General features: G+C 71.6%; 85 protein-coding genes. 53 read left to right on the top strand and 32 right to left on the bottom strand.

All coding sequences use genetic code 11. The features are described from left to right. Window positions 1-136 precede the first annotated feature (136 nt). Window positions 137-2,329, bottom strand: coding sequence for a tetratricopeptide repeat protein (locus ACZ7OH_RS13535; RefSeq protein WP_470281082.1), 2,193 nt, complete (start codon window positions 2,327-2,329; stop codon window positions 137-139). 368 nt (window positions 2,330-2,697) lie between these two features. Here ACZ7OH_RS13535 and ACZ7OH_RS13530 point away from each other — a divergent pair, with 368 nt between their 5' ends. The 3 genes from ACZ7OH_RS13530 to ACZ7OH_RS13520 all read left to right on the top strand — a co-directional run bounded on the left by ACZ7OH_RS13530 (window position 2,698) and on the right by ACZ7OH_RS13520 (window position 6,155). After that, on the top strand, window positions 2,698-3,678 hold the full coding sequence (locus tag ACZ7OH_RS13530) for a hypothetical protein (RefSeq protein ID WP_470281081.1): 981 nt from the start codon (window positions 2,698-2,700) through the stop codon (window positions 3,676-3,678). Window positions 3,679-3,940: 262 nt separating this feature from the next. Continuing rightward, a complete protein-coding gene (locus ACZ7OH_RS13525) occupies window positions 3,941-5,326 on the top strand; it encodes a toll/interleukin-1 receptor domain-containing protein (protein ID WP_470281080.1) in 1,386 nt (461 codons plus the stop codon). After that, complete coding sequence (locus ACZ7OH_RS13520; protein ID WP_470281079.1) at window positions 5,301-6,155, top strand: ion transporter; 855 nt, start codon at window positions 5,301-5,303, stop codon at window positions 6,153-6,155. Before ACZ7OH_RS13525 ends, ACZ7OH_RS13520 begins: the two co-directional genes overlap by 26 nt. Here the strand turns inward: ACZ7OH_RS13520 and ACZ7OH_RS13515 are convergent. Beyond that, window positions 6,144-6,845, bottom strand: a complete 702-nt coding sequence (locus ACZ7OH_RS13515; RefSeq protein WP_470281078.1) for a TioE family transcriptional regulator — start codon at window positions 6,843-6,845, stop codon at window positions 6,144-6,146. The two genes, ACZ7OH_RS13520 and ACZ7OH_RS13515, sit on opposite strands and share 12 nt — an antisense overlap. Before the next feature lie 17 nt (window positions 6,846-6,862). Here ACZ7OH_RS13515 and ACZ7OH_RS13510 point away from each other — a divergent pair, with 17 nt between their 5' ends. Continuing rightward, entirely contained in the window at window positions 6,863-7,831 is a 969-nt protein-coding gene (locus tag ACZ7OH_RS13510; RefSeq protein WP_470281077.1) for an erythromycin esterase family protein, read from the top strand. A 57-nt stretch (window positions 7,832-7,888) separates the two neighbouring features. Here the strand turns inward: ACZ7OH_RS13510 and ACZ7OH_RS13505 are convergent, their stop codons facing one another. Continuing rightward, window positions 7,889-10,219 (bottom strand): chitobiase/beta-hexosaminidase C-terminal domain-containing protein, encoded by a 2,331-nt coding sequence (locus ACZ7OH_RS13505; RefSeq protein ID WP_470281076.1) that lies wholly within the window; start codon window positions 10,217-10,219, stop codon window positions 7,889-7,891. Between the two features lie 268 nt (window positions 10,220-10,487). Here ACZ7OH_RS13505 and ACZ7OH_RS13500 point away from each other — a divergent pair, with 268 nt between their 5' ends. Next, window positions 10,488-11,720, top strand: a complete 1,233-nt coding sequence (locus ACZ7OH_RS13500) for a S53 family peptidase (protein WP_470281075.1) — start codon at window positions 10,488-10,490, stop codon at window positions 11,718-11,720. Here ACZ7OH_RS13500 and ACZ7OH_RS13495 read toward each other — a convergent pair. After that, a complete protein-coding gene (locus ACZ7OH_RS13495) occupies window positions 11,709-12,848 on the bottom strand; it encodes a DUF2716 domain-containing protein (RefSeq protein ID WP_470281074.1) in 1,140 nt (379 codons plus the stop codon). The two genes, ACZ7OH_RS13500 and ACZ7OH_RS13495, sit on opposite strands and share 12 nt — an antisense overlap. 77 nt (window positions 12,849-12,925) lie before the next feature. Between ACZ7OH_RS13495 and ACZ7OH_RS13490 the strand changes: the two genes are divergently transcribed. Further along, complete coding sequence (locus tag ACZ7OH_RS13490) at window positions 12,926-13,546, top strand: hypothetical protein (protein ID WP_470281073.1); 621 nt, start codon at window positions 12,926-12,928, stop codon at window positions 13,544-13,546. On the opposite strand, the gene ACZ7OH_RS13485 is transcribed toward ACZ7OH_RS13490, so the two are convergent. After that, entirely contained in the window at window positions 13,535-16,348 is a 2,814-nt protein-coding gene (locus ACZ7OH_RS13485) for a discoidin domain-containing protein (protein ID WP_470281072.1), read from the bottom strand. The two genes, ACZ7OH_RS13490 and ACZ7OH_RS13485, sit on opposite strands and share 12 nt — an antisense overlap. 152 nt (window positions 16,349-16,500) lie before the next feature. On the opposite strand from ACZ7OH_RS13485, the gene ACZ7OH_RS13480 reads away from it, so the two are divergent. Then, window positions 16,501-17,379, top strand: a complete 879-nt coding sequence (locus tag ACZ7OH_RS13480; protein WP_470281071.1) for a sigma-70 family RNA polymerase sigma factor — start codon at window positions 16,501-16,503, stop codon at window positions 17,377-17,379. Between the two features lie 294 nt (window positions 17,380-17,673). Here the strand turns inward: ACZ7OH_RS13480 and ACZ7OH_RS13475 are convergent, their stop codons facing one another. Continuing rightward, window positions 17,674-20,820, bottom strand: a complete 3,147-nt coding sequence (locus ACZ7OH_RS13475) for a SpvB/TcaC N-terminal domain-containing protein (RefSeq protein ID WP_470281070.1) — start codon at window positions 20,818-20,820, stop codon at window positions 17,674-17,676. 182 nt (window positions 20,821-21,002) lie between these two features. Here ACZ7OH_RS13475 and ACZ7OH_RS13470 point away from each other — a divergent pair, with 182 nt between their 5' ends. From ACZ7OH_RS13470 to ACZ7OH_RS13445, 6 genes are all read left to right on the top strand, one after another. Continuing rightward, window positions 21,003-22,625 carry a S8 family serine peptidase gene (locus ACZ7OH_RS13470; protein ID WP_470281069.1) on the top strand — a complete coding sequence of 541 codons (1,623 nt, stop codon included), beginning with the start codon at window positions 21,003-21,005 and terminating at the stop codon, window positions 22,623-22,625. Then, on the top strand, window positions 22,622-23,197 hold the full coding sequence (locus ACZ7OH_RS13465) for an RNA polymerase sigma factor (RefSeq protein ID WP_400896063.1): 576 nt from the start codon (window positions 22,622-22,624) through the stop codon (window positions 23,195-23,197). The genes ACZ7OH_RS13470 and ACZ7OH_RS13465 overlap by 4 nt, the downstream gene beginning before the upstream one ends. Further along, a complete protein-coding gene (locus ACZ7OH_RS13460) occupies window positions 23,194-23,679 on the top strand; it encodes a hypothetical protein (RefSeq protein ID WP_470281068.1) in 486 nt (161 codons plus the stop codon). Before ACZ7OH_RS13465 ends, ACZ7OH_RS13460 begins: the two co-directional genes overlap by 4 nt. Before the next feature lie 169 nt (window positions 23,680-23,848). Then, the gene (locus tag ACZ7OH_RS13455) at window positions 23,849-26,365 is read left to right on the top strand and encodes a CHAT domain-containing protein (RefSeq protein ID WP_470281067.1); all 2,517 of its coding nucleotides are present in this window, start codon (window positions 23,849-23,851) and stop codon (window positions 26,363-26,365) included. 131 nt (window positions 26,366-26,496) lie between these two features. Next, window positions 26,497-26,988: a DUF4232 domain-containing protein gene (locus ACZ7OH_RS13450; protein WP_470281066.1), complete on the top strand. Its 492-nt coding sequence runs from the start codon at window positions 26,497-26,499 to the stop codon at window positions 26,986-26,988. A gap of 35 nt (window positions 26,989-27,023) precedes the next feature. Continuing rightward, window positions 27,024-27,599 carry a DUF4232 domain-containing protein gene (locus ACZ7OH_RS13445; RefSeq protein WP_470281442.1) on the top strand — a complete coding sequence of 192 codons (576 nt, stop codon included), beginning with the start codon at window positions 27,024-27,026 and terminating at the stop codon, window positions 27,597-27,599. A gap of 239 nt (window positions 27,600-27,838) precedes the next feature. Here ACZ7OH_RS13445 and ACZ7OH_RS13440 read toward each other — a convergent pair whose 3' ends face one another. Then, window positions 27,839-29,146: a DUF2079 domain-containing protein gene (locus tag ACZ7OH_RS13440; protein WP_470281065.1), complete on the bottom strand. Its 1,308-nt coding sequence runs from the start codon at window positions 29,144-29,146 to the stop codon at window positions 27,839-27,841. Between the two features lie 56 nt (window positions 29,147-29,202). After that, window positions 29,203-30,528: a sensor histidine kinase gene (locus ACZ7OH_RS13435; RefSeq protein ID WP_470281064.1), complete on the bottom strand. Its 1,326-nt coding sequence runs from the start codon at window positions 30,526-30,528 to the stop codon at window positions 29,203-29,205. Window positions 30,529-30,592: 64 nt separating this feature from the next. Here ACZ7OH_RS13435 and ACZ7OH_RS13430 point away from each other — a divergent pair, with 64 nt between their 5' ends. After that, complete coding sequence (locus tag ACZ7OH_RS13430; protein ID WP_470281063.1) at window positions 30,593-31,429, top strand: maleylpyruvate isomerase family mycothiol-dependent enzyme; 837 nt, start codon at window positions 30,593-30,595, stop codon at window positions 31,427-31,429. On the opposite strand, the gene ACZ7OH_RS13425 is transcribed toward ACZ7OH_RS13430, so the two are convergent. Both ACZ7OH_RS13425 and ACZ7OH_RS13420 read right to left on the bottom strand, forming a co-directional pair. Beyond that, a complete protein-coding gene (locus ACZ7OH_RS13425) occupies window positions 31,426-31,998 on the bottom strand; it encodes a dihydrofolate reductase family protein (RefSeq protein ID WP_470281062.1) in 573 nt (190 codons plus the stop codon). The two genes, ACZ7OH_RS13430 and ACZ7OH_RS13425, sit on opposite strands and share 4 nt — an antisense overlap. Beyond that, window positions 31,995-32,966 (bottom strand): small ribosomal subunit Rsm22 family protein, encoded by a 972-nt coding sequence (locus tag ACZ7OH_RS13420; protein ID WP_470281061.1) that lies wholly within the window; start codon window positions 32,964-32,966, stop codon window positions 31,995-31,997. The genes ACZ7OH_RS13425 and ACZ7OH_RS13420 overlap by 4 nt, the downstream gene beginning before the upstream one ends. 146 nt (window positions 32,967-33,112) lie before the next feature. Between ACZ7OH_RS13420 and ACZ7OH_RS13415 the strand changes: the two genes are divergently transcribed. Genes ACZ7OH_RS13415 through ACZ7OH_RS13405 form a run of 3 tightly spaced genes read left to right on the top strand, consistent with a single transcriptional unit; the run spans window position 33,113 to window position 35,190 of the window. Continuing rightward, window positions 33,113-33,538: a YciI family protein gene (locus ACZ7OH_RS13415; protein WP_470281060.1), complete on the top strand. Its 426-nt coding sequence runs from the start codon at window positions 33,113-33,115 to the stop codon at window positions 33,536-33,538. Further along, complete coding sequence (locus ACZ7OH_RS13410; protein WP_470281059.1) at window positions 33,538-33,885, top strand: YciI family protein; 348 nt, start codon at window positions 33,538-33,540, stop codon at window positions 33,883-33,885. The genes ACZ7OH_RS13415 and ACZ7OH_RS13410 overlap by 1 nt, the downstream gene beginning before the upstream one ends. Window positions 33,886-33,924: 39 nt before the next feature. After that, the gene (locus tag ACZ7OH_RS13405; RefSeq protein WP_470281058.1) at window positions 33,925-35,190 is read left to right on the top strand and encodes an RNA polymerase sigma factor; all 1,266 of its coding nucleotides are present in this window, start codon (window positions 33,925-33,927) and stop codon (window positions 35,188-35,190) included. Between the two features lie 115 nt (window positions 35,191-35,305). Here ACZ7OH_RS13405 and ACZ7OH_RS13400 read toward each other — a convergent pair whose 3' ends face one another. The 3 genes from ACZ7OH_RS13400 to ACZ7OH_RS13390 are packed head-to-tail and all read right to left on the bottom strand — an operon-like array spanning window position 35,306 to window position 38,335. Next, entirely contained in the window at window positions 35,306-35,860 is a 555-nt protein-coding gene (locus tag ACZ7OH_RS13400; RefSeq protein ID WP_470281057.1) for an HD domain-containing protein, read from the bottom strand. 10 nt (window positions 35,861-35,870) lie between these two features. Continuing rightward, window positions 35,871-37,556, bottom strand: a complete 1,686-nt coding sequence (locus ACZ7OH_RS13395) for an L-lactate permease (RefSeq protein WP_470281056.1) — start codon at window positions 37,554-37,556, stop codon at window positions 35,871-35,873. After that, a complete protein-coding gene (locus ACZ7OH_RS13390; RefSeq protein ID WP_400896034.1) occupies window positions 37,553-38,335 on the bottom strand; it encodes an IclR family transcriptional regulator in 783 nt (260 codons plus the stop codon). Before ACZ7OH_RS13390 ends, ACZ7OH_RS13395 begins: the two co-directional genes overlap by 4 nt. A gap of 836 nt (window positions 38,336-39,171) precedes the next feature. Here ACZ7OH_RS13390 and ACZ7OH_RS13385 point away from each other — a divergent pair. The 12 genes from ACZ7OH_RS13385 to ACZ7OH_RS13330 all read left to right on the top strand — a co-directional run bounded on the left by ACZ7OH_RS13385 (window position 39,172) and on the right by ACZ7OH_RS13330 (window position 46,572). Beyond that, window positions 39,172-40,365, top strand: coding sequence for a MurT ligase domain-containing protein (locus ACZ7OH_RS13385; protein WP_470281055.1), 1,194 nt, complete (start codon window positions 39,172-39,174; stop codon window positions 40,363-40,365). Next, on the top strand, window positions 40,358-41,068 hold the full coding sequence (locus tag ACZ7OH_RS13380) for a type 1 glutamine amidotransferase (protein WP_470281054.1): 711 nt from the start codon (window positions 40,358-40,360) through the stop codon (window positions 41,066-41,068). The genes ACZ7OH_RS13385 and ACZ7OH_RS13380 overlap by 8 nt, the downstream gene beginning before the upstream one ends. A 32-nt stretch (window positions 41,069-41,100) precedes the next feature. Next, window positions 41,101-42,489 (top strand): sensor histidine kinase, encoded by a 1,389-nt coding sequence (locus tag ACZ7OH_RS13375; RefSeq protein WP_470281053.1) that lies wholly within the window; start codon window positions 41,101-41,103, stop codon window positions 42,487-42,489. Beyond that, a complete protein-coding gene (locus ACZ7OH_RS13370; protein WP_400896026.1) occupies window positions 42,489-43,169 on the top strand; it encodes a response regulator transcription factor in 681 nt (226 codons plus the stop codon). The genes ACZ7OH_RS13375 and ACZ7OH_RS13370 overlap by 1 nt, the downstream gene beginning before the upstream one ends. A 182-nt stretch (window positions 43,170-43,351) precedes the next feature. After that, window positions 43,352-43,681 (top strand): gas vesicle protein GvpO, encoded by a 330-nt coding sequence (locus ACZ7OH_RS13365; RefSeq protein ID WP_400896024.1) that lies wholly within the window; start codon window positions 43,352-43,354, stop codon window positions 43,679-43,681. A 17-nt stretch (window positions 43,682-43,698) separates the two neighbouring features. Then, entirely contained in the window at window positions 43,699-44,013 is a 315-nt protein-coding gene (locus tag ACZ7OH_RS13360) for a gas vesicle protein (RefSeq protein WP_400896022.1), read from the top strand. Next, entirely contained in the window at window positions 44,010-44,741 is a 732-nt protein-coding gene (locus tag ACZ7OH_RS13355; protein ID WP_470281052.1) for a GvpL/GvpF family gas vesicle protein, read from the top strand. The genes ACZ7OH_RS13360 and ACZ7OH_RS13355 overlap by 4 nt, the downstream gene beginning before the upstream one ends. Continuing rightward, a complete protein-coding gene (gene gvpJ, locus ACZ7OH_RS13350) occupies window positions 44,734-44,886 on the top strand; it encodes a gas vesicle protein GvpJ (protein ID WP_086674556.1) in 153 nt (50 codons plus the stop codon). Before ACZ7OH_RS13355 ends, gvpJ (ACZ7OH_RS13350) begins: the two co-directional genes overlap by 8 nt. Next, the gene (gvpK, locus tag ACZ7OH_RS13345; protein WP_470281051.1) at window positions 44,883-45,098 is read left to right on the top strand and encodes a gas vesicle protein GvpK; all 216 of its coding nucleotides are present in this window, start codon (window positions 44,883-44,885) and stop codon (window positions 45,096-45,098) included. Before gvpJ (ACZ7OH_RS13350) ends, gvpK begins: the two co-directional genes overlap by 4 nt. Next, window positions 45,099-45,416 carry a gas vesicle protein GvpJ gene (gene gvpJ / locus ACZ7OH_RS13340; protein WP_400896016.1) on the top strand — a complete coding sequence of 106 codons (318 nt, stop codon included), beginning with the start codon at window positions 45,099-45,101 and terminating at the stop codon, window positions 45,414-45,416. It abuts the gene before it with no gap. Further along, a complete protein-coding gene (locus tag ACZ7OH_RS13335) occupies window positions 45,413-45,970 on the top strand; it encodes a GvpL/GvpF family gas vesicle protein (protein WP_470281050.1) in 558 nt (185 codons plus the stop codon). The genes gvpJ (ACZ7OH_RS13340) and ACZ7OH_RS13335 overlap by 4 nt, the downstream gene beginning before the upstream one ends. Window positions 45,971-46,044: 74 nt before the next feature. Continuing rightward, window positions 46,045-46,572 (top strand): NHL repeat-containing protein, encoded by a 528-nt coding sequence (locus ACZ7OH_RS13330; protein ID WP_470281049.1) that lies wholly within the window; start codon window positions 46,045-46,047, stop codon window positions 46,570-46,572. Here the strand turns inward: ACZ7OH_RS13330 and ACZ7OH_RS13325 are convergent. The 4 genes from ACZ7OH_RS13325 to ACZ7OH_RS13310 are packed head-to-tail and all read right to left on the bottom strand — an operon-like array spanning window position 46,569 to window position 48,899. Further along, window positions 46,569-47,303, bottom strand: coding sequence for a dienelactone hydrolase family protein (locus ACZ7OH_RS13325; RefSeq protein WP_470281048.1), 735 nt, complete (start codon window positions 47,301-47,303; stop codon window positions 46,569-46,571). The genes ACZ7OH_RS13330 and ACZ7OH_RS13325 overlap by 4 nt on opposite strands. Window positions 47,304-47,340: 37 nt before the next feature. Further along, on the bottom strand, window positions 47,341-47,742 hold the full coding sequence (locus ACZ7OH_RS13320) for a CoA-binding protein (RefSeq protein WP_436384769.1): 402 nt from the start codon (window positions 47,740-47,742) through the stop codon (window positions 47,341-47,343). A gap of 24 nt (window positions 47,743-47,766) precedes the next feature. Beyond that, entirely contained in the window at window positions 47,767-48,339 is a 573-nt protein-coding gene (locus ACZ7OH_RS13315; RefSeq protein WP_470281047.1) for a hypothetical protein, read from the bottom strand. Window positions 48,340-48,395: 56 nt separating this feature from the next. Then, window positions 48,396-48,899: a VOC family protein gene (locus ACZ7OH_RS13310; protein WP_470281046.1), complete on the bottom strand. Its 504-nt coding sequence runs from the start codon at window positions 48,897-48,899 to the stop codon at window positions 48,396-48,398. 139 nt (window positions 48,900-49,038) lie between these two features. Here ACZ7OH_RS13310 and ACZ7OH_RS13305 point away from each other — a divergent pair, with 139 nt between their 5' ends. Together ACZ7OH_RS13305 and ACZ7OH_RS13300 are read left to right on the top strand one after the other, a co-directional pair. Next, window positions 49,039-49,830: a 2-keto-4-pentenoate hydratase gene (locus tag ACZ7OH_RS13305; RefSeq protein ID WP_470281044.1), complete on the top strand. Its 792-nt coding sequence runs from the start codon at window positions 49,039-49,041 to the stop codon at window positions 49,828-49,830. Further along, the gene (locus ACZ7OH_RS13300; RefSeq protein WP_470281043.1) at window positions 49,827-50,582 is read left to right on the top strand and encodes a 2-keto-4-pentenoate hydratase; all 756 of its coding nucleotides are present in this window, start codon (window positions 49,827-49,829) and stop codon (window positions 50,580-50,582) included. The genes ACZ7OH_RS13305 and ACZ7OH_RS13300 overlap by 4 nt, the downstream gene beginning before the upstream one ends. A gap of 265 nt (window positions 50,583-50,847) precedes the next feature. Here ACZ7OH_RS13300 and ACZ7OH_RS13295 read toward each other — a convergent pair whose 3' ends face one another. From ACZ7OH_RS13295 to ACZ7OH_RS13280, 4 genes are all read right to left on the bottom strand, one after another. Next, window positions 50,848-51,723, bottom strand: coding sequence for an alpha/beta fold hydrolase (locus ACZ7OH_RS13295; RefSeq protein ID WP_470281042.1), 876 nt, complete (start codon window positions 51,721-51,723; stop codon window positions 50,848-50,850). Beyond that, a complete protein-coding gene (locus ACZ7OH_RS13290) occupies window positions 51,723-53,198 on the bottom strand; it encodes a WS/DGAT/MGAT family O-acyltransferase (RefSeq protein ID WP_470281041.1) in 1,476 nt (491 codons plus the stop codon). Before ACZ7OH_RS13290 ends, ACZ7OH_RS13295 begins: the two co-directional genes overlap by 1 nt. A 257-nt stretch (window positions 53,199-53,455) precedes the next feature. Next, entirely contained in the window at window positions 53,456-55,393 is a 1,938-nt protein-coding gene (locus tag ACZ7OH_RS13285) for an ABC transporter ATP-binding protein (protein WP_470281441.1), read from the bottom strand. A 374-nt stretch (window positions 55,394-55,767) separates the two neighbouring features. Next, entirely contained in the window at window positions 55,768-56,235 is a 468-nt protein-coding gene (locus ACZ7OH_RS13280) for a DUF1579 domain-containing protein (protein WP_470281040.1), read from the bottom strand. Between the two features lie 49 nt (window positions 56,236-56,284). Here ACZ7OH_RS13280 and ACZ7OH_RS13275 point away from each other — a divergent pair, with 49 nt between their 5' ends. Beyond that, window positions 56,285-56,731 (top strand): MarR family winged helix-turn-helix transcriptional regulator, encoded by a 447-nt coding sequence (locus tag ACZ7OH_RS13275; protein WP_470281039.1) that lies wholly within the window; start codon window positions 56,285-56,287, stop codon window positions 56,729-56,731. A gap of 3 nt (window positions 56,732-56,734) precedes the next feature. On the opposite strand, the gene ACZ7OH_RS13270 is transcribed toward ACZ7OH_RS13275, so the two are convergent. Then, complete coding sequence (locus ACZ7OH_RS13270; RefSeq protein WP_470281038.1) at window positions 56,735-57,190, bottom strand: winged helix-turn-helix transcriptional regulator; 456 nt, start codon at window positions 57,188-57,190, stop codon at window positions 56,735-56,737. A gap of 87 nt (window positions 57,191-57,277) precedes the next feature. On the opposite strand from ACZ7OH_RS13270, the gene ACZ7OH_RS13265 reads away from it, so the two are divergent. Together ACZ7OH_RS13265 and ACZ7OH_RS13260 are read left to right on the top strand one after the other, a co-directional pair. Continuing rightward, window positions 57,278-57,865 carry a dihydrofolate reductase family protein gene (locus ACZ7OH_RS13265; RefSeq protein WP_470281037.1) on the top strand — a complete coding sequence of 196 codons (588 nt, stop codon included), beginning with the start codon at window positions 57,278-57,280 and terminating at the stop codon, window positions 57,863-57,865. A 30-nt stretch (window positions 57,866-57,895) separates the two neighbouring features. Beyond that, on the top strand, window positions 57,896-58,279 hold the full coding sequence (locus ACZ7OH_RS13260; protein WP_470281036.1) for a PPOX class F420-dependent oxidoreductase: 384 nt from the start codon (window positions 57,896-57,898) through the stop codon (window positions 58,277-58,279). Between the two features lies 1 nt (window position 58,280). Here the strand turns inward: ACZ7OH_RS13260 and ACZ7OH_RS13255 are convergent, their stop codons facing one another. Further along, window positions 58,281-58,985 (bottom strand): MBL fold metallo-hydrolase, encoded by a 705-nt coding sequence (locus tag ACZ7OH_RS13255; protein ID WP_470281035.1) that lies wholly within the window; start codon window positions 58,983-58,985, stop codon window positions 58,281-58,283. Window positions 58,986-59,221: 236 nt separating this feature from the next. Continuing rightward, entirely contained in the window at window positions 59,222-59,803 is a 582-nt protein-coding gene (locus ACZ7OH_RS13250; protein ID WP_400895984.1) for a TetR/AcrR family transcriptional regulator, read from the bottom strand. 74 nt (window positions 59,804-59,877) lie between these two features. On the opposite strand from ACZ7OH_RS13250, the gene ACZ7OH_RS13245 reads away from it, so the two are divergent. The 7 genes from ACZ7OH_RS13245 to ACZ7OH_RS13215 all read left to right on the top strand — a co-directional run bounded on the left by ACZ7OH_RS13245 (window position 59,878) and on the right by ACZ7OH_RS13215 (window position 69,366). Continuing rightward, the gene (locus ACZ7OH_RS13245) at window positions 59,878-62,304 is read left to right on the top strand and encodes a beta-glucosidase H (RefSeq protein WP_470281034.1); all 2,427 of its coding nucleotides are present in this window, start codon (window positions 59,878-59,880) and stop codon (window positions 62,302-62,304) included. A 151-nt stretch (window positions 62,305-62,455) separates the two neighbouring features. After that, complete coding sequence (locus tag ACZ7OH_RS13240; protein WP_470281033.1) at window positions 62,456-63,358, top strand: GNAT family N-acetyltransferase; 903 nt, start codon at window positions 62,456-62,458, stop codon at window positions 63,356-63,358. 87 nt (window positions 63,359-63,445) lie between these two features. Then, window positions 63,446-63,883, top strand: coding sequence for a hypothetical protein (locus tag ACZ7OH_RS13235; protein WP_470281032.1), 438 nt, complete (start codon window positions 63,446-63,448; stop codon window positions 63,881-63,883). Window positions 63,884-63,915: 32 nt separating this feature from the next. Next, window positions 63,916-65,535, top strand: coding sequence for a 2,3-epoxybenzoyl-CoA dihydrolase (boxC, locus tag ACZ7OH_RS13230; protein ID WP_470281031.1), 1,620 nt, complete (start codon window positions 63,916-63,918; stop codon window positions 65,533-65,535). Between the two features lie 5 nt (window positions 65,536-65,540). Continuing rightward, window positions 65,541-66,962, top strand: a complete 1,422-nt coding sequence (boxB, locus tag ACZ7OH_RS13225; RefSeq protein WP_400895969.1) for a benzoyl-CoA 2,3-epoxidase subunit BoxB — start codon at window positions 65,541-65,543, stop codon at window positions 66,960-66,962. An 8-nt stretch (window positions 66,963-66,970) separates the two neighbouring features. Then, a complete protein-coding gene (locus ACZ7OH_RS13220) occupies window positions 66,971-68,515 on the top strand; it encodes a benzoate-CoA ligase family protein (RefSeq protein WP_470281030.1) in 1,545 nt (514 codons plus the stop codon). Beyond that, window positions 68,512-69,366, top strand: coding sequence for an amidohydrolase family protein (locus ACZ7OH_RS13215; RefSeq protein ID WP_470281029.1), 855 nt, complete (start codon window positions 68,512-68,514; stop codon window positions 69,364-69,366). Before ACZ7OH_RS13220 ends, ACZ7OH_RS13215 begins: the two co-directional genes overlap by 4 nt. 55 nt (window positions 69,367-69,421) lie before the next feature. On the opposite strand, the gene ACZ7OH_RS13210 is transcribed toward ACZ7OH_RS13215, so the two are convergent. Together ACZ7OH_RS13210 and ACZ7OH_RS13205 are read right to left on the bottom strand one after the other, a co-directional pair. Continuing rightward, complete coding sequence (locus tag ACZ7OH_RS13210) at window positions 69,422-69,802, bottom strand: VOC family protein (RefSeq protein WP_470281028.1); 381 nt, start codon at window positions 69,800-69,802, stop codon at window positions 69,422-69,424. A gap of 52 nt (window positions 69,803-69,854) precedes the next feature. After that, a complete protein-coding gene (locus ACZ7OH_RS13205; RefSeq protein ID WP_400895958.1) occupies window positions 69,855-70,301 on the bottom strand; it encodes a MarR family winged helix-turn-helix transcriptional regulator in 447 nt (148 codons plus the stop codon). A gap of 83 nt (window positions 70,302-70,384) precedes the next feature. On the opposite strand from ACZ7OH_RS13205, the gene ACZ7OH_RS13200 reads away from it, so the two are divergent. The 4 genes from ACZ7OH_RS13200 to ACZ7OH_RS13185 are packed head-to-tail and all read left to right on the top strand — an operon-like array spanning window position 70,385 to window position 73,627. Next, window positions 70,385-71,350: a ring-cleaving dioxygenase gene (locus ACZ7OH_RS13200; protein ID WP_470281027.1), complete on the top strand. Its 966-nt coding sequence runs from the start codon at window positions 70,385-70,387 to the stop codon at window positions 71,348-71,350. Next, window positions 71,347-71,949 carry an alpha/beta hydrolase gene (locus ACZ7OH_RS13195; RefSeq protein WP_470281026.1) on the top strand — a complete coding sequence of 201 codons (603 nt, stop codon included), beginning with the start codon at window positions 71,347-71,349 and terminating at the stop codon, window positions 71,947-71,949. The genes ACZ7OH_RS13200 and ACZ7OH_RS13195 overlap by 4 nt, the downstream gene beginning before the upstream one ends. Window positions 71,950-71,991: 42 nt before the next feature. Further along, the gene (locus ACZ7OH_RS13190; protein WP_400895950.1) at window positions 71,992-73,131 is read left to right on the top strand and encodes a dipeptidase; all 1,140 of its coding nucleotides are present in this window, start codon (window positions 71,992-71,994) and stop codon (window positions 73,129-73,131) included. 46 nt (window positions 73,132-73,177) lie between these two features. After that, window positions 73,178-73,627 (top strand): LapA family protein, encoded by a 450-nt coding sequence (locus tag ACZ7OH_RS13185; protein ID WP_470281025.1) that lies wholly within the window; start codon window positions 73,178-73,180, stop codon window positions 73,625-73,627. 3 nt (window positions 73,628-73,630) lie between these two features. Here ACZ7OH_RS13185 and ACZ7OH_RS13180 read toward each other — a convergent pair whose 3' ends face one another. Continuing rightward, the gene (locus ACZ7OH_RS13180) at window positions 73,631-74,452 is read right to left on the bottom strand and encodes a maleylpyruvate isomerase family mycothiol-dependent enzyme (protein WP_470281024.1); all 822 of its coding nucleotides are present in this window, start codon (window positions 74,450-74,452) and stop codon (window positions 73,631-73,633) included. Between the two features lie 82 nt (window positions 74,453-74,534). On the opposite strand from ACZ7OH_RS13180, the gene ACZ7OH_RS13175 reads away from it, so the two are divergent. From ACZ7OH_RS13175 to ACZ7OH_RS13140, 8 genes are all read left to right on the top strand, one after another. Next, window positions 74,535-75,326 (top strand): Abi-alpha family protein, encoded by a 792-nt coding sequence (locus ACZ7OH_RS13175; RefSeq protein WP_400895941.1) that lies wholly within the window; start codon window positions 74,535-74,537, stop codon window positions 75,324-75,326. A gap of 4 nt (window positions 75,327-75,330) precedes the next feature. Next, window positions 75,331-76,566, top strand: a complete 1,236-nt coding sequence (locus ACZ7OH_RS13170; RefSeq protein ID WP_470281023.1) for a DUF445 domain-containing protein — start codon at window positions 75,331-75,333, stop codon at window positions 76,564-76,566. 107 nt (window positions 76,567-76,673) lie between these two features. After that, on the top strand, window positions 76,674-79,832 hold the full coding sequence (locus ACZ7OH_RS13165) for a patatin-like protein (RefSeq protein ID WP_470281022.1): 3,159 nt from the start codon (window positions 76,674-76,676) through the stop codon (window positions 79,830-79,832). A gap of 104 nt (window positions 79,833-79,936) precedes the next feature. After that, a complete protein-coding gene (ectA, locus tag ACZ7OH_RS13160; RefSeq protein ID WP_470281021.1) occupies window positions 79,937-80,569 on the top strand; it encodes a diaminobutyrate acetyltransferase in 633 nt (210 codons plus the stop codon). A gap of 15 nt (window positions 80,570-80,584) precedes the next feature. Next, entirely contained in the window at window positions 80,585-81,838 is a 1,254-nt protein-coding gene (gene ectB, locus ACZ7OH_RS13155; RefSeq protein ID WP_470281020.1) for a diaminobutyrate--2-oxoglutarate transaminase, read from the top strand. A gap of 12 nt (window positions 81,839-81,850) precedes the next feature. Further along, complete coding sequence (locus ACZ7OH_RS13150; RefSeq protein ID WP_470281019.1) at window positions 81,851-82,243, top strand: ectoine synthase; 393 nt, start codon at window positions 81,851-81,853, stop codon at window positions 82,241-82,243. 30 nt (window positions 82,244-82,273) lie between these two features. Continuing rightward, window positions 82,274-83,176, top strand: a complete 903-nt coding sequence (gene thpD / locus ACZ7OH_RS13145; RefSeq protein ID WP_470281018.1) for an ectoine hydroxylase — start codon at window positions 82,274-82,276, stop codon at window positions 83,174-83,176. A gap of 408 nt (window positions 83,177-83,584) precedes the next feature. Then, on the top strand, window positions 83,585-86,329 hold the full coding sequence (locus ACZ7OH_RS13140) for an AfsR/SARP family transcriptional regulator (RefSeq protein ID WP_470281017.1): 2,745 nt from the start codon (window positions 83,585-83,587) through the stop codon (window positions 86,327-86,329). Between the two features lie 287 nt (window positions 86,330-86,616). Here the strand turns inward: ACZ7OH_RS13140 and ACZ7OH_RS13135 are convergent, their stop codons facing one another. The 5 genes from ACZ7OH_RS13135 to ACZ7OH_RS13115 form a co-directional block, all read right to left on the bottom strand. Next, window positions 86,617-87,285, bottom strand: coding sequence for a DUF4190 domain-containing protein (locus ACZ7OH_RS13135; protein WP_470281016.1), 669 nt, complete (start codon window positions 87,283-87,285; stop codon window positions 86,617-86,619). A gap of 306 nt (window positions 87,286-87,591) precedes the next feature. Then, on the bottom strand, window positions 87,592-88,473 hold the full coding sequence (locus ACZ7OH_RS13130) for a hypothetical protein (RefSeq protein ID WP_400895920.1): 882 nt from the start codon (window positions 88,471-88,473) through the stop codon (window positions 87,592-87,594). Continuing rightward, on the bottom strand, window positions 88,470-88,946 hold the full coding sequence (locus tag ACZ7OH_RS13125; RefSeq protein ID WP_470281015.1) for a DUF6932 family protein: 477 nt from the start codon (window positions 88,944-88,946) through the stop codon (window positions 88,470-88,472). Before ACZ7OH_RS13125 ends, ACZ7OH_RS13130 begins: the two co-directional genes overlap by 4 nt. 57 nt (window positions 88,947-89,003) lie before the next feature. Next, entirely contained in the window at window positions 89,004-89,405 is a 402-nt protein-coding gene (locus tag ACZ7OH_RS13120) for a hypothetical protein (protein WP_470281014.1), read from the bottom strand. 4 nt (window positions 89,406-89,409) lie between these two features. Next, window positions 89,410-90,147: an OmpA family protein gene (locus tag ACZ7OH_RS13115; RefSeq protein ID WP_470281013.1), complete on the bottom strand. Its 738-nt coding sequence runs from the start codon at window positions 90,145-90,147 to the stop codon at window positions 89,410-89,412. Window positions 90,148-90,301: the final 154 nt, after the last annotated feature.

The following is a 90,301-nucleotide window of genomic DNA, read 5'->3' as shown; positions in this document are numbered from 1 at the left end:
GGCTGGCGGGCTGGCGGGCTGGCGGGCTGGCGGGCTGGCGGGCTGGCGGGCTGGCGGGCTGGCGGGCTGGCGGGCTGGCGGGCTGGCGGGCTGGCGAAGTCGCCGACCAGCCCGCCAGCCCGTGCCCACCGCAACCTCAGCCGACCGTTGCTCGATCCCGGTACTCGGCCTCGCCCAGCACTCTCGAATCCAGCGTCACCCGGTAGGCCGCCGCCTCCGTCCACCAGCCATTCGCCGCCTCGCGGTCGCCTCGGCCGGCTGCTGTGTTGCCCAAGCCCGTCAATGCCCGGGCTTTCTCGTGCTCGCTCCCCGCGTCATCCGCCAACTCGGCCGCGCGGCGGTAACAACTCTCCGCCTCCGCCCACTGACCCGCGCGGAACCGCACCCATGCCTCGCAATTGACCGACATCACGCGATCCATCGGCAATTGCGCGAGCTGAACCGCCTCCTGCGCACTCGACAGCGCCGAATCGAACCGCTCCAACGCCGTCGAAGCCAGCGCGAGTCCGCGTAGCGCGATGACGACGTTGCGCGTTCGCCCAGTCCGGCGGTAAACCGCCAGCACCGTTGTCAAATCCGTCAACGTCGCTTCCGCCTCACCGCGATACAAGCGCGCCCACGCCAGGCTCGACAGCGCGTCGATCGCGCCGCGGTCGTCAAGTGCCTCCGCGAAGCACTCCTGCGCCTGCTCGTGGAAGCGGATCGCCTCGTCGACGCGGCCCGACTCGATGTGCGCCATGCCCAAGTTGTTGAGGATCATGCCGGTCGCGCTCGCGTCGCCGATCGCCTGGGCTGCCTCGAGGGCGCGTTCGTGTGTGCGGATCCACGGCTCGAACAGCTTCTCGCGGAAGAAGTACGCGCGGAGGACGAACGCCAGCTGCCAGCACCGGTCGTGAAATCCGTGCCGGAACGCGGAATCGACGATCTCCGCCAGCGTCGGCCACTGCGCCGCCAGCCAGGCGAGCGCGCCGGCCGCGTCGGTGAATGGGGCAGCGGCCGAGGGGAGTCCGGTGGCCGGGCGGAAGCGGTACGGCTCCGCCAGCTCGTCGGCCGCCAGTGTTGTCGCGAGTGCGTGGTCGACGAGGCGGCCCAGGGCCGTCGAACGATCTTCCGGCTCGACGCCCGGCAGCGCGTGCGTCGACGCGAACATCCGCATCAAGTCGTGGAGCTCGACATAGCCGCGCTCGTCGCGGACGACCAGGTGGGCGTCGTGCAGCCGGTCGACCAGACGGTCCGCTTCGCCGGGGCCGAGGCCCGCCAGCGCTTCGACCGCCGCGACCTCCGCCGCGGTCGCCGGGTGCAGGGCGAGCAGGCCCAGCAGCCGCCGCTGGTCGCCGGGCAGGGACTCGTACGAGACCGCGAACGCCGTCGCGACGCTGCGCTCGCCGTCGTCCAGCGTGCCGAGGCGGGTCGTTTCGTCGGCGAGGCGGTCGCGCAGCCGCGCCGCCGTCCAGCCGCCCGCGACGAACCGGGCGGCGACGATGCGCACGGCGAGCGGGAGCTGCCCGCAGTACCGGACGATCTCGGTCGCGACGCCTTCGTCGCCCGGTGCGTGCTCGCCCGCGACCGAGCGCAGGAGCCGCACGGCGTCGGCGAGCGGCAGCACGTCGACCGGGAAGTGCCAGGCGTCGTCAAGCGCGGGGAGCCGGCCGCGGCTGGTCACCAGGATCCGGGACGCCGTCTCACCCGGGACGATCGCGCGGATCTGCTCGGCGGAGCGCACGTTGTCGAGCACGAGGATCATCCGGCGGCCGCGCAGCTGGTCGCGGACCAGGTTGGCCAGGCCGTCCTCGTCGGCGGGCAGCTGGTCGGCCGAGACGTCCAGCAGCCGCAGCAGCCGGCCGAGCGCCTCGCCGGCGGACAGCTCGGCCGCGCCGGGCGTGTGGCCCCGGAGGTCGAAGAACAAGCAGCCGTCCGGGAAGGACCGTTCGACCCGCCGGGCCGCGGCGACGGCCAGCGCCGTCTTCCCCGCGCCCGCCATCCCGTGCACCACGCCGACCCGGGCGTCGTCCGGGTCCAGCAGCAGCGCCGACAGCGCGTCGAGTTCGGTTTCCCGGCCGACGAACCAGCGGCCGGCGTCCGGCAGCCCGGCGATGCCGCCGGCGCTGCGCCGAGCGGGCGCTCCCGGTTCCGTGACGAGGGCGAGCAGTTCTCCGCCGGCGCCGAGCGCTTGGTCGCAGGCCTTGGCCAGCTCCCGGTTCACCCGGGCCTTGCCGTTCTCCACCTTGCTCAGGTAGCCCTTGGTGAAATGCACGGCCGCCGCGAGTCCGGTCAGGGACATGCCGACAGACGCCCGTCGACGTTTCAATTCCGCTCCAAAGTCCGGCATCGGTCAATCATCCTGTAATCGGCGAACGGGGGGAAGGTGTGACCGGCGGCCCGGGCCCGCCGGCCGGTTCCTGGTCAGCCGAGCAGCGAGACCAGCTGGCCCAGCACGATGACGATGTGCGTGTGCATCGCTTTCCCCTTTCCGCAGCGGATTCCTTGTTTCGCCGAATGGGCTCGGCAGAACAAGCATCGCCCGGTGAATCCGGCGCGGACAGGAGTTTCCCGTTGCCAGTAAAGAGGAAACGGCGTTGACCGGATCGGCCTGCGCTGTTTCCCGGTTCCGGAAACGGGCCGGAAACGGGTGACGGCGCGGCCGCGGCGGCGCACCATGAGTACACTTCCCCGCAGCGACCAAGACGGAGGTGCGGCTTGGCTCAGGAGGCGGCCGAAGCGAAGATCAACACTCTCTCAACGGAGCTGAAACTGCTTCGCAAAGGCCTGGGCGTCCAAGCGAAGAACCTGCCGGCGGACGTCGGCGAAGCGCTGCGAGAGGTGTGCGGTGTCGGCGAGGACGACGCGCCGGGAACGGTCCGCGCGAAGGTCGTCGCCACGCTTCTGTCCTTGATCGAGAAGCTGCCCGCGGCGCAGCGGGAAACGGCGCGGATCGTGCTCGGCTTCGGCACCGGCGCGAACGAGCGCTACACCGCGCGTCTCGAGCTGCTGGGCAGCGGGGCCGACCGCAACGTCCGCACGATGCAACGCCGGGCCGACGACGTCCTCTATCTGATCGCCGAGGCCGCGTACGAGTCGCCGGCGGCGTTCGGCGGTGTGCCGTCGAACAGCCAGGACCCGTGGCACACCTCGGCGCTGGCGGTCCGGCTGACCCTCACCGGTGCCGCGGCCGAGGTCTTCGAGACGCGGCGCATCGTCAGCCACGTCGCCGGGCTCGAGGAGATCGAGCACGGCATCTCGCTCGCGCGGCCCGCCAGCACGACCGCCCCGCCGGACCTCTCGGGGCTCGGCATCGACGTCGTCGCGGGCGGCGAAGTGCATTCCGTGCGGCTGGTGTCCTCGACCCGGGTGGCGTTCCGCCTGCGGCCGCCGCGGCCGCTGGACGCGGGCGACCAGCACGAATTCTTCTTCCGCATCCGGCTGGACGAGCTGCCGGTGCCGTTCTACTGCTGCACGCCGGAGTTCCCGTGCGACAGTTTCGACCTCAACGTCCGGTTCGACCGGAACGAGCCGCCGCAGCGGATCTGGCGCATCGACGGCGACCTCTCCAAGGACGCGGCCGACCCCGTGCCGGCGCGCAAACCCCTGTTCCTCGACAGCGCGGGCGAAGTGCGCACCGAGTTCCACGGCCTCCAGCCCGCGCGGTCCTACGGGGTGGGCTGGCAGCCGGCCGGCTGACCGCGTCAATGCTCCTCCTCGCCGTGAGCGCCTCTGTCCACGATGCCGCATCCGGCGGGGAAAAGCCGCACCGGACACGCGACAAAACCACGACACTTCCCGCACCGGCCCGCTGACGCTTTTTTCCCCGGATTTCACCGATGGCTTTTGACCCGGTGACAATCCGGTCAAGAGGCGTGGCGTCGGTAACGTGTCGCGCGAATGCGGCGACGTCCGCGGAAAGAATAATTCGGCGAGGCGCCGTAAACCGCGAGGAGGTTCGATGCGCTCCCATGACGTCTTCCTCAGCTTCACCTGGTCGGACACCGCCGAGGTGAACGCGCTCGAGAGCGCTCTGCGCGCCGCCGGGTTGCGGGTTTTCCGCGATCGGGGAATCGACAGGTTCGACGGCGTCACCGAGAAGCTCGTGTCCGCTCTCGCCGAGTCGAAGGTGCTTCTCGCCTACTATTCACGCCGGTTCCCGAGCCGGTACGCGTGCCAATGGGAACTGACGTCCGCTTTTCTCGCGGCGCAGCGCTTCGGCGATCCCCGGCGGCGGGTCCTCGTCGTGAACCCCGAGCCCGACGGGAACCACATCGCGCCGGTCGAACTGGCGGACGCCGCGTACTTCGGCCGGCCGCACACCGAACAGGACCTGGCCCGCATCGCCGAACGGGTCGCCGAGATGGTTCGGGCGGCGGCCACCCCGCTGGGCGCGGTGCGCAGCACGGCGCCGCTGCTGCCCCGGTTGCTGCGGCCACGGCGGTTCGTGGGCCGGTACCGGCAGCTCTGGGCGGTGCACAGCGCCCTGCACGCCCGCGACCTGCCGGCCACCACGCCGCGGACGTCGGCCGCGCTCGCCGTCGTGCGCGGGGCCGCCGGCCTCGGGAAGACCAGCCTGGCCGAGCAGTACGCGTTCCTCTTCCGGGACGCCTTCCCCGGCGGCGTGCGGTGGCTCGACCTGCTCGGGAAGGACGACCCCGCCGGCGCGCTCCCGCGGTTCCACGCGCACGTCCGCACGATCGCGGCGGACCTCGGCGCCGACGTCGGCGACCGGTCGCCGGAGGAGGTCCGCGACCTGGTCGCCTCGCGCATCGAAGCCGCCCGGAAGCCGCAACTGTGGATCATCGATGACGTCCCGCCGGACCTGCCGGCCGCGGTGCTCGACGAGCTGGTGATGCCGACGTCGTACGTCCGGACGGTGCTCACCACCAGGTCCGGGCACCCCGGGTGGCCGGCGCCGGTCGTCGACCTCGGCGGCTTGACCGAGGACGAAGGAACCGAGCTGTACACGGAGATCGCCGGGTCGGCGGACCCCGTCGAGCTCGCGGCCGTGCGCCGGCTCGTCGGGCGGTGCGGCGGGCACCCGATCGTGCTGACCAGCGTCAGCACGGCGTTGCGCGACCGCCGCAGCGCCACCGGGATCGCCGGCGCGCTCGACGCCGTGACGGGCACCGCCGCCGACGTCCTGCGGGAGGCGGCGACCGCCCGGGCACGCGTGCCGCGCCGGGGCCGGCCCGCGGAGCCGGTGGGCGAGCTCGTCCGGCACGCTCTGCTGAGCCACTTCGGCGTGGACGGGCAGCTCCTGGTCCGCGACACGGCCGCGATCCGGCTGATCAAGGCGGTGCGTGCCATCATCGGGCATGGCCACCCTTCGCGACACCCGTGAGCCGGAGCTCAACAGCGGGGTTCTGCCCGGGAACGTGCGGGCCGACGACTGGATCATGCTCGTCCTCGCCGCCGGTTCGGTCGGGTTGCTCGGGTTCATGCTGCTGAGCCCGCCCGCTCGGGACGTCGGCCTGGTGATCTTCTACGTCGACTGCGGGATCTGCGGCGTTTTCTTCCTCGAGTTCCTCTGGCGGTGGCGGAAACGGCGGTGGGCCAGGAAGTTCCTGGTGCGCAACTGGTACGAGCTGTTCGCCATGATCCCGTTCGCGCACCCTGTGGCGGCCGCGCACAAGTTCGTCGGGGTCGTGCTGCTGCTGATCCGGATCGGGCGGGCCGCGGACCGGGCCGTCGGCGAGCAGTTCACCTACCGGCTCGTCGACAAGCTGTCCGAGCCGATCGTGAAGGCGATCAAGAAGCCGGTGACCATCGCCGTGCTCGACGAGGTCGTCAAGGTGCTGGAAACCGGGAACTACCCGGAAAACCTCGCCAAGTCCCTCAACGGCAACAAGGACGAGCTGCGCACGATCATCGCCGAGAAGATCGCCGAGGACCCGCAGCTCGGGAAGCTCAAGCGGCTGCCCTTCCACGACGAAATCGTGCGGACCGTCGTCGACACGTCGTTCCGCGTGCTGCTCGAAGTCCTCGTCGACCCGCGGATCGACGACTTCTTCTCCGCCGTCGTGCGCGACAACCGGGAGCAGATCCGGCAGGCCGTCCAGCTCGGGCTCAACGAGGTCGACGACGACGACAAGGAGAAGTCCCTGCGCGTGCGGACCCAGCACTCGGCCGCCCTCGAGTACGACCGGCTGCACCCGAAGTCACGGCCGTGACCGCAGGTACGCGCCGAGCAAGCCTGCCGCGTCGAGCATGGCCACGCCCCGCGCGGTGAGCTTTTCCTGCCACGTTTCCAGGGCGTCCACCAGGGACTCCGTGCCGCCGGCGGTGCGGACCTGGTCGACCACCGTGGCGATGTGCTCCAGCGGGTAGCCGCCGCGGCGGAGCAGGTGGGTCAGTTCCGCGTCCCGGACGTCGGCGGCGGTGAAGACGCGGTAGCCGGTGGCGGGGTTGCGGCGCGGCACCAGGATGCCGGCGCGCTCCCACGCCCGGATCGTCGCCGCCGTGACGTCGAGGCGGTGGGCCAGCTCGCCGATCGACCAGTCGACCGCGGCCGGCTCGGGGGCCGTCCCGGTGGTCAGGTGGCCGATGGCCTTCCGGACCGTGTTGAGGGTTTCGCGGTCGCGGAGCAGCTGCTCGTGCCCGCGGTCGACGAGCGTCAGCGCGCGACCGAGGTCGTCGTCGTGGACCGCGTTCATGATCCCGCCGGCGGTCGCGTGGCCGTAGGCCGGGACGAGCGCCAGGAACGCACGCAGGGCGGACGCGTGGACCTGCGTGTAGACCCGGTACCCGCTGGCCGTGCGGGACGCCGGCGGGAGGAAGCCGTCCCGCTCGTAGTTGCGGACCGCCTGCGTGGAGATGCGGTGCTCGCGGGCGAGGTCAGCGGGTCTCAACAGAGTGTTCAAGGATATGATTCAACCACATGGACCTCACGGACTTCTCCGCCGAGCTGCTCGCGTTCGGGGAGCCGACGCACTTCGAACCGGCCTTCGCGCGGATCCGCAACGAGCTGTTCGCCCGGCTCGCCGAGCACGGCTTCCGGGCGATCGCGCTGGAGACCGACCGCGTCGCCGCGCTCGACGGCGGGTTCTCGCACGGTTTCGGCGAACTGGACGCCAACCGGCAGCTGCTCGACTGGCTGCGCGAGTACAACGAGACCGCCGGCGAACCGCTGACCTTCCACGGCTTCGACGCCCCGACGGAGATGTTCAGCGCGCCCAGCCCGCGTACCTACCTCGAACACGCCCGCGACCACCTGGGCCTCGACGTCGACATCGCGGCCCTGACCGGCGACGACGAACAGTGGAGCCGCTCCGAAGCGATCCTCGACCCGGACGCGTCGCCCGGCGCGTCACCCGAGGCCCGCGAGCTGCGCGTCATCGCGGACGACCTGCTCATGGCCCTCGACGCGCGCGTCGAGACCGCGGAGTCGAACCGCGCGCGGATCAACGCGATGGCCGGGCTCGATCTGCTGCGCTACCACGCGGCTTCCGCGCAACCCGGCGATCGGGACACGAGGATCGCGCGGCTCGCGGGCGCCCGCGCGGTCATCATGGCCCGGAACCTCCTGGACATCCACGGTTCGCAGCCCGGCCGGACCCTGGTGTTCGCGCACAACGCCCACCTCGGGTCCGGCGCCGGGGCGATCGTCGCGGCGCGGCTCGGCGACCGGTACGCCTTCATCGCCGGCAGCCTCGGCCACAGCGAAGCCCTCGGCCTCGGCGAGCCGGCCGCGGACACCTACGAAGGCTTGCTGCAACGCGAAACGAAGACCTGGCGGCTGACCACGGAAATCCCGGCCGGTCGCACCCGGGAAGACGCCGACCACCGGTACGCACCGCTCACCCGGGAGCTGCTCGAGAACGCCGACGCGATCCTGCACGTCGCCTGAAAACAGCGAGGCCCCGCACCGGGTCGGGTCCGGTGCGGGGCTCGCCGTTCACCCGGGTTACGGGTAGTTCACCACGTTGACCGGCACCGTGCCCGAAGGCGTGACACCGCCCGTGTCGTTGATGACGTGGGTGATCGTGCCGCGGTAGTTGAGCGACACCGTCAGCAGGCTGTGGAACCGGACGCCGCTGTTGTTCGGCACCTCGAACGCGTGGTAGCTGGACACCGCCGGGTTCGTGTCGAAGAAGCAGTAGCTCCCGAGACCCCACGCCTCATGCGAGGTCACATTGGCGCCGACCTTGTAGGCGGCGTACCCCGCGACCCCGGAGGGCGCGTTCCACGACGCCTGGTTCGGCACGTCGTAGGGCATCTCGTTCTGGAAGAAGATCGTCTTCCCGCCCTGGCCGTTCCAGATCACCTGGTACTTCTGGTAGTGCTCGACGAACAGGCCGGTCGCCAGCACGTTCGCGCCGTTCACCACGAGCCCGGTGTCGGCCGTGTTCGTGGTCCAGCCGACGGTGCCGCTGTTGCCGTGGTCGGCCCGCCACGCCCAGATGTGGTCGATGATCGTGTCGGAGCTGTTGACGATCAGGCTGTTCGTCGCCTTGCCGGCGAGCTCGCCGCCGATCCGGAAGAAGACGTCCTGGACCGTCGCCGGGTTCGCCGCGTGCGACGCCGACGAGCCGGACTGCCCGACCGTGAGCAGCGCCTGCGAGTTCGTCGTGCCGGCGTCGAAGAGCAGGCCCTTGAGCCGCACACCGTCCACATCGGACACCTGCATCGCGTTGACGCCGTTGTCGGGCACCAGCGTCGGGTAGCCGATGCCGAGGATCGTCGTGTTCGCGCGGGTCACGTTGAGCGTCTGGTTGAGGTGGTAGATGCCCGGCGTGAAGAACAGGTTGCAGCCGGCGGCGAGCGCGTTGTTGATCGACGCGGCCGTGTCACCGGACTTCACGACGTAGAACTGGCTCATCGGCGCCGACGTGCCCGGGGTGCTGCCGTTCGCCCAGCTCGGGCCGGACGCGTTGGTGCGCAGCGAAGGCAGGAACACGCGGTACTTGCCCGAGCCGTCGACGTAGAGGTAAGGCACGTCGCGGGAGACCGGGGTCGTCGCGAGCGTCGTCTCGGGCGGGTTCGGGAACGTGTTCGCCGGCGCGCCGCTGGTGCCGGAGAAGACCATGTTCCAGACGCCGCCGTTCCAGCTGCCGAGCTGCGAGTCGCGGGTGTACCACTGCTGCTGCGACACCGACGCGGCCTGGCCGGCCACCTTCGTGTCGGCGATGTAGCCGCCGCTGGCGTAGCCGTAGCTCGCCGGGTAGAGCTGCAGCCCGCCGCGGACGTCCATCCGGCGGAACGGCGCGGCCTGCGCGACCGCCCAGCGCTCGTTGCCACCGGAGGGGTTGACCGCCATGTTCTCCGCCGAGCGCCAGAAGTTCTGCAGCGCGACGCCGTTGTCGGAGGCGTTGAAGGCGTCGACGGTGACGTCGCCGTTGATCAGGACGTCGCCGGGGTTCTGCCCGAGGCCGGCGACCGACGTGTAGAAGCCGACGTTGTCGTGCACGTTGTTGTACGTGCCCGGCTTGAACAGGTGGGCAACGCGCCGGTCCGCGAACTGCGCGGTGAGCGTGTCCTTCTGGTTGTTGAAGTCGGTGTCGAGCTGCGCCTGGATCGTCGCCGCCGACATGCTCGGGTCGAAGATCCGCACGTTCGAGCCGAAGTTCGGGGTGTCGGACTGCGTCGGGCAGCCGGCCTGGGTGCCGATCGTGTAGGTCGCGCTCGACACCGCGGAGTCCGTCGAACCGGACTTGAGCGCGATCGCGTTGACCGTGCGGGAGTTCGGGACGCTGATCGGTCCACTGTAGAGCGTCGAGGACGCGGTGGGCGTCGAGCCGTCCACTGTGTACCGGATGGTCGCGCCGGAGGTGGCGCTGCTGATCGTCACCGTCTGGGCGGACGAGTACGTGCCACCGGGCGGGCTGAACGTCGGCGCCGCGACCGTCGTCGTGCCGCCACCGCCGACGGTGTAGCTGAAGTGCGGGGTGTCGTACTGCGGGCCGCTCTTCTCGTAGGTGAACCAGTAGTCGAGGACGTTGCCGCTGCTCAGGCCCCCGACGGTCGTCTGCCAGGTGCCGGAGCCGTTGGTCATCCGGACGTTCTGCTGGCCGAGACCCGGGACGCCGGTGTAGTGGACGTCCACGTACAGCGCGGGGGTGGTCGGGGTGAAGTTGATCTGCACCTGCGTCGAGCTCAGCTGGCTGACGCTCTGGGTGTAGTCGTCGGCCGCGAGCGCGGCGGGGGCGCTCAGCCCGGCGCCGAGCAGCAGGGCCGCCGCGGTGAGGGCGACGGCGCCGCGCCGGCGCCGTCGAAGCTTGTCCAAGGTCCGGTTCACGCCGTGACACCTCCGCCGTTGGGGATCCACGAGGCTATTTGTTGCGAGTCACAACAAAGTAGCTCCCGCTCAGCGGGCTTTCAGTCACTTTTTGGTAACACTTGTCTGGACCAATAACTCGCTCGGGTGAGAAAGTTCGTGACCGTTCGTCCGGTTCACCGTCTGGTGGGCGAATGACTGAACCGAGAAACACCCGTCAAGCGGGTGACCTCGAACGGGTGACATGCGACGATCCCGTGCCACACCCGGTCCCCTACCGAGGAGTAGCATGGCGCGTTCCCGGCTGTTCCGATCCCTGATCGTCCTCTCCCTCGTGGCGGCCCCGCTTTCGGTGGCCGTCGCCGCACCCGCCGACGCCGCACCGCTGAAGAGCGGCGGCGTCGTGAACTTCGGCTGCGCCAACTCCGGCAAGCTCCACTGTCTCGGCAAGGCGATCCGCTCGCCCAAGGGCTCCGGTCCGCTGCTGAACTCCACCCCGGTCGGCTACGGCCCGGCCGAGATTCAGGCCGCCTACAACGTCGGCGGGCTGCACGCCAACGGCCGCACAGTGGCCATTGTGGACGCTCAGGACGCGCCGACCGCGGAGGCCGACCTGGCCAAGTTCCGTTCCGCGCGCGGACTTTCGGCGTGCACCACGGCCAACGGCTGCTTCAAGAAGGTCAACCAGAACGGCGCGGCGAGCCCGCTGCCCGCGCCGGACTACGGCTGGGCCGAGGAGATCAGCCTCGACCTCGACGCGGTGTCCGCGACCTGCCCGGACTGCAAGATCCTGTTGGTGGAAGCCAACACCCCGGACACCGACCCGCTGATGACGGCGGTCGACACGGCCGCGGCGACGCCGGGCGTGGTGGCCATCTCCAACAGCTACGGCGGCACCGAGGATTCGACGATCCTGGCCGCGGACGCCCACCTGAACCACCCGGGCATCGCCGTGACGGCGTCCTCGGGCGACTCGGGCTACGGCGTGAGCTGGCCGGCGTCCTCGCCGTACGTCACGGCCGTCGGCGGCACGACGCTCAAGAAGGCGGCGAGCACCGCGCGCGGCTGGACCGAGACGGCGTGGAGCGGCAGCGGCTCCGGGTGTTCCGCGCTGGAGGCGAAGCCGTCGTGGCAGCACGACACCGGGTGCGCCAAGCGGACGGTCGCGGACGTCTCGGCGGTCGCGGACCCGGCCACCGGGCTCGGCGTCTACGACACGTACAACAGCTGCGGCAGCTCGTCGTGGTGCGACCTGCTGCTGTCGCTGGGCTTCGCGCAGGGCGCGGACGGCTGGGTGCAGGTCGGCGGCACGAGCCTGTCGTCGCCGGTGATCGCGAGCGTGTACGCGCTGGCGGGCAACTCGGTGACGTCCGGGTCGTACCCGTACGCGCACACCAGCGGCCTGTACGACGTCACGTCCGGCTCGAACGGCAGCTGCGGCGGGACGTACCTCTGCACGGCGGGCGCCGGGTACGACGGGCCCACCGGGCTGGGCACGCCGAACGGCACCTCAGGGTTCTGAGCGCCGGATCGGTTCGCCGAGCGCGGCGGTCAGCTCCGCGTCGATCCGCGTGAGCAGGTCGCCGAAGACGCAGATCGTCTCCTCCCACGGGTGCCCGAACGTGCCCAGGCGGAGGTCTCGCGTCAGGTAGATGTGGTAGTCCCCGTCCGGGAAGACGGCGCCGGGCCAGCGTGGTCCGGCGCCGTCGACCCGGGCGGGGTCGAAGCGGTAGCCGGCGTGGTGCCAGTCGAGCCAGTACAGCTCCTCGCCGTCCACAACGGACGCGCGGAGTCCCCTGTGGACGATGTCCGGGAGGGCGTCGAGCCGCGCGTCGCCGAGGTCGCCGACGTGCCAGGTCGCCGAGTGCGCCGGTTCGGTGATGCCGGGGAACTCCCGCATGTCGGGCCGGAAGGCGAACTCCTCGTAGAAGCGCGCCCAGATCTCGTCGTGCTCCGGCTCGGCGAACAGCCGGCGGACCGGGCGGCTGGGCGCGGGCTCGCCGGGCGACGGCAGGTGGTACCTCGTGACCGTGGTGACCTCGCGCATCCCGGCGGCTTCGAACGCTTCACGCAGGGGACCACCTGCCTCGGCGCGCAGGAACCGCACCTCGGGCCGGCCCCAGTCGTGGTCGACGAGCGCGGCGGCGAAGCCGGGGTCGGTCACGCCGCCGACGACCATGGCGTCGCCGATCTCCTCCAGCCAGGCGGCCCGGTCGCCGTCGAGGCAGACCTCGGACGACGGGCCCAGGTGGGCCGCGTCGGCGAGGAACTCGGCGTACGGCCGGCGGTGCAGGCCGGTCCCGGCGGCCAGCTCGGCGACCCGCTGGTGCGGGGCCCAGTCGTGCCCGATCCCGGGGAGCGGGGTCGTGTCCGTCCCGATCGGACAGACGAGTACCGCGCGAGCCGGCTCGGCGTCGAAGCCGGCGGCGAGCAGGGCCTCGGCGAGGCGGGCGTCGCCGTACACCGGCCAGACGACCGGCTCGTTCCGGCGCGCGAAGGCCCCGACCTGGCGGGCGACCAGCGCGTCGAGGTCGCCCTCGGGCAGCGGCCCGTGGCTCACCTCGCCGTGCGTGCCGTAGTGGGTCCGGACGACCGGGCCGTCCCGCTCGACCACCGCGCCCACCGGCGGGAGCTTCACGACGTTGTTCACGAGACCGATCTTCCACGGACGGGTGACGTTCGCGCAGCGCATTTTCGCGGGTCGCGGGGCCGGGTAAGGATGACTGCATGCTCGACACCGAAGTCCTCTCGCAGGCACCTTCGCGGGCGCTCGACGTCGTCACCCCGCTCGGGGACGTGCGGTTCGCCGTCCGCGTCGCCGGCTGGGACGTGCCCGCGAGACCCGAGCTCACCTGGGGCGTCGGGGCCGGGGCACGGCTGTGCCGGTGGCGGCACCAGGCGGTCCGGCTCGACGTCCTGTCCGGGACCACCGCTTCGGGGGAGCCCGGGGTGACCCGCGAGACCACGATCTTCCGGGTGCTGGCCCGGGAGGACGTCAGCGAGTTCGTCGTCCAGGCCGAGCTGACCGGCGCGCCCGGGGACGTCCGCGGTGGGGAAAGCGCCTTCACCGCCGAGACCGCCGAAGCCGCGGTGGCCGTCGGCGGCCCCGGCGTCGAAGAGCTGCGCCACTGTTCCCGCGCCGGCCAGCACGTGCCGGCGTACTGGGCGAAGCAGCTGGCCGACGCCGTCGAGCTCGACGGCGCCCGGCTCACCTGGCAGCTGCCCGGCGTCGAGCGCGGGGACTACGCCGAGCTGTGGGTGTCGGTGGCCTGGAGCGCCGGGGACGGCGACCCGGGCCGGGCGATCGACATCGACCCGGCCCGGGTGCTGCGTGAGCTAACCCAGTGAAATCCGGTCCAGATCCGGCGCCCCGCTCCCGTCGTTGCCGATCCGGATCGCGTGGGCGCCCGCGGTCAGCGTCACCGGGACCGAAGTGGTGTACGGCGTGCTGTTGCCGGCGCCGCTGACCTTGACCTCCACCGGCGCGCCGCCGTCGACCGACACGAAGTACGACCGGTCACCGTTGACGGTGAAGTCGAGGTACAGCGTGTACTGACCGGCCGCGGGCACCGTGACGTCCGGGAACGTCACGGCCGCGCCCGCGCTGCCGCCGATGTTGCGCACCTTCTGGCCGCCCGAGCACGCCGAGCAGCTCGTGACGCCGGCGTCGCCGATGTCGTTGGCCGAGTCCTCCGCCTCGCGCATGAACACGCGGTCCGCCGGACGCTGCTTGACCTGCACCGGCTTGCTGACCGACTTCGCGCGCCCGAGCGTCGTGAACGACGCCGTCACCGGGATGGTGACGTCCTGGGCGGCCGGGGCGGTCACCGTCCACGACCCACTGAGGACCTGGCCGAGCCGCAGGTTCGCCGCGGTCACCGGGGCGCCCTGGAGCGTCCAGCCCGCCGGGACGACCGGGGCCAGCGAGACCTGGTCGATCGGGTCGTCGACGTCCAGGCGCAGGGAGGCGGTGATCTTCAGGGACTGCTGTCCGGGCGAAACCCATTGCACGCCGGCGGGCTGGACGGTCAGCGTCGTCTTCGGGGTGTAGGACTCGGGTGGCAGCGGCGCCACCGCGATCCGGTCGAGCGCGGCCGTGCCGGACACCTTGACCGTGTTGGCCCCGGCGGTGAACGGCACCGCGATCGCCCCGGGAGCGTTGACGGTGACCGGCGCGGCGCCGTTCACGCTCACCGACAGCGTCCCGGGTCCGGCCGTGTCCAGCTGCAGCCGGGACGGACCCGTGGCCTGGACGTTCCGGAAGACGACGGCGCCGCGGTCGAGGCCGCTGACCGCGGCCGTGCCCGAGCACGCCTCGCACCACACCGGCGATGCCTTGCCTTCGAAGCCGTTGCGCCACGACTCAGCCTCCAGCGGCAGCTCGCCGTGGGGATCGGGGTAGCCGTAGGCGACGTCGATCTCGTCGAGCGCGAGCTGGTGGAAGAACGGCTTGGCCTGCGGGCCGGACCACGTGTTCAGCACCTCGAGCTTGAGGTAGCGCGCGTGCACCTCGCCGACGTCGACGAACTGGACGCCGCGGGTGCTCGGCAGGGCGCCGGTGCGCACCGGCGTGCCCCAGTTCTTCCCGTCGTCGCTGGCGTAGACGCGGTAGTCCTTGATCCGCGCGGAATCCTCGGCCCGGCCGAAGGACTCGCGCGCGGCCGTCGGTGACGACTCGCGCTCGTGCACCGCGAGGTACGCCGTGGACCGCTTCTTGCCGAGGTCCAGCGTCACCGATACCGGCTGCTGGCCGCCGGCGTCCCAGTAGTTCAGGTAGCTGCCGTCGGTGAGGTTCGAGGCGGGGTGCCCGGGTGCCGACGCCGACGCGGTCGCCTTGATCGTGCTCTTGTCGTAGAAGTACTGCTGCCCGGCGGTGTCCACTTCGAACACGGTGTCGTAGGTGTCCCAGTCCGTGATGTCCAGAATGGACAGATAGCCGCCGGACTGGGCGAACCGCATCGGCTTGCCGGTGCGCACATCGGACACTCGCGTGACGCGGTAACCGTTGTCGCGCAAGCGGACCAGGTTCGTCGACGGCCGCGTGACGACGTGCACGTACTGCGTCTTCTCACCCGGCTTCACGGTGATGACGCCGTGCGCGCCGTCGTTCCAGAAGCCCGGCTGCATCCCGCCGTACATGTACCCGCCGCCTTCGGTGCCCTCCAGCGTCTTCTTGATCGGCTGGGTCCAGGACGCCATGAAGTTGTTGAACGCCTCCTGCTGCGGCGGGAACTTCCCGTTCAGCATGGCGGTTTCGGCCATCAGCGACTTGATCGACGAGCCCGCGTTCGTGATGTAGCGGCCGGTGGAGAGCCGGACGTCGACGGCCTGGTCGCCGCCGCTGTACCACCAGTCGCCGTTGGTCGGCAGCTTGTAGTCGGCCTCGGTGAGCCGCGGCATCGGCGTCCAGACCGCCTGCGGGTAGTCGTAGGACGGCGTCATGCCGGTCTTCTGCTCGTTGCTGACCGTGTCCATGATCGGCGTATCCTCGTTGTTGTTGCTCAGCAGCATCGACGGCCGCTTCTCGCGGATGTGCTCGTAGAGTCCGTGCTGAAGCCAGTACTCGTTGTCGTTGTCGATCCAGAAGCCGGCGAGGTCCGGGTCACGGTCCATGACCTCGTCGAACAGGTCGTAGCTGAACTCGCCGAAGCCCTGCCGGGTGGTCAGGTCGACCGGCTTGCCCTTGTACGCCGAGTAGGCGGCCGAGTCGAGCGATTCGTGCCCGGTTTCGTTGTGCCACTGGGGATCGTCGGTCATGTAGAGCATCACGCGGACGCCCTTGGCCTTGCCCGCGGCGATCAGCTCGCCGAGGAAGTCGCGCTGCGTCGAGCAGCTGCCGGGGATCTTCGACGGCCACGGCCGCGCGTACCCCAGGCGGCTGTGGAAGGTGGTGAGGACGACGTAGGACGCGCCGAGCTTCTTCGCCTCGTCGATCCAGTAGTCCGGCGTCCAGCCGCCGGCGGTGACGTCGTGCTCCCAGGCGGCGCAGTCGGTGTGCCGCGGCGCGGTGAACATGCCCCAGTGCAGGAACAGGCCGGCGGTCGACGCCCGCAGCCAGTCCTGGCGCGGGTTGTACAGCTCGGCGTGCGCGGGGGTGACCAGGGTCGCCAGCAGCACGATGACCGCGGCGAGGCAGGCTCGGACTCTCATGGGCCGCTCCTTCGTCGGAGAGGTCCGATGATTGTGCGGTGATATATCGTACGTCAAGGGAAGATGCCGCTGAGCGGGATACAGTCGTCAGACCTGTCACATCGGTGGCGCGGGATACGTCAAGGTGGGGACGACCGCGAAAGGACCGACCCGTGAACGATGACCTCCTGGCCCGCAGCTTCGAGACCCACCGGAGCCACCTGCGCTCGGTCGCCTACCGGATGCTGGGCTCGCTGAGCGAGGCCGAGGACGCCGTGCAGGAGTCGTGGCTGCGGCTGAGCCGGAGCGACCCGGCCGCCGTCGAGAACCTCGGCGGCTGGCTGACGACGGTCGTCGGGCGGGTCTGCCTCGACATGCTGCGCTCGCGCAAGGCCCGGCGCGAGGAGCCGTGGGACGTCCTGGTGCCCGACCCGATCATCAGCCGCGAGGACGCCGGCCCGGAGCACGAGGCGCTGATGGCGGACTCGGTCGGCCTCGCGCTGCTGGTCGTGCTGGACACGCTCACCCCGGGCGAGCGGTTGGCGTTCGTGCTGCGGGACATGTTCGCGATGCCGTTCGAGGAGATCGCCCCGATCGTCGGCCGGTCCGAGGCGGCGACCCGGCAGCTGGCGAGCCGCGCCCGGCGGCGCGTCCAGGGCGCCCCCGTCGCGCCCGACCCGGACCTCGGCCGGCAGCGCGAAGTCGTCGACGCCTTCCTGGCGGCGGCCCGCGGCGGCGACTTCGACGCGCTGGTGTCGGTCCTCGACCCCGAGGTCGTGCTGCGCGCGGACCGCGGTGCCGCCGGCGACTCGGTGGAGGTCCGCGGCCCGGCGGCGGTGGCGAACCAGGCGCTGACGTTCTCCCGCCTCGGCGCGGGCGGCGGCACGGTCCGCCGGGCGCTGGTCAACGGCGCGGCGGGCGTGGTCGGCATCCGGGAGGGGCGGCCGTTCTCGGTGCTGGGCTTCACGGTGGCCGGCGGTCGGATCGTGGAGATCGACATCCTCGCCGACCCGGCGCGCCTCGAGCGGCTCGACCTGGCCGTGCTGGACTGACCGGAATTCGCTGGAGGGAAACCGGGTCCGTGGCTAGCGTGGTCGCGTCCACGACGTCCGAGCGGATGGAGGTCCTGCCATGTACCGCGACCACGACACCGAGCCGTCCTTTTGAGCCGACGAGCAAGCGCCGCCGGGGGTTCCCTCTAGCGAGACCCGCGTCAAACGCGGCGACCGAACGGTCGGCGAAGACACCGAACTCGTCGAAAAGCTCGGTGGCAACGACCCGTGTCCCTGCGGTTCCGGGCGGAGGTTTCCGCCGGTGCTGCCGCAGCGGCGGCCGGTACGACGGCGTCAACGGCCACTACTACCGGCGCGACTGACCGCGCCGTGCTCGTCGGTGATCAAGGCGACTTCGTCGCGCTCGTCGAAGTGGAGGTACTCGCGGCGGCCGTCCGCGTGGCGGCGGACCGTGCCCGCCACCACGACCACCAGCTCGCCGTCCTCGATCGCGTACAGGTCGTCCGGGGTCAGCACCTCGTGGATGTGCGTGCCGTTCGTGATCAGCGTGCGGACCCGGCGGCCGGTGTGGTCGTAGCCGTACAGCGCGTTGACGCCGTCGTCGCCGTGGACCCCGCGCAGCCGGTCGAACGCGTCCCGGATCTCGCTGCCCGGCCGCGGTTCCGCCGGCGTCCCGGGGGCGATCGAACGCAGCAGGCCGTCCGGGCCGCGGACGACGTGCTCCGGCGTGAAGTGCTCGCTGACGCCGTTCGCGTAGTGCACCGCCGTCCGGCGGCCGCGCAGGTCGTACTGGACCGCGTCGACGAACCCCGGCACGCTCACCAGCCGCCCGACCTCGTCGTACTGGTGGCGGACGGTCAGCCGCCCGTCGCCCGCGTCCGGGTAGACCACTTCGGACAGCCGTCCGTCCGCCCGGCGGGTGACGTCCAGCCGGTACTCGACGGCGATGTGCGCCGGCCGCCAGCGCCGCTCGGCCGGGTGGCCGAGCGGGTCGTAGCCGAACAGCGTCACGCCGGACTCGTCGGCGACGCGCACCAGCCGCCCGCAGCTGTGCGGCCCCGCTTCGAGCGGCACCGGGAGCCCGCCGTCGTGGTAGGTGAACGTCGTGACCGGGGTGCCGCCCGGGTCGTCGACCAGCACCGCGACCACGCGGTCGGCCGCGTCGTGCACGCGGTACACCGTGTGCCCGCTCGCGGTCCGCGTCTCGACCGCGTTGCCGGCGGCGTCCCTCGCGTGCACGACGCCGTCCGCGTCGCGCAGCTCGCGGCCCAGCAGGTCCCGCACGACCGTCGCCGGAGTGTCCGATGTGGACGTCCTCAGTGGACGGCCCAGCGCGTCGTAGCGGAACTCCTCGAACGTCTCCGGCCGATCGCCGGCGCGAAACGCCCGGCTCGTCCGGCACAGCAGGCCGCGCGCGCAGTACTCGTGCTGCTCGTCGACGACGTCGCCGAGCAGCTCGGCGTGCCGGCGCTGCACCAGCCGGCCCGCGCCGTCGCGCAGCTCCGACGTCACGAGCACCTCGGCCTCGCCGGACACCGCACGCTGCTCGGTCGTCACCCGGGCCCCGTCGTAGCGGTAGCGGACGGTCGGCAGGTCCGCCGAGTCACCCGGTCGCACCACGGTTTCCGGGCGCCCCAGCGGATCGTGCGTCACCGCGGTCACCGCGCCCGCCGGATCGGTCACCTCGCGCACGCGCGCCACGCGGACGTCGTACCGGGTCGCCGTCACGTTCCCGAGCGGGTCCGAGAACACCTCGGGGAAGCACCGGTCGGCCGAGTACCGCACCTCGTGGGTGTGGCCGTGCGGCCCGGTCGTCGTGGTGCGCAGCCCGGCGACGGTGTCGAGCCGCCCGTGGAACGTCGTCACCCACCAGCCGTCCTCGCCGGGACGGCGGTGGTAGCCGTGGTGCCGGAAGTCCGGCACGACCGGGCCGTAGACGCCGGCGACGAGCGCGTCGGTGAGCGCCAGCTCCTCCCGCGCGGTGAGCAGGCCGCGGGACCCGGCGGTGCCGTCGGGCCGCTCGTCGTACCGGAACACCGTGTCCGACAGGACTTTCCCGCTCCCGTCCACCGTCCGGACGCGCGCGGGCAGGGAGCTGAACCGCCGCTCGGGCGCGGTCGCGTACGTCGTGCGGGTGTCGCGGACGACCGGCTCGCGGCCGGGCCGCTTGACGGTCCGCACCTCACGGACCGGGTTGCCGACGGGGTCGAAGTCCGTCTCCGTCGTGGTCACCGAGACCGGCCGCTCGTGCCGCTCGAAGTCGGCCGCCACGGAAAGAGTCCACTTCGGACGGCGAGCGTGCTCCACCCGGAAGTACGGCCGGTCCTCCAGGGCGGACCCGTCGAGGCCGTAGACCTCCTCCTTGTCGAGGAGCCCGCCGTCGCCGAACCAGCGCACGGTCCGCAGCGTGGGCGCGTACTCGTCGCCGAGCTCGTCCTGGACGACGCGGCCGAAGCCGGGGAACCGGCCGTCGTGGTAGGCGAACTCCGTCACGCCGGTCTGCCCGGTGACCGCCTCGTGGCGCGTGACGCGCCGGACCACCGGGACCGTCTCGACGGTCGCGTACTCGACCGAGGTGAGCAGCCCGAGGCCGTTGTCGATCTCGCTCAGCCGCCCGGTGCGCGGGAGGTCGGCGGGGTCGAGGGAGTAGGACGGCACGGTGTCGTCGAGCAGCAGCACGCCGCCACTCCCACCGCCGGCCCGCGCCGGAGCGGCGACGTGGATCCGCCGCGGCGCCGGCGGTTCGGCGCGGGCGTAGGCCAGCCGCAGCACCGGCGCGGCCACCTCGGCGCCGTGCGCGTCGAACCCGGTGAGCGCGACCGACGTCAGCAGCGAAGACCCGGTCACGTCGTCCTCGTCGTAGCCGAAGTGCCACCGGCGCACGAGCGGCCGCGCGTCCGCCGGCACCCGCAGGTCGACGCGGGTGCAGCGCAACGCCGTCGTGACGAGCGTGCCGCTGCGGCCCCAGCGCAGGACGTCCGGCCGCTCCTCGTAGGTGAAGTCGACTTCGTACGGGCCGTAGGACACGCGCGCGAGGTACGCCTGCCCGCTGTGGTGCGCCCAGCTGAAGTCCACGGCGTTCCCGAACGCGTCCTCGGTCCGTTCGAGGTACCAGGCCGTGCCGGCGGACCGGCCGCCGTCGGTCGTGCCGAGCAGGTGCCGGACCCCTGACCGGGTGGTGAGCACGAAGCCGTCGCCGCGGCGGACGAGCTTGCCCTCGGCGCCGGAGCCCGCCCGGCCATCGGTCAGCCGGACGTGCGGCAGCGGCAGCGCGAACCCGCCGCCGAAGACGCCGTTCGGCGCGCCGGTCGTGTAGCGCAGCGCCAGCGCGGGCGCGACGCCGCCAGGACCCGGCGGCAGGTCGAGCGGTACGGCGAAGCAGCCGCCGCCGGTGGCCGGGTCCGCGGTGAAGGGGCCACCCAGCCCCCGGGCCGGCGCGGGCCGTTCCGCCTCCTGCGCGCTCGACCGGAGCACAACCATGCTGATCTCCCCGAATGCATTCGTGACTTCCGGGGGCCAAGTGGGTGAGCCGGGCCCGTCAGATACGTCTTCACCCGTTTGCCGTCGTCGTTACCCATTCGTGATGTTGGTGTCGTATCCCAGTGGCGGCCCACGGGTCTTTCCCGGGTGCCATCAGTGATCAATGGCGGAGGGTGGACCCGATGGTCGTCAAGTTCGTGCGGGACGAGACCGCGGAGGTAGCGGCGGAGGACGCGAGCACGCTCAACGAGCTCCCGACCCCACCCAGGCAGTTGCTCGACCGGCACGGCGCGCGGGTGCTCGACCCGGCCACGGCGGTCGTCGCCGCCGGGCAGCCGGTCCCGCGCACGACCGTGTACCGGCCGGGCACCTTCCTGCTCCCCAACCGGTACCTGCGCGACCAGGAGACCCTGGCCGCGATCAACCGGGTGCTCGCCCGCATCGGCGTCTACGCCGTCCCCGCCGACCAGGGCGGCGACTCGAAGGAGTACGCCCGCGCCCGGCAGCTGGACGACCTGCCCGCCCGCGCGCTGCTGAACGTCCGCGAGGACTCCGACCCCGTCGTCGTCGACTGCTGGAAGGCGCTGCAGCTGCTGCGCTCGGCCGCTTCGGGCGAGAAGCCCGAGATCGACCCGGAGATCGTCGCGAAGGTGTCGGTCGAGCACCTGCTGTTCACCTCGCCGGTGTTCGGCGGGGTGCCGTGGGAGACCAGCGGTCTCGGCGGCACGCCGTGGGAGACCAGCGGGTTCGGCCCGGGCAGCTCGTACGGGCGCACCCACGGCGTCAACCGGATCCCGGTGACGCTGGCCGCGGACCCGCCCTACCGCAGCGAGAAGCCCGCGCACCGGCGGCCGGTCATCGCCGTGCTCGACACCGGCATCGGCCCGCACCGCTGGTTCGGGCTGGACGACCGCAGCGGCCCGCCGCCCGCCGGCAGCGGTCTCGCCGTCGCCCCGGACATCCAGGCGGCGGTCCTGCAGGCCGAGCTCGCGTCGAGCACCCTGCCGACGCAGCTGCTCGCGGACTACTGGGACGCGCCGACGACCGGCCAGCCGCTGATCGGCGACATCGACACCGACACCGGGCACGGCCTGTTCATCGCCGGCATCATCCGGCAGGCCTGCCCCGAAGCCGACACCCTCGCGATCCGCGTCGTGCACAGCGACGGCGTCGCGTACGAGGCCGATGTGCTGCTGGCGCTGCACCTGCTGGCCGACCGCGTCCGGAACGCGCAGGCGAACCACCGGCCCGAGGACATGGTCGACATCGTGTCGATTTCGATGGGCTACTACGTCGAAGACCCGGCGGACGTCGTGTTCACCGGCCTCTTCGGCGCGGCGATCGCCGACCTGCTCTCCCTGGGCGTGCTGGTGGTCGCGGCCGCGGGCAACGACGCCACCACCCGCCGCTTCTACCCGGCGGCGTTCGCCGACCAGCCGCTCGGCAGCGGCTGCGGCCCGCAGGTGATCAGCGTCGGGGCGCTCAACCCCGACGCCGGCACCACCCGGGCGCTGTTCTCGAACGAAGGCCCGTGGGTGCGCTGCTGGGCGACCGGCGCCGGCGTCGTCAGCACGTACCCGGACGACGTCCGCGGCAGCGCGGCCGCCGACCACGAGCTGCCCGGCCGCGGTTCCTTCGACCCGGACGACTACAGCGCCGGCTTCGCGGTCTGGGACGGGACGTCGTTCGCGGCGCCGCTCGCCGCCGCCGAGATCGCGAAGGCGTTGTTCCACTCGGGCGACCTGGCCACGGTCGACCGCGACACCGTCGTCAAGCGCGCCTGGACCGCGCTGGGCTCGCTGTGAACGTGGCCAAGACCGATCACAGCCGGGTAGCGGCCCTGTTCGACGCCGCGCGGTCGGGCGACCGCGCGGCGCTGGACGAACTGGTTTCCCTGCTCACGCCGCTGCTCTGGCAGGTCGCGCGCGACCAGGGCCTGGACGCCGATCAGGCCGGCGACGTCGTGCAGACGACGTGGCTGCGCCTGCTCGGCTCGTTCGCGGAGATCCGCTCGCCGGTCGCGCTGACCGGCTGGCTGATCACCGTGACCAAACGGGAGGCCTGGCGGGCTGGGGAAAAACGCCAGGTCGAACGGCCGTTGCCGGAGCTTCCGGAGCGGCTGACCGAAGCGTCACCGGCACCCGAGGAGGGGGTGCTGCGCGACGACCAGCGCGCGCGGTTGTGGCGCGCGGTCGACGCACTGCCCGAACGCTGCCGCAGCCTGCTGCGGATCGTGGCGTTCGTGCACCGGCCGGACTACGCCGAAGTGGGCGCCCGGCTGGGAATGCCGAGGGGGAGTATCGGCCCGACCAGGGGACGTTGCCTCGCGCGCCTGCGCGAGCAGCTACTCGCCAACGGCGAAGGAGATTGGCTGTGACCACCGTCGAACCACCCGGCGCGAACGAGCCCTTGGACGAGCTCGACTTCCGGTTGCTGACCGGATTGCGCGAGCTGTGGGAAGACGCCGACCCGATGCCCGCCACGCTGGTGGACCAGATCCGGTTCGCGATCCAGCTGGAGGACGTCGACCTCGAAGTGATGCGGATCCGGGAACAGGAGGGATTGGCGGGCGCGCGAAGCGCCGCCGAGCAGGGCCGGCTGATCACGTTCGACAGCGAGAGCCTGACGATCATGGTGAACGTGAGCCCCGAGCCCGGGGGGACGATCCGGCTGGACGGGTGGCTGACCCCGCCGGCGGAACACCCGATCGAGGTGCGCACGGCGAACGGCCCGCTGACGACCACATCGGACGCCGAAGGGCGGTTCGCGGTGAGCGGCGTGCCGCACGGGATGGTCCAGGTGCTGGTGCGGACCCTGGGGCGGTCGAGGACGGTGAGCACGCCGGCTGTCGAGCTGTAGGGCGGAAGCGGCCCGGTTGCCGTGCCCACAAGTGAAAATCTGTCCACCCGGCGAAAACCCCGGACCGCCACGGCCCGGAGGTACGATCCGGGACGTCCTTCTCGGCCGAGGGGGACGGCCCCGGCCGGAAGGGCAGCCTGTGGTCTCGTCGCCGAAGGCGGAAGACCGGGTGCGCGACCTGCATCGGCGTGCGGTCGCGGCGACCAACAACGGCCAGCCCGTCGTCGGCGGGCGGCTGATCCGTTCCGCCGCAAGGCTGCTCGGCCTGCCCGCCACGCAACCGCCGCCGGAATGGCCCGCCTGGACCGACCTCGCCACGCGCGTCCTCGGCACGTACGCCGCCGTCGAAACCGCGCTCGGGAACAGCACCCGCGGCCTGGCCCTGCTCGACGAAGCCGACGTCCTCGTCTCCGACGTCGGGCGGGGGATCCTGCGCCAGCAACGGGGTCTCGTCTTCATCCTGATCGGCCGGATGGACGAAGCCCTGGTCTGCTTCGACGAAGCGATCCCGTTGCTGCGCCAGGCCGGCGAGTTCGTCGTGCTCGCCCGGACGCTGCTCAACCGCGCCATGCTGCACCAGTACGCCGGCCGCGTCCGGCTCGCGCTCGCCGATCTCGACCAGTGCGAGCAGATCGGCGCCGGGCAACCCGAAGAAGAGGGCCTGGCCCGGATCTTCGCCAAAGCGGCCCACGGACGCGGTCAGGCGCGCGTCCTGACCGGCGACATCCCGGGCGCGCTGCGGGACTTCGACGCGGCCAGCGGGTTCTACGCCGAACAGAGCGTCGGGATGCTGCCGGTGCTGGCCGTCGACAAGGCCCGCGCGCTGCTCGCCGCCGGGCTGCCGCAGGAGGCCGCGGCCGAACTGGACGCCGCCCTCGAGCAGTTCCCGCGGCTGCGGATGAACCAGGAGCACGCCGAAGCCGAGCTGACCCGCGCGCTGGCCGCGCTGGCCGGCGGCGAGCCGTCGACCGCGCGTAGCTGGGCCGGCCGCGCCGAACGGAGATTTCGCCGTCGCGGCAACGAAACCTGGGCGGCGGTCGCACAGCTGACCGTGCTGCGCGCGGACTTCGCCGCCGGACGTCGGATCGCCCGCGTCGCCGCCGAGGCGACCGCGCTGGCCGACCGGCTCACCGGGCTGGGCCTGCGCAACGACGCCGAAATCGCGGCGCTGCTGGCCGCCCGCGCGTGCATCGCCCTCGGCGACCTCGACCGCGCCCGGGCCGGCATCGCCGCCCGCGACCGCCGGGCCGCGCCCCTGGAAAACCGGCTGGTGCGCCGGCTCGCGCTGGCCGAACTCGGGGCCGCGAGCGGCGAGCGGCGCATCACCTTCGCCAACGCGCGCGCCGGGCTGACGCAGCTGGAGCGCCACCGCGGCCGGTTCGGCAGCATCGACCTGCTGACCGGGACGACGTCGCTCGGCAAGGAACTCGCCGACGCGGGCCTCGCCGCCGCGCTCGCCCAGCGGTCGCCCGGCGTCGTGTTCCGGTGGCTCGACCGCTCGCGCGCGCAGGCGTTCCGGTTCCGGCCGGTGCGCCCGCCCGCGCACCCCGAGACCGTCGACGCCGTCGCCGAGCTGCGGTACCTCTCGATGCAGATCCGCGCCGGCGAGCTGTCCGGCAAGCCGGACGCCCAGGCCGCGAAGCGGTGCGCCGCGCTGGAACGCGAGATCCGCGCCAAGGGCTGGCAGGCCGAAGGCACCGACGTCGACCACCCCGAGGCGAAGCTGCGCGAAGTCGGCGACGAGCTCGCCGAAACCGGCAGCGCGATGGTCTGCTTCCTCGCCGACCACGGCGCGTTGTGCGCGCAGGTGATCGCGAACCACCGGGTCGCGCTGATCGAGCTGGGCCCGGCGTCGGCCGTCGCCGAGCCGGTCGCGCGGCTGCACAGCGACCTCGACGCGTTGTGCGGCCGCCAGCTGCCGCCGCAGCTCGACCAGGTCATCCGCCGCTCGGTGCGCACACAGGTCACCGCGCTGGACTCGATCCTGCTGGCGCCGCTGGCTTCGCGGCTGGGCGACCTCGACGTCGTCGTCGTGCCGACCGGCGCGCTTTCGGCCATCCCGTGGGGTCTGCTGCCGACGTTGCGCGGGCGCCCGGTGACGGTCACGCCGTCGTCGTCGGCGTGGCTGGACGCGGGCCGCCGTCCGCGCCGGGCGGCCGGGGCGCCGCTGCTGGTCGCGGGCTCGGACCTGACCCACGCGGAGACCGAGGTTTCGTCGCTGGCGCCGCTCTACCCGGAGGCCGAGGTGCTGACCGGGCCGGACGCGACGGTCGCGGCGACGCTCAAGGCGTTCGACGGCTGCCGGCTCGCGCACTTCGCCGCGCACGGCCACCACGAACAGGAGAACGTGCTGTTCTCCCGGCTCAACCTGGCCGACGGGCCGTTGATGGCTTACGACGTCCAGCAGCTTTCGACGGCGCCGGAGCACGTGGTGCTGTCGTCGTGCGACGTCGGCCAGACGGTGGTCCGGGCCGGCGACGAGGTCCTCGGCTTCACGGCGGCGTTGCTCTACGGCGGCAGCCGGACCGTGGTGTCGAGCGTGGCGCGGGTCGACGACCGGACGGCGGGCGGGGTCATGCTGGCCTACCACCGCGCGCTGTCGGCGGGCACGCCCCCTGCGCGTGCCCTGGCCGACGCGGCTCACGCGGAGCCGCTGATGCCGTTCGTCTGCTTCGGTCGCAGCTGACATTCCTTTTGACGCTTGGGGTTCACCGAGGTTGCTTTCCGGTGATCGACCCCATCCCGGCGCATCCCCGGGTGGCCCGTGGGCATCTCTACCGGTGAGTCCAGTTGATCACGGAACGAGGGAGGACGACCATGAAGCGCACTGCGACCGCGTTGCTCACCGGGGGTCTGGTGGCCGGCGGGCTGGTGCTGGCGGCGGGGGCCGCGAACGCCATGCCGAGCGACCACCCGTGCGGGGCTTCGGACGTCCGCGTGTCGGTGGCACCGGATCCGTCGAACGCCGCCGGGCACGAGGCTTACGTGCTCACCTACACCGCGTCGTCGCCGATGACGAACTGCAAGCTCGAAGGCGCGCCGACGGCGGTGTCCTTCCTGGCCGGCGGACAGCGGCTGGCCGTCTCGGCGACGCCGGACGGCAGCGAGGCGCTGCCGGTGAACCTGCGTGCCGGGCACCCGGCCGAGTCGCGGATCATCCAGCGTTCGGCGGCGGCGCCGTCGGGTGCGCCGGACTTCGTGACGTTCGACCTGCCGACCGGGCCGTTCGGCCAGCCGGTGAGCGTCGCGTGGCCCGCGGGGGCGGCCGTGAAGGGCGACGCCGTCCAGGTCACGCCGGTCGGCAACTGAGTTCGGGGAGGGGAATCCACGTGAAGCGCATTCTGATGGGGATCGGCACGGCGGCGGGCGCGTTCGCGCTGGCGGCGTGCGGGACGGCTCCGGCTGTGGCTCCGGCTGCGGCTCCTGTTGCTGTTGCCCCGGCGGGCGGGTCCGGCGGTGGTGTGGCCGCGGCGTCGACCGCGACGCCGCGGTGCACCACGGCCGACCTGGAGGTCCTGCTGGGCAAGCCGGCGGAGAAGAACGACGCGCCGGGCCAGTACGACATCCCGCTGACCTACCGCAACACGACGGACCACACGTGCGGCCTGTACGGAGTGCCGGGCGTCGACCTGGCCGGCCCGGACGACGCAACGTTCGGCCCGGTGTACCACCTGCCGCGCGTCGACAACGGGGTGAAGTACAACGAGGTGACGCCGGGCACGACGGCCTCGGCGACGATCACGGTCCTCAAGCCGTCGCCCGGCGAGCCGACGTGGACACCGGCGAAGCTGAACACGATCCCACCAGGTTCGCGCATCGCGTTGACGGCGAAGTGGCCGTCGGACCTGCCGGTACTACGCCAGGACGCGGCGACGCACCCGGGTTCGTACGTGAACGGCATCCTGGCCGATCCGGCCTGACCGGGGGCTCCGGGGTGGCTCTGGCCGTGGGAGGGGCCGGAGTCGTCCCGGGCTGCCGGCCGGGCGCGAGAGATGGTGGCGGGCTGGACAACGGCATCCTCGCCGATCCGGCCTAATCGTCACTCGATCGGGTGAAGCGGGGGGCCGCGCGTCATTCTTGGCGTGGGGCTCCCTCTTTCTTCGTGCGGCGGTAACCGGCCGGCACGCCCCCCGACTGGCCGGTTACCGCTGCGGTCCCTCTACTCACGGTGCAGCAGCACGACGGAGTCCGTCTCCTCGACGCGCACATACCCCGTGTCCTCCAGCTCGCCCAAAGCGAACGCCTTCGTCGCCAGCGTCGTCGGCCACGACTGTTCCGGGCGGGCCACCGCCACCCACTCCGGCCGTTCCGCGGTCACGCCGTCGAAGAACAGCACCGTGCAGCGGGACGTCAGCCGCGGGGCCAGCCGGTTCGACGCCAGCACCGTGGCGCCGGACGGGATGCGCGCCAGGACCGTGTCGATGCCGGCTCGCTGCGACGGCGTCCACACCCCGTCCGTCAGGTGCGCCGCCTGCAACCCCAGCGAAGCCAGCCCGGCGACCAGCGCGCACGCCGGCAGCAGCCGGGCCGCCCGACGCGCGCCGCGCAGGCCCGCCAGGAACACGATCGGCATCAGGACCGCGCTGTAGTGGTAGCCCATGCCCCAGTAGCGGTCGTTCGCCGAGACCAGCCGCCACAGCAGCGTCGGCACCGCCAGCAACAGCAGCGGCGACCGCAGCGCCGCGAACGCCGTCGGTACCAGCAGGGCCAGCAGCATCGAGACCTTGACGATCGCGCCGCCGAACGGGTTGAAGCCGCCGCCGTGCGCGTACACCCCGGCCGGATTCAGCGCCGGCAGGACCACCAGGAACAGCAGCGCCGAGCACGCCACGCCGAAGCCGATCGCCGCCCAGCCGAGCCGGCGCTGCCCGTTGAGCACCAGCACGACACCCACCGCGGCGAGCGTCAGCGGCAGGTCTTCCTTGACCAGCACCAGCGGCAGCGCGCACCAGACCGCCGCCCGCCAGCGTTCGCGCAGCAGGTGCTCGGCGGCGAACGCCACCATCGGGACGGCGAAGCACACCTCGTGGAAGTCGAAGTTCACCGCGGACAGCAACCCCCACGACAGCACGTACCCCGCGCCGACGACCGCGCCCCGGCGAGTGCCGAGCACCCGCACCGCGCACCGCGTCACGGGGACCGCGGACAGCGCGAACAGGAAAGCCTGCGTGATCAGCAGGCACGCCGACGACGGCCAGAGCAGGTAGAACGGCGCCAGCAGCGCCAAGATCGGGTGGAAGTGGTCGCCGAGCGCCGGCGCGCCCGGGCCGAGCAGGTCCGCCACCGGCCAGCGCCCGTGGGCGTACGACCGGACGACCTGTTCGAAGATCCCCAGGTCGAAGCCGCTCGCGTCGAACGTCCGCAGCCGCTGCAGCGACCAGGCGGCATACCCGGCGAAGGCGACCGCGGCGACAAGGAAGGGGACCGCGCGCGTACGCACCTGGACCGGTGCGAAGTCGATCAGCATGGCGGGATGCTCTTGGGGCCACGCTGAACCGGAGCTTAAGCAAGCTGAAGACGTCTTCAGGCAAGCGGAAGCCGCAGCTCCAGGAGCGCTCCCGACGTGCTGTCCGCGACGCGCAGGGTGCCACCGTGCGAGCGCGCGACCTGCGCGGCGATCGCCAAGCCGAGTCCGGCGCCGCCGTCGTCCTCCCGCGCGCGGTCGGCGTCCAGCCGCACGAACCGGTCGAAGACGCGCTCGCGCTCCTCGGCCGGGATGCCGGGTCCGTCGTCTTGCACGGTCAGCACGCTCTCGCCGCCGGACGCGGTGATCGTGATCGTGACGCGGCTCTTCGCGTGGCGTTCGGCGTTGTCGACGAGGTTGCGCAGCACGCGCTCCAGCCGTCCGGCGTGGCCGCGCACCACCGGCGACGCTTCGAGGTTCAGCTCGAGGCCGTCATAGGGGACTCGCGCGGCGACGTGCGCGGTCACCACGTCCGCCAGCGCCACCGGTTCCGAGCCGGCCGGCTGGTCCGCGTCCAGCTTGCTGAGCAGCAGCAGATCCGCGGCGAGCGTCTCCATCCGCGTCACGTCGAGCACGGCGTTCTCGCAGCTGCGCCGCCAGTCGAGGCGGTCGGGGTGGGCGAGCTGCACCTCGAGCTGGGTGCGCAGGGAGGCCAGCGGCGTGCGCAGCTCGTGCGACGCGTCCGCGGTGAACTGGCTCTGCCGCCGCACCGACCGGTCGAGCCGGCCCAGCATCTCGTTCATCGTCACGGCGAGCTCGGTGATCTCGTCGCCGGAGTCCGGCACCGGGACGCGGCGGCCGAGGTCGCCCGCGCGCACGCCGTCGACCTCCGCGCGGATCGCGCCGACCGCCCGCAGCGACCGCCGGACGGCGAACCAGGCGACGCCGCCGACGAGCAGCGCGGCCGCGGGCACCCCGCCCCAGAGGATCCGCTCGGCGGTGGCGACGGTTTCGAGGCCGAGGGGGTCGACCTGCTCCGCCGCCAGGACCGCGTAGCGGCGGTCCTTCGTCCGCGCGGTGCTGTAGAGCTGGTCGTCCAGGCCGAACGGCTGGACGATGACGCAGTCCGGCGCGTAGACCCGGACCGGCTCGTCGTCGGCGAACCGCTTCGCCCGGCCGAGCGAGCAGTCGGCCGCTTCCCGGCTGATCAGGTACCCGCCGCCCTTGGCGTACTGCCGCGGCACGTCGGCCGGGGCGACCCCCGAGTCCAGCAGGGCGAGCAGCGTGTCGACCTTGTCGCTCGCCCGGGCCCTGGCGTTGTCTTCGAGCGGGCCTTGCAGCGTCGACACGAACCAGTACGACCCGAGGCCGAGGAGGAGCGCCGTCGCGAGCGCGGCGAAGAGGGCGACCCGCCACCGGGTCGACCGGGGCAGGAGCCGGATCATGCCCAGAAGATAACCGCACCTTGGGAGATCCGGGACGGGCGTCCGGGCTCCTACCGTCGAACCCGTGACGCTCGAGAAGTGGCAGGCGGTGCGCGCGGCGCTGCCGGAGACCGGCGCCCGGTTCGCGGACCTGGTGGCCGGCGTGCGGTACGGGCACGCGACCTCGCTCGGCGAGTGGACGATCGCCGAAACGGCGTCGCACGTCGGGATGATCGCGCTGATGTACACCGCGATGATCCGCGGCGACGGCGGTCCGCTGCCCCTGCCGGGCCTCGAGGAGCCGATCAACGCGGCGAGCGTCGACACGATCTCGCGGATGAACGCGCTGGCGCTGGAGCTCTACCCGGAACGCGACCCCGTCCGGCTGGCCGAGCGGCTGCGCGCGGACATCGCCGAAGTGCTGCTGGTCAGCGAGGACCTGGACCCGGAGAAACCGGTGTGGTGGCTGGGCGGCTCGCGCGTGCCGGTGGCCGGCGTGCTCGCGCACCTGGTCAACGAGATGCTGATCCACGGCCTGGACATCGCCCGCGCGGTCCGCCGCCCATGGCCGATCCCGGCGGCGCACGAGGCGCTGTTCCTGGAGCTGTTCCTGTTCGGCATGGTGCGCAACGACATGGGCCGCCTGCTCGACGACGCGACGCCGTCCCCGCGCCGGATCGCGGTCGAGTTCCGGTCGGCGTTGACGGCGCCTTCGGTGCTGGCGTTGCGGCACGGAAGGCTGCGGTTCGAGGAACCGGACGGGACCGCGGACGTGCGGTTGACGTTCGACCCGGCGGTGCTGGTGCCGATGATGTTCGGCCGGATTTCCCGAGTTCGCGCGGTACTGGGCGGCGGCGTGCGGATCGGCGGGCCGCGACCGTGGCTGCTGCCGGCGTTCCTGCGGACCGTCCGGATGCCTTAGCTCAGGACCCGGAAGGTCAGGTGGGTCGCGTTCGGCGTCTCCTCGACGGCCGTGCGCTCCAGCTTCACGTGCGCCCCGACTTCGGCGTCGAACAGCCGGACTCCGGCTCCGAACAGCAGCGGGACCACGTGCAGCCGCAGCTCGTCGACCAGCCCCGCCAGCAGGTACTGCCGCAACGTCGTGCCGCCGCCCATCAGCATCACGTTCTCGTCGCCCGCCGCGGCTTTTGCCTGCCGCAGGGCGCTTTCCGGGCCGTCGGTGACGAACGTGAACGTCGTCGGGCCCTTCACCACCGGCTCGTGCGGCCGGTTGGTCACCACGAACACCGGCTTCTTGAACGTCCCGTCGTCGCCCCAAGGATCCACGCCGACCTCGAACATCGTGCGGCCGACGATGAACGCGCCCGTGCCGTCGAACAGCCGGGCCGCGACCGCGCCATCGGCGTCCGTTCCGGCGAAGATCCAGTCGTGTAGCAGCTCGCCGTCGCGGCCGAGGCGGTGCTCCGCGCTCGTGTCCGGCCCCGCGACGATCCCGTCCGCCGACATGCTGATCTCCGCGATGACCGTCACCAGCCGTCACCCCACTCCGCGTCGCGGGCCGCCCGGTAGCGCGGGCCCTGCTTCTTCGAAACCGCCACGCCGGGCTTGAGCCCGTCCGGGGTGCACAGGTCCAGCGCGACCCAGCCCTTGTGCTTCTTCGGGTGCCGGATGATGCGCGCGTCCGGTCGCTCTGGCACCGACCGCGAAGCGACGACGTAGGCGAACTTCTCGTCCTCGAAGCCGAGCGTGCCCGCCTTGAGCCGGCGGTGCAGGCCCGACCGGGGGAGCCGCGCGGCGAAGTGGCACCAGTCCTCGCCGGGCACGATCGGGCACGCCGCGTCGTGCGGGCACGGCGCGACGACGTTCAGGCCCAGCTCGATCAGCTGCGCGCGGGCCGCGCGGATCCGCTCGTACCCGGCCGGTGTCCCCGGCTCGATCAGGGCGACCGTTCCCGCCGAGCCGGCCAGCCAGCGCACGACGTCCGCACGGGTGGCGTCCGGCAGCTCGCCGAGCACGTACGAGAGCGTCACGAGGTCGGCGTCCGGCGCCGGCGCCGCCGGGTCGACGAACCCGCGCCGCCACTCGGCGTCCCGCACCGCGGGCAGCGAAGCGCCCGCCGCGAGCCGCTTGCCCAGCCCGATGGCCCCGGCGACCTGTTCCAGGACGGTGCACTTCTCCAGCGAAGGCCAGACCGCGGCCGCCGCCCACACCGCGGCGCCGGTACCGCCGCCGACGTCGACCTGCGTCCGCGGCTCGAACCCGGGCGCGCGCGAAGCGGCTTCGGCAAGCACAGCGTGTACGGCGGCGTAAGTGGCCGGCATCCGATAGCCGGCGTACGCGGCGACGTCGGCTTCGGAGGTGAGGATCGGTGAAGTCGCCGCGTCACCTTGGCGGTAGCGCGTGCTGAGCCGGTCGACGGACTGCGTCAGCCGCGGCAGCGGGTGCCGGGCCAGCTCGTCGTCGAGCGCGGAGGAGAGGTCGTCGGGGAGTACCGCCACGGCTGACGATTCTCCCCTGTCCGAATTGCCCGCCCGGACCGGCCCTGAGCTGCTACTTTTCCGGCGCGAAAGTTTTTTGGCGGACGCTGTCGATCCGGGGCGCGGCCGTTCGACGCGTAGGCAGCAACGAACGAAGGGAGACCGCGGTGCGGTTCATGGTGATCGTCAAGGCGAACGAGGAGTCCGAGGCCGGGCACGGCCCGAGCGCCGAGCTGCTGGCCGAGATGGGGAAGTTCAACGAAGAGCTGGTCAAGGCCGGCGTCCTGCTCGCGGGCGAGGGCCTCACGCCGAGCTCGCAGGGCGCGCGCGTCGTGTTCTCCGGCACCGAGGCCCCCAAGGTCGTCGACGGTCCGTTCGCCGAGACCAAGGAGCTCGTCGGCGGGTTCTGGATCCTCCAGTGCCGCGACCGCGACGAGTGCGTCGAGTGGATCAAGCGGATGCCGAACCCCGACGGCCAGGCCGGCGTGGTCGAGATCCGGCGCGTCGCCGAGGCGTCCGACTTCGAGAACATGACGCCCGAGATCGAGGAGCTGGAGGGACGGCTTCGCGCGCAGAGCGCGGGGGAGGCGTGATGCGCTTCCTGGTGATGGTCAAGTCGACCCCGGAGTCCGAAGCGGGCGTCGGACCCAGCCGCGAAGAGCTGGAGACGATGTCGAAGTTCAACGAGCAGCTGCTCGACGACGGCCGGATCGTCTTCGCCGAAGGCCTGACGCCGAGTTCCGAGGGGGTGCGCGTCCTCTTCGAAGGCGACGCCGAACCGAAGGTCATCGACGGCCCCTTCGCGGAATCGAAGGAGCTCGTCGCCGGCGTCTGGGTGCTGAACGGGGAATCCCTCGAGGACGTCGTCGCGCTGATGCGGCGCGCGCCGAACCCCGAGGCGAAGGGCGGTGTCATCGAGATCCGCCCGATCGCCGAGTAGTGGGTTGCACCGCACCCGATCACCCTGTCGAATGGCCGGGTGACGGTTGCGGACGCCCAGAGGACGGTCGAGACGGTTTGGCGGATCGAGTCGCCGCGGCTCATCGCGGGCCTGGCCCGCATGGCCCGCGGCGACGTCGGACTCGCCGAAGAGCTGGCGCAGGACGCGCTCGTAGCGGCGCTGGAGCAGTGGCCGGAGTCCGGCGTGCCGCGCAACCCCGGCGCGTGGCTGATGACCATCGCCAAGCGCCGCGCGATCGACCAGTTCCGCCGCAACGAGCGGTACGCGGAGAAGCTCGAGGAGGTCGGCCGCGGCGAGCGGGTCGGCGAAGGCGTCCTGCCCGACTTCGACGCCGCCCTCGACGACCACATCGAAGACGACCTGCTGCGTCTGCTGTTCGTCGCGTGCCACCCGGTGCTGAACACGCAGGCCCGCGTCGCGCTGACGCTGCGGATGCTCGGCGGCCTGACCACCGACGAGATCGCGCGCGCGTTCCTCGTCCGCGAGTCGACGATCGCGCAGCGGATCGTGCGTGCGAAGAAAGCCCTAGCGGCGGCGAAGGTCCCGTTCGAGGTGCCGGAGGGCGACGAACGTGTCGCCCGGCTGTCGTCCGTGCTCGAGGTCATCTACCTGGTGTTCAACGAGGGCTATTCGGCCACCCGCGGCGACGACTGGATGCGCCCGGCGCTGTGCGAAGAGGCGATGCGCCTCGGCCGCGTCCTCGCCGGGCTGATGCCGGGCGAGTCCGAGGTGCACGGCCTGGTCGCGCTGATGGAGCTGCAGTCGTCGCGGTCGAAGGCCCGCACCGGCCCGAACGGCGAGCCGGTGCTGCTGCTCGACCAGGACCGCAGCCGCTGGGACCGGTTCCTGATCCAGCACGGCCTGGCCGCGTTGACGTTGTCGGAGCAGATCGCCGACGGCGCGTACGGCCCGTACTCGGCCCAGGCGGCGATCGCGGCCTGCCACGCGCGCGCCCGCACGGCCGACGAGACGGACTGGGCGCGCATCGCGGCGCTGTACGAAGGGCTCGGGAAGCTCCAGCCGTCCCCGGTGATCGAGCTGAACCGCGGGGTCGCGGTGGCGATGGCGGCCGGCCCCGCGGCCGGCTTGGCGGTGGTCGACGCGGTGGCCGACGACCCGGCGTTGAAGGACTACCACCTGCTCCCGAGCGTCCGCGGCGACCTGCTGCAGAAACTGGGCCGGACGGCGGAGGCCGAGCAGGAGTTCAGGCGGGCGGCGGAGATGACGGAGAACGCGCGCGAGCGGGCGCTGCTGCTGGACCGCGCGACGGCGGTGAGCAGCTGACGCCGTGCTCGCCTCGCTGCTGCGGGGTTTCCGGGACGTCCGCAGTGCGCTGGTCGCGGGGTACCTGTGGTTCCGCGCCGGCGGGCTGCTGGTCGGCGACGACGGGGGACCTGGATCAGCGGTCCCGCCAGGCCATCGGCGACAGCGTCAACGCGGCTTCGGCGATCCTCTTCGCGGTCTCGGTCGTCAATCCCTTCCGGGCGGACTCGATCCACTCGTCGACGCGCCGCACGCCGACGTCCCGGTATTCGAGGGCCTGCAGCAGCATCTCCAGCTTGTCGGCATCCTTGGCGCACAACGCTTCCGCCGTCTCGCGGGTCTCGTACTCGTCCACCGCCGCCCGGACCAGGTCCTTCGACCGGACCGGAAGCCGGTCGGTCTGGTCGGCCGTGATCGCCCGCGGCCGCGGCTTCTCCAGGTAGTCGACGGCCGTCAGCGGCAGGTCACCCGTCCGGGTCTCCTGCGTGTCGTGCCACACCGCCAGGAACGCCGCCCGCTCCGGCGACGCCCCCTCCTCCGCCGCGATCAGCGCCGCCAGCTGGGCGGCCCGCAGGCTGTGCTCGCCGACCGACTCCGGGTCGCGGACCCCGGCGTGCCACCAGCCCGACCGCCGGACGCGCTTCAGCAGACCCAGCTCGTACCCGAAGGACGCCAGACCGTCAGCACTCATGCCGCCCAGCCTAGGGCGACGGGATCATCGCCGTCAGGATCGTCGCCTGCAGCAGGGAGATCACGCCGACGACCGCGGTCAGCAGCAGGGACCACAGGAAAGTCTGCCGCAGCAGCGATCCCTCCTTGCCGCTCTGCCCGATCGCCGTCGCGCCGATCGAGAGGTTCTGCGGCGAGATCATCTTGCCCATCACGCCACCGGACGTGTTCGTCGCGCCGGCCAGGATCGGGTTCAGGTTCAGCTGCTGGGCCGAAATCACCTGCATGGGGCCGAACAGGCTGTTCGTCGACGCGTCCGAGCCGGTCAGGAACACGCCCAGCCAGCCGATGTAGGCCGAGAACAGCGGGAAGACCGCGCCCGTCGTCGCCAGGGCGAGGCCCAGCGTCTGCGTTGCGCCCGAGTAGTTCATCACGAACGCGATCGCCAGGATCATGAAGATCGTCGCGAGCGCCCAGCGCATCTGGAACAGCGTTTCGCGGTACGTCTTGAGCAGCAGCCCCGGCCGCGCGCCCATCGCGAAGCCGGCGATGACCGCCGCGACCAGCGCGACCGTGCCCGGCGAGAACAGGAAGTCGACCGTGAACGTCGCCGCGTACGGCGCGTTCTTCGCGGTGATCGGCGGGTGCTGGACGACGTGGTTGTGCAGCCCCGGCCAGGCGAAGATCCAGTCGGCCTTGTGCAGCAGCTTCGTCAGGTCCAGCCAGGTGGGGAGGTTCTTGAAGATCGTGCCGATCCGGGACAGGAAGATCGCCAGGATCAGGATGATGTAGGGCATCCACGCGTGGAGCGCGCCGCGTTCGGCCTGCGCCGCACCCAGGCTTTTGACAGCGCTTTCTTCGCCCTCGAACCGCCACACCGACGCCGGCTGCCAGAACCGCGTAAGGACCCACAGCGCGGCCATCGCGGTGAGCGCGGCGAGGACGTCGACGAGGCTCGCGCTGATGTAGTTGGACGCGACGAACTGCATGGCCGCGAACGCGAGCCCGGCGGTCAGCACCGCGGGCCACACCTCGAGCATGCGCTTCCAGCCGGCCAGGACGACAACCAGGAACGCGGGGATGATCAGCGCCAGCACCGGAACCTGGCGGCCGACGGCCGCTGAGAACAGCTCGGTGGCTTGGTCCTGTTTGAGGTGCATGATCGGCGCGGTCAGCCGGCCGAGCACGATCAGCGGGTTGCCGAGGCCGCCGAACGCGACTGGCGCGGTGTTCGCCAGCAGCGCGAGCACGACGGCCTTCACCGGCGGGAACCCGAGCGCGGCCATCATCGCGGCGGTGATCGCGATCGGCGACCCGCCGCCCGCGACGCCTTCGAGCAGCGCGCCGAAGCCGAACGCGATGAGCAGCGCCTGCAGCCGCCGGTCCTCGCTGAAGCCGGCGAGCACGCGCTTCATGGCGTCGAACCGGCCGGTGGCGACGGTGACGTTGTGGAAGTAGACGGCGTGGAACGCGATCCAGGCCACCGACCACACACCGAAGACCACGCCCATGGCCGCGGCGTCGAACGCGAGCCCGGCCGGCATCCGGTACAGCAGCAGCGCGACACCGAGCGCGGTGACCAGCGCGAGCGCGGCCGAAAGGTGCGCGGACAGCCGGACGACGCCGAGCGCGACGAGCAGCACGACGATCGGGAGCGCGGCCAGCAGCGCGGAGAGCCACAGGCCGCCCGCGGGCTGGTAGTCCTGGAGCCAGGTCATCCCCGCTGCCCCCGGACGTACCCGAGCCGCAGCGAAAGGGCGGCGGCGGTCCCGGCGACGGAGGCGCCGAGCTCGTCGAGCCGGCGCAGCACCCGCGGCGCGGGCCCGGCGATGCTGATGGCGGCGATGGGCCGTCCGGAGTGGTCCCGCACGGCGGCGGCGACGCACCCGACGTCCGGCTCGTTCTCGACCTCGTCGATCGCCCACCCGCGACGGCTGGTCCGGGCGAGGTCGTCGAGCAGGCGCAGGGGATCGTTGATCGTCTTGAGCGTGAGGGAGTCCAGTTTCATGCGCCGCACGCGCTCGGCCCGATCGGCTTCGGGCAGCGCGGCGAGCCAGGCTTTCCCGAGCGAGGTGGCGTGCTGCGGTCGCCGAGTGCCGAGCCGGCAGGCGAGGGTGACGGCGCTGGCACTGCGTTCGGTGGCGACGTAGACCATGGTGTCGTTGTCCGGAACGGCGAGGTAGGTGGTCTCCCCGGACCGTTCGGCGAGCGACGCGAGGTACCGCGGCGCACAGCGGTGCAGATCGGTGGCGGCCATGGCGCGCGCCCCGAGTTCGACGAGCCGCGTGCCGAGTCGCACCCGCCCGGTGACCTGGTCGGCTTCGAGGTATTCGAGGCTCTTCAGGGTGCCGACGATCCGGTAGGCGGCGCTCCGGGAAAGCCCCAGTTGCCGCGCGATCGCATTGGTGGAAATCTCCTGGTGCCGACCCACGTGCTCGAGCACCGCGAGCCCGCGTTCGAGAGTTCCGCTGTTCTCCAGCCCGCGCTCCGGTCCCACGCTGCCCTCCGTTGGACGTTCCCGGTTTCCGCTCAGCGGTACGCATTTCCGCTGGGTGGGGTTGGACGGTAACACCTCCGATGTATGTGCGGAAGATCTTGAAACGTCTCAGGGAGAATGCGGTTACTTGTGGACGCTAATTGGTACAACCTCCGATGGTTAAGTTTCCTACCTATGGCGGTTGCGGAGGCGTTGACGGCGTCGTTCGACGAGTTCGACAGTTGCGTGTTCAGATTCGTGAATGGGTTGTGAAGGGAGTAGAGGCTGTTCTTGGCGCAGGTCGCGAATGGCTCATTCGGGACCTGCGAAGACCGGAATGGATCATTCAAGACGCCCGGCTCGGCTCGATCCGCTCGACTTGGCCCGCCCGCCCGCCCGCCCGCCCGCCCGGCGCGGCCTGGCTCGGCGCGGCCTGCTCGGCCCGCCCGCCCGGCTCGATCCGGCTCGGCTCAGTCGGCCAGGCCAAGCCTGGCCCGGTGCTGCCGCGGCTCGGCGGCGACAGCTCGGCCCGGCTGGCTCGGGCCGCCCGCCCCGCTCGATCCGGCCCGGCTCTCGGTCCGGCGCTGCCACGGCTCGGCCGCGACAGCGCCAAGCCGAACCCAGGTGCGAGGGCGTGAGTTCGGCGGCGCAAGGCACCGACGCCATGACAACTCGTCCATTTCGCCCGGACGCCACAGCAAGGTCCTGAACGACTCATTCAAGACGTTTCGGCGGCCCGCCCCGCCGCCCACCCGACCCCACCGGTGGCCCGAGTCACGGACTCAGCAAACTCACAGCGCCCGGCGAGCACCATCCAACCGGTGACTGCCCGCAGCCCCCTTCGTACTCGCGCGTCCGTGTCCGCCGGGCGTCTCACCGCCTGGCTCTCGCGCAGCTCCGGCCTCGGCAACGGCGGTGTCATCGGCGGCCGCATCACGCTGGCCCTAGATCCGAAAGCCCTGCAGCGCGTCGGCCGGAACCGGACCGTCGTGCTCGTCACCGGCACCAACGGCAAGACCACCACCGCGCTCATGATCAGCAAGGCCCTCGAAGCCCTCGCCGAGGTCGCCGCCAACAGCGATGGCGCCAACATGCCCGACGGTGTGCTCGCCGCCCTCACCGCGCGCCCCGACGCGCCCTACGCCGTTCTCGAAGTCGATGAAACCTACGTCCCGTGGGTCGCCGACCAGCTGAACCCCGCCGTCCTCGTGCTGCTCAACCTCAGCCGCGACCAGCTCGACCGCGTCGGCGAGGTCCGTTCCACCGAACGAGACCTGCGCAAAGCGATCAAGAACCATCCTGAAACCACGATTGTCGCCAATTCTGACGACATCCTCGTCACCTCCGCGGCGACCGAAGCCGACAAAAAGCTCTGGGTCGGCACCGGACGGCGCTGGACCGGCGACTCCACCGCCTGCCCGCGCTGCGACGGCCTGATCACCCACGCCAAGGACCACTGGAGCTGCGCCTGCGGCCTCGCCCGCCCCGAGCCCGCCTGGACCCTCGAGGGCGACCTCGTCCACACCCCCGGCGGCCGCGACGTCGACCTGGACCTCCGCCTGCCCGGCGACGCCAACCGCGCCAACGCCGCCTTCGCGCTCGCCGCCGCGCACCGGCTCGGGGTGCCGCCGCACACCGCCGCCGCTCGGCTGCGGACCATCACCGACATCGGCGGCCGCTACCGGACCATCCGCCGGTCGCGGCACTCCGTGCGGCTGATGCTGGCCAAGAACCCGGCCGGCTGGGTCGAAACGCTGCGCGTGCTCGACGAGGACACCCCCGTCATCGTCGCCGTCAACGCGCAGGAGGCCGACGGCCGCGACCTGTCCTGGCTCTGGGACGTGCACTTCGAACGGCTGCGCGGACGCCAGGTCGTCGTCACCGGCGAGCGCGGCGCCGACCTCGCCGTGCGGCTCTGCTACGCCGAGGTCCCGCACTGGTCCGAGCCCGACCCGGTCGCCGCCATCGACGCGCTGCCGCCCGGCGGCGTCGAGCTGGTCGCCAACTACACCGCCTTCCGCGACCTGGTGGGCAGGCTGCCCAGTGCGTGACTCGATCGTCCAGATCGGACTCCTGCTGCCCGAGGTGCTCGGTACGTACGGCGACAGCGGCAACGCGCAGGTCCTCTGCCAGCGGCTGCGCTGGCGCGGGCTCGACGCCGAGGTCGTGCCGGTCGCGCTCGGCGAGCCGGTACCGTCCACTTTGGACCTCTATCTGCTCGGCGGTGGCGAGGACGGCGCCCAGGCGCTGGCCGCGGCCCACCTCCGGAAGTACCGGCGGGCCCTGACCCCGGAGACGGTGATCTTCGGCGTCTGCGCCGGCCTGCAGGTGCTCGGCACCCGCTTCCGCGGCCTCGACGGCGTCGACCACGACGGCCTCGGCCTGCTCGACCTCACCACCGTGCCCGGCGAGCGGCGCGCGGTCTCCGAACTGATCGCGACGTCGTCCGGGCTGCTGGACGACGCCCCGCTCACCGGGTTCGAGAACCACCTCGGCGTCAGCAAGCTCGGCGCCGGCAGCGAGCCGCTCGGCCAGGTCGTGCGCGGCACGGGCAACGGCGACGGCACCGAAGGCGCGGTGACCGACCACGTCGTCGGCACCTACCTGCACGGCCCGGCGCTCGCGCGCAACCCCGCGCTGGCGGATCTGCTGCTCACCTGGACGGCCGGGCACCCGCTGCCGCCGCTCGAGCTGCCGGAGGTCGATCGCCTGCGCGTGGAGCGGCTCACCGCCACGCGCCGGCGGCGGACTTAGTAGTGGCCGCACTCCGTGGTTACGCTGAGTTGGTGAAACTGGGCAGGGTGATCGCCGCGACCGGCGTGCGCATGCGAACCACGGCGGTGGCCGTCTTCGCCCTCGCGCTGGCGATCGCGGCCGCGCTCGCGGTGGTCGTGGTGCTGCTGGAGGAGTCGCTCGACCGCAGCGTCACCGAGAGTGCGCGCAGCACCGGCCGCCAGGTCGCCATCCAGCTCATCCGCGAGGGCGCGCGCGACCTCAGCGCGTCCGACGTCGCCAGCACCGGCGACACCGAGGCCGTCACCCAGGTGCTGAACGCGCGGGGCGTGCCGATCGCGAGCGACCCGGCGATCGTCGGGCACCCGCCGCTGACCTCCGCCCGCCCGGCCGTCGGCCAGGAAGCCATCGAGACCCTCCCGCTCGGGCTCAACGGCGACAGCGCCGACTACCGCGTCGTGTCTCAGCAGGTCAACGGGCCGGGCGGCCCGTACACGGTGATCTCCGCCCGGTCGCTGGAGCCGGTGACCGAGGCGTCGACGCGGCTGACGCTGCTGCTCGGCCTGATCGCGGTCCCGCTGCTGGCGATCTCCGGCCTCGCCGTCTACCGCGCGGTCGGCTCGGCGCTGCGCCCGGTCGAGCGGATGCGCCGGACCGTCGCCGAGATCTCGACGCGCGACCTCGCCGCCCGCGTCCCGCTGCCGCCGGGCGGCGACGAGGTGCACCGGCTGGCCGTGACGCTCAACGGGATGCTCGGCCGGCTCGCGTCGGCGCAGGCGGCGCAACGCCGGTTCGTCGCCGACGCCAGCCACGAGCTGCGCTCGCCGCTGTCCACGATCAGCACCGCGCTCGACGTCTCCGGGCGGCACCCGGAGAGCGCGCAAGACCTCGTGCCCGTGATCGCCCGCGAGACCGCGCGGCTGCGCGAGCTCGTCGACGACCTGCTCATGCTCGCCCGCACCGACGACGCGACCGACCGGCCGTCGCGCACCGAGGTCGACCTCGACGACATCGTGCGCGCCGAAGCCGAGCGGGTCCGCGGCGAGTGCGCGCTGGACATCGAGGTCCGCGCCGGGCCGGCGAAGGTCCGCGGCAGCGAAGCCCAGCTGCGGCGGGCGGTGCGGAACCTGGTCGACAACGCCCGCGGGCACGCGCGCTCGCACATCCGGGTGGCCAGCTCGGTGCGCGGCGACCTCGCCGTCGTCGAGGTGAGCGACGACGGCCCCGGCGTCGCGGAAGCCGACCGCGTCCGGATCTTCGAACGGTTCGTCCGGCTGGACGCGTCGCGGCAGCGCGAACACGGCGGCACCGGGCTCGGCCTGCCGATCGTGGCGGGCATCGCGGCGCGCCACGGCGGGAGCGCGCGCTACGCCGCTTCGGCCGAGCCGGGCGCGCGGTTCGTGCTCGAACTGCCGGTGCTCGAACTGCCCGAGGAGGAGTAGTGCGGCTGCTGATCGTGGAGGACGAGCGCGAGTTCGCGGAGACGCTGCGGCGCGGCCTGGTCGCCGAGGGCTTCACCGTCGACGTCGCGCACACCGGTCGCGAAGGCCTCTGGCGGGCCACCGAGCAGGAGTACGACGTCGTCGTGCTCGACATCATGCTGCCCGAGCTGTCCGGCTACGAAGTGCTCAAACGCCTGCGCGCGGCCGAAAACTGGACGCCGGTGCTGATGCTCACCGCCAAGGACGGCGAGTACGACGAAGCCGACGCGTTCGACCTGGGCGCCGACGACTACCTGTCCAAGCCGTTCTCCTTCGTCGTGCTGATCGCCCGGCTGCGCGCGCTGCTGCGCCGGGGCGCGCCGGCCCGCCCCGCCGTCCTGGAGGCGGGCGACCTGCGGCTCGACCCGTCGGCCCGCACCGTCCACAGGGGACAGACGCGGATCGAGCTGACCGCGCGGGAGTTCGGGTTGCTGGAGTTCTTGTTGCGGCGCCCGGGAACCGCGCTGACGAAGAACGAGATCCTGAGCCACGTCTGGGACGCGCACTACGACGGCGACGAGAACGTCGTCGAGGTCTACGTCGGGTACCTGCGGCGCAAGATCGACGTCCCGTTCGGCACCCGGACCATCGAGACGGTCCGCGGCGTCGGCTACCGGCTGGTAGACGTTACTCGATCGTGATATTCCGGGGATAATCCCGGAATTGGTGCCGCTGGGTGTTCCGGGTGCGCCATCTGCCGCCGCGGGTTGCCGCAGATCGCCCAACCGTTCCCGCGAACCGGTGAAAAATACCGTGCCGCTGCTCACCTGCGCGTAGTTGTGCACGTTGCTACGGTGGGCACCCACCCGAGACCAGGAAAGCGATGACGGAATCGCCAGAGCCGTTCCTTGCCCAAAACAACAATATACCGGAAAGCCCCGGGAAATCCGTTTCCCGGCTTCGTGCCGTCGACGCCATCCGCGAAGCGACGGCCCAGTTCGGCGTGGTCACGGGGATGACCCCGCACGCCGTGACCGGGGTCCGGACCCGCGCCGACGGCGGGTGGTCCGTGCTCGTCGACGTCGTCGAGCTGGCCCGGATCCCGGACTCCACCAGCGTGCTGGCCACCTACCGGGTCGACGTCGACGCCGCCGGTGAGCTGACCGCGTGCGAACGGCTGCGGCGGTTCACGCGGGGCACCACCGATTCCTGAAAGGAAGGGTGACACGATTGGCCGCTTCGTCCGATTCATTGGCGGACATTCTGGAGCGCGTGCTCGACAAGGGCGTCGTGATAGCCGGTGACATCGGCGTCAGCGTCGTCGACGTCGAATTGCTGACGCTGCGGATCCGGCTGTTCATCGCCTCCGCGCAGACCGCCCGGGAAATGGGCATGGACTGGTGGACGAACGACCCGTTCTTCGCGCCGAACGCACGGCGCGGCGAACTGGCGGACCCCACCGGGAAAGAACTGGACCTGGCGGCGCGCGTCGCCGAACTCGAGGCTCGGCTGCCCGTGCCGAGCGGGAGGGAAGAACCCCGGTGACCACCCGCGACTGGCTCTGCGCCTACGCGATCACCCGCAACCGCGACGGTCTGGACCTCGGCGCGGCGCCCCGGCTCGTCGGCTACCGCGACCTGGGCGTCGTCGTCTCGGAGGTGAGCCCGGCGCGGTTCGACCGCATCGACACGCTCGACCCGGTGGACGGCGCGCTCGCGGAGCTGGCCCGCGAACACGACGCCGTCGTGCGCGCGGTCTTCCGCCACGAACCGGTGCTGCCGCTGCGGTTCGGCACGGTCCTCGACGGCGAAGCCTCGGTGAAACGGCTCCTGGAGGTCGCCTACGACCAGGCGCGGGACTGCCTCGACGAGGTCGAGGGGCACCGCGAATGGGGCGTGCGGGTGCGGCACACCGAACCCGCCGCGACGACCCGGCCGGACACCGCGGGCCTGACCGGCACGCAGTACCTCGTCCGGCGGCGCGAGCGGCTGAAGGCGCTCCAGCAGGCGCGCGAGGACGTCGTCGGCGCGGCCGGGCGGCTCCAGAACGCGTTGCGCCGGCACGCGGCCGACAGCATGGAGCGGGCGCGGCTGCACGGCGTGCTGGTCAACACCGCCTTCCTGGTCGAAACCGGGCGGGAGGCGGCGTTCCACGCGGAGTTCGAGTGGTTCGCCCGCGAGTTGCGCGCGGCGGGCGCGACGGTGGAGACGTCGGGGCCGTGGCCGCCGTACTCCTTCACCGACGTCGAGCTCGGGGTGACGGTCGATGGCTGACGCCGCCGTGGAGTCCGTCGCCGACCTGCTCGACCGGGTCGTGCACCGCGGCGCCGTCGTGACCGGGGACGTGATCATCTCGCTCGCCGGGATCGACCTGGTCCGGCTCGACCTGCGGCTGCTGCTGCTCGGGCTCGAAGGATGAGCGAGCCCGTCCGGATCCCCGCCGACGCCGGCCGCGGGCTCGGCCACCTGGTCGTCACCGTGCTCGACATCCTCCGCGAAGTGCTCGAACGCCAAGCGCTGCGGCGCATGGAGACCCTCACCCCCGCCCAGGTCGAAGACCTCGGCCAGGCCCTGATCGCGCTGGACCTCCGGTTCGCCGAGCTCCGCGCGGTCCTCGACGAAAGGTTTTAGGTGACCAGACCGGGACAGACCGGCGGCGGCCTCGCCGACACGCTCGACATCCTGCTCGACAAGGGACTCGTCATCGACGCCTCGGTCCGGGTGTCGGTGATCGGGATCGAGCTGCTGGCGATCGAGGCGCGGATCGTGATCGCCAGCGTCGACACCTACATCCGCTACCTCGAAGCCATGCAGCGGCTGCAGAGCACGCCCGTGCCCGGGCAGATCTCCCAGGGGCTCGGGCAGACGACCGGGCTCATTCCGCCCCCGCCGCCGACCCCCGCAGTCGCGGTACCCGTGGAACCCGCCGTCCCCGTCGACCAGCCGTGACGCTGCAGCTCTACGGCGTCGTGCGCGCCGGGCACCCGCGGGCGCCGCGGACGGTGGGCTGGGAGGACCTGGCCATGGTCGTCGGCGACCCCGAGCCGGACCCGGCCGTGCACCTGGCGGTGGTGTCCGCGCTGGTCGAGGGCGGCCCGGTGCTGCCGGTCCGGTTCGGCACGGTGGCCGACGACGAGGACGCCGTCCGGGCCGACGTGCTCGCGCCGGCCGCCGGCACCTACCGCGCCGACCTCGACCGGCTCGACGGCCTGGCCGAGGTGCACGTCTGCCTGCGGTTCACCGAGCCCGGCTCGGCGTGGCGGGCCGCCCGGTCGGACGTGCTGCTCTCCGAGGTCGCCGAGCGGGCCCGCGACTCCGTGGCGCTGCCGGCCGGCGAGTCCGCCGACGAGCGCTGGGCGTTCCTCGTCGGGCTGGGCGACCTGCTCGTCGTGCGCGACGCGGTCACCGGGCTCACCCGCGGCGGCGTCCAGGCCGACTGGGTGGGGCCGCTGCCCGCGTACAGCTTCCTGGACCGGCGGACGTGCTCGCGGTGGACGTGGTGAGCGACGGCCGAACAGTCGCTGAACACTCCTTTCGCCACTGGCCGCCGTGGCTCGCGGTCGGCGATCCTGGTGCCGTGGCCACCAGTGAAGTCGCGTCGCTCCCACGCGCGTTCGGCGGGCCCGGCGCCGGGCCGGGCCAGTTCCGCGCGCCATCGGGGATCGCCGTCGACGTCCGCGGCCGCGTGTGGGTGGCGGACACCGGCAACGACCGCGTCCAGGCGTTCACCCGCGACGGCGCGCTCGTGCGCGTCCTGGCCGGGCGGCTCAAGGCGCCGGAAGGCGTCGCGGTCGACGCGGCCGGCCACGTGTACGTCGCCGACACGGGCAACCGCCGCGTGGTGCAGTTTTCGTGGTGGGGCGGGTTCGTGCGCGAGTTCGGCGGCCTGGACCGGCCGCGCGGGCTGGCGCTGGACCACGCGGGGCGGCTGCTGGTCGACGACACCGGGCGCGTGGCCCGCTTCGACACCCGCACGGGCGCGGCGCTGTCCGACACGACCGAGCCGATCAGCTCCCCGAGGGACATGGCCGACGACGGCGTGGGCGGGGTTTGGGTCGCCGAGACCGGGAACCACCGCATCGTCCACTTCGGAGCGTCGGCCTAGGTGTGTTCGGCCAGCAGCGGCAGCAGCCGGTCCCAGTGGCGCCGCAGAGCGGCGGGGTCGAAGGCGTCGGTGTCGGACATCGTGAAGCCGTGGACGGTGCCGGGGTAGATCTCGGACGTGTAGTCGATCCCCGCGGCGTCCAGAGTCTGGTTGAGTTCGTCGAGAGCCGCCGGCGTCAGGTCGGATTCGGCGTGGCCGAAGTGGACCCGGGCGGTGAGCCGGTGCAGAGCGTCGGGGCCGGCAGCGTGCACCGGGGCGTGGAACGCGGCGAGGGCGGCCACCTGCTCGGGGTGGGCCGCGGCGGTGCGCGTCGCGAGGAGGCCGCCGATGCAGTAGCCGGTCACCGCGACCGGCTCGGCTTTGACCTCCGGCTGCGTGGTGAGGAACCGAAGGTAGCCATCGGCGTCACGCAGGATGCGTTCGGTGGTGTGGGCCTCGATCAACGGCATGAGCCGCGCGAAGATCGCGGGCCGGGCTTCTTCCCCGATGTGCTCGGGAAGCTCGAGCACCGGGGTCGGGCCGGTGCGGTAGAAGATGTTGGGGACGAGCACGTAGTACCCGTGCCCGGCCAGTTCGCGGGCCATGTCCCGCAGCACGGGACGGATCCCGAAGCCGTCGGGGTACATCAGCACGCCCGGGTACCGCCCGCCATCGCCCGGGTAGGCGGCGATGGCGTCGGCCTCGCCGTCGTCGGTGGGAATTCGCAGCGTCTCGGTGAGTGAGGTCGTCATCGCCTCGGAGCATAGGCCGCCGGACGAAGCGTGCCGCCTAGTTTTTCGAGATCGCGGCCGTCGCGCGCACGACCGCGGTGCAGCGGTTCTCGACGTACTCGAGCCCGCCTTCTTCGGCGATGCGGCGCGCCTCGGCGGAGACGATGCCCTGCTGCAGCCACAGCGCCTTCGCGCCGATCTCCACGGCTTCACGCGCGATGCCCGGCGCCTCGGGGGACGGCCGGAAGACGTCGACCAGGTCGACCGGCTCCGGGATGTCCTTCAGCGACCGGTAGACCTTCTCGCCGAGCAGCTCGGTCGCGGTCGGGTGCACCGGGATGATCCGGAACCCGTGCGCCTGCAGCACGGCCGGCACACCGTGCGCGGCCTTGGCCGGGTCGCGGCTCAGGCCCACGACGGCGATGGTCTTCGCGCCTTCGAGGATTTCCTCTGCTTTCATGTCGATCAGAACGCCCAGCGGGCGTCAAAGCTTCCAGAGCCGCAGGCCGCGGACGCGGTAGACGGGCCAGATCACGTGCCACGGCTTGCGGCGGGCGAAGGTGGCGGCGCACGTCAGGATGTTGCGGGCGGACGTCGTCGCGACCTCGTGCTGGTCGGGCCAGACCGCGCCCTTGGCGCCGACGGCGATGCGGAACACCGTCAGCAGCCCGCGGCCCTGGAGGTCGTACTTCGCGCCGGTGTCGCCGGAGTCCGGGGCGAGCTCGGCGATCTCGGCGCCGAACGCGCGGGCGGCCTGCGGCGCGACCTCGGCGGGCACGACGCCCACACTGCGCATGATCGCCTTGCCGTGCACGCGCCGCGCGTACCGGAACAGCAGCGCGCGCTCCCACCACGGCAGCAGCCGGTGGTGCGCCAGCAGCGCGGCGCACTCGCCGTGGCCAATCGCGAAGATGCTCGTCAGCTCGTCGTACGCGCCGTTCGTCGCCGGCTCGTTCAGGTGCAGGCGGACCTCGAAGCGGGTGCGTGCGGTGAGTTCGTCGAGCAGCTCACGGCGATCGAGCCGGGCCTTCGCGCGGGACAGCGACCAGTCGGGCATCGGACCTCCAGACGTCGCGCACAGGCTAAACGCCGCGCGGCGCCCGGAACACGCTTTCAGCCGATCTTCTCGCCGTACATCTCGCCGAGCGGGTCGGAGATCAGCTCGACGCGGGCACCGTCCGGATCGGACAGGTAGATCGAAGATTCGCTCTCCAGCAGGTACTGCACGCCGGCCTCGTCGAGCTTGTCCTTGATCGCGCTCCACCGTTCGGGCGTGACGGACAGGGCCAGGTGGTGCAGTCCACCGAGGACTTCCGCGTACGGCCCGAGGTCCAGACCGGGCAGGTCGAAGAACGCGACGGCGTTGCCGTTGCCGACGTCGAAGAAGAAGTGGCTGGAGCCGGGGTAGTCGCGGTTCTCGATCAGCTCGGTGAGCGGGAAGCCGAGGATGTCCTGGTAGAACTCGATGGTCCGCTCGACGTCGCTGGAGATCAGCGCGGTGTGGTGGATGCCGCGCCCGTTCGTCGCCGGGCGTTCGGCGGCCGGGCGCAGGTGGCGCTCGCGCAGCTCGTCGCGGATCTCGGCGAGCTTGGTGACCTCGGCCTGGGTCGGTGCCATGTCCCTCACGTCCCTTCCTGGTGGTGTCGTCGACGCTACGCTCCATTTATCTCGCGCGCAAGAGGTTGCCTGGCGAGAGTTCCGTTGGGTGGAACGTCGAGGCTTGTGCGCGCGGTGCCCGCACGGCAGAGTCCGGGACGTGGACGTCAGCAAGGTGCAGGAGGCCGCCGCCCTACTGGCGCGGGCCTACGCGACGCGCGAACCGATCGAGCCGCTGATCAAGACCTACTCGGACGCGGGGGTCGAGGACGCGTACCGGATCCAGCAGGAGCAGGTGCGCCAGTGGGTCGGCAGCGGTGACGCCGTCCGCGGGCACAAGGTCGGGCTCGCGTCCGCCGCGATGCAGCGGCAGATGGGCGTCGACCAGCCCGACTACGGCCACCTCACCGGCAGCATGTTCCACCTCGAGCACCAGCCGATCCCGACGTCGGCGTTCCTGCAGCCGCGGATCGAGCCGGAGATCGCGTTCGTGCTCGGCTCGGCGCTGCGCGGCCCCGGCGTCACGGTCGCCGACGCGGTGCGGGCGGTCGACTTCGTGCTGCCGTCGCTGGAGATCGTCGACTCGCGGATCCGGGACTGGAAGATCTCGCTGTTCGACACGATCGCCGACAACGCGTCGTCCGGCGGGGTCGTGCTGGGCAGCCGCCCGACGGCGCTGCGCGACACCGACCTGCGGCTGGCCGGCTGCGTGCTGCACCAGAACGGTGCGGTGGCGGCCACCGGCGCGGGCGGCGCGGTGCTCGGGTCGCCGTTGAACTCGCTGGTGTGGCTGGCGAACACGGTCGGGCCGCTGGGCGTCACCCTGGAACCCGGGCACGTCGTGCTGCCGGGCTCGATGACCCGCGCGATCCCGGTGTCGCCGGGCGACACGGTCGTCGCGACCATCGCCGGCCTGGGCAGTGTCACCGCGGTCTTTTCGGAGGAATCGTGAACGTGCGCGAGGCGGCCGCGGCGCTGCTGGGGACGACTTCGGAGCGTTCGCCGCTGTCGGAGGACTGGCCGGAGCTGGACGTCGACACGGCGTACGCGATCCAGGACGAGGCCCTGCGGCAGCGACGGGCCCGCGGCGAGACGCTGGTCGGGCTGAAGCTGGGCCTGACGTCCCGGGCGAAGCAGGAGCGGATGGGCATCGACGCGCCGCTGCTGGCCTGGCTGACGGACGCGATGGTGCTGCCCGCGGGCGTCCCCGTGCCGCAGCTGATCCACCCGCGAGCCGAGCCGGAGCTGGTCTTCGTGCTGCGGGACCGCTTGACGGGCCCCGGCGTCACGGCGGCGACGGCGCTGGCCGCGGTCGACCGCGTGTACGGCGGCATCGAGATCATCGACAGCCGGTACGCGGACTACCGCTTCACGCTCCCGGACGCGGTCGCGGACAACGGCTCGTCGGCGTACTTCAGCGTCGGCCCGGTGGGTCTGCCGCCCGCGGCGCTGGATCTTTCACTGGAGGCGGCGCTGCTGGAGGTCGACGGCCAGATCGTCGACACGGCAACGGGCGCGGCGGTCCAGGGCCACCCGGCGGAGGCATTGGCGTTGGCGGCGAACGCGCTGGGCGCGCGGGGGCTGGCGTTGGAGCCGGGCTGGCTCGTGCTGACGGGCGGCATGACGGACGCGGTCCCGCTCCGCCGAGGCTCCCGCGTGGCGGCGCACTTCTCCCACCTGGGCTCGGTCACGCTTTCGGGGTGACCTCGGCGCGGTCGGCGATCCGCGCGATGCCGCGCACGATCCGCGGCCAGACCGCGCGGGGCAGATCGTGGCCGATGCCCGGGACGAGTTCCGGGTGGGACCGCGGCGGGCTCGGCGGGCGTGCGAGTTCCGCCTTCGATCACGCGAGTTCCGGGGCGGGCTATGTCGGGTCGGGCTCAGCGCGAGGCTGGGCCGGGTCGCGCGAGGTTGGCACGCCTGCCAGCGAGATGCGGCGAAGTCCTCGCCCGCGCATCCGGGGTCCGCGTCAGGTGGCCACTTCGCGGCGGTCGGCGATCCGCGCGATGCCGCGCACGATCCGCGGCCAGACCGCGCGGGGCAGGTCGTGGCCCATGCCCGGGACGATGTCGAGGTCCGCGCCCGGGATGGCTCTCGCCGTCGCGCGGCCGCCCGATACGTGGACCAGCGGGTCGCGCGCCCCGTGGATCACCAACGCGGGTGTTCGCACCTTCCGCAGTCGCGGGGCGCGGTCGCGCTCGGCCATGATCGCCGCGAGCTGGCGCAGCGTGCCGCCCGGGTGGACGCCGCGGTCGAACGTGCGCTCGGCGCGGTCGCGCATGCGGGTCTCGTCGAACGGGTAGCCCGGCGAACCGATCAGCCGGAACGTCCGCACGAGCATCTCGACGTACTCCGCCCGGCTGCGCGGCGGCGCGCTGAGCAGCATCGACATCGCCTTGCCGCTCGGGCGGCCGACCAGCCGGCCGCCGGTGCTGGACATGATCGACGTCAGCGACAGCACCCGCTCCGGGTGCCGGATCGCCAGCGTCTGCGCGATCATCCCGCCCATCGACGCGCCTGCGACGTGCGCGGCCGGGATGCCCAGCGCGTCCAGCAGCCCGGCGGCGTCGGCGGCCATGTCCGCCAATGAGTAGGGCGCGCTGTGCAGCAGGTACGCCTGCGCGAGGTTGGCCCGGCCGCGCATCCGGCTCGACCGCCCGGCGTCCCGGTTGTCGAACCGGATGACGCGGAACCCTTGTGCGGCAAGGAGTTCGCAGAACTCTTCGTCCCACCAGATCATCGGCGCGCCGAGGCCCATGACGAGCAGCAGCGGCCGGCCGCCCGCGTCGCCGAACGTCTCGTGGCACAGCTCGACGCCGCCGACCTCGGTGACCTGCTCCGCCATCAGGCCTCCCGGGTGTGCTCGGCGGCCAGCTTCGTGAGCTCGGCCAGCGCGTCGTGCAGGTGGTCGATCAGGTCCCAGACGTCCGGGATCAGCTCGCGGCAGGCGACCAGCCCGAAGTCCAGCTTGCCGTCGTAGGACATCACGGTGATGTTCAGCCCGCCACTCGCGTCGGTGATCGCGGACACCGGGTAGTTCGCGAGCAGGCGCGCGCCCGCGAGGTACAGCGGCTTCTGCGGGCCCGGCACGTTCGAGACGACGAGGTTGACGACGGGCGCGGTGGCCCCGAGGAACTTCATCGTGGCGCGGGCGGCGAGCCCGCCGAGCGCGGCCGGCAGCATCCCGCTGAAGTCGACCAGCCACGACGCGGGCAGCGGCTGGTACCGCTGCTTCGCGGCGACCATCGCGCTGGTGACCTCGGCCAGCCGCGCGGCGGGATCGGCGAGGTGCGTCGGCAGCGGCGCGAGCATGACGGAGACCTGGTTCCCGGCGTCCTTCGCCTGCTCGGGCGTGCGCACCGACAGCGGGACGAGCGTGACGAGCGGCTGGTCGGGCAGCGCGTCGTGGTCGGTCAGCCACCGGCGCATGGCGCTCGCGCACAAAGCCAGCACGACGTCGTTCACGGTGACGCCGAAGGTGTTCTTGACGCGCTTGACCTCGTCGAGGGGCAGCGAGCCGTACGCGAACCGGCGGTGCGGGCTGATCGGCCCGTTGAACGGCGTGTCGGGCGCGACGAGCCGCGGCCGGGCGGCCTCGTGCCGTCCGGGACCTTGGCGCGTGACGCGGTTGAGGACGCTCCCGGCTTTCGCGAGCAGCCCGACGCCGGGGTAGCGCCCGAGGCCGGGGACGTCGTCGAGGTGCTGCAGCAGTTTCGGTACCTGGAGGGCGGCTTTGACGGGGTGCAGCACGAGCTTCTTCGTCCCGTTGAGGGCGAGGGCGACGGGAGTGGGGATGGGCTCTTTCTGCGTTGTCTTCGGGGGTTCGGTGGTCCGGGGTTCGGCCGTGGTGTCCATGAGGACGCCGATGAGCTCGGCCCCCGAGACGCCGTCGATGGCGCTGTGGTGGACCTTCGTGTAGACGGCTTTGCTGCCGTCCTGCAGGCCGTGGATGAGGTAGGCCTCCCAGAGCGGCCGCCGCCGGTCGAGCGGCCGCGCGGTGAGGCGGGCGATCTGTTCCCCGAGCTGTTTCGGGTCGCCGGGAGCGGGCAGCGCGATCTCGCGGACGTGGTACTCGAGGTCGAACTCCGGATCATCGATCCAGTAGGGGTGGTCGAGCCCGAGCGGCACGGACAGCAGCCGCCACCGGAGCGGTTTCGCGAGGTGCAGCCGCGAGCCGATGAGCTCGCGCAGGCCGTCGAGGGTGAGGGTCCGGTCCGGAGCGGTCAGGGGGTCGAGGATCGAGAGCCCCCCGACGTGCCCGGTGGTGGTGGTCGACTCGGCGTTGAGGAACTGCACGTCCAGGGCGGTGAGCTGGCGCATCAGGCCTCCTCGGGCTCGGCAGGCCAGTCTGCCCCGCGGGCTCGGCGGGGTAAATCCGCTGGGCGGGTGCGCGATGCCACCCGCGCACGGGGAGCCGGCTCACCCGCACCGGTGATCCGGAGCAGCCCGCTCGGCGATGAGACTGCCGGTGTGGAAAGGCTTGTCCCGGTCGCCCTCGGATGGAGGGCCTGCCTTCTGCTGGTCCTCGTCGTTCCGCGCAACCTCGACATGCGACTGGCGACCTGGTCAGTGGGCCTTCACGGCGACCTACCCGGTGTTCCTGGTGTGGGGCGTCGCGCTTCTCGCGGCGACGGCGTGCCGGTCACGCGCGGCGAGGGCACGTCCACGCCGTAGGCGCGCGCCTGGATTTCGTACAGCTCGTGGTACACCCCGCCCGCTCCGATCAGCTCCTCGTGCGTTCCCTGCTCGACCAGCCTTCCCTTCTCCAGCACCAGGATCCGGTCCGCCGAGCGGATGTTCGCCAGCCGGTGGGTGACCAGGATCGTCGTCCGCCTGCCGCTGTGGGACGCGCTCGCGTGCTGCAGGCCGGCGAACACCCTCGCCTCCGCGCGGGCGTCGAGCGCCGCCGTCGGTTCGTCGGCCACCAGGACCGATGCGTCGCGGTAGATGCCGCGGGCGATGCCCATGCGCTGCCACTGGCCGCCGGAGAGGTCCTGGCCCTCGTCGAACTTCTTGGACAGCACCGTGTTCTCCTTGGCGGGCAACGACTCGATCACCTCGCCCGCGCCCGAGTAGTCGACCGCCTCGCGCCACGCGCGGCCGTCCGGGTCCGCGCGGCCGAGGCGGCCCACCGTGACGTTCTTCGCCGCCGTCATCGGCCACTCCGCGGGCTCCTGCGCGATCACCGCGATGTTCGCGTGCACCGATGCCGGGTCCGCGTGCGCGAGGTCGACGTCGTCCCAGCGCACCACACCTTCGTCCGGTGGGTAGAGCCCGGTCAGCAGCTTGCCGAGGGTCGTCTTGCCCGACTCGTTCTCCCCGACGAGCGCGACCACCTCGCCGCGCCGGATCGTCAGCGAGATGTCCCGCAGCGCCGGCTTCGGCTGGCCCGGGTAGGTGAACGAGACGCCCTCCAGCCGGATCTCGCCCGGGTCGGCCGGCGCGGTCAGCGCCGTCGGCGGTGGCTGCCGCCGCACCGACTCCACCAGCAGCTGGTTGTAGAACCCGATGTAGAACGAGTCCTCGTACAGCGAATTGACCGCGCGCATGGTGTTGGACAGCGCCGTCGACGCCGTGCGCATCGCCAGCACCGCCGTGCCGGCCAGCGCCAGCTCCATCCCGCCGGAGTAGAGCAGCCAGCCGAGCACCAGGTACGCGACGGCGGTGCCGAACCCGGCCGCCGCGCGACCGGTCGTCCGCACCAGGTTGCTGCGGTGCGCCAGCCGGACCTCCTCGCGCATCAGGCTGCGCGAGATGCGCCGGTACTCGCCGAGCAATGGCTCCTGCAACGTCAGCGCGTGCCGTTCGAGGGCCATCGACCGCCAGGTGGCGACCTCCTCGACGACCGACTTGCGGATGTTGCGCCCGACCGTGTCGATGAAGTGCCGGTAGTTCAGCTTCGCGATGCGCGCGGCGGCGAAGCCGTCGGCCGCCGCGGCGAGCAGCAGGACCGGCGCCAGCCACGGGTTGAGCAGGCCCGCGGTGAGCATCGCCGCCGCCAGCGAGATCGCCGACGACGTCAGGTCGGCCACCCGGCGCAGGCTCGTCTCGATCGACCGGACGCCGAAGCGCGCGCCCTGCCGCGCCAGCTCGCGGAAGTCCGCGTCCTCGAACGCGATCAGCCCGACGCGCACGACCGCCGCCGTCACCGCGTCGTCCGCCGCCGCGGTGACGCGCGGCCGCAACGCGCCTTCGACGGCCGCAACGGCGGCGTCGAGCAACGCGCGCGCCGCGTACGAGCCCATGACGACCGCGATCGCGGGCAGCGACTGCAGCACCCGCTCCGGCGTCGGGCCCTGTTCGAGCAGCGCGGTGAAGACGTTCGCCGTGGCGAGCAGCCCGAACGCCGTGACACAGCCCGAGATGACGTGCACGAAACCGGCCAGCAGCGTCAGCCGCGGGGACGTGCGCCAGGCCAGCCGCAGCACGACGGCGATCGCGGCCGGCAAGGCGCGCACGGCCTGGCCGAAGCCGGCCGCGGCCACGCGTTCGTCGACGCGTGCCCATTCGGGCATCTTCACGTTCTCGACCCCGATCAGCGGGGGCGGCTCCGTGGCGTCCTGGGGTGTTCCGGCGGGTCTGCGCACCCGTCCATCTCTACTCCGGGGGTCCGACAATTCCGGAGCTCGCCGGCTCGCCGAGGCACCGGTGAGCGGGTGCCGACGCTAGGCCGTTCGGGTGAAAGTAATCGTTTTCTCTGGGCGTCCGCGAGCATCGGGGACACACTCGCTGCAGAACGCCGAATCGAGCAACACCGAATAACTAATAATTGTTGTGAAATTGACCCACCGCGGGACCGCCCGGGTCGGCAGGTCCGCGGATGTGGTGGCAGAGACCGGAAACAGGTGACGTCCGCGTGTAAGGGGGGAGGGGCGTCGCCTGTTTCCTCCTACCCGTTTTCGCGGGTGTACCGGGCGCGGAGAAATGGGCTGAATTCGCGGTCTTCGCCCATCCGGACGTCGATTTCGTGCGTCAGGGTGTCACCGTCCGGGGTGAGCCGGTGCCGGGCCACTCCGCGGGCGGTCCGCTTCTCCAGGACGAGCGTCGCGCCGGACCAGTCCCCGCGGGCGGGTGACTCGGGCGGGAAGCCGTAGCTGTCGAAGCCGTACCAGAGCGTCTCGCCGCTCTGTGGGTCCACGGTGAAGACGTTGTGCCCCAGGAACTCCGTGCCGTCTTCGCGCAGCTGACGGTAGTCCTGGACGAGCGCGAAACCGTTGAGCTCCAGGCGATAGCGGCTTTCGGCACGCGCGGTCGAGGCCGGCGCCCACGGCGAAGCGGCGAGCTCCTCGGGGCCGGCCCAGTCGCCGGCGAAGGCCTTCAGTGCGTCGTGCGCGGGGCCGCGGGTGGGCATGTCCATGGTCGTCTCCATTTCGACAGGTACCTGTCGATGTGCGAGACTAGCACGCATGCGATCCCCTCGAGCCGAGACGTTCACCCGGGTGATCGACGCGGTCTTCGCCTGCAACGGCGGCTTCCTGGCGGCGGGTGACGCGCTGACCGAGCCGGTCGGGCTGACGGCGGCGCAGTGGCAGGTCCTCGGCTTCCTCGAGGACGGCCCGGCAACGGCGGCCGAGGTGGCGCGGCGCCGCGGGCTGCGGCGCCAGAGCGTCCAAGAGACGGTGAACCGCTTGCTGCGCAACGGAATGCTCGACCGCCTGCTGAACCCGGTCGACGCGCGGGCGCCGCTGCTGTCGTTGACGCGGCGGGCGAAGGCGGCGATGCGCGAACTGGGCGCGGCGCAGGTGGCGTGGGCGGAGGACGTGGCGGGAGCGGTGTCCCACGAGGACCTCGAAACGACGCTGCGGACGTTGCGCCGGCTACGCGAGGTCGTCGCGCAGCCGCGGTTGCCGTAGCGGCTACCGGCCCGCGCCGGGGCCGGGGAGCGGGTCGACGTTGCCCGCGTTCATCAGTTCGCCGCAGTCGTTGCAGCGGAGTTCGACACTGCTGATCTCGCCGCAGGTGTGGTGGCGGTAGAGCGCTGGCGGGCCGGCCTCGCCGGCGAGCCACTTGTCGCCCCAGCGGGTCATGACCATCAGCATGTCGACCAGCTCGGTGCCCTTTTCGGTCAGGACGTACTCGTAGCGGGGCCGCCGGTCGTACGGCCGGCGTTCGAGGACGCCCTGGTCGACGAGGTGGTGGAGCCGCTCGGTGAGGACCTTGCGCGAGATCCCGAGGTCGGCCTGGATCTGCTCGAACCGGCTGACCCCCGCGAAGACGTCCCGCAGGATCAACGGCGACCACGGTTCGCCGATGACGTCGAGCGTGCGCGCGATCGAGCACGGGGCCAGTTCGCTGAAGTTCGTGCGCTGCATGAGACCACTTTAGCATTCGGGGTTCCCTTAGGGAACTTGCACTGCTACGGTGACGGAGTCTCCTCAAGGAACTCCGAAAGGATCGCGATGAGTAAGGTCTTCAGCGCCCACGCAGTGTCGGTCGACGGGTACATCACCGGCCGCGGCGCCGGTCCGGGGCACGGCCTGGGCGACGGCGGAACGCTCTTCGACTGGTACACCGACGGCGACACGCAGAGCCGCGTGTTCGACTTCTTCAAGCTCAGCGAACCGAGTGCCCGCGTCTTCGACGACCTCGCCGGGCGCGTCGGCGCGATCGTCGCGGGCCGGAACACCTACGAGGACTCGGACCACTTCGGCGGCGGCAGCCCGCACCCGGGCGCCCCGCTCTTCCTCCTCAGCCACCGGCCGGCGCCCGAACTGACTCCCCAGCAGACACTGGTCGGGGACATCAAGGAGGCCATCGAGGCCGCTCGCGAGGCGGCCGGCGGCAAGGACGTCGGCCTGATGGGTGGCGGGGTCCTGACGTCGGCGCTGGTGGCGGGCCTGGTCGACGAGGTCGTCCTCCACCAGGTTCCGGTCCTACTCGGCGGTGGGCGCTCGTTCTTCCAGGAACTGCCTTCGCACGTGCGGCTGCGGCTGATCGAAGCCGTCCCCGCGCCCGGCGTCACCCACCTCCACTACTCAGTCGCCTGAGCAACCCCGTCAGTCAAGAAGGAGAAAGCCATGCTGAACGAAGACGTCCGCCGCATCATCTCGACGAACGTGGTGGCGCACCTGGCCACCGTCCTGCCCGACGGGGCACCGCACTCGGTCCCGCTCTGGGTCGACCCGGAGGGCGACCACATCGCGATCATGACCGGCCCGGACTCGCGCAAGGCCCGCAACCTCCAGCGCGACCCGCGGGTGGCGCTGTCCCTGACCCCGGCGGACAACCCGTTCGAGCCGGTGGTCATCCGCGGCCGCGTGGTCGAGTGGATCGACGGCGACGCGGGCTGGGAGATCGTCGACCGCATCGCCACGAAGTACATCGGGCAGGGCTACCCGCGGGAGCAGGTGCGGGTGGTCGGGCTGATCGAGGTCGAGCGGCAGAGCGTCGGGATGGGCTGACTCACTTGCGCTTTCCCCAGCGGTCGTCGTCCGGTTCTTCGCCGCGCCGCAGCACTTCGAGGTAGGCGCGATCGGTGGCGAAGCGGGCCGCGATCTCCTTTCCTTCGGCGACGGCGCCGTGCCCGGGGACGACGACATCGACGTGCCGGGCGGCCTTTTCAAGCCGGTCGAGCGCGGCCGGGTAGGCGTCCTCTTGGCCGGAGCGGCGGGGGTCGAGGAGCGGGATCAGGACGTCGGAGAGCATGTCGCCGACGAGCAGGACACCCCGGTCGGCGAGGAGCAGTGCGGCGTGGCCGACGGCGTGGGCGTCGTGCTCGACGAGTTCGCCGGGCAGGGGGTGGTCGGCGGGCAGCGGGGTGACGAGGGCGACCAGGTCGAGGGGGATGTCGGGCGCGGTCTCCGCCGCCATGGCTTGCGCGCGCTCCCGGGCTTCGGTGGCGATCTGGGCGGCGGCGGGAGTGGCGTAGCGCGGGACGTCGCCGAAGCGGGAGTGCCAGAGCAGGTGGTCGAAGTGGGGGTGGGTGCAGAACCCGGCGACCACCGGGAGGCCGAGCTGGTCCAGGTCATCGGCGAGTTCGTTGAGTTCGGCACCGGTGATGCCGGGGTCGACGAGGACCAGGCCATCCTCCCCGCGCACGACGGTGGTGTTGCTCCAGACCCACTCGCTCTGCCGGACCCAAACGCCCTCGGCGACCTGCTTCAGCATCGGAACACCGTGTCAGGTGCTCCCGCTCGGCGCAATCACGCTTGAGGGCGGGTTTTGGTGGCTGCAGGAGTGGGGTCTGCGGTGGGCCCGGGGTCGCCGGGCGGTCGGCGCGGAACGAGACGGGCGGCAGGTCGCCACTCGAGGACGCGAGATCGGCGAATCGGGCCACCGGCAGCCGGTCGGCCGGAACAGAGCCGCGGCCCTCGCCGATGTCGCACCGCCGCCGGCGCGGGCCGTCAGTCCGGTTTGATGCCCAGCAACGTCAAGAACGTGCGGAACCCCGCCGACATGTCGACCTCCGAGGGGTCCAGCAGCCACTGCAGCTGCAGGCCGTCCAGGATCGCGATCGCGATCGGGGCCAGCTGCTCCGGCGTTGTCCCCGGGGGCAGTTCGTCGCGGTGGCGTTCCAGCATCTGCGTCATGCCCGCGCGCACTCGCCGATACCGGTCGTGGAAGTACTCGCGCGCCGGGTGGTCGTCCGTGACGCTGTCCGCTGACAGCACCGTGTACGTCTGGACTATGCCCGGCCGCGTCGCGTTGTAGTCGACCAGGTCGGCCAGCTGGTTGACCGTCATCGCCGACTCGTCGCCCGGTGGGGCGTGCCCGAAGTGCAGCAAGTCCCACTCGTCGCGGGTCTCCAGCACCGCCGTCAGCAAGTCTTCCTTCGTGGGGAAGTAGTGCATCAGCCCCTGCTGCGTCAGCCCGACGCGGTCGGCCACGGCCGCCAGCGAGGTGCCCCGGTAGCCGCGTTCGGCGATCACTTCGAACGCCGCTCGGACGATGCTCGCGCGGCGGTCGGCGCCCCTGGCCCGGGTCATGATCCCGAGCCTACGGGACGCGCTGTCACGAAACCGTAACGTTCACTACTCGCCGCCAGGTAGGGTAAGTGCCCATGAGCTTCGACGTCGATGCGTTGCTGGCCGGGCTCGATCTGGACGCCAAGGCGAGGCTCCTCGCCGGCCAGGACGTCTGGAGCCTGCCCGCCCTGCCGGACCTCGGCCTGGACTCCCTCGTGCTCTCCGACGGCCCGGTCGGCGTGCGCGGAGTCCGGTGGAGCCCGGACGACCCCTCGGTGACGCTCCCCAGCCCGACGGCGCTCGCCGCGAGCTGGGACCCGCGGCTGGCCGTGCGCGTCGGCCGGCTGCTCGCGCAGGAAGCCCGCCGCAAGGGCGTGCACGTCCTGCTCGCCCCGACGGTCAACCTCCAGCGCTCGCCCCTGGGCGGCCGCCACTTCGAGTGCTACTCGGAAGATCCCCTCCTCACCGGGATGATCGGCGCCGGCTACGTCACCGGCGTGCAGGACGGCGGGGTCGCCGTCACGGTCAAGCACTTCGTCGCCAACGACTTCGAGACCGAACGCTTCACCGCCGACGTCCACGTCGGCGAGCGCGCGCTGCGCGAGCTCTACCTCGCGCCCTTCGAACTCATCGTCCGGCGGGCGAAGCCGTGGGGGATCATGGCCGCCTACAACAGCGTCAACGGCACCACGATGACCCAGCACGCCGGACTCCTCAACGGCGTGCTGCGCGACGAATGGGGTTTCGACGGCTTCGTCGTCTCCGACTGGCTGGCCGCGCGCGACACCGTCGCCTCCGCCAACGGCGGCCTCGACGTCGCGATGCCTGGCCCCCGCACGGTTTTCGGCGAACAGCTCGCGGAAGCCGTGCGCGGGGGCGAAGTCGACGAAGAGGTCGTCGACGACATGGTCCGCCGCGTGCTCCTGCTGGCCCACCGGACCGGCGCGCTCGGCGGCAGCGCCGGCGCGGCACAGTCCACTATGGACGGCGAAGCGATCGCGCGCGAGGTCGCGCACCGGTCGTTCGTGCTGCTCAGCAACGAAACCGGGGTACTCCCGCTCAAGCAGCCGCAGAGCATCGCCCTGATCGGTGCGCTGGCCGAGGACCCCAAAATCCTCGGCGGCGGCAGCGCCACCGTGTTCCCGGATCACGTCGTCTCCCCTCTCGACGGCCTCCGCAAGGCCGTTCCCCCGGGCACCGACCTGGCGTACGCCCTCGGTGCCGATCCGCGAACGACGCTACCGCCGGCCACCGACAATTTCCGGCTCCGCGCGACCGCCAAAGCCGCGGACGGCACCCGATTGGCTGAATTTCCGCTCAGGGAAGCCAAGATCACCTGGATCGGCGAGCTGCCGGAAGGGCTCGACCTGACCACGCTCGCGTCGGTCGAAATCCACGGCACCTACCTGCCGGAACGCGGCGGCACGCACACCTTCGCCGTCACCGGCCCCGGCGACCTGCGCCTCACGGTCGGCGGCCAGACCCTCTTCGACGGCGTCAACCTGCCCGAAGGCGGCGACGTCTTCACCTCGATCATGCAGGTGATCGAGCAGCGCCGCGAGGTCGAGCTGACCGCGGGCGAGCTCGTCGACGTCAGCCTGACGTACTGGATCCCGTCGGAGATGGCGGAGTTCGCGCGCGGCACGTTCGCCTGGGTCACCTTCGCGCTCGGCCACCGCGGCCCGGTCCCCGCCCCGGACGCCGCCCTCGACGAAGCCGTTGCCCTGGCGGGGAAGTCGGACGTCGCCGTCGTCGTGGTCGGCACCACCGCCGAGGTCGAGAGCGAGGGCTTCGACCGGACTTCCCTGGCGCTGCCGGGAAGGCAGGACGAACTCGTCACCCGGGTCGCGAAGGCCAACCCCAACACCGTGGTCGTCGTCAACGCCGGCTCCCCGGTGGAACTGCCGTGGCGCGCCGACGTCGCCGCGGTGCTGCTCACGTGGTTCCCCGGCCAGGCGGCCGGCGACGCGCTCGCCGACGTCCTCTTCGGCCGCGAAGAGCCCGGCGGCCGCTTGCCGACGACCTGGCCGGCGAAGCTCGAAGACGCGCCGGTCACCGACGTGACGCCGGAAGAAGGCGTCCTCGAGTACAGCGAAGGCGTCTACATCGGCTACAGCGCTTGGGCGCGCGCAGAAACCCGGCCCGCGTACTGGTTCGGCCACGGCCAGGGCTACACGACCTGGGTGTACGAGGAACTCGACGTCTACCCGGACGACGAAGGCGGCGCGCGCGTCCGAGTCCGCGTACGCAACTCGGGAACGCGGAAGGGGCGCGAAGTCGTCCAGCTCTACCTGGCCCCGACCGAGCGCGGCGACCGGCCGCCCCGCTGGCTCGCCGGCTTCGCGAGCGTCGAAGCCGGGCCCGGCGAGGCCGTCGAGACCGACATCGTCATCGCGCCGAGGTCGGCCGAGGTCTGGCGCGACGGCTGGCAGCACATCGCCGGCGAGTACGTCCTGGAGGCGTCGCACTCCTACGACCAGCCGCGGCTGAGCACGCGAGTCGTCCTCCAGAAAATACGTTGACGCGCGGTGGGCCGGCCCCTAACTTCACCCGGGCACCCATGATCAGCGAAAGGAGGTGGGACCGATGATCACCCGACCGATCACGCGCTCCCACCTCGGAACGAGGGTGCCGGGTACCTGACCGGGAGCGCGTACTCCTGGAAGGACCCCCGTGACCGATCTGGTCATCCGCCCGCTCGAAGCGGGCGAAGAAGCACTGTTCACCTCCCTGCCCGACCGCGGTCTCGTCGGCCGCAAGCTGCTCGGCAACGACTTCACCGAGATGGCGGCGAAGGGCGAGTACCGGCCCGAGTGGGTGTGGGTCGCCCTGCGCGACGACGTCGTCGTGGCGCGGGCCGCCTGGTGGGGCACGCCGAAGGACGAGACGCCGATCGCGCTCGACTGGTTCGACTTCACCGACTTCGACGCGGGTGTCGAGCTGCTGAAGAAGGTGCCGCTGCGCGCGGAGTACTCGCTGACCACGCCGCCCGCGTGGCAGGACGACCCGGACGTCGCGCACGAGGTCGCCATCCGCGTCGACGCGGCCGAGAAGGCGGGCTACCGCAAGCTCGTCGAGCGCTACCGGTTCTGCTGGACGCCGGAAAACGGCCTGCCGAAGAAGCCCGGCCGGCTCGAGTTCCGGCCCGAGCCGGACGACGACGTCTTCCTCGACGTCTTCCGGCGCGTGCACGTCGGCAGCCTCGACGCGCACGTGCGCAAGACGGTCGAAGAGCACGGCCTCGAGGCGGCCGCCCGCGAGGACCTCGACATCATGCTGTGGATGCCGGCGCCGCGGGACTGGTGGCGGCTGGCGTACACGCCCGCAGGCGAGCTCGTCGGGCTCACGCTGCCCAGCCGCAACGCGTACGACCCGGTCGTCGGGTACATCGCCGTCGTGCCCGAGCAGCGCGGGAAGGGCTACGCCTACGACCTGGTGGTCGAGGCCACGCACGACCTCGTCGGGTACGGCGCGGAGCAGATCGTCGCGGGCACCGACGTCGGCAACGTGCCGATGGCCAAGGCGTTCGCCAAGGCCGGCTACCCGGTGACGCAGCACCGCATCGACCTGGTGTGACACCGCGGGCGGCCGCGTCTTGCCCGGCGCGGCCGCCGAGCGGTACCGTCGCTAGAGCGATCTATCAAATCGGACAGGGGGCCCGTGATGGACGTTCTGCACGAGAAGGGGCTGAAGCCGCTCCGCGTGATCCTCGGCTTCTCGCTGCTCAGCACGACGCTGCACTACGCGCACAACGTCATCCGGGCGGCGGACTACCCGCAGATCCCGGGGATCTCGGTGCCGGTCGCGCAGGTCGTCGTGGCCTTCGGCTGGGTGTTGTTCACGGCGTTCGGCTGGCTCGGCTACCGCGCGTACGAGCGGGGCAGCTACCCGCGCGCGCTCGCGTTCCTGCTGGTCTACTCGCTGTCCGGGCTGGCCAGCGCCGGTCACTTCCTGGTCGGCGTGCCGCGGATCCCGGCCTTCTGGTTCGCCACGATCTTCACCGACTCGGCGGCAGCGCTCGCCCTGTGGGTGTTCGTAACGTGGGCGTGGTCGGTGCTCAACCGGGTGACCTCGCGAGATCAAGTTTCTACACAACATTGACGTTCGTCGGACCTGTGTAGACAATCGGGTGAGTGACCACCACCACACCGGTTACCTTCGACCGTCGTCCGGACGAGTACCGCCACTGGCGCCTCCAGTTCGACGGGGAGGTCGCGTGGCTGGAAATGGACGTCGACGAGCAGGGCGGCCTCGTCGAGGGCTATGAGCTCAAGCTCAACTCCTACGACCTCGGCGTCGACATCGAGCTGTACGACGCCACCCAGCGGCTGCGGTTCGAGCACCCCGAGGTTCGCGTGGTGGTGGTGACCAGCGCGAAGGACAAGGTCTTCTGCGCCGGGGCGAACATCCGGATGCTCGCCGCGTCCGAGCACCACTGGAAGGTGAACTTCTGCAAGTTCACCAACGAGACCCGCAACGGCATGGAGGACGCCACCGCGCACTCCGGCCAGACGTACGTCGCCGCGGTGAACGGGACCTGCGCCGGCGGCGGCTACGAGATTGCGCTGGCCTGCGACAAGATCCTCCTGATCGACGACAGCTCCTCGACGGTCGCGCTGCCCGAGGTGCCGCTGCTCGGCGTGCTGCCCGGCACCGGCGGCCTGACCCGCGTCGTCGACAAGCGGCGGGTGCGCAAGGACCTCGCCGACGTCTTCGCGACGCGCCCCGACGGCGTCAAGGGCAAGACGGCGGTCGACTGGCGGCTGGTCGACGAGCTGGTGCCGCGCCAGGGGTTCCGCGAGGCCGTGGCGAAACGGGCTCGGGAGATCGCGCGCGAGTCCGACCGGACCGGTGAGGGCGGCATCGAGCTGACCCCGCTGGAACATCGCTATGTCGACATCGAGGTCGGGAAGGACCAGGCCACCATCACCGTCAAGGGGCCCGAGAACGACCCCGGTGACCTGCACGAAGAAGGCGCGAACGGCTGGTTCCTCGCCATGACCCGCGAGCTGGACGACGCCATCCTGCGGCTGCGCACCAACGAGGTCGAAGCCGGCACGTGGATCCTGAAAACGCAGGGCGACCCGGAGAAGGTGCTCGCGCACGAACAAGCCGTCCTCGGCGCGAAGGACTGGCTGGGCAACGAGATCACGCAGTACTTCAAGCGCACGCTCAAGCGGCTCGACGTCACCAGCCGCACGCTGATCGCGCTGATCGAACCCGGCAGCTGCTTCGCCGGGTCGCTGCTCGAACTCGCGCTGGCCGCCGACCGCCAGTACATCCTCGACGGCCCGCCGATCGACGACGAAGAGTCCGAGGAACGAGCCACGATCCGTCTGTCCGAAGCCAACTTCGGCCCGTTCCCGATGGGCAACGGCCTGACCCGCCTGCAGACGCGGTTCTACGGCGACGACGACCACCTCGCCTGGCTCGCGCGCGAAAAGGACCACGAGCTGAGCGCGGCCGAAGCCGTCGAACTCGGCCTGGTCACCGACGCCCCGGACGACCTCGACTGGGAGGACGAGATCCGGATCGCGCTCGAAGGCCGGGCGTCGCTGTCGCCGGACGCGCTCACCGGCATGGAGGCCAACCACCGGTTCGTCGGTCCCGAGACCGTCGAGACCAAGATCTTCGGCCGGCTGGCGGCTTGGCAGAACTGGATTTTCACCCGGCCCAACGCGTCCGGGCCGGAGGGCGCGCTGCGCCGCTACGGTACCGGTCAGAAGGCCGTCTTCGACAGGAAGCGGGTCTAGCGCAGATGCCCGAGAAGATCGACTACGACGCCAAGATCCCGAACAACGTCAACCTCTCCGAGGACCGGCGGCTGCAGCGCGCGCTGGAGGGCTGGCAGCCGAAGTTCATGCACTGGTGGGGCGAGATGGGCCCGACGCTGGAGACCCAGGGCGTCTACCTGCGCACCGCGGTCAGCGTCGGCCGCGAGGGGTGGGCGCACTTCGACCACGTCAACGTGCCCGACTATCGCTGGGGCATCTTCCTCGCCGAGCGCGACCCGGACCGGCGGATCGCCTTCGGGGAGCACCAGGGCGAGCCGGTCTGGCAGCAGGTGCCCGGCGAGTACCGCGCCGACCTGCAGCGGCTGATCGTCATTCAGGGCGACACCGAGCCCGCGTCCGTCGAGCAGCAGAAGCTCCTCGGGCTCACCGCGCCGAGCCTCTACGACCTGCGCAACCTGTTCCAGGTCAACGTCGAAGAAGGCCGGCACCTGTGGGCGATGGTGTACCTGCTGCACGCCTACTTCGGCCGCGAAGGCCGCGACGAGGCCGAAGGGCTGTTGCTGCGCAACTCGGGTAGCCCCGACGCGCCCCGCATCCTCGGCGCGTTCAACGAGGAGACCGCCGACTGGCTGGCCTTCTACATGTTCACCTACTTCACCGACCGCGACGGGAAGTACCAGCTCGGCACGCTCAAGGAGTCCTCCTTCGACCCGCTCTCGCGCACGTGCGAGTTCATGCTGAAGGAGGAGGCGCACCACATGATGGTCGGCACCACCGGCGTCGACCGCGTGGTGATCCGCAGCGCCGAGCTGATCCGCGAGCACGACACGCTCGACATCGGCCCGCACGGCGGGATCCCGCTCGACGTCATCCAGAAGTACATCAACTTCCACTACACCGTGTCCCTCGACCTGTTCGGCAGCGAGACGTCGACCAACGCGGCGAACTACTACACCGCCGGGCTCAAGGGCCGCTGGCAGGAGACCCGCCGCAAGGACGACCACAAGCTCACCGACGACGCCCGCACGCTGGAGAAGCCGGCCGCCGACGGCACGTGGACGTCCGAGGAGCTGCAGGCGATCCTGTTGCTCAACCTCGATCTGCGCAGCGAGTACGTGGCCGACTGCCAGACCGGCGTCAACCGCTGGAACAAGATCCTCTCCGAGGCCGGTATCGACCACGTGTTCCGGTTGCCGCACCCTGGCTTCAACCGCGAAGTCGGCATAAACTCCGGCCACCACGTCACTCCCGACGGCACCATCGTCGACGAGGCGACCTGGGAAGCCGGCAAACGCAAGTGGCTGCCCACCACCGAGGACCTCGCGTTCGTCCGCTCGCTGATGCACCCGGTGTACGAGCGGGGGAAGATCGCGAGCTGGGTGGCCCCGCCGCGGCAGGGCATCAACGGGAAGCCCTTCGACTACGAGTACGTGTACCTCACGTAGGAGGTCTGGTGGCGACAGCGTTCAACGCCGCGGAGTACCTGCTTTCGGCCGGGCACCCGGACGCGACCGCGGTCGTGTCGCCCCGCCGCACCCTCACCTACGCCGAGCTGGCCGAGGAGTCCCGCCGCGTCGCGGGCGGGCTCGTCGAGCTCGGCGTGCGGCCCGAAGAGCGCGTCATGTTCTGCATGGTCGACGACGTCGAGCTGCTCACCGGCATCCTCGGCGCGATGCTCGCCGGCGCGGTCGCCGTGCCCGTCTCGACCATGGTCACCGGGCTCGAGCTCGGCCAGATGCTGGCCGACTCCCGCGCGCGCGTGTTGTGCGTGTCCGGTGAGTTCGCCGAGCAGGCCGTGACGGCGCTGGGCTTCGCGCCCGAGGTCACCGACGTCCTGCTGGACCGGGCGGACGCGGCCGGGTTCGGTGTCCGCACGCACGGGTGGTCGTCGCTGACCGGCTCGTTCCGAAGTGGACGGACGTGGGAGGACTCGCCCGCGTTGTGGCTGTACACGTCGGGCACGACGGGACAGCCGAAAGGGGCGATGCACCGGCACGCGAGCATCCGCGCGGTGTGCGAGACGTACGCGCGCGGCGTGCTGGCGACGACGCCGGTCGACCGGTTCCTGTCCGTGCCGAAGCTCTTCTTCGCCTACGGGCTGGGCAATTCGTGCTTCTTCCCGCTGGGCGCGGGCGGGGCGACGCTGCTCGAGCCGTCACGTCCGACGCCGGCGTTGTTCGCCAGACGCGCGCGCGAGGAGCGGCCGTCGTTGTTCTTCGCCGTCCCGACGTTCTACGCGGCATTGCTCGCCAGCGACGTCCCGGACGACTCGTTCGCCTCGGTGCGGCACGCGGTTTCGGCGGGCGAGCCGCTGCCCGCGTCGCTGTTCGAACGGTTCCGCGCCCGCTTCGGCCTGGAGATCCTGGACGGCATCGGCTCGACCGAAGCGTTGCACATCTTCCTGTCGAACCGGCCCGGTGCGGTGCGGCCGGGCACCACCGGCGTCGCCGTGCCGGGGTACTCCCTGCAGATCCGCGACGAGGCCGGCGCGGTGATCGACGCCGCCGGCAAGCCGGGCGAGCTGTTCGTGGCCGGCCCGTCGACGGCGACCGGCTACTGGGCCCGGTACGACGCGACGAAGCTGGTGTTCCAGGGCGAGTGGCTGCGGACCGGCGACAGCTACGTGCGCAACGAGGACGGCACGTTCACCTGCCTGGGCCGGTTCGGCGACATGCTGAAGGCGGGCGGGATCTGGGTGTCACCGTCCGAAGTGGAGGAACGGCTGCGCCTGCACCCCGCGGTGGCGGAGGTGGCGGTGGTCGCCGCGCCGGACGCCGACGGGCTCGACAAGCCGGTGGCGTGCGTGGTCGCCGCGCCGGGGGTTACCGTGGACCCGGACGAGCTGATCGAGTTCTGCCGCGAGGGCCTCGCGGCGTTCAAGCGCCCGCGAGGAGTGGTCGAACTGGCGGAACTGCCGAAGACGGCGACGGGCAAGATCCGCCGCAACGTGATCCGCGAGCAGGTCCGCGATGTGCTGCGGGTGGTGCCCAGTCCGTGATCGACGGGTACTTCGTGGTCGACGCGCACGTCCACACACCGCGCTTGCCGACGCTCAAACCCGCCTGGCTCCAGTGGGCGCACGACTTCGCGGGGTCTTACCCGTGGCGTTCGGTGTACTCCTCCGACGGCTCGGTGGTCCCCTCGGCGATGGACGAGCTGATGGAGTCCGAGGGCGTCGACCGGGTGCTGCTGTTCTGCGAGTACAGCCCGCGGGCGACGGGGATCCAGTCCATCGAGGACAACCTGCCACTGGTGGAGCACAACCCGACGCGCTTCCGGCTGGTGGCGAACGTCAACCCGTACCTGCACCACCCGCCGGCGGCGGAGGTGGCGCGGCAGCTGGACCTGGGCGCGGTGGCGCTGAAGATCCACCCGGTGCACGGCGCGTTTTCCCCGGCGGACAAGGAGCTGTACCCGGTCTACTCGTTGTGCGCGGAGCGTGGGGTGCCGGTGATCCTCCACTCGGGAACGTCGAGCTTCCCCGGGGCTCGCACGAGTTTCGGGAATCCCGAGCTGATGTCCGATGTGGTCGAAGACTTCCCGTCGCTGCAGTTCGTCTTCGCCCACGGCGGTCGCGGGTGGTGGTACGACGTGGCGGCGTTCCTCGCGTTGGCGCGTGAGAACGTCTGGCTCGACTTGGCCGGGCTGCCGCCGAAGAAGCTGCCCGAGTACTACCAGCGGTTCGACTTCGCCCGGCTGGCGGGCAAGTTCGTGTTCGGGACGGACTGGCCCGGCGTGCCGTCGGTGGCGGCGAACGTCCGGACGTTGCTCGGGCTCGGGTTGCCGGAGGACGTGCTGACCGGGGTGCTGTCGGGCAACGCGATCAAGCTGATGCCCTCGCTCGCCTGAGGGTGCGCACGCGGGGGTGCCGGTGACACTCCGGCACCCCCGCGCCCCCAGAGGCTCAGCCGAGCACCTGGTGCAGGCAAAGCACATTGCCCTCGGAGTCGTTGAACCACGCCGCCCGCTCGTTGCCCAGCTCGGCGATGTGGGCCACCGTCTTCAGGCCCTCCATCTCGAAGTCCTGGAACCGCACCCCGCGGTCCTCCAAGGCTTTGACTTCGGCCGGGAGGTCCGAAACCTCGAAGCTCAGCGCCGTGTTTTCGCTCTGCGCGCCCGCCGGCATCTCACGGAGGCCGATCGCGCCCGCGCCCGCCGCGAAGTACAGCGTTCCGTCTTCGCCCTTCCCCGACTGCTTCAGGCCCAGGGAGTCCGCGTAGAAGTGGCCGGCGCGTTCGCTGTCGGTCACCGGAAGCATCGTCGTGATCGTCGATTCGGTCAGCATGGACCCATCGTGCGCGCTGCCGAAACCGCTGACCAGCGAAGCTTTTTCAACGTCAGGCGTTGAACGCGCGCAGTGTCCGCATGGCTTCCGCGAGTCCCTCGGCGTCGTCACCCAGCGGGGTCAGCACGATGCGGCGCAGGATCTCCGCCGCCGCGGACCGGGCCTTGTTGGCCATGTCGAGCCCGTGGTCGGTCAGCGCCGCGAACGTGACGCGGCGGTCGTCCGGGCTCGGGACGCGGCAGATCAGGTCCGCCGCGACCAGGCGGTCGGCCACCTTCGTGAAACCGCCGCTGGACAGCGCGGCCTCGGTGGCCAGCTTGGTCATCGGCATCCGGTGCTCGGGCGAGCGGACCAGGCGCAGCAGGATGTCGAACGACGCCGGCGCGAGGCCGAGGCGGTCGGCGATCTCGCCCAGCAGCTTGTCCTGCGTGGCCAGGTAGCCCTCGATCACCAGGCCCCACCACGTGACGATCTCGTCGTCGTCGGTCTTCGGATCCACCGTGCCAGCCTACCCGAAAGTCTGCACGGAATATATCTTGCGCGCGAGAGGTTCTGCGGTTACCTTGTCACCAGGAGGCAACCATGTCGATCAAGACGTCCGGCCTGCACCACGTCACCGCGATCGGCGGCGACCCGCAGCGCAACGCCGACTTCTACCTGCGGACCCTGGGCCTGCGGCTGGTGAAGACCACCGTGAACTTCGACGACCCGGGCACCTACCACCTCTACTACGGCGACAGCTCCGGCAAGCCGGGCTCGCTGATGACCTTCTTCCCGTGGCCCGACGCGCCGAGCGGCCGCCACGGCACCGGGCAGGCGACGACCACGTCGTTCTCCATCCCCGAAGCGTCCCTGGGCTGGTGGAAGCAGCACCTGGCCGCCAACGGCGTCGAGACCGGCCAGGTCCGCAACGCCGACGACGAAGAGACGCTCACCTTCCGCGACCCCGACGGCCTGAAGCTCGCTCTGGTCGCGCACCCGCAGGGCGACCCGCGCGACCCCTGGGACACCGAGCTGGTCCCGGCCGAACACGCCGTCCGCGGCCTGCACTCGGTGACGCTGTCGGTGAACAAAGAGGACGCCACGGCCGGCATGCTCACCGACGGCCTCGGCCTCACCTTCGCCAACCAGGACAGCAACCGCCTGCGCTTCGCCGCCGGTGAAGGCGGGCCGGGCGCGCTGGTCGACGTCCTCGTGACGCCGGACGCGCCGCGCGGGCTGGTAGCGGCGGGCACCGTGCACCACGTCGCCTGGCGCGCGCCGGACGAGGAGACCCAGAAGACCTGGCGCGAAGAGCTCGTCGACCAGGGCGTGCACGTCACGTCCATCCTGGACCGCCAGTACTTCCGCTCGATCTACTTCCGCGAGCCGGGCGGCACGCTCCTGGAGGTCGCGACCGACGAACCGGGCTTCGCCATTGACGAGCCGCTGCTGGAACTGGGCCGCGCGCTCAAGCTGCCGCCGTGGCTGGAGCCGCGCCGCGAAGAGATCCAGCACATGCTCCCCGTGCTCAACCTCCCCGCCGAGAACAACCCGGAGCTGTCATGACGCTCGAGCACAAGTACGTCGAAGGCTCGCCGGACGCGCCGCTGCTGCTCCTGCTGCACGGCACCGGCGGCGGCCCGGACGACCTGCTCGGCCTGGCGCGCGAGCTGAGCCCGGACTCCGCCGTGCTGGCTCCGGCCGGCCCGGTGTCCGAACACGGTGCCGCGCGCTGGTTCCGGCGGCTCGCCGAGGGTGTCTTCGACCACGAGGACGTCGTCAAGCGCGCGAACGAGCTCGCGGACTTCGTCGTCGAAGCCCGCGAGAAGTACGGCCTCGGTGACCGGCGGTTGGTCGCCGTCGGGTTCTCGAACGGCGCCAACATCGCGGCGGCGGTGACGCTGCTGCGGCCGGAGGTCGTCCGCGAAGCCGCGTTGTTCGCGGCGATGTCGCCGGTCCCGGAACCCCCGGAGCTGGACCTTTCCGCCACGAGAGTCTTCCTGGCCAACGGCGAACGCGACCCGATGGCGCCACTAGCGTTCACCGAGGAGCTGATCCGGCTGCTGCGCGAACGCGGTGCCGACGTCGTCACGCAGCGCCACCCCGGCGGCCACCAGATCACGCTCGACGGCGTCCGCGCGGCCGCGAAGTGGATCATGAGCTGACGTTTGTACGGAGCGTATATCGGCTCGCCCTACGATCGGGCGATGACTAACGAGGCACTACAGCGTGCTACGAAACTGCTGGACGCCGTCATCCTCGCCGACGGGCACAACGACCTCCCGTGGGAGCTGCGCCAGCACGGCGGCCCGAACCCGGTCGAGGCGGTCGCGTCGCTCGACCTGACCGTCCGGCAGCCCGCCCTGCACACCGACTTCCCGAAGCTCGCCGACGGGAAGCTCGGCATGCAGTTCTGGTCGGTGTACGTGCCGTGTGAGTTCGAGGGCCACAGCGCGGTGACCGCCGTGCTGGAGCAGATCGAGGTCGTCCACCAGCTGGCCGAGCGCTACCCCGACCGGCTCCGGCTGGTGGACACCGCCGACGAGGCCGAGGCCGCGTTCGCCGACGGCCGGATCGCGTCGCTGCTCGGCGCCGAAGGCGGCCACAGCATCGCCGAGTCGCTCGGCGTGCTGCGGATCCTGCGCCGCCTCGGCGTCCGGTACATGACGCTGACGCACAACTTCAACACCACCTGGGCCGACTCGGGCACCGACGAGCCGGCCCACGGCGGGCTCACCGAGTTCGGCCGCGACGTCGTGCGCGAGATGAACAAGATCGGCATGATGGTCGACCTCTCGCACGTCGCGCCGACGACCATGCGCGCGGCGATCGAGGTCAGCTCGGTGCCGGTGATCTTCAGCCACTCCTCGTGCCTCGCGGTCAACGACCACCCGCGCAACATCCCCGACGACGTCCTCGCGCTGCTGCCCGGCAACGGCGGCGTCGCGATGACCACGTTCGTGCCGGCGTTCATCTCGCCGAAGGTCAGCGCGTGGGACCAGGAGCTGAAGGCCGCGATGGAGGCCGCCGGCCAGGAGTACCGCAACCTCGCCCAGCGCGGCGAGTTCGTGAAGGAGTGGGACGGCCCGGTCAAGCCGAAGGCCACCGTCGAGGACGTCGTCGCGCACGTCGAGCACGCCCGCGAGGTCGCCGGGATCGACCACATCGGCCTCGGCGGCGACTACGACGGCGTCGGCACGCTGCCGGAGGGCCTGGAGGACACGTCCAAGTACCCGGTGTTGTTCGCGGCTCTGCTCGAGCGCGGGTGGAGTGAGGAAGACTGCGCGAAGCTGGCCGGGAAGAACACGCTCCGCGTACTGCGGGAGGTCGACGGCTTCGCCCGTTAGGGGGTTTGGCACGGCGCTCCCCGCGTGCCGGACGGACACTGGGCACATGACGCACGCGCGCGGGGGCGCGGCCGACCGCCCCACCGGCCCCACCAGCCAAGACCTGCCCGGAAGCGGCCGCCATCAACTGGGTGAGAACGAGGTGCCCGAGGGCGCTCTCGAACCCGCCGAGCTGCGGGCGGGCGACGTCCGGCCCGGCCCCGAGGAGGTCACGCCGGTCCGGCCGGCGCCCAGCAGGCCCGCGGCCAGGAAGCCGCGGCCGACGCGGATCAGCGGGACCTGGGTCGCGGTCATCGCCGGCCTGGTCGTGCTGATCGTGCTGCTGATCTTCATCCTGCAGAACCTGGACTCGGTGACCGTGCACTTCTTCGGCGCCGAGGGCAGCCTGCCGCTGGCCATCGCGATGCTGTTCTCGGCCATCGGCGGGGCGGCGCTGGTCGCGCTGATCGGCGGCGCCCGGATCCTGCAGCTGCGGAAGCAGGCGCGCCGCCGCTGAGCCTCAGACGATGATCGACGTCATCGTCAGCACCTGCGCGCAAACGTTTTCGTCCCCGGTGGTCCGGACGCGGCCGAGGTCGGCGGCGTTCCTCGTGCAGAGCCGCCAGAACGTGTCCAGGTCCGTCGTCACGGTGGCCAGCGGTGTGCGCGACGGCGGGGCGCCGCGGTCGAGCGTCCAGCCGTCGCGCTCGCGGCGCGCGTGCCACTTGCCGGCGCCGGTCACCGTGTAGCCGACCTGCTTGCCGACGCGCGCATCGACGTCGCGCAGGGTGTGCGGCAGCGCGCGGACGAAAGTGTCGGCGATCGGCTCGGCGTACTCGGCTTCCAGCGGCGTGTGCTCCAGGGCCTCACGGATCTGGACGTGGTGGACCCAGAACTCCGAATAGTCGCGAGCCGCGTCCAGCCAGCGCGGGGCCGGCTCGTCGCCCGCCCAGCTCACCGGCTCGCCTTCGACGTCGAGATCGAGCTTCGCCCAGTACTCCGTCGTCTGGCCCATGAACTCGTACATCATCGTGAGCAGGACGTCCGTCGAGAGCCGGCGGCACGCGACGACCCACTCCTCGTTGAGCCGGTCGATGAACCGCGGGAAGGCCTCCCCCGGACGGGGGGCTTGCGCGGTGTGCCCGTCGCGGCCGCGGGACAGCCGGCCGACCTTGTCGCCCAGCAGGTGGGCGGCGACGTCCTTGACCGTCCAGCCCGCGCACATCGTCGGGCGCGTCCAGTCTTCGTCGGTCAGCGCGCCGAGCAGCGTCATCAGCGCCTGCTCCTCTTTCGAGAAGTACGGGAGGACGTCGATCGGCGGGCCCCAGCGCGTCGGACTCATGTCGCACATAATGCCGGTCGTCACACCGCTGTTCGGCCTACCCGCAGGTAGCATCAGCCCGTACGCAGAGGGGAGTTCGCCGGTGAACGCAGAGCGACCGAACGGCCGGGGCACCGGCGACGAGGTGGCCGACCTGGCGCGCCGCGCCGGGCAGCTGGCGGGCTGGGCCGCGCGCACCAGCTTCGCGCTCGGGCGCAAGCTCCCCGGCGTCGAGACCGCCGAACGCACGGTGCGGCAGGTGGAGCACCAGCTGCTGGCCGAGCTGCGGCGCCGGCTCGACGAGGTCGACGACCCGTACCACGCGGCGCTGACCGCGGCGTCGGCGATGAACCGCCCGGCGGTGCCCGGGAAGGTCGAAGCCAGCGTCACGCTCGTGCCCGCGCGGGACAACCACGCCGAGCCGCTGCGCGCCGCGATGGCCGAGCTGCTCAACCACTCCATCGGCTTCGGCCGCGAACGCGCCCGCGAGTACTTCTACGCGATCATCCTGCGCCAGCTGACGCCCGACGAGGCGCGCATCCTGTCCGCGCTGTCGGACGGCTCGCCGTTCCCCGCGGTCGACGTCGTCGAGCGGACCGGCATCGGCGGCACGGGCCGGGTCGCGCTGCGCAACGCGTCGACGGTCGGCAAGGCGGCCGGGGTCTCGCTGCCCGACCAGGTGCCCGGGTACGTGACGCGGCTGATCGGGCTCGGCCTGGTCGACCTCGACGAAGAGGTGCCGTCGCTGGAGACGCAGTACGAGATCCTGCTGACCGACGAAACCGTGCGTGACGCGGAGAAGCACGTCAAACGCGCGAAGTACGTCCGGCGGACGATCCACATCTCGCGCCTGGGGGCGCAGTTCTGGCAGGCCTGCGACCCGAGTTTCGCGTAGCCGGATGGGGGCCTTCCTCAGCGGCATCGTCGCCGACTTCGCGCAGCACTGGCCCCTCTACGTCTCGATCCCGATCGTGGCCGCGCTGATCGGCTACGGCACCAAGCTCGTCGCGATCCGGATGATGTTCCAGCCGGTGGAGTTCATCGGCGTCAAGCCGTTCCTCGGCTGGCAGGGCATCGTGCCCAAGCGCGCGGCCCGGATGGCGAGCATCGCGTGCGACACGATGACCGAGCAGCTGATCCAGCCGGCCGAGGTCGTGGCGAGGCTGGACGCCGGGCGGATCGCCCAGGAGATCGAGAAACCGCTGCTGGCGGGCGTCGAGGACATCGTCCGCGAGGTGGCCGGGCACTACCAGCCGGGGCTGTGGGAGTCGCTGCCGGTCCGCGTCCAGCGGCTGGTGATCGAGCGCGTCCAGCACGAGTCGCCGCGCATGGTCGCGGCGGTGCTCGACCTGATCAAGTCCGATGTGGACAGTGTGTTCGACCTGAAGGGCATGGTGGTCACCAGCCTGGTCAAGGACAAGCGCCTGCTGAACCGCATCTTCCAGGAGGCGGGCGCGAAGGAGTTCAAGTTCATCGCCCGCTCCGGCCTGGTCTTCGGCGGCGCGATCGGCGTGATCCAGATGGTGGCGTGGGTGCTGTTCAAGTTCCCGCTGATCATGCCGCTGTTCGGCCTGTTCACCGGCTGGTTCACCGACTGGCTGGCGCTGCGGATGATCTTCTACCCGATCGAGCCGCGCAAGTACTTCGGCGTCACGTGGCAGGGGCTGTTCCTGAAGCGGCGCGCGGAGGTCGCGGAGGCGTACGGGTCGTTGATCGCGAAGGAGATCATCACCCCGCACAACGTCATCGAGGCGATCCTGCACGGGCCGCTCTCGGACCGGGTCTTGGCGCTGATCCAGCGTCAGCTGGACCGGGAGCTGGGGAGCGTCGCGAAGCCGTTGCTGGTGTTCGCGGTGGGGAGCCGCAAGTACCAGGACGTGAAGCTGGCGATCGCGTCGCAGATCATGTCCCGGTTGCCGGAGACGATGCGGTACATCGAGGACTACGCGGCGGACGCGATGGACATCCGCAACGTGCTGGTGTCGAAGATGAAGCAGCTCTCCCCGCACGAGTTCGAGCGCCTGCTGCGGCCGGCCTTCGAACAGGACGAATGGATCCTGATCGCCACGGGCGCGGTGCTGGGGTTCGCGGTCGGTGAAGGCCAGGTGCTGTTGCTGGAGCACTTGGCGGCCTGAGCCCGGAAGGGCGAGCGACTCCACCCGAACGGCCGTACACCCGGACGTATCCCGATGCTCACCTCGCGCCTCTAGTCCTCGTCAGGACGACGACGGGCGGGGAGCCCATGGCTGAGACGACGGAACAAAGCGCCGACGTGCTGCCGCGGCAGGAGATCCGGCTCGCGATGACCATGGTCGGCGGCGCCAGTCTCGCCGTCTGGATGGGCGGGGTCGCGGCCGAGACGTCCTTGCTGCTGCGGGAGGCGCGGGACGGCGCCCCCGCCGGTCTTTACCGCAAGCTGACCGGCCTGCTCCGGGCGGACCTCTCGGTCGACGTCCTGACCGGGACGAGCGCCGGGGGCATCAACGCCGCCTGCCTCGGGCTGGCCGAGGCCTTCGGCTCCACCCCGGAGACCCTGCGCGACACCTGGATCTCGACCGGCTCGCTGGACAACCTGACCCGCGACCCCGCCGAGCCCGACCCGCGGTCGCTGCTGGACGGCGACCGGGTCCTGCTCGACGGCGTCCGGGGTGCGCTCGAGCAGATCGTGCGGACCGGGCAGCCGGCCGCGGCGGGCGCCGCCGACCTCACCGTGCTGCTGACCGGGACCATGATCGACGGGGAGAGCACCCGCTACCAAGACGCGCTGGGCAACCTGGTCCGCGACACCGAGCACCGCATGCTCTTCCGGTTCCACGGCGACCAGTGGCGCACGGCGAAGGTCGTCGGCCCGCTCGCCCTGGCCGCCCGGTCCACCGCCTCCTACCCGGGCGCGTTCGAGCTGTCCCGGGTGCCGATCGGCGCGGAGCAGGCGGACGAGCAGCACCCGGACATGAGTCCCCACACCGCCATCAACCGCTCGCACTGGGTCACCGACGGCGGGGTGCTGCTCAACAAGCCGCTTCGCCCGGCGCTGCAGGAGATCTTCGCCCGGCCGGCCGCCGCCGACGTCCGGCGGCTGCTGCTGTACGTAGTGCCTACCGGGGAACGCGAGGCCGAGGCGAAACCCTGTGACGCCAACGACTTCCCGATGCTGACCAACACGATGGGCAAGGTCGTCACCGCGGTGATGAGCCAGTCCATCAGCTCCGAGCTCGAGGAGCTTTCCCGGCACAACGCCGGGGTCACGCGGACCCGGGACACCCGGGTCATCCTGGCCGGGCTCGGGTTGCGCGGCGGCGCCGAGTCGCTGATCGATCAGCGGCTTTCCCTGGCCTACCTCGAACGGCGGACGGCGGCGGACGCGGCCGAGCTGGTCGAGCTCGCCGCCCGCCGGTACGCGCAGTCCCGTATGGACAGTCCGGAACTGCAGTGGTTCACCGGGATGTCGGAGTCCCTGCGCCAGACGGCGGCGGACGGGCTCGTGGCGGGGGTGCCGAGCGGGCTGCCGGCCACCCGGATGTCTCCGGCCGAGCTCGTCCCGTACCGCACCTCGGCGCTCGCCGACGCCGTCGCCACCGGGCTCCAGCTCATCAACGCCTGCTTCCTCCTCGGCCCTGAAGCGGCCGACGCGGCGGTCCTCAACCAGGCCAGAGGAGAGCTGCACCGCGCTCGAGTGGCCTCCGCGCGCGGGGAGAAGCTGGACCAGTGGGTCATGGCCCACGCGCCGAACCCGGACGAGACCCTCGCGACCTGGGTCGAGGGGCTGGCCCGGGACTGGGCGGTGCTCGGCGAGACGCCGGGCCTCGCCGGCGCCTGGTCCGCCGTCGTCGCGGCGCTGCGCACCACGGCGCCCGCGTCGCGGCGCCTGCTCGAGGAGCAGCGCTGGACCGAGCGGGAACCGGAAGAGTGCGACACCGTGCGGACGCTGCTGAACTGGCTCGCGCTCGACGGCGAACCCGACGACGACGTCGTGCGAGCGCGGCTGCTCGCGCTCCACGTCGCCGGCCGCGGGCTGCTGGCGGAGGCGCCGTCGGTCGACCAGCGGGCCGATCTCGTGCAGGTGAGCGCCGACTCGCGGACGTTGCTCGACATGGACCGTCGGCGCTCCTGGGACAAGCTCACCGGCATGCAAGCGGGCTACTTCGGCGCCTTCTACAAGGCCTCCTGGCGCGCGAACGACTGGATGTGGGGCCGCATCGACGGAGCGGGCTGGCTCATGCAGGTGCTCCTCGACCCGGTCCGGCTGCGGAACCTTCGTGACCTCGCCGGGCGCGACGCGTTCCGCGAGGAGGTCCGGACCACCTTCCTGGAGATCGGCTGGTGCCCGCCGCGGGAGGCCGACAACCTCGGAAAAGCGGACGTCGACCTGCTGATCTGCCAGCTCGACCAGGAGCTGGCCTTCCTGGGCCTCGACGCCCGGCTGGAGCCGATCGAGGTGGCCGACGACGTCATGCCGCCGTCGAGCATGCCGGTGACCGCGCTCGTGCTCGCCCGGGCGCGGCAGCTGGAGATCGCCCGGGCCGAGCTGCCGGTCGTGCGCCGCCACGCGGACGACGACGTCGTCAAGGAGAAGGGCAGCGACAAGTCGAAGGTGTTCCGCGCGCTGGCCAAGCCCGACCCGGCGACGGGCGCGCCGGAGCTGCCCCTCGACGGCGACGACCAGACGCAGCAGACGTTCCAGGCGTGCGCTGTCTCGGCCGAACGGATCTCCGGCGAGCGGGGCTCGCCGCTGCTGGTCAAGACCATGATCAAGCTGGCGGCGGCCGGGGTCAACGCGGCGGCGGCGACGGTGCCGCCGTCGACGCCGAAGGCCGCGAAGTCGATGGTCACCGCCGTCCGGGCCACCGCCCGCAGCACCTGGCGGATCACCAGGGGCTCGATGGCGCTCAAGACGCCGGGAACCATCGTCGCCGCGGCGCTGGCCATGATCGCGGGCCTGCTGATGGGGGGCAACGGCAGTGCGATCGTCGGGCTCATCGGCCTGCCCGTGCTGGCCGGCGGGGTGGTCTTCGTCGTCGTCAACGTGCTGCTGATGTCGAAGAAGTCGCCGCTGATCGGCGTCTACCTGCTCGGTCTGCTGGTGGTGCTCGGCCTGGTGCTGGCGCCCTTCCTGCCGGTGCTCGCGCGGCCGTTCTTCGGCTGGCTGGGCTCGGTCGTCGCCGGCTGGGCCCGCGGTGACGCGCCGGTCTGGTGGGTCGTCTTCGTGGTCGTCCTGCTGCTGCCGTGGGTCACGCCGCCGCTGGGCGCGCTGTGGCGGCGGGTCCGCGGTGGCGGCCGTCCGGCCGGAGCGCGGCCGGCGGTGCCGTCGGCGAAGGCCGAGACGGTCGTCCTGGCGACTCCGGCCACCGTGCCCGCTCCGAACGCGGCGGCCCCGGAACCGGTCCCCGAACGCTCGTCGTGAGCGGCCGGCCCGGCCCGTCGCCTTGCGATCACGGGCCTGAGGGTTCATCGTGCGGGTAGGTGGCTGGCCACGCGCGAGCGGCCTAGCCGCGCGTGTGCCCAAGCATGGTCCACTTCAAACATGTTTGTGGGACTGCTCACCGGGTACTCCGCGTCGTCGCAGGTCATCACGGGGGTCGTGAGCTGCGTCGCTGGCAAGCCGAAAATTCTCTGTTACGTTTCCTGAGTATGTCCGTAACGCACTTGATCGAATCCCCGACCAAGGCGGACGGCGCGGAGCTGTGGAGAATCGCGCGCGATTCCGCCAAGCTCGATCTCAACTCGCCGTACGCATACATGCTGTGGTGCCGCGATTTCGCCGAGTCCTCGGTGGTCGCGCGTGAAGACGGCAAGGCGGTCGGATTCGTCATCGCCTACCGCAGGCCCGGCGACCCGGAGGCAGCCCTCGTGTGGCAGGTCGCGGTCGACGCGTCGCAACGCGGAAAGGGCCTGGCCGGAGCGCTGCTGGACGCGCTCTACACGCGCCTGGTCGACGACGGGGTGCGTTACCTCGAGACCACCATCACCCCGGACAACGAAGCGTCCATCCGGCTGTTCACGTCGTTCGCGAAGCGCTGGAACACCGCGATGGAAACCAGTGTGCTGTTCGCCGGGGAGGAATTCCCCGAAGCCGGGCACCTCCCCGAAGAGCTTTACCGCATCGGGCCACTGAAGCCGCGCAATGAGCCGGGCGAGTAGGAGAAAAGAAACGTCATGAGCATCTTCGAAGAGCTCGAATCAGAGGTCCGCAGCTACAGCCGCGGCTGGCCGGTCGTCTTCGACCGCGCCCAGGGCAGCTGGCTGTACGACGAAAACGGCAAGGGGTACCTCGACTTCTTCGCCGGGGCCGGCGCGCTGAACTACGGGCACAACAACCCGAAGCTGAAGCAGGCCCTGGTCGACTACATCCAGCGCGACGGCGTCACCCACGCCCTGGACATGTTCACCGTGGCCAAGCGCGACTTCCTGCAGACCTTCCGCGACAAGATCCTCGACCCGCGCGGCCTGAACTACAAGGTCGTCTTCCCCGGGCCGGGCGGCGCGAACGCCGTCGAAGCCGCGCTGAAGCTGGCGCGCAAGGTGACCGGCAAGGAGTCGGTCATCAACTTCACCAACGCGTTCCACGGCATGACGCTGGGCGCGCTGTCGGTCACCGGCAACTCGATGAAGCGCGGGGGCGCCGGCGTCCCGCTGGTGCACGCCACCCCGATGCCGTACGACGCGTACTTCGACGGCGCGATGCCGGACTTCCTGTACTTCGAGAAGCTGCTCGAAGACTCCGGCAGCGGGCTCAACGAGCCGGCCGCGGTGATCGTCGAGGGCGTGCAGGGCGAGGGCGGCATCAACGCGGCGCGCCTGGAGTGGCTGAAGGGGCTCGACGACCTCTGCAAGCGCCACAACATCCTGCTGATCCTCGACGACGTCCAGATGGGCTGCGGCCGCACCGGGCCGTTCTTCAGCTTCGAGGACGCCGGGATCAAGCCGGACATCGTCTGCCTCTCGAAGTCCATCGGCGGCTACGGCATCCCGATGGCGCTGACGCTGATCAAGCCGGAGCTCGACGTCTGGGAGCCGGGTGAGCACAACGGCACCTTCCGCGGCATCAGCCCCGCGTTCGTCACCGCGACCGAGGCGATCAACGCCTACTGGAGCGACGACGAGCTCGAGAAGTCGACCAAGGCGAAGGGCGAGCGCATCGCCGCCGCGTTCTCCGGCATCGTCGAGGCCTACCCGGAGGCGAACCTGGTCGCCAAGGGCCGCGGCCTCGCGCGCGGCCTCGAGTTCGAGAACGGCGACCTGGCCGGCCGCGTCTGCGCGGAAGCGTTCGCGCGCGGCCTGCTGATGGAAACCTCCGGTCCCGACGGCGAAGTCATGAAGCTGCTGCCGCCGCTGACCCTGACCGACGACGAGCTGACGCAGGGCTTGTCGATCATCGACGAGTCGATCAAGGCCGTCCTGAAGAAGTAAAGGAGATTGCCCGTGCTCGTCCGCACACTCGACGAGGTCACCGACACCGACGCCGACATCAAGACCGAGAACTGGCGCAGTAAGCGGATCATCCTCGCGAAGGAGGGCGTCGGCTTCTCGGTGCACGAGACCACGCTGTACGCGGGGACGGTCAACGACTTCTGGTACGCCAACCACATCGAGGCGGTGTTCATCACCTCCGGCGAAGGCGAGATCGAAGACCTCGCGACCGGTGAGGTGCACCAGCTCAAGCCCGGCACCCTCTACCTGCTCAACGACCACGACAAGCACCAGGTCCGCCCGAAGACCGAGATCAAGTGCGTGTGCGTGTTCAACCCGCCGGTGACCGGTCGAGAGGTCCACGACGAGAACGGCGTGTACCCCCTGATCACCGAGGACTCGTAAACACCGGAGAGGAAACAGGAGGCGAAGCCCGTGACGCTGACGGACACCCGGGTCGACGACACTTACCCGACCCGGATCACCGGTACGCCGGCGCAGCTGCCGCGCGTGCACCCCACCGTGTGGGGTACCGAAGCCGACGGCCCGATCGACGCCGCCACGCTGGCGAACCACGAGACCAACGGCTACACGGTGGTCGAGGACATGCTCTCCGTCGGGGAGGTCCAGGCGTACTGGCAGGAGCTGGTGCGGCTGTCCTCCGACGGTGAGCTCGCCCGGGACGAGCGCGTGATCACCGAGGCGAGAACCGGTGAGGTCCGGTCGATCTTCGACGTCCACGAGATCTCCGCCCTGATCGCCGAACTGATGCGCGACCCGCGTGTGCTGGACCGGGCCCGGCAGCTGCTCGGCTCCGAGGTGTACATCCACCAGAGCCGTGTCAACTACATGCCCGGGTTCAAGGGCACCGGCTTCTACTGGCACTCGGACTTCGAAACCTGGCACGCGGAGGACGGCATGCCGTCCCCGCGCGCGGTCAGCTGCTCCATCGCGCTGACCGACAACTACCCGTTCAACGGCGGCCTGATGATCATGCCGGGCTCGCACCGGACGTTCGTCCAGTGCGCCGGCGAGACGCCGGAGGCGAACTACAAGAGCTCGCTCAAGGACCAGCGGGTGGGCGTGCCGAGCGAGGACGACATCACGAAGATGGCGGCCGAGCACGGCATCGACCAGTTCACCGGTCAGGCGGGCTCGGCGCTGTGGTTCGACTCGAACATCATGCACGGCTCCGGCAACAACATCACCCCGTACCCGCGCTCGAACATCTTCCTGGTGTTCAACAGCGTGGAGAACGCGTTGCAGGAGCCGTTCGCGGCGAGCGCGCCGCGGCCCGCGTTCATCGCCGGCCGCGACTCGACCCCGATCTCGCGCTGAGGTACAGCCCGCCGGTGACCGACCCGGTGCGCTTTGTTACCGTGTCGCCACCGCGCGGGCGTGTGGTCCGCGCAACAGACGTCTTCGCGGACGATCGGCGGGTGCTTCGCTCGGGGTGAGCTCACCCGCCTGGTCGCCTGCGGTGACGGGCAGGCGGACCGCGCCCCCTGGCGGCCCGGCTGTTTGCTCCACCACGACCCCCTGCCCGCGGATCGGGACCGCCGGCAGGGGGTCGTGCCATGTCCGCCCGTGGATGTCGCACCGCTTCCCGCTGACCGCTACGGAATTCGCAGAAGCCCCAAAACTCCTGGTACCGGCCCCGCTCGACAACCGGTGACCACGGTAGGTTGATTTTCGGCGAGGGAGACGCCGAACCGACCGTGAACCCCCGGGGAGGTGGGCGCGAGCATGGCCGAATGGCGGTTCCAGCTGCTCGGGCCCGTCCAGCTCTTCGCCGGTGACGTCGCCGTCCCGATCGGCGGTCCCGGGGTCCGCGGCTTGCTCGCCCTGCTCGCGCTGAAGCCCGGCAAGGTCGTCGGGCTCGACGAGATCATCGACGCCCTCTGGGGCCACGACCCGCCCGCCACCGCGCGCACCATCGTCCACGGCAACGTGTCCCACCTGCGGCGGGTGCTGCGCGACATCGACGGCCCGAGCATCCTGACCACGCCGCCGGGCTACTTGCTGGCGGTCGACCCCGAGCGCGTCGACGTCCACCGGGCGCGCGGCCTGCTGGACCGCGCGTCCCTCGCCGCCCCGGAAACCGCCGCCGCGCTGCTGGCCGAAGCGCTCGCGCTCTGGCAGGGCCCGGCGCTGGGCGGCGTGCCGGACTCGTTGCGGGCTCCCGAACTGGAGGACCTGCGCCTCGCCGTGCACGGCGCCCGCGTCGACGCCGATCTCGACCTCGGCCGGCACGCCGAGCTGATCGTCGAGCTGAGCCCGATCGTCCGCGCCGACCCGCTCGCCGAACGGACCGCCGGCCAGCTCATGCGGGCGCTCTACCACGCCGGGCGGCGCGGGGACGCGCTCGAGCTGTACCGGACCGTCTCGCGTGCCACGCTGCGCACCCTGGGCGTCGAGCCCGGCGCCGAGCTGCGGTGGCTGCACGAGCGCGTCCTGAACGACGACCTGCCGGTGCGCGACGTCGTCGCCCCGGCCGCCGCGGAGCCGGAGAAGGCGATCTCGCAGCTGCCCGCCGCGGTGCCGAGCCTGGCCGGGCGCGCCGACGAGCTCGCCTGGCTCGACGGCCTGGTCACCCGCGCCGAAGCGGGCGAGACGACGATCGCCGTCGTCACCGGGACCGCCGGGGTCGGCAAGAGCACGCTGGTCGTGTGGTGGGCGCACCGCGTCGCGTCGCGGTTCCCGGACGGCGTGCTGTTCGCGTCGCTGCGCGGCTTCGACCCGCACCACCCGCCGCTGGAGCCGGCCGAACTGCTCACGCAGTTCCTGCTCGGACTAGGCGTCGAGACCGCGAAGATCCCCGAGCTGCTGCACGAACGCGTCGCGCTGTACCGGTCGCTGATCGCCGGGCGCCGGATGCTCGTGCTGCTGGACGACGCCCGCAGCGCCGAGCACGTGCGCCCGCTGCTGCCGCCGAGCGCGCGGACGATGACCGTGGTGACCAGCCGGTCGCGCCTCGACGGGCTCGCCGTGTCGAACGCGGCCAAGCAGCGCGTCCTCGGCACGCTCGCGCCCGACGACGCCGTGCGGCTGATCGAGGAGCTCGCTGGGCCGGCCGAGCTCAACCACGCGCTGGCGCGCCTGTGCGGCTACCTTCCGCTCGCCCTGCGGATCGCGGGCGCGCGGCTGTCGGCGAGCGCGCAGCGGACCGCGGAGGAGCTGGTCGACGAGCTGGGCAACGAACGCACCCGGCTCGCGGCACTGCAGGTCGAGGGCGCCGACGACGGCGTGCGCGCCGCGTTCGACGTCTCCTTCCGCGGCCTGCCCGGCGAGATCGCCGAGACGTTCCTGCAGCTGGGCGCGGTGCCCGGGGTGATGGTCGGGCCGCACCTGATGGCCGCGGTGGCGCAGATCCCGGTCACCGAGGCCCGGCGCCGGCTGCGCGCGCTGGCCGCGCACAACCTCCTTGAGGAGACCGCCCGGGACGTCTTCGTGCCGCACGACCTCGTCTGGCTCTACCTGCGCGAGCTCGCGGAACAGGAGCTGGGCGAGAAGGAGCGCGACGAAGCGCTCGGCTGGACGGTCCGCTACTACCAGGCGGTGGCCGACCGGGCGCGGCGCCGGCTGGGGCACGTCGCCGACCCGCTGGACTTCACCGGGGTGCTCGCGGAGGAGGCGATGCCGCCGTTGACCGGCTTCGCCGAGGCGCAGGAGTGGTTCGCGGCCGAGTGGCCGAACCTCCTCGCCGCCCTCGATGCCGCGTACGCGGCGGGCCGCCACGACGACGTCTGGCGGCTGGCGCGGCTGGGGCACAGTTACCGCGTGGTGTGCCCGCTGCCGGACGAGTGGACGCGGCTGGCCGACCTGGGCGTCGCGGCGGCGGAGGCCGCGGGCGACGTCGAGGGCCAGTGCTGGCTGCGGCTCGCGCGGTGCGAGATCGCGCTGACGTTCGAGCTGCCGGGCTCGGGGTTCGGGGACGCCGAGCGGGCGGCGGTGCTGGCGGCCGGGTCCGCCGACGCGCGGCTGGTCACGTCGGCCGACCTGCACCTGGGCCGCGCGCTGAGCCGGCGCGGCGAGCACCAGAAGGCGATCGACCGGCTGGCGAAGGCGATCACCGAGGCCCCGGACGTCACGCTGCGCGGCCAGGCGCTCAGCAGCTGCGCGCAGGCGGAGAAGCGGGCGGGCCGGCTGGCCGAGGCGATCGCCCACCAGCTCGCGGGGCTGGCGATCGACCGCTCGCTCGGCGACGACGACCGGGTCGTGGTGGCGCTGGACAAGCTGGCCGACCTCAGCCTTCGCGCGGGCGACCTGGAGGCGGCCGAGCGGTACGTCTGGGAGGCGATCGACCTCGCGATCAGCCGGGAGTTCGTGGCCCGCGAGGGTGCGTTGCGGCTGACGCTGGGGCGGGTGCTGCGGGCGCGGGGTGATCTCGACGGCGCGCGGGAGCAGCTGGCGTTGTCGGTGCGCATTTACGAGAGGGTGCACCCGAAGCTCGTCGGCGAGGTGCGGGCCGAGCTCGCCGAACTGCAGTGACGATTTCGCGTGACAACTCCGCGCCGGTGATCGACATTCGTGAAGAGAGTTGCGAATGGATCACGGCGGCGGGGACCAGCGTGAATCCTTAGTGGATTCTTAGTGTCCGCGGGCGGCGTCCGCGTAGGTTCGGCAGTGCCGGCTGAGCCCTAGGGGAGGGGCAGGCTGAGACGCCGGTGCCGGGCCCCGTGCGGGAAAACCCCGCCGGGGCCGGGAGCCGCCAGGAGCGGCTCGTGGCGGCCCGGCCGGCCGACGTGGGGGTAGGCCGGCCGGTCGCCAGGCTCGGCTCAGCTCACGTTCGCCGTGCAGAGCGCGATCGTCGTCCCGCTGTTTTCCGCGACCTTCTTGCCGTCGACGAGAATGGCGCAGCTGATTTCGTTCGTCATGTTCGAATTGCGCGTGTCGGCGGTCAGCGTCAACAGGTACGAACCATTGTTGTAGGACGCCCCGCCTTCCCACGCGTCGGTGCTCGCCGGCGCGTTTTCCGTGCGCTGGTCCGACAGGCTGCCGTAGCGCACGGTCGCGCCGCCGGCGGAGGTCACCTGGAACGTCACGGTGTGCTTGTCCCCGCCCACCGCGGGCATGTGCAGCCCGGCCTCGCCGCCGCCGAGGAAGGTCGAGTACAGCAGCATCCCGGCCGTCGTCAGCAGCGCGGCGATCGTGGCCACCGTCGCGGTGATCGCGATCCCGCGATCGCCCACGGTGCCCTTCTTGGCCTGGACCAGCCCGGTGATCGCCAGCACGAGCCCGATCCCGCCCAGCGGCCACGCGACGAATCCGACGTCTGGGACGAACGTGACGACCAGGGCGGCCACGCCGAGCAGCAGGCCGACGATGGCGAGGATGTTCCGCCCGGGTTTGGCGTTGGCCTGACGACGCTCCGTGGCCGTCACCGGTGGCGCGGGCCGTCCGTGGCGCGCGGCGGTCGGCGGCGGGTACTGCGGGTCGGTCATCATGCGGGCCCCTTCGGGTGGGAGTGCGACGACGTTAACCCATAAGAGTGCCCGAGAACGAAATTGTTACATTCTGGAAAAAGTCATTGTCCCACCATTTTGCGCTGAGTACCGGTATTTCCTGACATCGCGCGCAGGGTGTGGCCCGGTGATCAATGGGAAGAATATCGGAGTTCCCACTGTTCGGCACGAGGTTTGCCGACCTCGCAGCGGGTAGCGTAAATACCGTACGGGCGTCCGGACACCGCCGGCGAGCCTACGACGAGGGTCGGTATCGCTGTTCAAGACGAAAGTCGCACATCGGACTTCTCAGTCGAAAAGGCTGACTTCGGGGGTGATTTCGAGGAGCTCGAAAACGGGCCGGCCGCGGCGGCCGTCGATCGTCGTCGTGCGCACGACGCGCAGCCGGGCGGTCACCGGGCGGTCGAGGTTCTCTTTGATCTCGTCGAGCAGGTCCGGCGCCACGGCGCCCTGGATCGTCCCGCCGGACTCGCGGTCGAGGTAGAAGATCCGGCGCCGCGTGCGGACGCCGTCGAGCCGCCCACGCACGGTCTCGTAGCCGACGGCCTCCCGCGACTCCCGGAGGCTGCCCTGCAGGATCCGCGCCTGGTCGGTGGTCATGCTGCGGGTGACCTGCTCGCCCGCCGTCGGCGTCAGCGCCATCCCGATGCCGGCGTTCTTCGCGACGGCGTTCACGATGTCGCTCACGGCGTTGCGGACGGTGTCGCGCTGCAGCAGCACGGCGTCGAGCGCGCCGTCGTCCGAGCCGTTGGCGGGCAGGAAGTCGCACAGCTCCTTGACGGCGCGCTCGGACAGCGTCTCGATGCCGTCGACGATCAGCGCGTCGTCGGCCACCGGTTCCGGGAAGCCGAAGAAGATCGCGTTGCCCGCCTGGCCGCGCTGGATCAGCGGCGCCTTGTCGCGGTCGGCCTGCTGGACCTGGGTGACCTCGCCGGAGGGGTTCCGGATGATGTGCCCGATCTTCGCCGTCGCGTCCTGCAGCGCGCGGCTGATGTCGGAGAAGGTGTAGGCGTCGATGGTCTGCTCGCCGATCACCGAGACGTGCAGCAGCGGCGAGCGGGACGTCCGCTCGAACTTGGCGTTCGCGGCCATCGCCGACGCGCGCGCCAGGTCGTCGAGCCACGTGCCGCCCGGGATCTCGTCGGCGATGCGCCGGAACTCGTTCCTCACCAGATCATCTCCGGGTAGCCCCTGCCGCCTTCGGCCCAGACCTCGGCCCAGACGTCCTCGTCGCCGGGACGGCAGAGGAAGCCGTCCAGCATGCCCCCGACCGGCTGGACCTGGTCGAGGTACATCGCGGGCTGCCCGACGATCACCCCGCGGAGCGTGAGCAGCCCGTACAGCGCCGACCGGCCGGCGTCGTCGAGCCGCTTCAGCGCGCCCCACTCGTCCGGGATCAGGACGACGTCGAGGCCGCGCGGCGGGTGCGCGGTGCGGGTGATCAGCTCGCCGCCGACCCAGGCCCGCCCGGACGGCATGATCCGCCGGGCGACGCCGAGGTAGCTGTTGAGGGCGCTGAAGAGGATCTCGCGCTCGTTCTGGTGCGGGGCGTCGAAGACCAGGCGTTCGTAGACGTCGGCGAGGTCGCAGGCGTGGCGGCCCGGCGGCAGAACCTGCTGGGGCGTCCAATGGGGGAGCGCCACGCCACCCCCTCCTCGGGCCTCGCTCACAGTGCGTAGCCGAACTTACCAGGATGGGTGTCAGCCACCGCGCCCAGGCTGGTGCGGCCACTGCGGGGCGGCCTCTTCGGACTCGGGCCAGGCGGGTTCTTCCTCGGTGGGCCAGTCTTCGGCCTGCGCCCCGCGCTGGGGCGGCAGCGGCAGGTGCCCTTCGCGGTGGCCGGCGGGCTCGGGTCCGTCGTCGTCGTGGACGTCCTCGGGCCGCTCGGTGCCGGGCTGCATCCAGGCGGCGGGGATGAACTGGGTCTGCTCGGTGGCCGAGGGCTCTTCGTAGCGAACGGCGGGCTCGGGTTCGGGCTGGGGTTCGGGCTTGGGGCGCTGGGCGGTGCGCAGGACGAGCCACGAGGTGAGCGCGCCGAGGGCGAAGGCGACGACCAGCCACAGCCAGATCTGCCCGAACAGCCACACCATCTGCTCACTCACCCCTTCAAACGACTGTGATCTCGACGCGCCGGTCTTCGTCGCCGCCGGCGGACGGGCGCGTGTCGCCCAGCCCGCGGTAGGTCACGCGCTCGGTCGTGAGCCCGTTGGTGGTGAGGATCCGCGTGACGGCCTTGGCGCGGTCCCGGGAGAGCTTGAGCGCGCCGCTCGCGCTGCCGGTCCCGCGGGCGGCGTGGCCGCTGACGCGGTACCGGAAGGTGTCCGGCGACTTGGCGACCGCGACGGCGACGGCGACGGCGGCCTGCTCCCCTTCGGGTGTGAGCTCGGCGCTGTCGGGCACGAAGGTGATCGGAGCTTCGGCGAGCATCCGGTCGATCTCGGCCTGCACACCGGCCTTGTCGGTGGGAGGCGGCGGAGCGGTGGCACTGGTGGTGGGAGGCGGCTCGCGCGTACTGGGCGGCGGCGCGCTCGTGGTGGGTGGCGCGCTCGGGGCGACGGGAACGACGTCGCCTTGCAGCTGCGCGGCCCGGACGCCGTCGACGTTCTGGACGACTTCGAGGGCTCGAAGGGCTTGGTCGGGCGCGAAGCCGCTGAGGGTGGCGTCCCGGCCGTCGAAGGTGACGGTGCCTTTTCCGAGGCCGGCTTTCGCCAGGGCGGCCTGGGCATCGGCGGTCAGGTCACGCTGGATGTTCCCGGCTTGCGCCCAGGTGACAACCCCCGCGAGCAAGGCGGTGACCAGCACCGCGATCGGGACCACGAGGATCCAGCGACGACCACCGGACATAAAGGGACTGTAAGCCGGGTGGGGCGGGTTGGCGAGCTGGGGAAGGGTGGTCTTCCACAAGTTGTCCCCAGGCGAGTCGACATGTGGACAACTGGAGGGACGGTGATCGGTTGGGCACGTTCTGTCGGAGTGGGCCGATAGAATGGAGCCGGGG

Source organism: Amycolatopsis sp. NPDC114478, from assembly GCF_055633805.1.
This window is presented reverse-complemented; position numbering and strand designations above follow the sequence as displayed.

What these genes read in the sequence shown, in the direction of transcription:
- ACZ7OH_RS13535 (WP_470281082.1), bottom strand. Translation starts at nt 2,329, where the DNA reads ATGCCGGACTTTGGAGCGGAATTGAAACGTCGACGGGCGTCTGTCGGC.
- ACZ7OH_RS13525 (WP_470281080.1), top strand. Translation starts at nt 3,941, where the DNA reads ATGCGCTCCCATGACGTCTTCCTCAGCTTCACCTGGTCGGACACCGCC.
- ACZ7OH_RS13520 (WP_470281079.1), top strand. Translation starts at nt 5,301, where the DNA reads ATGGCCACCCTTCGCGACACCCGTGAGCCGGAGCTCAACAGCGGGGTT.
- ACZ7OH_RS13510 (WP_470281077.1), top strand. Translation starts at nt 6,863, where the DNA reads ATGGACCTCACGGACTTCTCCGCCGAGCTGCTCGCGTTCGGGGAGCCG.
- ACZ7OH_RS13500 (WP_470281075.1), top strand. Translation starts at nt 10,488, where the DNA reads ATGGCGCGTTCCCGGCTGTTCCGATCCCTGATCGTCCTCTCCCTCGTG.
- ACZ7OH_RS13490 (WP_470281073.1), top strand. Translation starts at nt 12,926, where the DNA reads ATGCTCGACACCGAAGTCCTCTCGCAGGCACCTTCGCGGGCGCTCGAC.
- ACZ7OH_RS13485 (WP_470281072.1), bottom strand. Translation starts at nt 16,348, where the DNA reads ATGAGAGTCCGAGCCTGCCTCGCCGCGGTCATCGTGCTGCTGGCGACC.
- ACZ7OH_RS13475 (WP_470281070.1), bottom strand. Translation starts at nt 20,820, where the DNA reads ATGGTTGTGCTCCGGTCGAGCGCGCAGGAGGCGGAACGGCCCGCGCCG.
- ACZ7OH_RS13470 (WP_470281069.1), top strand. Translation starts at nt 21,003, where the DNA reads ATGGTCGTCAAGTTCGTGCGGGACGAGACCGCGGAGGTAGCGGCGGAG.
- ACZ7OH_RS13450 (WP_470281066.1), top strand. Translation starts at nt 26,497, where the DNA reads ATGAAGCGCACTGCGACCGCGTTGCTCACCGGGGGTCTGGTGGCCGGC.
- ACZ7OH_RS13445 (WP_470281442.1), top strand. Translation starts at nt 27,024, where the DNA reads ATGGGGATCGGCACGGCGGCGGGCGCGTTCGCGCTGGCGGCGTGCGGG.
- ACZ7OH_RS13440 (WP_470281065.1), bottom strand. Translation starts at nt 29,146, where the DNA reads ATGCTGATCGACTTCGCACCGGTCCAGGTGCGTACGCGCGCGGTCCCC.
- ACZ7OH_RS13435 (WP_470281064.1), bottom strand. Translation starts at nt 30,528, where the DNA reads ATGATCCGGCTCCTGCCCCGGTCGACCCGGTGGCGGGTCGCCCTCTTC.
- ACZ7OH_RS13410 (WP_470281059.1), top strand. Translation starts at nt 33,538, where the DNA reads ATGCGCTTCCTGGTGATGGTCAAGTCGACCCCGGAGTCCGAAGCGGGC.
- ACZ7OH_RS13400 (WP_470281057.1), bottom strand. Translation starts at nt 35,860, where the DNA reads ATGAGTGCTGACGGTCTGGCGTCCTTCGGGTACGAGCTGGGTCTGCTG.
- ACZ7OH_RS13395 (WP_470281056.1), bottom strand. Translation starts at nt 37,556, where the DNA reads ATGACCTGGCTCCAGGACTACCAGCCCGCGGGCGGCCTGTGGCTCTCC.
- ACZ7OH_RS13365 (WP_400896024.1), top strand. Translation starts at nt 43,352, where the DNA reads ATGACGGAATCGCCAGAGCCGTTCCTTGCCCAAAACAACAATATACCG.
- gvpJ (WP_086674556.1), top strand. Translation starts at nt 44,734, where the DNA reads ATGGCTGACGCCGCCGTGGAGTCCGTCGCCGACCTGCTCGACCGGGTC.
- gvpK (WP_470281051.1), top strand. Translation starts at nt 44,883, where the DNA reads ATGAGCGAGCCCGTCCGGATCCCCGCCGACGCCGGCCGCGGGCTCGGC.
- ACZ7OH_RS13325 (WP_470281048.1), bottom strand. Translation starts at nt 47,303, where the DNA reads ATGACGACCTCACTCACCGAGACGCTGCGAATTCCCACCGACGACGGC.
- ACZ7OH_RS13320 (WP_436384769.1), bottom strand. Translation starts at nt 47,742, where the DNA reads ATGAAAGCAGAGGAAATCCTCGAAGGCGCGAAGACCATCGCCGTCGTG.
- ACZ7OH_RS13315 (WP_470281047.1), bottom strand. Translation starts at nt 48,339, where the DNA reads ATGCCCGACTGGTCGCTGTCCCGCGCGAAGGCCCGGCTCGATCGCCGT.
- ACZ7OH_RS13310 (WP_470281046.1), bottom strand. Translation starts at nt 48,899, where the DNA reads ATGGCACCGACCCAGGCCGAGGTCACCAAGCTCGCCGAGATCCGCGAC.
- ACZ7OH_RS13295 (WP_470281042.1), bottom strand. Translation starts at nt 51,723, where the DNA reads ATGGCGGAGCAGGTCACCGAGGTCGGCGGCGTCGAGCTGTGCCACGAG.
- ACZ7OH_RS13290 (WP_470281041.1), bottom strand. Translation starts at nt 53,198, where the DNA reads ATGCGCCAGCTCACCGCCCTGGACGTGCAGTTCCTCAACGCCGAGTCG.
- ACZ7OH_RS13285 (WP_470281441.1), bottom strand. Translation starts at nt 55,393, where the DNA reads ATGCCCGAATGGGCACGCGTCGACGAACGCGTGGCCGCGGCCGGCTTC.
- ACZ7OH_RS13280 (WP_470281040.1), bottom strand. Translation starts at nt 56,235, where the DNA reads ATGGACATGCCCACCCGCGGCCCCGCGCACGACGCACTGAAGGCCTTC.
- ACZ7OH_RS13275 (WP_470281039.1), top strand. Translation starts at nt 56,285, where the DNA reads ATGCGATCCCCTCGAGCCGAGACGTTCACCCGGGTGATCGACGCGGTC.
- ACZ7OH_RS13270 (WP_470281038.1), bottom strand. Translation starts at nt 57,190, where the DNA reads ATGCAGCGCACGAACTTCAGCGAACTGGCCCCGTGCTCGATCGCGCGC.
- ACZ7OH_RS13265 (WP_470281037.1), top strand. Translation starts at nt 57,278, where the DNA reads ATGAGTAAGGTCTTCAGCGCCCACGCAGTGTCGGTCGACGGGTACATC.
- ACZ7OH_RS13260 (WP_470281036.1), top strand. Translation starts at nt 57,896, where the DNA reads ATGCTGAACGAAGACGTCCGCCGCATCATCTCGACGAACGTGGTGGCG.
- ACZ7OH_RS13255 (WP_470281035.1), bottom strand. Translation starts at nt 58,985, where the DNA reads ATGCTGAAGCAGGTCGCCGAGGGCGTTTGGGTCCGGCAGAGCGAGTGG.
- ACZ7OH_RS13250 (WP_400895984.1), bottom strand. Translation starts at nt 59,803, where the DNA reads ATGACCCGGGCCAGGGGCGCCGACCGCCGCGCGAGCATCGTCCGAGCG.
- ACZ7OH_RS13245 (WP_470281034.1), top strand. Translation starts at nt 59,878, where the DNA reads ATGAGCTTCGACGTCGATGCGTTGCTGGCCGGGCTCGATCTGGACGCC.
- ACZ7OH_RS13235 (WP_470281032.1), top strand. Translation starts at nt 63,446, where the DNA reads ATGGACGTTCTGCACGAGAAGGGGCTGAAGCCGCTCCGCGTGATCCTC.
- boxB (WP_400895969.1), top strand. Translation starts at nt 65,541, where the DNA reads ATGCCCGAGAAGATCGACTACGACGCCAAGATCCCGAACAACGTCAAC.
- ACZ7OH_RS13210 (WP_470281028.1), bottom strand. Translation starts at nt 69,802, where the DNA reads ATGCTGACCGAATCGACGATCACGACGATGCTTCCGGTGACCGACAGC.
- ACZ7OH_RS13200 (WP_470281027.1), top strand. Translation starts at nt 70,385, where the DNA reads ATGTCGATCAAGACGTCCGGCCTGCACCACGTCACCGCGATCGGCGGC.
- ACZ7OH_RS13195 (WP_470281026.1), top strand. Translation starts at nt 71,347, where the DNA reads ATGACGCTCGAGCACAAGTACGTCGAAGGCTCGCCGGACGCGCCGCTG.
- ACZ7OH_RS13190 (WP_400895950.1), top strand. Translation starts at nt 71,992, where the DNA reads ATGACTAACGAGGCACTACAGCGTGCTACGAAACTGCTGGACGCCGTC.
- ACZ7OH_RS13185 (WP_470281025.1), top strand. Translation starts at nt 73,178, where the DNA reads ATGACGCACGCGCGCGGGGGCGCGGCCGACCGCCCCACCGGCCCCACC.
- ACZ7OH_RS13180 (WP_470281024.1), bottom strand. Translation starts at nt 74,452, where the DNA reads ATGAGTCCGACGCGCTGGGGCCCGCCGATCGACGTCCTCCCGTACTTC.
- ACZ7OH_RS13170 (WP_470281023.1), top strand. Translation starts at nt 75,331, where the DNA reads ATGGGGGCCTTCCTCAGCGGCATCGTCGCCGACTTCGCGCAGCACTGG.
- ACZ7OH_RS13165 (WP_470281022.1), top strand. Translation starts at nt 76,674, where the DNA reads ATGGCTGAGACGACGGAACAAAGCGCCGACGTGCTGCCGCGGCAGGAG.
- ectA (WP_470281021.1), top strand. Translation starts at nt 79,937, where the DNA reads ATGGTCCACTTCAAACATGTTTGTGGGACTGCTCACCGGGTACTCCGC.
- ectB (WP_470281020.1), top strand. Translation starts at nt 80,585, where the DNA reads ATGAGCATCTTCGAAGAGCTCGAATCAGAGGTCCGCAGCTACAGCCGC.
- ACZ7OH_RS13140 (WP_470281017.1), top strand. Translation starts at nt 83,585, where the DNA reads ATGGCCGAATGGCGGTTCCAGCTGCTCGGGCCCGTCCAGCTCTTCGCC.
- ACZ7OH_RS13135 (WP_470281016.1), bottom strand. Translation starts at nt 87,285, where the DNA reads ATGATGACCGACCCGCAGTACCCGCCGCCGACCGCCGCGCGCCACGGA.
- ACZ7OH_RS13115 (WP_470281013.1), bottom strand. Translation starts at nt 90,147, where the DNA reads ATGTCCGGTGGTCGTCGCTGGATCCTCGTGGTCCCGATCGCGGTGCTG.